Here is a 112,144-nt window from a genome sequence, read left to right on the forward strand (position 1 = left end):
GGCACCAGCCGAGCGATGACCAGACCTCGCTCGGTGATGTCGATTTCCTCGCCCTGCTTGACCCGGGCCAGCACTCGCGCAGTTTCCTGGTTCAACATCCGGATCGGAACTTCAGCCATGGCTCCAGAATAGTACATATTTGTCTGACGCCGCCCACAAGGCTATTTCGACTGATAGACCCGGACGTAGTCGACGTCGAACGAGTTGGGGAACGGGGTCGTGGCGTCGGGTGGGCCGCCGCGGTCCGCGTTGGCCCAGGTGCCGCTGTTGAGGACGACGTACATCGGCTTGTCGGGGACCTGGGCGCCGGTGATGCTCGAGGTGGATTTGCCGTCGACCGTGAAGGTGATGCGGCCGGGTGACCACAGCACGCCGTACGTGTGCCAACCGGTCGTGGGATCGAGCCCGGTCGCCCAATGGCTGTCCCAGCGAACATCCGGCCAGGTGCCGGACGCCAGCCCGCTGTGCATGCTCTCGATGCTCCCGAACCACTCGGCGACATCGATCTCAGGCGGCCAGCTCCGGTCCTGCGGAATCAGCCAGAACGCCGGCCACAACCCCTTGCCGGCGGGGAACTTCGCGCAGATCTCCCAGTACCCGTAGGTCTGGAAGAACTTGTCGTGCGAGGAGATGAACCCCTCGGTGTACTGGTACGTCCCGACGGGATCCGTACCCACCACCGGCTTGTTGTCGGTCACCAGCCGCAACTTCCCACCGGACAGTACGACGTTCTCGTCGACGGCGTAGCTCCCGTACGACGTGTTGTGGTAGTGCCCACCCGCGCGTCCGGGGAAGTCCATCACCGTGCTCCACGACCGCTGGTCCAACGCACGACCGCCGAACTCGTCGTGCCAGCTCAACTGCATGCCGGCAGGTCGCTGCGGCGCGGATGCACAGGTGGGAGCCGTCGCTTGGGCGGGGGCACTGGTAAGGGTTGCCGTAAGCAACAACAGGGCGCCACTGAGAATTCGTAGTCGCATCATTTGATCCCTGACGTCGAGAAGCCGCTGACGAAGCGGCGCTGCATGAAGAGGAAGAGGATCAGGACGGGGAGGACGTACATCACGGCGCCGGCGGCGACGAGGTTGTTCAGTGGCAGGCCCTTGTCGTTGACGTAGCCGGTCGCCATCGCGACGGCCAGGGTCGTGCTGTCCTGGCTGAGGAACATGGCGGGACCGACGAAGTCGCCCCAGGCGTGCGTGAAGGAGAGGATCACGCTGGCCGCGATCACCGGCCAGGACTGAGGCAGGAAGATCCGCCAGAAGATCCCGACGTACCCGCAGCCGTCGATGATCGCGGCCTCCTCCATCTCTCGCGGGATGCCCGCGAAGAACTGCCGGAACAGGAAGATCAGGAACGCGCTGCCGCCCAGCCCCCAGGCGACCCACGGCCAGTAGGTGTTGACCATGTGCAGCTTCGCGAAGATCAGGTACGTCGGAACCAGCGTCACGATCCCCGGCAGCATCATCGTCGCGAGCAGCACGACGAACAGCTGTTTCTTCCCGGGTGCCGTCAGCCGGGCGAACCCGAATCCGACCCATGCCGAGCTCAGCGTGGTCAGCGTCGTACTGATGAACGCGATGGTCAGCGAGTTCTGGGCGGCGCCGAGGAAGTTCACCTGGCTGATCGCGTCGGTGTAGTTCGCGAGCCGGGGCGCCTGCGGCCACCAGCTCGGCGGGAACGACGCCATCTCCGCCGGTGACTTCAGCGAGGTCGACACCAGCCAGAGGATCGGGCTGAGCATCGTCAGGACGACGGCCAGCAGCACGATGTAGAGCGCCCACCGGTAGGTCCGCGTCATTTCGACCCCTCCGGCTCGACGGTGTAGAAGACGGTCCGGGCGCTGACCTTGATGATCAGCAGGGTGACGAGCAGGATCACCGCGAACAGCAGCCACAGCATCGCCGACGCGTAGCCGAAGCGGGACGCGCTGAAGTACTGCGCGAACACATGGATCATGTACAAGTAGTTGCCCTGAGGCACCGCCCCGGCACCGCTCAGCGAGCCCGACGACAACAGCAGCGGCGCGAACGACTGCAGCGAGCCGATCATGCCGGTGATCACCTGGAACAGGATCACCGGTGACAGCAGCGGGACGGTGATCCTGGTGAACGACTGCCAGTACGACGCCCCGTCGACCTGCGCCGCCTCGAGCAGCTCCCGGGGGATGTCCTGCAACCCCGCCAGCGAGATGATCATCGATCCGCCGCAACCCCACAGCACCAGGGCGTACAGCACGTAGCGGGCGTTCGGATCCACGAGCCAGGTGATCGGGTTCGCGCCGAGGGTGCTCAGGATGCCGTTCGCCGCACCGGCGTCGCGGTCGAAGATCAGCCGGAACGTCAGCGCCGCCCCGACCGGCGGGACCACGGCCGGCAGATAGATCAGCGCCCGGAACAACCCGCGCGCCCGGATCGGCTGGTTCACCATCACCGCCAGCAACAGCCCGGCGAGGATCGACAACGGCACGGTGACGAGCGCGAACATGCCGGTCTTGGCGAGCGAACTCAGGGTCAGCGGGTCGTGGAAGATGTCGATGTAGTTCTGGAAGCCGACGAAATGCGTCCTCGGCGACAGGCCGTCGGAGTCCGTCAAGCTGAGCCAGAACGCGTACCCGAGGGGGAAGACGGTCAGGCCGACGAACCCGAGGACCCACGGCGCGACGAACAGGTAGAAGGTGCGCGCCTTGCGCAGTGTCGGCGGCTTCTTCTTCCGGTCCGGGCGTTCCACCGCGGCCTCCGCGACGGTGGAACGCCGTACGTCGGTCAGTGCGGAGCTCACCGCAACCGCTTCTTTCCGTCCGCGAGCTGCGCGTTGATCTGCGAGTTCAGCGTGTCGGCGAACTGGCCGGCCGTCATCGTGCCCTTGATGGCCTTCGGCAACTCACGGGTGATGATCGCGTTGATCGCGTCCTGCCGGACATACGGCGTGAACGACGTCACCGAGAAGTGCTGCTGCTCCGCCATCTGCACCTCGTAGGCCTGCTTCTGGTACGGCAGCTTCTGCGGCATCAGCTTCTGCAGCGACTTGAGCGGCGGAATGCCCCAGCCGCCGGTCGCCCGCGCCTTCGCGGGGTCGCCGGCGAGGAACCACTCCATCACCGCCCAGGCGGCGTCCTTGTTCTTGCTCGCCTTGGGCATCCACAGGCCGGTCGCGCCGAAGCACGGGCTGACGCGCCGGCTGGTGTCGAACTGCGGCGCCGGCGCGAACCCCGCGACCTTGGCGGACTTGGGGTCGCCGGCGAACAGACCGCCGAGCCAGTAGCCGCTGAGCGTGGTCGCCATCCGGCCGGCCTGGAACGTCGGTCCGTCCCAGCCGTTCGGGTCGGGGTTGAGCACCGTCGGCCCGATCCCCGCCTTCGCGTAGTCCAGATACCAGGTGAGTGCACGCTGCGCCTCCGAGCTGCTGAAGTCGACAGAGGCCAGGTCGTCGGACGTCAGCTTCCCGCCGGCCAGATCGGTCAGCCAGGTCAGCTGCGTGAACAGACCGAGTCCGTTCGGGTTGAGACCGTAGACGCTCACCTTGGCGCCTTGCCGCTTCACCAGTCGCTTGCCCTCGTCGAGCAGGTCGTCGAGCAGCAGAGGCGTCGTCGCACTCGGATGGGTCACCTTGGACGCGTCGTACAGCGCGCTGTTGAACCAGAGCGTGCAGTCCTGCGAGTAGTCCTTCGCGAACCCGTACCGCGGACCGCTGCCCTGCTTCTCACCGTCGTACCGCCAGAGGTCGTTGACGGGGTCGATGTCGTCGGCCTTGATCAGCGTGCTCTTCGCGAAGTACGGGTCCAGGTTCTCCGCGACCTGCCTGGCCACCAGGTACGGCGTGTCCGTCGCGCCCATGCCCCGGACCACGTCCGGCGGGTTGCCGCTGGCAAGCATCGCGGTCAGCTTGGTCAGGTCGTACTCGACGGTCTTCACGGTCACGCCGAGCGCCTGGGACGCCGCCTTGGCCTCCTTCGGGCCGAACTCGCCCGACTGCGACATGACAGTCACGGTGCCCTTGGCGGCCGAGCCGGTGCCAGGAGCGGCGGCCGGGGTGTTCGTGGAGGACGCGGGTGAGCAGCCCACCGCCAGCGCACCACCGGCGGCCGCGCCGCCGAGCGCCAGGAACCGGCGGCGGGAGAGCCCTGTGTTCGTTGTGGTCATGGCCAGCCTCTCAATCGGATGTCTCTGGGTCGAACAGCCGGCAGACCGGGCCGGAGGAGGGGCCGGCCCGGTCCGCCAGGGCTTCGCTGTCGTCTTCGGGTCGGTAGCCCAGCTGGTGCCGGGCGGAGGTGATGTCCCAGTAGTTGCGGGTGTTCGCGGACACGCCGAAGTGCACGCCGTACCGCTCACGCGCCTGCAGGGCGGCGAGGACCAGCCGGCCGGCGTCGTCGTCGGAGAGCCATTGCCCGAGGTAGCGGCGTTCGGACGGCGGCCACCCGGTCAGCCCGAGACGCAGGCAGGTGACGGACGCACCGGTGCGCTCAGCATGCGTCCGGCCGAGCGCCTCCAGGACGACCTTGCCCAGCCCGTACGGGCAGCAGGGGCGCGGGTCGAGCCGTGGATCGACAGGCCGGTACTGCGGGCGGTTGTACTCACCCAGCGCGTGCAGCGAACTGGCCAGCACCAGCTTCGGTACGGCGTGCGCCGCGGCCGCCTCGAGTACTACCTGAGTCGTCCATACGTTGGCGGCGTACACGCTGTCCCAGGTCTGCCAGGGGCTGCTGTTCCCCGCCAGGTGCAGGACCGCGTCCGCTCCGGCCAGCGCGTCACGGGCCTCCTCGGGATCGCCCAGGTCGGCCTGCACCAGCCCCGCGGTGCGCTGCGCCGGGACGGCACTGTCGATCAGCCGCACCCGGTAGTGCTTGCGCATCCACGGCAGTACCACCGTGGCGACGCGCCCCAGTCCGCCGGTCACCACCACCAGCGGCGCGTTGCTCAGCTCAGCGTCCATGTCGTTCGTCCGGTCGCCGGGCCCGGGGCGATCCCCGAGCTGTGGCAGGAATTGTTCGAGCACTTCGCCGTTTGTGTCAAGAGTGTGAACGCAGGTTGTCAGTTTTGTTGACGACGGTTCGGAGTTCGTCAATACTTTTCGTCGTGGCTGCCAAGGACACCGGATCTCTGCGAGCGCTGCGGCGCACCAACTCCGAACGGATGCTGTCCGCGCTGATGGAGCACGGAGCACTGCACCGGGCGGAGCTGGCGCGGATCTGCGGCGTGTCCCGGACGACGGTGTCGACGATCGTGGCCGACCTGATCACCGGCGGCGTGGTGATCGAAGTGGTCGGCGAACAGGTCGCCCGCGCCGGGATCGACGCGTCCGAGGTCGACGGACGGGCACGCGGTTTCCTGCGGGCCAACCCCTCGGCCGGCGCGGCCGCGGGTCTCGACTTCACGCTCGAGCGCGTGTGGTGCCACCTCGCCGACCTCTCCGGCGGGACGCTGGCCAGCGACGGGGTCCGCGTGGGCCGGGACACCCCATGGCAGGAGCGGCTCGCGGCCGGGCTCGCGCTGCTCGACGACCTCCTGGAGCAGACCGGTCGCGGCCGCGGCAACCTGGTCGGTGTCGCGATCGGCGTACCTGGTCCGATCGACCTGCAGACCGGTGTGGTCGGTCCGTCGCTCCCGGGGCAGGCCTGGGCCGGGGTGAACGTCGCGGCGGAGTTCGGCCGGCGGATCGACGTACCGGTGCTGGTGGAGAACAACACGCGGCTGGAGGCGGTCGCCGAGTTCACCTGGGGCGCGGGGCGGGATGTCCGCGACGTGCTGTATCTCGGGTTGTCGACCGGGATCGGGTCCGGGCTGCTTGTCGACGGCAACCTGCACCATGGCGGCGCGCGCGGTGGCGGCGGCGAGATCGGCCACCTGTCCGCCGACTCGAACGGTGAGCCCTGTCCGTGCGGGAATCGCGGCTGCCTGGTGCAGTACGCGTCACTGCAGGCCGTCCTCGCGGCTCTCGCGCCGGTGCTCGGTGCGGACGCCGGCCTCGACGAGCTGCTGGCAGCCGCCGCCGACGGTCAGCCGGACACGTTGCGGGTGCTGCGTGACGCCGGTGAGCTGACCGGGCGGGTGCTCGCGAACATCTGCAACCTGCTGAACCCGGAGCGCATCATCGTCGGCGGCGAGCTCGCGCGCGCGGGCGACCTGATCCTGGACCCGATCCGCGCCACCCTGCGCCGTACGGCGATGTCACTGACCCGCGACGTCGACGTGGTCGCGGCCGAGCTCGACCTCGGCGCCCGCGCCGGCGCGTCCGGTGCCGCAGCCCTGGTGCTCCGCCAGACCGACCAACTGGTCGCCGCACTCCTGTCCGCTCCAGACCGGCAACCGAATGAGGCAGTGTGAAGATCGTCGGATACGAGACGTTTCTGGTGGCGCCGCGGTGGCAGTTCCTGCGGATCGACACCGACGAAGGGATCAGCGGCTGGGGTGAGCCGATCGTCGAGGGACGGGCCGAGGCCGTCCAGGGCGCGGTCGCGGCCCTGATGGAGTACCTGGTCGGCGCGGATCCGTTGCGGATCGAGGAGCACTGGCAGGTGATGGCGAAGGGCGGCTTCTACCGCGGCGGTCCGGTGCTGTCGAGTGCGCTGGCCGGGATCGATCAGGCGCTCTGGGACATCAAGGGGCGCTACCACGAGGTCCCGGTGCACGAGCTGCTCGGCGGGCCGGTCCGGGAGCGGGCGCGTGTCTACACCTGGGTCCACGGGCGCGACAACGCGCAGCTCGTCGACGAGGCCCAAGCCAAGGTGGAGAAAGGCTTCACGGCACTCAAGCTCAACCTGTCCGAGGCGCTGCCGCCGATCCCTTCAGCCGCTCAGCTCCGCGCCTCGGTGAGCCGGGTCGAGGCGCTGCGCGACGCACTCGGCGACGGGGTGGACATCGCGCTCGATTTCCACGGCCGGTTCAGTACGGCGGCGACGCGGCAGATCCTGCCGTTGCTCGAGCCGCTGCTGCCGATGTTCGTCGAGGAGCCGGTGCTGCCCGAGTTCGCCCGCGACCTGCGCCGGATCACCGAATCGACCAGCATCCCGATCGCCACCGGCGAGCGGCTGTTCTCCCGCTGGGACTTCCGGGACGTGCTGACCACCGGCATCGCGGTCGCGCAGCCGGACATCTCGCACGCCGGCGGCATCTCCGAGGTACGCCGGATCGCCGCGATGGCCGAGGCGTACGACGTGAGCGTCGCGCCGCACTGCCCGCTCGGGCCGATCACGCTGGCCGCGAGCCTGCAGCTCGACTTCGCGATCCCGAACTTCCTGATCCAGGAGCAGAGCCTCGGCATCGAGTACGGCGGCGGCAACGCGCTGCTCGACTACCTGGTGGATCCGGACGTGTTCGCCTTCACCGACGGGCATGTGCAACGCCCGACGGGTCCCGGCCTGGGCATCCAGGTCGACGAGGACGTCGTACGGGCCGCGGCCGCGGAGCCGCACCGCTGGCGCTCGCCCGTGCTGCGGCACGACGACGGTTCCTTCGCGGAATGGTGAGCGCGCCGACCCCGCCGATGGGGTGGAACAGCTGGGACTGCTTCGGTACGACGGTCACCGAAGCCGAGGTGCTGGCGAACGCGCAGGTGATGCACGACCAGTTGCTGCCGTTCGGGTGGGACACCGTGGTCGTGGACATCGCCTGGTACGACCCGACCGCCCGATCCCACGGCTACAACGAGAACGCGCCGGTCGTCCTGGACGACTACGGCCGCCAACTGCCGGCGCCGCTGCGGTTCCCCTCCTCCGCGAGCGGCGCCGGCTTCAAGCCGTTGGCCGCGAAGGTGCACGCGCTCGGGCTGAAGTTCGGGCTGCACATCATGCGCGGCATCCCGCGACGGGCGGTCGAGCTCGATCTGCCGGTGTACGGGACGGAGTGGACGGCACGGGAGATCGCGGACCCCGATCACGTCTGCGCGTGGAACCCGGACAATCTCGGGCTGAACCACGACCATCCCGGCGCGCAGGCGTACTACGACGCGCAGGTCGCGCAGTTCGCCGAGTGGGGTGTGGACTTCGTGAAGGCGGACGACATGCTCGCGCCGTACCACGATCGCGAAATCGCGGCGTACGCGCAGGCGATCGCGCGGAGCGGGCGGGACATCGTGCTGTCCTTGTCACCCGGCACGCACCTGTCGACGCATCACGTCGAGCATCTGCGGGCGAACGCGCAGCTGTGGCGGATCTCCGACGACCTGTGGGACCGCTGGGAGGACGTGCACGCGCAGTTCGCGCGACTGGCCCGGTGGGCGCCGTTCCAGCAGGCCGGCGGCTGGGCGGACGCGGACATGCTGCCACTCGGCCACATCGGCATCCGCGCCGAACGCGGCGACGACCGCGACAGCCGCCTCACCGGCGACGAGCAGAAGACGCTGCTCACGCTGTGGGTGATGGGCCGCTCGCCGCTGATGATGGGCGGCGACCTCCCGACCACGTCCCCGGAAACCCTTGCCCTGCTGAAGAATCCGGCGCTGGCCGAGGTTCTGCGATCGTCGTACGACGGCCGGGAGATCGTCCGCGAGCCGCTGGACGACGGCGAGCTGATCGTCTGGACCGCCCAAGGCGACAACTGCTCCTATGCAGCGCTGTTCTGGACCGGCGGCGCGGCCCGAGAGGTTCAGCTTCCCGCCGATCTGCCCGCACCGACCCGCGACCTGTGGACAGGCACGCAGACAACCGTGCGCGAGTACACCATCCCCGCGCACGGCGTCTGCTGGCTCGAACTCAGCTCACGCTACTTGTAGACAACCCAGAGCTCGTAGTCGTCACCCGGGAAGGCCGAGCCGTCGACACACTTGTACTTGGTCCACTTGGTGCCGGCGGCACCCGCCGCGTGGCAGTCCGACTGCCAGAAGAAGTCACCGACGTACTCCCAGTTGTCGGCGGCAACAGCCGTCGCCCCCACCGGCACCTCAACCGCCTGAGCCGCCGGCACCGCCAGCCCACCCGCCGCGATCGCCCCACCGGCCAGAACACTGTAGAAAACCCTACGAATATTCATGATCCACACCCTCCATTGGTTGAACCGAACACTCCGAGAGTGCCGGTGGAACCGCGACGCCACACCTCGTTTCGGGCAATCCCGAAAGGGCCGGAGGACTACTGGACGGGGGCCAGAAGCAACTATCTGGGAATCGACAGATCACTCAGTTCCTGAGCAGCGGATCAGCGGGGTGGCATGCGGAGGGCGCCGTCGAGGCGGATTACTTCGCCGTTGAGGAGTTGGTTGTCGAGGATGTGGCGGACCAGGGCGGCGTACTCGGAGGGTTTGCCGAGGCGGGAGGGGTGGGGGACCTGCTGTTCCAGGACGGTGCGGGTTTCTTCGGGGAGGCCGGCGAGCATGGGGGTTTCCATGGTGCCGGGGGCGATGGTGACGACCCGGATGCCCTTGTCGGCGAGGTCGCGGGCGGCGGTCAGGGTGAGGGCGACGATGCCGCCCTTGCTGGAGGCGTACGCCGCCTGTCCGACCTGACCGTCGTACGCCGCGATCGACGCGGTCATGACCACGACGCCGCGATCGCCGTCCGGGCACGGTTCGGAGGCGAACATCCGCTCGGCGGCCAGCCGGAGCACGTTGAAGGTGCCGATCAGGTTGATCTCGATCACCTGCCGGAACGTTGCCAGCGGCAACGGGCCCTTCCGTCCGACGACCCGGCCGGGTGTCGCGACTCCGGCACAGTTCACGACGACCCGCAACGTGCCCAATCCGGAGGCCGCGTCGAGAGCGGCGGTCACCGCGGTCTCGTCGGTGACATCGGTCGGCGCGAACACGACGCGGTCACCCAACTCGTCCGCGACCGCCTTCCCCGCGGACGACGGCAGGTCGACGATCACCACCCCGAGCCCGTCCGCCGCAAGGCGCCGTACGGTCGCCTCTCCGAGCCCGGAACCACCACCGGTGACCAGGGCGACGTCGGACGGGCTGAACTCCATCAAATGCTCCTCAACACGTCGCGGCTGATCACGAGCCGCTGGATCTGGTTCGTACCTTCGAAGATCTGGGTCACCTTGGCCTCGCGCATGTACCGCTCGGCCGGGAACTCCCGGGTGTAACCGTACCCACCGAGCACCTGGACGGCGTCGGTGGTGACCTTCATCGCCGCGTCCGTGCAGACCAGCTTCGCGATCGCGGCCTCCCGGACGAACGTCCGGCCCAGGTCGCGGCGGCGCGCGGCGTGCAGGTACGTCGCCCGCCCGGACTCGACCGCGGCGGCCATGTCGGCGAGCAGGAACTGGATGCCCTGGAAGTCGGCGATCGACTGCCCGAACTGCTGCCGCTCCTTCGCGTACGCCGTGGCGAGGTCGAGCGCCGCCTGGGCCAGGCCGACCGCACAGGCCGCGATCCCGAGCCGGCCGGAGTCGAGCGCGGACAACGCGATCCGCATCCCTTCGCCCTCGGCGCCGATCAGGTTGCCGGCCGGGATCCGTACGTCGTCGTAGTTGACGAGCGTGGTCGTCGACCCGGTGAGGCCCATCTTCCGCTCGGGCGCACCGAAGCTCAGGCCGTCCAGCCCAGCCGGCACGTGGAACGCGGAGATGCCGTGCTTCGGGTCGTCCGAGGTCCGGGCGAAGGTGGTGAAGAAGTCGGCGTGCGGACCGTGGCTGATCCACGCCTTGGTTCCGTTCAGCACATAGGAGTCACCGGAACGGACCGCGCGGGTCGTCATCGAGCTGATGTCGGAGCCGGCCTGCGGCTCGGACAGCGCGTACGCACCGAGCTGCTCGCCGCCGATCATGTCCGGCAGCAGCCGGTCGCGCTGCTCCTCGGTCCCGAACGTCGCCATGGCGTAGCTGGTCATGGTGTGCACCGAGACGCCGACTCCCACCGACATCCAGGCGGCGGCGATCTCCTCGAGCATCTGCAGGTACACCTCGTACGGCTGGTCGGCCCCGCCGTACTGCTCCGGATAAGGCAGGCCGAGCAGGCCCGCCTTCCCCAGGGTCCGGAACGCGTCCCGCGGGAAGGTCTCGCTCTCCTCCGCCTGCGCGGCGTGCGGCGCGAACTCGTGCTCGCACAGGTCGCGGACCAGGGCGAGCAGGTCAATGGATTCGTCAGTAGGCAGGAGACGATCGACAGCCATCAGGCACCTCTCTCAACGGCTGACGAAATGATACTAGGAACGATACTGAAGCACGCAACTCAGTATCGTTCTATGCTGTCTCGATATGACAACAGTCGTTCCGGGGCGGCGGACCCGCCGGCAGTCCGAGCTGCTCGACCGACTCCTGTCCCTGTTCCTCGAGCAGGGGTTCAGCCGGTTCACCCTGGACGACCTCGCGGCGGAGCTGCGCTGCAGCAAAACCACCCTGTACGCGCTGGCGCCGAGCAAGGAGCAGCTCGCCGTCGAGGTGGTGAAGCACTACTTCAAGAACGCCACCGCGCAGGTGGAATCCGCGGTGGCCCGGCAGACCCGGCACGACCGGCGGATCGCGGCGTACCTGAACGCGGTCGCGGACGCGCTCCGGCCGGCCAGCCGGACCTTCCTCGACGACGTGGCGACGTTCGCGCCGGCCCGGTCCGTGTACGAGCGGAACACCCGGATCGCCGCCGAGCGGGTCCGGACGCTGATCGAGGACGGCATCAACAACAAGATGTTCCGGCAGGTCGACATCGCGTTCGCGGCCGAGATGATCGCGCACACCATGCAGGCGATCCAGCGTGGCGACATCGCCCGGCGTACCGGTCTGAACGACGCCGAGGCCTACCGCGAACTGGCATCCTTCGTCCTGCACTCCCTGCGGCTCGACTGAACCACCCGGACCTCTAAGGTTAGGCACCGTCCTCTTGCTGCCATACCGCGCATCAGCGCCGTACGCCCCGGAAGGCTGATCATATGAAGACTCTCCGACGAACTGCGGCCATGGTGGCGGCCGCCGCTCTCGCCCTGACCGCCGCTGTGCCGGCCGGGGCCGATCCGGTGAAGCCGCCCCGCCTGTCCGCCAAGGCGATCACCGCGACGCTGAACGACCAGATCCACACCCCTGGTACGGCGTGGATGACGCAGCCGGACGGCACCGTGCTGGTGTCGTACGACCCCACGGTCACCGGCACGAAGCTGAGCAAGCTGACCGGCCTGACCAAGCAGCTCGGGTCGAACGTCAAGCTCGAGAAGCTGCCCGGCAAGCTGCAGAAGTACATCAGCGGCGGCATGGCGACGTACGGCGGCGACTTCAAGTGCAGCGTCGGCTTCAACGTGCAGCGACGCGGCAAGTACTACTTCCTCACGGCCGGTCACTGCGGCGTCGACGCGGCCCGCTGGTACCAGGACGCGGCCCACAAGGTGTTCACCGGCGCGGTCCACCACGCCAGCTACCCGTGGAACGACTACGCCCTGGTCGTGTACCGCACCGACATCCCGCTGAAGGTGCCGGGCGGCAGCGTGTACCTGTACAACGGGCGCTCGCAGGACATCACCCGCGCGATGAACCCGGGCCTCAACCAGCTGGTCTACCGCTCCGGCGCGACCAGCGGCCTGCACAGCGGCCGCGTGACCGGGCTGAACTCGGTCGTCAACTACGGCGACGGGCGGGTGGCCGGCCTGATCCGCACCAGCGTGTGCGCGGAGCCGGGCGACTCGGGCGGCCCGCTGTTCTACCGGCAGTGGGCGTTCGGCCTGACGTCGGGTGGTTCGGGCGACTGCACCTCGGGCGGCGTGACCTACTTCCAGCCGGTCGTGGAAGCCCTCAACGCGTACGGGGTCTCCGTCTACTAGGCGCAGGTTTCCCCTACTCTCCGAATTTGTTTGAATACTCACGGAGAGAGTGGGTAGGACTCGTCACGGTTGAAGTCAAGGACGCCCCGCCCCGAAGGCGTCCTCATCGTGAGGAGGCTGAAACCGTGAACATGTCCCCATTCCGTCGTACCACCGCACTCCTGGCCGCGGCCGGGCTTGCCGCCGCCGGACTTCTGGCAACGCAGGCCTCGGCCGCACCGGTCAATCCGTCCACCCTGTCCGCGGCCGCGATCACGTCCACGTTGAGCAAGGACGCGACGATCCCGGGTACGGCGTGGCAGACCGACCCCGACGGCCGGATCATCGTGTCGTACGACGACACGGTCACCGGCACGAAGCTGGCGAAACTGACCGGTGTCACGAAGCAGTTCGGCGACCGGATCAAGCTCGAGAAGATGTCCGGCAAGCTGACGAAGTTCATCCGTGGCGGCGACGCCATCTACAGCGGTCAGTACCGCTGCTCGCTGGGCTTCAACGTCCGTAGCGGCAGCACGTACTACTTCCTGACCGCCGGTCACTGCACCAACATCGGTTCCAGCTGGTACGCCAACTCGGCCAAGACCACGCTGCTCGGCACGCGCTACGGGACGAGCTTCCCGGGCAACGACTACGGGATCGTGAAGTACGCCTCGACGTACACGAACCACCCGGGCAGCGTGAACCTCTACAACGGCTCGACGCAGGACATCACGTCCGCCGGCAACGCCTCGGTGGGGCAGGCGGTCAAGCGCAGTGGTAGCACGACCGGTGTGCACAGTGGCTCGGTCACCGCGACGAACGCCACGGTGAACTACGCCGAAGGCACCGTCACCGGCCTGATCCGCACCAACGTCTGCGCGGAGGGCGGCGACTCCGGCGGCGCGCTGTTCGCCGGCTCGGTGGCCCTCGGCCTCACCTCCGGCGGCTCCGGCAACTGCTCCTCCGGCGGCACCACCTACTTCCAGCCCGTCACCGAAGTACTCTCCCGCTACGGCGTGAGCGTCTACTGATCCACAGACTGCGCCCCGGGCCGAGGGTCCGGGGCGCAGTCACGCGCTCAGGTGGGAGAGAGCACCGGGAAGCCGAGTTCCTCGGCGGCGGCTCTCAGTTCCTTGTCGTACGTGACGAACTCGGACAGATCCGACCGGAACGGCTCGGCGCTGGCCAGATGGATGGCGTCGAGTGAGCCGAGCTTGGCCGTGCGGTACGCCATCGCGCGGCCGAGGACCGTCGAGGTGAGATCTACCTGATAGACCCCGCGGACGGCCTGCCCGGCGAAGTACGGGACCTGCTGGTGGTTGATCCCCGCACGCAGAAGCGTGCGGGTGATCTCCAGACTCGCCAGTTCGCTGGTGAGCAGCTCGGTGTCCGCGGGCAACGCCTCGCGCCAGGCGCGCAAAGCAGCCGACTCGGCCTCCGGCTTGATGAACTTGAGCAACGCGCAGGAGTCGAGATAGATCACCTGCGCCGCTCCTTGTCCCGGTCCTCGATCAACAGATCCGACAAACTCGCGACGTCAGGTGCCAACTCCAGCATCAGATCCGGCATGCCGAGCTCAGCCGGAGGAGTCACCTCACCCGAGTCCAGCAGATGCTGCAGGACGCCCGGGCGCGCGTCTTCGGGCACAAGACGAAGCACCGGGCGACCGCGGTCGGTCACCACGATGGTCTCGCCGGCGCGCACCCTGGCGACCGCCTTCGACGGGTTCTGATTCAGCTCCCGCAGCCCGATCGTCCTCATACCCACTAATGTAACTACCTCAAGTAGTTACATCAAGCGCGGCGGCGGGAGATTTCGTACAGGGTGACGCCGGCGGCGATGCCGGCGTTCAGGGACTCGGTGGCGCTGGTCATCGGGATCGAGACGATCAGGTCGCAGTTCTCGCGGACCAGGCGGGCCAGGCCCTTACCTTCGGAGCCGATCACCAGGACGATCGGCTCGGTGGCGGCCTCGAAGGACGGGAGGTCCACGGCGCCGTCCATGTCGAGGCCGATGACCAGCAGGCCGGCCTCCTTGTAGGACTTGAGGGCCCGGTTGAGGTTGCCCGCGCGGGCGACCGGGATCCGGGCCGCGGCGCCGGCCGAGGTCTTCCAGGCCGAGGCCGACATCGACGCCGTACGGCGTTCCGGTACGACGACGCCGTGCGCCCCGAAGGCCGCGGCGGACCGGGTGATCGCGCCGAGGTTGCGGGGATCGGTCACGCCGTCGAGCGCGACGATCAACGGCACCTCACCGGCCTCGTGCGCCCGGTCGAGCAGGTCGTCCGGGTGCGCGTACTCGTACGGCGGGATCTGCAGCGCGACGCCCTGATGCGAGCCGCCCGCGGTGACCCGGTCGAGCTCCGTGCGCGACACCTCCAGCACCGAGACACCGGTCTCGACCGCGACCAGCAGCGCCTCGCGCAGCCTGGCGTCCCGTTCGGTGCCCTCGGCAACATGCAGGGCCGCGGCCGGTACGCCGGCCCGCAGCGCCTCGACCACCGGGTTCCGCCCGTACACCCACTCGACCGTGGAGTCGTTGTCCTTGCGCGCCGGGCGCCGGCTGCGCTGGTCGCGCTCCTTGGCGCGCTCGGCCGCCTTCGCCCGCTTGTGCGCCGGGTGCTTGACCCGGTCCACGGCCTTCGGCGTCGGACCCTTGCCCTCGAGTCCGCGGCGGACCCGCCCGCCGGACCCGGCCGTCGGGTTCCCCCGCGGCTTCTTCCGGATGGCGCCCTTGCGCTGGCTGCTGCCTGGCACGTCAGTTTCCCTCGTCAGTCGTAGTTGTCGCGAGAGACCAGCGTGGTCCCTGCGGGGTGTCCTCGACGACGACGCCGAGCGCCTTCAGCCGGTCGCGGACAGCGTCCGCGGCGGCGAAATCCTTGCGAGCGCGGGCGGCCTGCCGCTGCTCGAGCAGTGCCTGCACCAGGCCGTCGACCACCTCGGTGAGCTCGTCGCTGCCGCCGGTCCGCGACACCCACGGCTCGGCCAGCGGGTCCAGCCCGAGCACGCCGACCATCCCGCGCACCGACGCCAGCACCTCGCGCAGCGCCGCCGAGTCGCCGTCGGCGACCAGCTTGTTCCCGTCGCGCACGGTGTTGTGCAGTACGGCGATCGCGGCCGGCGTACCGAGGTCGTCGTCCATCGCGGCCACGAAGTCCCCCGGCAGCTCGGCGTCCGGCTCGACACCGCCGGTCACCTCGACGGCCCGGGTCACGAAGCGCTCGATCCGCTGGAAGCTCTTCGCCGCCTCGTCGAGCGCCTCGAACGAGAACTCGACGACCGAGCGGTAGTGCGACTGCACCAGGTAGTACCGCAGCTCGATCGGGCGCACCCGCTCGACCACGTTCCGCACGACGGCGCTGTTGCCCATCGACTTCGACATCTTCTCGCCGGCCGTGGTGACGAGCGCGTTGTGCATCCAGAACCGGGCGAACTTCTGCCCGACCGCGGTCGACTGGGCCAGTTCGTTCTCGTGGTGCGGGAACCGCAGGTCCAGCCCGCCGCCGTGGATGTCGAACTCGTCGCCGAGGTACTTGCCGGCCATCGCCGAGCACTCGATGTGCCAGCCCGGGCGGCCGCGACCCCACGGGGCCGGCCAGGAGGCGCTCCGCGGCGTGGCGTCGGTCCAGCCCTTCCAGAGCGCGAAGTCGCGCGGATCCCGCTTACCGCGCGGGTCCGCGTCCCCGGCGGCCTCCATGTCGTCGATCCGCTGGTGCGAGAGCGCGCCGTACGCCGGCCAGGACTTCACGTCGAAGTAGACGTCGCCGGACCCGTCCGGAGCGACGTACGCGTGCCCGCGCTCGATCAGGTCGGCGATCATCTCGAGCATCTCCGGGATGTGCCCGGTGGCCCGCGGCTCGTACGTCGGCGGGCGGCAGCCGAGCACGTCGTACGCCCAGTGCAACTCGCGCTCGAACTCGTACGCGTGCGCCCACCACGGGATGCCGCGCTCGGCCGACTTCGTGAGGATCTTGTCCTCGATGTCGGTCACGTTCGCGATCACGGTCACCTGGTAGCCGGACCGCTCCATCCAGCGCCGCAGGACGTCGAAGACCACTTCCTTGTAGATGTGCCCGACATGCGGGGCACCCTGCACCGTCAGCCCACAGTGGTAGATCCCGACCTTGCCCGGATGGACCGGCTCGAAATCACGCACTGCTGCCGTTGCGGTGTCGTACAAGCGAAGTGTCACCGGTCAAGGGTAACGGGAGGTGACGCCGGTTCTTGACAATCCGTCCGCAGCCAATCCACAGGAGGACGAGTCGATTGTCAGCCCACGGGGGCCACCAGGGCAGTACCCAGATGTCACGGGCACACCGCATCTCTCTGGCGTCCTCCTAACGCCAGGTCAGTTAGGAGGACAGTTAGGAGGAACGCAAGATCCTCACTTAGACGGCGTCATCCTCGACTTGAGCTGTATCATCCTAAATACGCAACCTTGAGGAGGATCGCGTGCCGACGGATGCTGAAGTGCTCATCGCCGAGTTGCGCAAGTTCGGGGCAGAGGCGACCTCGGTTGAAGCGAAGCGAGCCATGGGCGGCCTCCCGAAGAGTGCGCGAGAGACGCTCTCCGGCTTCTCGAACACGCCGGGCGGTGGAACACTCGTCCTCGGCCTGGATGAGACATCCGGATTCGATGTCATCGGGCTGGACGACCCGGCCAAGATGATGTCGGACCTTGCCTCGATGTGCAGGGAGGATGTAGTTCCGCCCCTGACCCCCGTCATCGAGGTCGCCGAAGTCGATGGCCGACCGATTCTGCTAGCGGACATTCCCGAACTGCCGAAGACACAGAAGCCGTGCTACGTCCGCGCACTAGGGAAGGAACGCGGGAGTTTCATCCGTGTTGGAGAGAGCGACCGTCGCCTCACCTCGGAAGAGGTGCAGCAGGTTGTCGCTGACCGCGGCCAACCACGGTTCGACCACGAGGTCGTCATTGAGGCAGGCCTGGACGACCTCGACCGCGGCGCGGTCGATTCCTTCGTTACCAGAGTTCGGCGCAACAACCCCCGCATCTTCGCCGATGAACCGGTAGACGTCATCTTGCGAATGACCAAGGTAGTCGGGCGTGGGACTGATGGCGCAGAGCACCCGACGATGGCCGGCCTGCTTGGGCTTGGTCGATATCCCCAGCAGTTCTTTCCTCAGTTGAACGTCACGTTCGTGCACTACCCGACTCCGACAGGTGAGAGCACGCCGGCCGGGGTTCGCTTCCTCGACAACGTGAGCCTCGACGGATCGATCCCGTCCATCGCCGCTGAGACGCTGAGCGTCATTCGAAGAAACATGAGCCGCCGCGCGCTCATAACCGGAGAAGGACGTCGGGACATGTGGGAGTACCCACCCGAAGCCCTTCGCGAGGCAGTCGTAAACGCGCTCGTGCACCGCGACTTGAGCCCCGGATCGCGGGGCATTCAGGTCCAGATAGAGATGTATCCGGATCGCCTGCGCATCATGAACCCGGGCGGCTTGTTCGGAGCCGTGGACATCGACCGGCTTGGCGAGGAGGGCCGCTCATCCGCTCGCAACAGCCTCTTGATGAAACTTCTCGAAGAGGTAGAGGTCCCGGACGAAGACCGCACAGTCTGCGAGAACCGCGGGTCAGGCATTCGCGCGATGCTTGCGGCGCTTCGCCACGCCGGCATGGGCCCGCCACGCTTCAAGGACACGACGACCGCGTTCGAGGTTCTCCTACCGAACCACACCTTGCTCGACGATGAGACAGTCGCTTGGCTTCAGTTGCTCGGAAGGGATGGACTTCGGGACTCACAGCGCACGGCGCTGGCTCTCATGCGTCGTGGTGACGTGATGGACAACGCCCGTTATCGCGCGGCCACAGGTATCACCGACAGCCGCGTGGCGACCTTCGAGCTTCAGGACCTTGTCGCACGTGAGCTGGTCACACAAACAGGGACACGCGGAGGTGCCCGCTACACGCTGTCAGAGTACGCGACCACAGCCCACGTCGGAGGCCGTCGTGCCCGCCCCAACCGACGCCGTCAGATTCTGGACCTGCTGGCACTCCGAGATGAGCTCTCAAAGACCGAGATCAGTGAGCTTCTGGCCCTCAATCCAAAGACGGCCGAACATTGGCTCAGAACACTGAAGAGCGAGGGCAGTGTCGAACCGACTGAGCCAGGCCGCGGGAGCAAGCACACGCGATACCGGCTCAGCGCGAAGGCAAGGCAGGAGTCGCTCTTCACTGACGGCGACGACCTCTGACTGATCCCTAATCAGCAGGTTCTGCGTGCTTTCCCTACCTGCGATCGCACGATCAGAGGGGACGGCACGCGGCGCGGCCGCGGCAGCCAGGCAGTCATCCCACGCTGAGCGGACGCTCGCTTCAGCACTCGATGCCAGGAGCATGCAAATGTTCACGGGACTTACCCAGACCCCCCAGTAAATGATCAACGAACAGTCGACTGAAGAGGTTGATTTCTTCCTTTCTTGGGTATGACCATCGCCGAGCGCTCTGTCCGCCCCTCATCGCTCTGGAGGAAACCGTGAAGTCCGCCCTTTTCACGGGTGCCGCCGCCACCCTCGGCCTGATCATGGCCACGGTCGGCTCCGCCCAAGCAAGCCCGGTGCCGGAAAGCAGCACCGCATCCCACCAGCCCACCGCCCTGGCCCGTCAGCACGGTATCGACCGCGCCGGTGACGCCTACATGGGCTGGGCGCAGAACACCACGACCACCGCGACCCCGGCCGTGATGGCGCCCACCGCCTCCGTCGAAGGTATCGACGTGTCGAGTCACCAGGGGAACGTCAACTGGGCCTCGTACTGGAGTGCCGGCAAGCGGTTCGCCTACGTGAAGGCGACCGAGGGCAACTACTACACGAACCCGTACTTCGCCCAGCAGTACAACGGGTCCTACAACGTCGGGATGATCCGCGGCGCCTACCACTTCGCCACCCCGAACGACTCCAGCGGCGCCAACCAGGCCAACTACTTCGTGGCCCACGGCGGCGGCTGGTCCCGCGACGGCAAGACGCTGCCGGGTGCGCTCGACATCGAGTACAACCCGTACGGCGCCACCTGCTACGGGCTGAGCGCGTCCGCGATGGTGAGCTGGATCCGCGACTTCGCCAACACCTACAAGGCCGCGACCGGCCGGGACGTCCCGATCTACACGAACCTGGACTGGTGGAGCCGCTGCACCGGGAACAGCACCGCGTTCAACTCCACGAACCCACTGTGGGTGGCCAAGTACGCCTCCTCGCCGGGGACGCTGCCCGGCGGCTGGCCGTTCCACACCATCTGGCAGTACAGCTCGTCGCCGATCGACCAGGACCGCTTCAACGGCGACATGACCCGGCTGCAGGCGCTCGCGAACGGCTAAACCTGTTGCCGCGGTCGCATAGTCTCGATCGGTGAGCTATTCGCTGCCGATCGAGACTGACCGCCTGACCCTTCGACGCTATGTCGAGACCGACTACGACGATCTGCTGAAACTGCAGTCGAACCCTGACGTCACACGTTTTCTGCTGTACGACGTGCGGACGCCGGAGCAGGTCAAGGAGGCTCTCACCGGCCGGCTGGCCGATGTCCCGATGGACCGTGACGGTCAAGCGCTCACCGTCGCGGTGGTCCTGCGGGACACCGGTCAGCACCTGGGTGAGGTGACGCTGTTCATGAACAACGTCGAGCAGCGCACCGGCGAGATCGGGTACGTGTTCCACCCTGAGTCGCACGGCCACGGGTACGCCGCCGAGGCGTCGGCCGAACTGCTGCGACTCGGGTTCGAGGAACTCGGCCTGCACCGGATCATCGCGCGGCTGGACGCCCGCAACACCGGTTCGGTGAAGCTGCTGGAGCGGCTCGGCCTGCGCCAGGAAGCGCACTTCGTGCAGAACGAGTACCTCAAGGGCGAATGGACCGACGAACTGGTTTTCGCGATGCTCTACAGCGAATGGGACAAACGCTCGTAAGTTTTTGCCGACGGCACGCCGTCTTGATGACAGCGACTGCCGCCGGGTCTACCGTCGATACATGACTTCCGCCCGTTCCGTCACCGCCCTCGTCCTCGGGGTGGTTGTGCTCAGCGCCGGCAGCTTGCCGAGCGAAGCCGTGAAGGTCGCACCGGCACGGCAGATCGCCTATCGCACGTGGACGTCGAACGCCGACTTCCTGGCCGGCCAGCAGTTCGGCACCACGATCGCCGACGGCGCCCTGACGTTCGGTACGGCGACCGGCACCACGTCGTACGTCGACCCGTTCGGCGACGGCACCGCCAAGTCCTACGACCAGACCAGTTGGGTCTCGCCGCAGGTCAGCACCGGCTTCGGGCTGACCGAACTGGTGGCCTCCTGGAACGCGACCACGCCACCCGGCACCTGGGTCGAGGTGTCGATGGCCGGTACGACGAACCTCGGCACGGCCACCAAGTGGTACATACTCGGACGCTGGTCCGGTGGCGACGACACCGCCGCCGGCGACATCCACCGGACCTCGGTGCCCAGCCAGGGCGACGCCAACGGATCCGTTGCTGTCGACACCTTCCAGTCCGCCAGCGGTCAATGGCTCGACCGCTGGCAGCTCAAGGTCACGCTGTACCGGCTGAGCGGGACGATGCAGTCCCCCGTGGTCCGGTCCGTCGGCGCGATGGCCTCCCGGCTGCCGTCCGACAAGAAGGTTGCCGTCAGCCCCCTCGGTGGCGCGGAGGGCATCGTCCTCGACGTACCGACGTACTCGCAGGAGACGCACATCGGCCACTACCCGCAGTGGGACGGCGGTGGCGAGGCCTGGTGCTCGGCGACGTCCACCGCGATGGTGCTCGACTACTACGGCGCCGGCCCGACCGCGGCCGAGACCGCGTGGGTCGACCCGTCCGACGCGGACCCCCAGGTCGACCACTCGGCCCGGTCCGTCTTCGACTACGCGTACGACGGTGCGGGCAACTGGCCGTTCAACACGGCGTACGCCGGGTCGCGTGGCGTGGACGCCTTCGTCACGCGGCTGCGGTCGCTGACCGAGGCGGAGCAGTTCATCAAGGCAGGGATCCCGCTGATCGCGTCACTGTCGTTCAAGAAGGGCGATCTGCCCGGTGCGGGCTACGGGACCAACGGGCACCTGATGGTGATCGTCGGGTTCGACCAGGCCGGCAACGTGGTCGTCAACGATCCTGCGTCGCACCTGATCGCCAGCAACGATCAGGTGCGGACGACGTACGACAGGGCCGCGTTCGAGAACGCCTGGGTGCCGCACTCCGGTGGACTGGTGTACGTCGTGCACCCGGAGGGCCTGCCGTTGCCAGTGCCTTCTGACCCGCAGCACAACTGGTAGACGGCCCCAGAAGCGACAGGGCCCGCCACGCCGGGGCGGCGTGGCGGGCCCTGTTCTTTTGCGCTGCTCAGCGGGCGAAGAGGGCGCCCGTCAGGTTGGTGGTGAGGTTGCGGAGCGAGTCCGGCAGGTACTGCAGGTGCCAGCCGTTCGGGCCGCGGTACCAGGTGAAGCCTTCGTCTTCCTGGTCCGGCGTGGAGTCGGTCGCGACCAGTGCGTCGATCCAGCGCTCCGAGCCGCCGAGGACAACGGCGTACGGCAGAGCGCGGGAGCAGAGCTCGGCGTGCTGGTCGTTCGGCAGCTCGCTGACGTCCATCTCCAGCAGCTCACCGCGGATCGCGGCGACCTGGCCGAGCACACGACCGGCGGCCGGAGCCTTGGCCGGCATGTAGCGACCGACCACGAGCAGGCCGACACCGACAGCCGTGATCGCGAGGCCGAGCAGACCCCACGTCGACAGCAGCGCCAGCAGGACGGTCGCGATGACACCGACCACGGTGGTCGCGATGCCGATCGTTGCCCACAGCGACCGTGTGCGGTCCGGGCGCTCGGTGAACCAGCCACGCTTGACGACACCGTCGTACAGGGCGTCCTGGACCTGGGCCAGGTTCGCCCGGACCTGCTTGCCGAGCTCGGAGACCAGCACCGAGTCGGCGTCGCCGAAGATCGCGCGGATCAGGACGTTCTCGTACCGCTGCAGCTCTTCGGCGGGAGCGTTCGAAACCCGGCGCAGCTCCCAGTCCGGCCGCGCGAACTCGGTGCTGTGCTCGAGCTCGACGATCTGGATGTGACCGCGGACGGCCAGGTCGATGATCGTCGCGGTCACGTCGACCGGGTCGATCCGCTCGTCGATCAGCGTGCCGACCTCGCCGGGGCGCAGGTCGGACGGCGGCGTGAAGTCGATCCGGGTGTCGGGGCCGAGGCTGAACAGCGACGCCGGTACGACGCGCCGCGGGTCGACCTGGTCCCGGCCGCGCAGCCGGTACAGCGCGAACAGCGCGATCGCGCCGAGCAGCAGCACCGCGAGCGCGGTGATCAGCTGGGCCGCGTCGGTGGAGAAGGCGCGCTTGAAGGTGTGCCGGTACTCGATGATCGAGTTGTCCGCGATCTGGCCCTTCGGGAAGCCGACGGCCATCTTGACCGTGTTGCCCGGCGGCAGCGCGGTCTGCTGGAAGGTCGGGCCGGAGGTCTCGCCGATCTGCGCGAGCGTGCACGGGATGTTGCTGTCGATCGGGCCCGCGAAGCAGGAGACGTGCGAGACCTCGGGGACACTGAACACGATGTTCGCGGTCTGGATCGGGAGGTTGATCCCGGTCAGCGGCGCGAACCGCACCTCGGTGCCGTCCAGGGTCTTCGCCACCGCCCCCTTCACCGTGTACGTGACGTCGAGTTGCGTCGTACCGCCGCTGACGTCCGGTACGGCGATCGACGTGACGTCGCCGTCGATCTTCACGTCGGCCTTCTTGTCCTGGCCGCCGGCCTTGACCTGCAGGTCGCCGATCTGCTGGACGTGGTCGATGTCGTCCGGCAGGTGGTCGCGCGTGACGATGAACCGGGTGAAGGTCCCGTTCACGTTGCTGAGCTTCCAGGTCTCGGCGACCCGGAGCAGGCCGTCACGTTCGACGCGGACCTGACTGTCGTAGTTGGTCACCACCGGGTCGGCGGCGGAGCTGGTTGCGTCCGCGCCGGCCGCACCGGCTGGGACAGTGGAGAGGCCGAGCAGGCCGAGGGCACACAGGGATAGCCCGAGGAGACGTAGACGCATCGCCCAATCACACCGTAAAGAGAGGGTCAGGTTGACACGGGGCACGATAGCGTCTGGGGAGTGTCAGGCAACCAATGGGGACCGGGACCCGGACAATTCGGCCCGCCACCACAGCAGGGTTACCAGGGTGGTCCCCCACCGCCGCAGTACTCCGTGCCCCCGCAGTACTACGCTCCTCCACCGCCGCAGGGCCCGCAGTTCGGGTGGGGCGCTCTGCCGCCTCAGCCTCCTCGGAAGAGGTCTGGTGGTACGGCGTTCTTGGTCGTCGCCGTCCTCGCGGTGGTCGCGGCCGGTGGCGTGTTCCTTGCGGTGAAGCTCACACAGGGCGGGGACGGACCTACCGTGGCCACACCGGTCGCCACGGAGTCAGCGACGCCTGAGCCGACTGCGGCTCCGAGTAGCGCTCCGCCTCCTCCTCCGAGAACGACTGCTGCTCCGCCGCCGCAGACGACCACGACCACGACCACCACTACGACGAAGGTCACTCCGCCGAAGCCGGTACAGACCGTGAACCCGGCGACGTTCAACGCGACGCACCGGCTGTACAAGACCGGCGTGATGCGGACCGTGAACTGCAAGCAGGCCAAGACCGGTCCCGGCAACGGCTCACAGGCGCTGGCGTACTTCAAGGCGATCAAGACCTGCCTGGACCGGGCCTGGCCGAAGCAGGTCGCCGCGTCCGGCGCCCGGTTCCGGTCACCCGGGCTGGTCGTCTGGGGCGGTTCGGTGAACACACCGTGCGGTGGCGGCGTCGGGCGCGCGTTCTACTGCCCGACGACACACACCATCTATATGGAGTCGCCGTCGATCATCTCCTTCTACAGGCAGAACCCGACGTTCGGCCGGATGGTCGGCACGTTCACCATGGCCCACGAGTACGCGCACGCGGTGCAGTGGATGACCGGGCTCGGTCAGGCCTACACGAAGCTCCGGTACGACGCCTCTGCCGCCGGGGCTCTCCAGCTCAGTCGCCGGCTCGAGCTGCAGGCATCCTGTCTCGGCAACGTGTTCCTGGGCGCCAACCGCACCAGCTACGGCATCACCGGGTACGCGTACCAGATGTGGCTGTACGACGTGAACAACAGCGGCGACCGTCCGCCGTACCCGCGGGACCACGGCAGCACCACCAACCACGGCGCCTGGAGTCGCGCGGCCTTCCAGAGCCGTAATCCAGCCAGCTGCAACACCTGGTCGGTGTCACCTGCTCGGGTAAGTTGAGCCCGGGCTCCGGTAGCGTCCTGGGTGTGTCAGGCAACCAATGGGGTCCTCCGCCCGGGCAGCAGTACCCGCCGCAGCAGCCACCTCCGCCCTGGCAACAGGGACCACCGCAGGGCCCACCGCAAGGTCCGCCGTACGGGCCGCCTCCTGGTGGTCCGCCTTTTCAGGGGCCTCCGGGGCCGGGGCAGCCTTTCCATGGGCACTCGTTCCAGGGTCAGCCGATGCCGGGTCCTGGGCAGCCGCAGTTCGGGTGGGGCGCTCCGCCTGGTGGGCCGAAGCCGCCGAAGAAGGGGCGTGGCGGTCTCGTCGCAGTCCTGGTACTGCTCGGTGTGCTGCTGGTCGGCGTCACCGCGCTGAAGATCGTCTCGGCGGCGCTGAAGGGTGACGGCGACCCGTCGTACGCGAGTCCGACGACCACCACGTCGTACAGCCCGACGCCCGAGCCGAGCGAAGAGCCGTCCCCCAGTCCGACCAGCAGCGCGCCGACAGCCCAGCCGACCACCACCCGGCCAACGACGCAGGCGCCGCGGCCGACCGCGAGCCGGACGACCACGACCGCCAAGCCGACGACCAAGCCGGGCCCGACCGACACCGACCTGGTGCTGCGGAACCGGCTGTACAAGGCCGGAGCGATGGCGTCGGTGAACTGCAAGGAGTCCAAGGCGCGGCAGAGCACGGTGGCCGGCGCGCGAGCCAACTACAAGAACCTGCTCGGCTGCCTGAACCGGGCCTGGGCACCGCTCGTGACCAAGGCCGGCGGGCGGTTCCGCGGGCCGAACGTGCGGGTCTTCAGCGGTTCGGTCTCGACGCCGTGCGGGACCAACAGCGACTCCGGCCCGCCGTTCTTCTGCGGCACCAACGACACCATCTACATGAACCTCACCGAGGACATCGGCAACTACAACCGCTACCCGCAGGCGTACCAGAAGGTGTGGGCGCGGATGTGGATGCTGCACCAGTTCGCGCACGAGTACGGGCACCACATCCAGAACAACATGGGCATCCTGCAGGCGTACTCGCGGATCCGGTACGAGCGTGAGACCTACGCCCAGGAGCTGCAGGACAGCCGGCGGCTGGAGCTGCAGGCCTCCTGCTTCTCGGACATCTTCATCGGCGCGAACCGGCGCAGCTACCCGATCACCGGGCAGTCGCTGTTCCAGTGGCGCTGGCTGATCGGGCACGTGACCGACCACGCGAACGACCACGGCGACGCGAACAACCACCAGTACTGGGCCACGCGCGGGTACAACGCCCGCAACCCGAGCGTCTGCAACACCTTCGCCGCATCCGCCGCCAAGGTGCAGTGAGGGCCGTCACTGATCTACTTCGAAACGACTGGCCGGGGTAGCTAGCCTGGTGGGTCCGTATCGCGCAAAGTATGTCGCGGAGGATATGTAGGGGGAGGCGGCTTCGGCGCCCCACCAACGAGCTGCAGAGCTATACCCAGCAAGGTCGTGAGGAGCATCGATGTCGGACAACAGGAACCAGCCCCCGGGGAGCGACCCGGCTGACGATCAGCCGGACCGCCCGCAGGAGCCCGTTCCCGGCCAGCCGCCCGCTGGCCAAGGACCCGGTAGTGGTGGTTGGTTCGGATCCCGGGACAACGAGGCCGGGCCCGGTGGCCGCGGTCCTGGGGAGCAGACACCCGGCGAAGGTCAGCCGGCCACCTGGTGGACCGGCGACTCCGACGCCAAGCGGGAGTTCACCAACCCGGCCCCGTCCGAGCAGCCCCCCAGCACCTGGTTCGACGGCGGCTGGGACCCCAACCGCCGAGAACACCCCGACCAGCCCGCACCCACCCAGAACCAGCCGGGCCCCCAGTCAGGTCCCCCACGCCCTGGCTGGCCACAGTCCGGCCCATCACAACCAGGCCCAAACCAGCCCACCCCTGGCCGGCCGGGCCCAAACCAGCCCGGCCCAGGACAGTCGCGCCCGAACCAGCCAGGCCCGGCACAGTCGGGCCCGACCCAGCCCAACCCCAACCAGCCCGGGCCGGGGCAGTCGCGCCCGAACGGGCCTGGCCCGGGGCAGTCGCGCCCTAGCCAGCCTGGGCCGTCTGGTGCGAATCAGCCTGGTTCCTGGCAGTCCGCTCCACCGGCTGCTCAGCCCGGCGCCACCACGCCTAGCCCGTGGCAGTCAGGTCCCCAGCAGCCCAACCCGCTGCCCCCGCTGGGGCCCCAGCAGACCGGTCCGCGGCAGCAGGGGGCGCAGGGTGGTCAGAACCCGCCGTCGGGTGGGAGTTCGTCCGGGCCGAACCGGCCGGACGCTCCCAAACCGGCCGATTCGTGGGGTACTCAGTCGTGGCCTCTGCAGACCGGAGCCGCTCAGGGCAGTGGAGATTCACCACAGTCAGCTGGGTGGTCGGCAACCGAGCAGTCGGAGTCGAGTGCCTGGCAGGCGTCGCCTTCGCAGCAGCCGCGCCAGCAGCAGGCCGGACCGCACTCGGAGGGCTCGTACCTCTGGGGCACACAGGGCCAGCAGCAGAACCAGCAGCAGTCCTCCCCGTGGAGCAACGCGCTCCCGCCGCAGCAGCAGACCGGCGCCCGCCACGCCGCACCCCAAGGCGGGCAGGGCGGTCAGATCGGCCCGATGGGTCAGCCTGTCCAGCAGGCGCCCACCTGGCAGTACCCGCCGATCCCGATCCCGCAGCCACCGGGCGGCCGCCGGCGCAAGAAGAAGAAAATCTCCCGGACGCTCCTGATCGGCCTCGTGGTGCTGGCCGTCCTCGTGGTCGGCTCCGGTGTCACGTTGCTGATCCGCGGCCTCGGCGGCGACGAGCCCGAGGCGAAGCAGACCCCGACCACGTCGACGTCGGAGTCGCCGTCCCCGTCGGAGAGCCCGTCCACCTCCCCGTCCCCGTCGACGCCGCGTGGCCCGACGGTCGACGAGGTCGTGAAGGGCAGCCGGCTCTACACGATCGGCCCGCTCGCCGCGTCGAAGTGCGCGGAGCCGCCGTTCGCACCGGTCACCGTCGCGGCGGCGCAGCAGTACTACAACCGCCTCCTGCCCTGCCTGAACCGCACCTGGTGGCTGGCGATGAAGAAGGCGAACCTGCCGTTCCGCAACCCGAAGGCCGTCGTGTACGTCGGCAAGGTGCCCTCGCCGTGCGGCATGCAGCGCAGCGCGCGGGCGGCGTACTGCTCGGCGAACGAGACGATCTACCTGCCGTTCAGCGTCGACAACCGGTACTACAAGAGCAACCCGGTCTACACGCGGGCGATCATGCTGAACACGTTCGCGCACGAGTACGGGCACCACATCCAGAAGCTGAGCGGGATCCTCGCCTCGTCGATGTCCCGGCAGCAGAGCATGACGCCGAACCAGAAGCTGACCGAGAGCCGTCGCCGCGAGCTGCAGGCGACCTGTCTCGGCGCGGTCTACCTCGGCGCCAACGCGACGTACATCCCGATGAACGGGGTGCTGCTGAACAACTGGAAGTTCCTGATCTCGCACTCGGGTGACGACTACGCCCGGCCGCGGGTCCACGACCACGGCAACCGGGTCAGCAACTACCAGTGGTCGATCACCGGCTACAACAACAAGAAGCCGGACTCCTGCAACACCTTCACCGCGGCGGACGTCCGAGTGAACTGACCCACCACCGAGCCAACACCGCGAGAGCCGGCCATCCCCCGATGGCCGGCTCTCGCCGTGGCCGGGGCTATCCGGCTCCCCTGTCCGATGTGTGGGTGAACTGCGGGGCCGTGCGACAGGTTCTGGTGGGCTCGCACCTGGTATTCCTGTCCGCAGCACCCGGAGGGTGTCTCCTCCCCCGACAACCGGCTGACCGTAGCGGTCCCCAGTTCCCAGGCCTGGCCACCCGCGGCCACTCCGACCCGCACGCTGAGCAGGAGAGTCGGGGTTATCCGGCTCTTGTGACTGATCCGTGGGAGCTGGCCGGCCCCCAAACCGGTTCGGGGAGGAATACTTCCCGGATCGGGCAGGAAACCCTCCCCAAACCACCTTCCCGCACGCGTTCCCGCACCGCTGCGCGCCGCTTCACATCACGCGCGGCACCTGCTCGGATCCCAGGCCGATGGCCCACGGATCAGTCACAAGAGCCGGATAACCCCTCGCGTGCAGGGTTCTCCCCTCGTGTACCAGTAGAGAACCCGCTCAACGCGGGGATATCCCGTCGTGTTGCCGCGACCGGCCGCCCGGTGACTCGGCGGAGTGGGTGGGTGGGGTCAGCCGAAGAGGCGGCGGGCGGTGGTCAGGGTGCCGCCGAACGACGTGACGAAGTTGCTCAGCGATTCCCCGATGTCGGACAGGTGCCAGTTCTCCGGACCGGAGTACCAGCCGATACCGGCGTCGGGGTCGTCGTCGTCATCGGTGGCGGCGATCTCCAGCGCCCACTTCTCGGTCAGCCCGAGCACAGCGGCGTACGGCAGGCAGCGGGACGCGAACTCGAGCCGGTGGCTCTCCGGCAGGTCGGCCGAGGTCTCGTTGGCCAGGTAGTGCTGCAGACCGGCCACACGGCCCAGTACGGCGGCACCGCGCGCCGTGCGGGCCGGTGCGGCCTGTCCGACGAGTGCGAGCACCAGACCGGCCGCCATGACGGCGAAACCGACCAGGGCGAACTTGCTGACGATCGCGAGCACGATGGTCAGTACGACGCCCGCGCCGAGCAGCACCACTCCCGCGGTGATCCACCGGTTCCGGACCGCGTCCGGGCGGTTGTTGAACCAGCCCTGCGTGACGACGTCGGCGTACAGCTGCTCGCGGACCAGGTTGAGCCGCGGCCGCAGGGCCGGGCCGAGCGCTGAGACGAGCACCGTGTCACCGTCGGCGAACACCGCGTCCAGCAGGGCCTTCTCGTACGCCAGCAGCTCCGGGCCGCCTGGGTGCAGCCGCTGCAGCTCCCAGTCCAGCCTGCCGAACTGCGACTCGCGCGGCTGCTCGACGATCGTCAGGTAGTTGCGCACGGCAAGGTCCAGCAGGGTCGCGGTGATGTCGACGACGTCGGCCGTCTCGTCCACCACGGTGCCGACCTGGCCGGGCCGGATGCCGTCCGGAGCGGCGAACTGCGGGCCGTCGGAGCCGTCGAGCACCGGACGCTCCTGGGCACCGTCACCGACCTTCGCGGCGTCGCGGCCGCGGAAGAACCACAGGCCGACCGCACCGAGCAGTCCGAGCCCGAACACGAGGACTGCCAGCCCGACCGTGGTCTTGTCGACCGTGAACGCCCTCCCGAGCGTCCAGCGGGTGGAGAACTGCGCGTTCGCCTGCACGGTCGCCTGGTCGCTCAGCCCGGTCAGGAACGTCACCCGGCCGCCGGCAGGTACGCCGTTCTGCTCGATCTGCAGCGCGGCCGACTCGGCCAGCTGGGACGACGTACACGGAAGGCTCGAACCGGTGCGTCCGGCGAAGCAGGTCACCCACGTCGCGAACGGGACGCTGACGCTCAGCGTGGCCTTCGGGATCGACGTGCCGAAGCCCTGCACGATCGGCCAGCTGACCTGGCGGCCCTCGGTCGAGTCGGCGACCACGTTGTCCACGGTGTAGCTGTAGACGATCTTCGACTGCCCGGACACGTTCAGGGTCAGCTTGCGGCCGTCGTCGGTGCTGTCGTTCTGGAAGCCCTGGGCGGGCTGTCCGTTCACCGTCGCGGACACGTCCTTCAGCTCGTACGTGCGGTCCCGCTCGGCGTCCGACCGGACCCGGGTGGCCAGCGTACGGCTGAACGTCGTACCACCGGCGGTCAGGTCGACCGTCTCCTTGACCTGCAGCTCACCGTCCTTGGTGAGCGTCGCGTCCGCGGAGTACGCGGTGATCTGGTCGGTTGCCATCGGGGCCACGGCATCGGCAGCCACAGTGCTCAGGGCAACGAACAGCGGGGCGGTCAGGGACATCAGCAGGGCAGCCGGGAGGAGGCGGCGCTTCGGTGACATGGGTCGAGAGTAGTCTCGTGCCGGTTCGTGCAGCGAACTCGCCATAGCCAGATACGACCCGCGTGACCCGACCACATGGAGGCCAGACCTGTGAGCAGCCCGTACGGGTACGGCGGCCCACCGCAGGGCGCACCGCAGGGCAGGCCACTCGGCCCGCCGCCTGGAGTGCTGCCGCCACCACAGGCCGCGCCGTGGCCGCCGCAGCAGGGTCAGTACCCACAGGGGCCGGCGCAAGGTACGCCGTACCCGGGCCAGCAGTACCCAGGTCAGCAGTACCAGGGTCAGCAGTTCCCAGGTCAGTTCCAGCCGTACTACGGCGGCCCGGGCGGGTTCAACGGGTTCCAGCCGCCGCGGAAGCGGGGCGGCGCACTGCGCCTGGTCCTGGTGAGTTTCATCTTCCTCACCTTCATCGGCGTGTCGGTGGCCGTAGTGGCCGCGCTCCTGGGCTCCGACAGCAGCAGCACGGACACGACCGCCGAGCCCAAGGTGACCGGTCCGTCGATCGTGCCGACGCCGACGACCAGCCCGGAGAAGGGCACCGCCGAGGACTTCCTGCTGAACGCCGACGTCTACCGCACCGGTCCGCTGCCGGAGCAGAACTGCCCGGCGGCCAACCTGGGCACCGGCAGCCTGGCGTCGCAGAAGGTCTACTACCAGAAGCTCTTCAAGTGCCTGAACGACGCGTGGCGGCCGATCTTCAAGGAGCTCGGCGAGGAGAAGCCGGACCCGGGTCTGGTGGTGTTCGACCAGCCGGTCCAGACACCGTGCGGCAACTTCGCGCCGCTGTCGGGGCGGGTACTGGCGTTCTACTGCTACGGCAACCAGGTGATGTACACCGACGTGAAGCAGATGAACCGCGCGTTCGGCCCGCAGCAGGACCTCGCGTACCTGATGACGATCGCGCACGAATACGGCCACCACGTCCAGGGCGTCACCGGGCTCTTCTACGCCCGTGCCGTCTACGTGCAGGACCACCCGGAGAAGAAGCTGGAGAGCTCGCGGCGTAACGAGCTGCAGGCGTCCTGCTTCGCCGGTGTGTTCAGCAAGGCCGTGGCGAAGTCGTACCCGCTGACCAGCCGTCTGGACGAGTTCAAGGAGCAGTCCAGCAACAGCTTCGGTGAGTCGGCCGACACGCCGGAGGACGAGCGGACGCACGGTCTGGCGACCAGCCAGGGGTTCTGGATCCAGAACGGCTTCAACGTCGGCGAGAACAAGGCCTGTGACACCTTCGCCGTATCGGCGGACCTGGTGAAGTGACGGCCCGTCTGATCGGGGGCCGCTACCTGCTGGGGGAACCGCTCGGCTCGGGCGGTATGGGCTCGGACTGGCGTGCCCACGACCAGCAGCTGGACCGGATGGTCGCACTGAAGCGTGCGCATCCCGGTGTGGACGACCCGGACGGGCGACGGCTGCGCCGGGAGGCGCGGACCGGTGCCCGGCTGCACGACCCGCACGTGGTGACGATCTTCGACGTGGTGACGGACGGGGACGAGCACTGGCTGGTGCTGGAGTACCTGCCCTCGCGGGGCCTGGACGAACTGGGCAAGCTGCCACCCGACCAGGTCGCGCGGATCGGCGTACAGATCGCGTCCGCACTACTGGCCGTACACGCGGCGGGCATCATCCACCGCGATCTCAAGCCGGCGAACATCCTGGTCACCGCGGACGGTACGGCGAAACTCGCGGACTTCGGCATCTCGCGGCGGCTGTGGGCCGAGGCGACGCTGACGGACAGCTCGACGATCGGTACGCCGGCTCACCTCGCACCGGAAGTAGCCAACGGCAACGACCCGACGGCCGCGTCCGACGTGTTCTCGCTGGGCGCGGTGCTCTACACGGCGCTGGAGGGCCACTCGCCGTTCGGTGACGACCCGAACCCGTTGGCGGTGCTGCGGCGCGCCGCACGCGGTGAGATCGAGCCGCTGCGACGCGGCGGCGAACTGACGCCGTTGATCACGCGGATGCTCGCGGTGGAACCAGGTGACCGCCCGTCGGTCGCCGAGGTCGTGAACGAGCTCGGCGGTACGGCGGCAGCGCCCGTGCGCAGGCGACGCAAGCGATGGGTGATCCCGGCAGCGGCTGCCGGCGTAGCAGGGGTCGCCGTACTGGGTGTGCTGATCGGGCGGGCGGTGTCGGGACCGTCCGAGCCGTCCGCCGCGCCCACGACGGCTGTCGCCGGTCCGGTGGGTGATCCGTTGACGGTGGATCCCTGTGCGTTGATCGACGAGTCGACGTTGAGCAAGTTCGGGGACGCGACGCTGGAACCGGCGTACGGGAACTTCGACCGGTGTGACGTGGTGGTGAACGGCATCAGCGATCAGCAGGTCGACGTACGGGCGGAACTCGACCAGTCGGACAACGAACTGCCGCAGGGCGCGGTGGAGAAGTTCACCGGCAACCTGAGCGAGGTCGTCCGCGCGCGGGCCGAGGACGGCGACTGCGCGCGCGTACTCGTGCTGTCGGACGGTACGCACGTGGTGGTCGAAGCCCGGCACACCGACGGGTCCGGGATGGACGTCTGCGGGATGGCGGAAGCCGTGACGCAGAAAGCGATCGGCGTACTGAAGGCCGGTCCGATCCCCCGGCGCCCGCAGCCGCTTCCGGCCGCGTCGCTGGCGCATCTCGACGCCTGCACGTTGCTGGACAACCAGGCGCTCGAGCTCATCCCGGCGGTGGACGCGACGAACCCGGACACCTCGTTCGGCGGCTGGTCGTGCGGTTGGGAGAGTACGACGAGCGATCTGTCGGTGGATGTGCGGTTCGACCGGGACCAGCCGCTGGACGCGTCGGACGGGCGGCCGGTGACGATGTCCGGCCGGTCCGCGTTCATCTCGAGCGAGGACGACGGCCCGGGGACCTGTGCGGCGCTGATCGTGTTCCGGAAGTACGCCGACACGGTCGAACTGGTGACGGTGATCGCCAGAGGCCCCGGTACGCAGACCTCACTGTGCGGACTGGCCACGAAGCTCGGTCAATCCGTTGCTGCGAAGCTGCCGAAGGCCTGAGATGGAACGGCTCCCTCCGAACCACACCAGCCTGGCAGGCGGCGTACCTGCCTCCCAGCCGGGCACCATCTTCGTGCTGAGCGTCGCCGGCGGTGTCAGCGTCGATGCTGGACCACACCGGACGATCCTGTTCGGACGGAACCGTCCCGAGGTGCATGTCTGCATCGGCGAGGACGATCCGCGCGTCAGCCGGAGACACGGCTCGATCAGCCACCGCAGCGGCCAGTGGTACGTCGCAGTGACAGGTCGACTGCCCGTACGGCTCTCACGTCAGCGAGCGCTGTTCGCCGGCGAGGACCCAATACCTCTCGCAGCCGGTTACACACCGCTCTTCGTACAAGGCTCCAGTGGACGCGAGCACCTCCTGGAGGTGTACGTCGTTGGCGACAGCGGCACTCGCCCCGTACCGCGGCCGCGTGAGTCAACGCACCCGCCGCGCATCTGGCGGCTCTCTCCGGCTGAGAAGCTGGCGTTGATCGTGGTCGGCCAGCGGTACCTGCTGCACGACCTGCACCCGCTGCCACTGTCCTGGCGGCAGGCCGCGGACCAGCTGGCCGAGCTGCAGCCGACGGAGGGCTGGACTGCCAAGCGGGTCGAGCACCTGGTCTCCAACGTCCGCAGCCGGCTGTCGCGGGACGGCGTACCCGGGCTAACTCGGGAAGAGGTCGGTGAACCGGTCGGCAACGCCCTGAACGACAACATGTTCCGGGAGCTCCTGCTGTCCACCACAATGGTCCCGGCCGACCTCGACGTACTGGAGGACTGAGCTCGGGAGGGGTCCCCGGCAACCGGACTTACCGTCCGGGACATGACCAAACCGCCCCGCTCCATGACTCGCGACAACTCCATCAACGTTCCCGTGTAACAAGCGGTTGATGGCTACACCTACGTGTTTGCTTCGGGTTGTCCAAGCCGTAACTGAGCGGCGTATTATCCGCCCGTGACGTTGCGACGCGGGGACCTGGCGACAGCCTCGCGGACGTTGGTGGACGTTCTCGAGGAGACGGCCGCCGTCCACGCCGACGAACCCGCACTCGACGACGGCAGCGTCAGCCTCAGCTATCGCGAACTGCTGGTGCAGACCACCAAGTTCGCCGGCCGCCTGACGGCGGCGGGCATCGGACCGGGCGACCGCGTCGGGATCCGGATCTCGTCAGGACACAACGACCTGTACGTCGCGATTCTCGGCACCCTGCAAGCGGGTGCGGCGTACGTCCCGGTCGACGCCGACGACCCGGAGGAGCGCGCCGAACTCGTCTTCGGTGAGGCCGCCGTCGCGGCCACGGTCGGTGACGAACTCGAACTCACGATCACCCGCCCGCAGCAGGCGCCGATGACCGACAACGACGCGGCCAACGGCTCCTTCGACTACCCGTACTCCGCCCGCATGGACGCGACGAGTACGACGGACTCCCCGCGCGGCACCACCGGACCGGAGCCGGCCGACGACGCGTGGATCATCTTCACCTCGGGCTCGACCGGCGTACCGAAAGGTGTCGCCGTCACGCACCGATCGGCGGCCGCGTTCGTCGACGCCGAGGCCCGCCTGTTCCTGCAGGACGAGCCGATCGGCCCCGACGACCGGGTCCTGGCCGGACTGTCCGTCGCGTTCGACGCGTCCTGCGAGGAGATGTGGCTGGCCTGGCGGCACGGCGCCTGCCTCGTCCCGGCACCGAGAAGCCTGGTCCGCACCGGCATGGACCTCGGCCCGTGGTTGGTTGCCCAGGGCATCACTATCGTCTCGACCGTGCCGACGCTGGCCGCGCTCTGGCCGCCGGACGCCCTCGACCAGGTCCGGCTGCTGATCTTCGGCGGCGAGGCCTGCCCGCCGGAGCTGGCCGAGCGTCTCGCGATCGAGGGCCGCGAGGTCTGGAACACCTACGGCCCGACCGAGGCCACCGTGGTCGCCTGCGCCGCTCAGCTCACCGGCGAAGGACCGGTGCGGATCGGTCTTCCCTTGGACGGCTGGGATCTCGCCGTTGTGGATGCCGCAGGCAACGAGGTGGCCGACGGCGAGATCGGTGAGCTGATCATCGGCGGCGTAGGCCTGGCCCGGTACCTCGACCCGGCCAAGGACGCCGAGAAGTTCGCCCCGATGCCGGCCCTCGGCTGGGACCGCGCGTACCGCAGCGGTGACCTGGTGCGATCCGACCCGTTGGGCCTGCTGTTCCAGGGCCGCGCCGACGAGCAGGTCAAGCTCGGCGGCCGCCGGATCGAGCTCGGCGAGGTCGACGCCGCGCTGCAGGCGCTCCCGGGTGTCTCGGGCGCCGCGGCCGCCGTGCGCAATAGCGCCGCGGGCAATCAGCTCCTCGTCGGGTACGTCGTACCGGACGAGGCCGTCACCTTCGACAACGCGAAGGCCACCGAGCGTCTGCGTGAGGCGCTGCCCGCGGCGCTCGTACCGCTCCTGGCGATCGTCGACACGCTGCCGACCCGGACCTCCGGCAAGGTCGACCGCAACGCGCTCCCCTGGCCGCTGCCCGGGATGGACAGTGACGGCCCGGCCGCGGAGCTGGACGGGACCGCGGGCTGGCTGGCCGAACGCTGGACGAAGATCCTCGGCGCCAAGGTCACCGGGCCCGACAACGACTTCTTCCTGCACGGCGGCGGCAGCCTCGCCGCGGCCCAGCTGGTGTCCGCGCTCCGCGAGCGGTTCCCGGATGTCACGGTCGGCGACATCTACGAGTACCCGCGGCTCGGCGCGCTCGCCGAACGGCTCGACGACTTCCGGCCGGCGACACTGGAGCCGGTCGCGCTCCGGGTGATCCGGCCGACCCCGAAGAGCACGCAACTCCTGCAGACCGCGCTGACCCTGATCCTGCAGACCGTCGTCGGCGTCCGCTGGCTGGTCTACGTGTTCACGCTGAACAACCTTCTCGCCGCGCTGATCGAGCCGCTCCCGTGGGCGCGGACCGTGTCGTGGTGGTGGATCCTGGCCGGCTGGCTGATCCTGATCAGCCCGGCGGGCCGGATGGGGATCGCGGTCGTCGGTGCCCGGATCCTGCTGCGCGGCCTGAAGCCAGGCACGTATCCGCGCGGCGGCAACGTCCACGTCCGGCTCTGGGCCGCGGAGAACCTTGCCGACGCGGCCGGTGCCGCCAACCTGGCCGGCGCGCCCTGGATCGCCTACTACGCTCGCGCACTCGGGGCGAAGATCGGCCGCGGCGTCGACCTGCACACGCTGCCGCCGGTGACCGGCATGCTCACCATGGGCCGCGGCGCCTCGATCGAGCCCGAGGTCGACCTGGCCGGCTACTGGATCGACGGCGACCAGCTGCACATCGGACAGATCTCCGTCGGCCCCGACGCGGTGGTCGGCTCCCGCAGCACTCTGCTTCCGGGCGCGGAGATCGGCCGCAGCGCCGAGATCATGGCCGGCTCGGCGGTCTCCGGCCGCGTCCCCGAGAACGAGCGCTGGTCCGGCTCCCCCGCGGCGCGGCTCGGCCGCGCGCGGCGCCCGTGGCCGGACCACCGGCCCGCACGCGCTCCTTGGTGGGTCGCGGCGTACGGCGCCCAGTCCGCGCTGATGTCCCTCATCCCGGTTGCCGGGGCCGCCGCGGCGTTCGTCGTCCTCGGGTACGCGGTGCGCGGCACCCAGACATTGCCGGACGCGGCACTGCACGCGCTGGCAGCGATCCCGCTGATGACGCTGGTCGGGTTCGCCACCATCACGGTCCTCACGCTGATCGGCGTACGGCTCCTCGGTATCGGGATCAAGCCCGGTCACTACCCGGTCCGGAGCCGGATCGGGTGGCAGGTCTGGGCGACCGAGCGGCTCCTCGACGCCGCGCGCACCCTGCTCTTCCCGCTGTACGCGAGCCTGCTGACGCCGTGGTGGCTGCGCGCTCTGGGCGCGAAGATCGGCCGCGACGTCGAGGCGTCCACGGTCCTGCTGCTGCCGAAGATGACGACGGTCGGCGAGGGCGCGTTCCTGGCCGACGACACGATGATCGCCTCGTACGAGCTCGGCGGCGGCTGGCTGCACGTGGCCGGCGCGAAGGTCGGTAAGCGCGCCTTCCTGGGCAACTCCGGGATGACGGCCCCGGGGCGGAGCGTCCCGAAGAACGGCCTGGTCGCGGTGCTGTCCGCGGCGCCGAAGAAGTCCAAGGCCGGTACGTCGTGGCTCGGTTCTCCGCCCGTGAAGCTCCGTCGTCAGGCGGTCTCGGGTGATCAGAGCCGCACGTTCAACCCGCCGTACAAACTCAAGGTCGCCCGCGCGCTGGTCGAGCTGTGCCGGTTCGTCCCGATGATGTGCACGGTGCTGATCGCACTCGGCGTGCTGTTCGCGCTGCAAGCCCTCGACCTCTGGCTCGGTCCGTGGTGGACGATGCTGCTGTCCGGCGCGGTCATCCTCGCCGCCGGCGCGGTCGCGGGCGGGATGGCGACGGTCGCCAAATGGGTCATCGTCGGCCGGACGAGAGCCGTCGAGTATCCGCTGTGGAGCTCGTTCGTCTGGCGCAACGAAGTCGTCGACAGCTTCGTCGAGCTGGTCGCCGCGCCCTGGTTCGCGAACGCCGCCGCCGGTACGCCGGTGCTCACGCTCTGGCTGCGGTCACTCGGAGCGAAGATCGGCAAGGGCGTCTGGTGCGAGACGTACTGGTTGCCGGAGGCGGATCTGGTCACCCTGGGCGACGGTGCCACGGTGAATCGCGGTTGTGTGCTGCAAACGCACCTTTTTCATGATCGAGTTCTCTCCATGAACACAGTCACCTTCGAAGCCGGGGCAACTCTCGGCCCGCACGGCATCGTCCTCCCGGCCGCCAGCGTAGGAGCAGGAGCTACCATCGGGCCGGTGTCTCTCGTGATGCGTGGTGAAGGTGTTCCGGCCGGTACGCGCTGGGCAGGGAACCCGATCGCTCCCTGGCAGGGCTGATGGTTGACCCGTATGTGCCCAGCCACGGAAGCACCGACTACAAGGTCGAGTCGTACGAACTCGACCTGGACTACCGGGTCAGCAGCAACCGGCTGACCGGCAAGGCGACGATCACGGCGTTCGCCACCCAGGCGCTCTCCCGGCTCAGCCTCGACCTGTCCGGGCTCCGGGTGTCGAAGGTGTCGGTGAACGGCCGCCGGCCGCAGCGGTACGTCCATCGCGGCGGCAAGCTGCACATCACTCCGGCGACGACGATCCCGGACGGCGCCGAGTTCTCGGTCGACGTCCAGTACAACGGGAACCCGAAACCCGAGGACAGCCCGTGGGGCGAGCTCGGCTGGGAAGAGCTCACCGAGGGCGTGATCGTCGCCAGCCAGCCGAGCGGTGCGGCGACGTGGTTCCCGTGCAACGACCACCCCGGCGACAAGGCGCACTACCGGATCTCGATCACCACGGACTCGCCGTACCAGGTCGTCGCGAACGGACGGCTGGTGTCGCGGCGGGTGAAGGCGAGTCGTACGACGTGGGTGTTCGATCAGGCTGCACCGATGGCGACGTACCTCGCGACCGTGCAGATCGGACGGTACGACGAGGTGGACCTGGCGGCCTCGCCCGTGACGATCAGGGGCGTGTTGCCGGCCGGGCGGAGCCGCGAGTTCCGGCACGACTTCGGGCGCCAGCAGGACATGATGAAGTTGTTCTGCCGGCAGTTCGGGCCGTACCCGTTCGGCGGATACACGGTCGTGGTCACCGACGACCCGCTGGAGATCCCGCTCGAGGCGCAGGGCATCTCGGTGTTCGGCAGCAACCACGTCGACGGCCGGAACGGATCGGAGCGGCTGATCGCGCACGAGCTGGCGCACCAGTGGTTCGGGAACAGCCTGACCCCGGCGAACTGGCAGCACATCTGGCTCAACGAGGGCTTCGCCTGCTACGCCGAGTGGTTGTGGTCGGAAGAGTCGCGCGGGCTCACCGCCGACCAGCAAGCGTCCAAGGCGCACACGCGGTTGAAGGGCCTGGCACAGGACCTGCTGCTGTCCGACCCCGGCCCGGACCTGATGTTCGACGACCGCCTCTACAAACGCGGTGCGCTCACCCTGCATGTACTGCGCAAGCACCTCGGCGACGACGCGTTCTTCGAACTCCTCCGTACCTGGACCAAGACCCACCGGCACGGTTCGGTCACCACCGCCGACTTCATCGCCCTGGCCACCACCTTCAGCCCGGACGAGGAGGCACTACGCCATCTGTTCGCCGCCTGGCTGGATTCCTACGAGCTCCCACCACTGCCCCGGAAACGCTAGCCGGCGCGTGCCACCTCGGCGGCGACTTTCACGAAGCGTTCGGTGAGCGGGGTTCTCGTGGCCCAGGCGGTGCCGGTCCACCAGGTGGCCGCGCGACCCGGGAGCGGAACCAGGCGGACCTCGGGCGCCGCGATCCGCTCGGCGGTCTGCGGTACGACGGCGGGCCCGGCACCGGCGGCGGTCAGGGCGAGGACGGTCTGCAGGTCCCCGGCTTCCTGGACTATGTGTGGGTGGCAACCAAGTTCGGCGTACAGGGTGTTGATCTGAGCGGTCAGGCCCGGTCCGCGATCCGGCGTCAGGCGGACCAGCGGGCGCGCGTCGATCCAGCCGACCAGGTCCCGCGGCAACTGCTGGTCGGCCGGTACGGCGAGGGTGAGCCGATCCCGTCGCAGCCGCAGGTGCTCGAGGCCGGGCGGCACCGGCAACCGGACGAATCCGATCTGCAAGCTGCCGGCCAGCAGCCGCTCGCACTGCACCGCCGACGACATGTCCTCGAGCGAGATGGTTACTCCCGGCCACCGGCTCCGGAACAGCGCCACCGCCCGCGGAGCCAGCTCGATCCCCGACAACCCGAACCCGATCGCGAGCGAACCCTCGGCCCCGGACGCCACCTGAACAGCCCGTCGCTCGAAGGCCTCGGAACGGTCCAGCAACTCCAGAGCGTCAGGAAGCAGCAGCTCCCCGGCCGGGGTCAACCGCGCGCCGTGCCGGCCCCGGACGAACAGGACAGAGCCGACTCGGCGCTCCAGCACCTGGATCTGCTTGGTCAGGGCCGGCTGACTGGTCGACAACTCCGCGGCCGCGGAGCCGAAGTTCCGCAACCTGGCCACCGTGACGAACGCCCGCAGCAGACGAAGATCCATAACCCCAGGATATGGAACAGCCCCGAATCGCTATTGGACGTCATAGGTGCTTCGGCGTTTCGATGGGCGTATGACGACCTTCCGCGCCGCTGTGGTCCAGTTCGAACCGACCCCTGACCAGCCCGCCGCGAATCTCGCGACCGTCGACCGGCTCGCCCGGCAGGCGGTCGGCGACGGCGCCAGGTTGATCGTGTTCCCGGAGATGTGTCTGCTCGGTTATTGGCACCTCCGGCGGCACACCGCGGCTCGGCTGCACGAGCTCGCCCAGCCGGCCGATGGACCGCTGGTCGACCAGGTCGTTGCTCTCGCCAAGGAGCTCGAGGCCGGGATCGGGGTCGGATTCCTCGAGGAGGCCGACGGCACGTTGTTCAACGCGTACGCCGTCTGCCTGCCGGACGGGACCGTTCACGTGCACCGGAAGCTGCATGCGTTCGAGCACGAGGAGATCGCGAGCGGATCGTCGTACACGGTGTTCGAGACGCCGTGGGGGTTCCGGGCCGGGGTGCTGATCTGCTGGGACAACAACCTGGTGGAGAACGTCCGGATCACCGCGTTGCTCGGCGCAACGGTCCTGATCGCGCCGCACCAGACCGGCGGGACGAACTCACGTAGCCCGCACGGGATGAAGCCGATCCCGCTCGAGGTGTGGACCAGCGGCGACCGCGCGGCGATCGAGGAGGCCTTCAACGGGCCGAGCGGACGGGGCTGGCTGATGCGATGGTTACCGGCGCGGGCGCACGACAACGGGATGTTCGTCCTGTTCAGCAACGGCGTCGGCCGGGACGACGACGAACTCCGGACCGGGAACGCGATGATCCTCGACCCGTACGGCCGCATCGTCGCGGAGACGCCCGTACCTGCCGAGGCCGTCGTCGTTGCCGACCTGGACCTGGAACTGGTGCCCCTGGCAACCGGCCGCCGCTGGCTCCGCGGCCGCCGCCCCGAGCTCTACGCCTCCCTCACCCAACGCGTCGGCAACGAACTAAACCCCCGAGCCGCCCGCTTCTCCCCCGACCCAGTGCCGTCTTTGAGCCCCCACCAACCAGAAATCGGCCCGGAAAACGGTTGATGCGTGCTCAAAGACGAGGCGGATGGTTGGTGGGTGCACAAAGCGGGTGGGGTGGGTCAGTAGATGAGGGCGGTGGCGATGGCGGCGATTCCTTCGCTGCGGCCGGGGAAGCCGAGGCCGTCGGTCGTTGCCGCACTCACCGAAACCTCGGCGTCGCAGGCGGCGGACAGCACCTTCTCCGCTTCCTCGCGGCGGGCACCGATCCGCGGGCGGTTGCAGACGACCTGCACCGTGACGTTGCCGATCTCGAACCCGGCCGCCCGCACCCGGCGCGCGGCCTCCGCCACCAGCACGACCCCGGCGGCACCGGCCCACTCGGGCTCGGCGGTCCCGAAGTTCGATCCCAGGTCGCCGAGCTTCGCGGCGGTGAGCAACGCCGTACAGATCGCGTGCGCGGCCGCGTCGCCGTCCGAATGACCTGACAGCCCGGCGGGCTCGTCCGGCCAGTGCAGACCGGCCAGCCACATCGGGCGGCCTTCCTCCAACGGGTGTACGTCGATGCCGTTGCCGACCCGTGGAACCTTCACGACATCCTCCGCTCCGCCAGCAGCGCCTCGGCGAGCAGCAGGTCCTGCGGCCGGGTCACCTTGAACGCGTCCGGCGAGCCCTCGACCGTCCGCACAGTCACCCCGATCCGCTCACACATCATCGCGTCGTCGGTCACGCCCGCGTCGGCACCGGCCGCATGCGCGCGCCGCAGCACGTCCGGAGCGAACCCTTGTGGTGTCTGTACGGCGACCAGCGTCGACCGATCGGGCGTGTCGACCACGTCACCAGTCGGCCCGACCCGCTTGATCGTGTCGGTCACCGGAACCACCGGTACGACGGCCTCGGCGCCGGCTCGCACCGCCGCCACCACCCGCTCGATCGCGTCGGCCGGGACGAACGCCCGCGCCGCGTCGTGGACCAGGATGCAGTCGATCCCGTCGACCGGCACCACATCCAGCGCCGCCCGCACCGAAGCGGGCCGCTCCGCGCCGCCGGCCACCACGATCAGCTGGGAGTCCCCGACGTACGGCGTGAGCTCCTTGCCGACCGTCTCCTCGGAGCCGGGCGGTACGGCGACCACGAAACAGACGAGGTCGGCGGCGGTCGCTGCCTTCAGCCCACGCACCGCGTGGACCAGCAGCGAGTCGCCACCGACCTCTCGAAACGCCTTCGGGGTCTCACCACCCAGTCGCAGCCCTAGCCCGGCCGCGGGAATCACGACCGCGCTACTCATGCTGAGCTACTTCAGGAGGCGAGAACCTCGTCGAGGATGGCCTCGGCCTTGTCCTCGTTGGTGTGTTCGGCCAGGGCCAGCTCGGAGACCAGGATCTGGCGAGCCTTCGCCAGCATCCGCTTCTCACCGGCGGACAGACCACGGTCACGCTCACGGCGCCACAGGTCGCGGACGACCTCTGCCACCTTCAGCACGTCACCGGAGTGCAGTTTCTCCAGGTTCGCCTTGTAACGTCGCGACCAGTTGGTCGGCTCCTCCGTGTGCGGCGCCCGCAGCACGTCGAAGACGCGCTCCAGACCGGCCTGATCCACGACGTCACGCACGCCGACGAGATCGAGATTGCACGCGGGGACCCGGACGACCAGGTCGTTCTGAGCGACGATCCTCAAGACCAGATAGGTCTTGTCCTCACCTTTGATCTGACGGGTCTCGATGTCCTCGATGACGGCCGCTCCGTGATTGGGGTAAACAACCGTCTCGCCGACTGTGAAAGTCATGTGTGAAGTGCCCCTTTCCGAGATCTATCCTACCACGCAGTCGGTGGTCCGGTTCGGGCGTTTGCGCTGGTCAGGGCCCATTTCCCGCCTTGACAAACGCTCTCTCACATGCCTCGTGCGCGCGCGCACCGTTGCTCTCGACATCACCGCGGCACCCCCGCGGCGGGGTCCCGGCGTCCGCCTCGCCGACCCCGAGGGCTACGCTGTGGGGCGCCGGAGGCCGCTGCCTCGCGGTCACGAAACAGCTTGCACGAGAGGGATTCCAGTGCCGATCACGTTGTCCTCGCGGTTCGCCCGGCGTACCGCGCTGGCGGGTGCCGCCGCCACTCTCAGTATCGCGCTGGCGGCGTGCAGCGCGAGCTTCTCCGCGCCGACCCTGCAGCCGTACCAGGCCGCCGAGGGCACCAACGTCGAGTCCGGCCAGGTGAAGGTCCGCAACATGCTGGTGCTGGCCGATGCCGACGGCAAGGGCGAACTGCACAGCGTGATCGTCAACGACGGCGACACCCCGGAGACCCTGGTCAGCATCCAGCAGGCCGCGCCCGGGACGGCGGACGGCCAGGCCGGCTCCGACCAGCCGGGCGAGGTCAAGTTCGCCGGCCTCACCGAGCCGCTGGAGCTGGAGCCGCACACCGCGCTGGTCCTGCCGGGCACCGGCACCGAGGCTCCGGCCGCCGAGACCACCCCGAGCGCCACCCCGACGGCGACGCCCACCGAGACTCCTTCGGCGCCGACCCCGGGTGCCGAGGAGGCCGGCCCGGCGATCATCGTGACCGGTGCGAAGCCGGGCCAGATGGTCAACGTGACCATCACCTTCGGCAGCGCGGCGCCGATCTCCGCCTACGTCCCGGTCCTCACCGACGACCACTACTCCCCGTCCCCGGCCGCGGCCGAGTAGTCCTTCAGAACGACAGAACGGGCCGCCCCGGCGCGGGACGGCCCGTTCTGCTTGGTACGACGAGCCTGTGGCCGAGGCTCGCCGTACCAGGTCTTCTCAGCCCTTGGCCGCCGAGGCTGCCTTCGAGAGGCCCGGGAGCACCTTGTCGAGCACCCACGGGACGCTCAGCACGCTGACCGCGCTCATACCGGAGATCACCTGCTGGTCCTGCAGCGCGTACGCGCCGCCGCTCTTGACCGCCTTCAGCGACGAGTAGACCGGGTCGGCGAGGAACTTCTGCGTCCCGATCCCGTCGACGTACGCGATCAGCACGTCCGCGTCGACGTCCGCGACCTTCTCCTTGCTGACCGTCAGCGAGAACTCCTTCTTCGTGTTGGTCTTCTCCAGCGCCTCAACCCCCGGCGCGTTCTTGAAGCCCATCTCGTTCAGGATCTGCACCCGGGGGTCACCCGGCATGTAGATGTAGTTCTCCGGGCCGAACGAGCCGACCGTGATGGTCTTGTCCTTGAACTCCGGGTGCTCGGCCGCGACCTGCTTGATCTTGTCCTGGATCCCGGTGATCAGCTTCTCCGCGTCGGCCTTCTTGCCGAGCGCCTCGCCGACCAGCAGCGTCTGGTCCTGCCAGGTGGTCTGCCACGGCGCCCCCGGGTACGCGACGGTCGGCGCGATCCCGCTCAGGGTCTTGTACGTCGCCTCGTCGAAGCCCTCGTACGGGGCCAGGATGACGTCCGGCTTCAGCGCCGCGATCTTCTCGAACGGGTACTTGTCGCCGGTGTCCAGCAACGTCGTCTTCGACTTGTCGAACTTGTCCGCGTCCCACGCGGTGGTGCCGTCGGCGGTCGGGCCGTAGGTGACCTTCGGCATCCCGACCGGGGTCTCGCCGAGCGCGTAGACCACGTCCTGGGCGTTCCAGCCGAGCGTGACGATCCGCTCGGGCTTCTTGGTGATCGTCGTGTCGCCGAACGTGTTCTTCAGCGTGACCGGGAACCCGGAGCCGGCCGTACCGGCCGAACTCTCGGCCTGCTTGTCGCCGTCACTTCCGCAGGCGGCCAGCGTGGTCGTGGCGAGCAGTACGGCGGTGACCGCACTGACGACCTTGGTACGGGACCAGGACATACGTGACTCTCCTTAGATTGCCTCAACTAAGGAGAGCCTAAGCTAACCCCGCTGGCCATCGCGACTCGCGGGGGTGTGACTCAGGACTCGAACTTGTAGCCGAGACCACGCACCGTGACGAGATGTGCGGGATTCGACGGATCCTTCTCGAGTTTCGAGCGCAGCCGCTTCACGTGCACGTCCAGGGTCTTGGTGTCGCCCACGTAGTCGGCGCCCCAGATCCGGTCGATCAGCTGACCGCGGGTCAGCACCCGGCCGGTGTTCCGCAGCAGCATCTCGAGCAGCTCGAACTCCTTCAGCGGCAGCCGGATCTCGGTCCCGGACACCGTCACCACGTGCCGCTCGACGTCCATCCGGACCGGTCCGGCCTCGAGGGTGTCCGGCAGCAGCTCGACGTCCTGACCACGACGCAGTACGGCGCGGACGCGGGCCAGCAGTTCGCGCGGGCTGTACGGCTTGGTCACGTAGTCGTCCGCGCCGAGCTCGAGCCCGACGACCTTGTCGACCTCGGTGTCCTTGGCGCTGACGATGATCACCGGGACGTTGCCCCGGCTGCGGAGCGCCCGGCAGACCTCCGTGCCGGACAGACCCGGCAGCATCAGGTCGAGCAGGACGATGTCCGCACCGGCGCGGTCGTACTCGTCCAGCGCGTCCGGCCCGGTCTCCGCGACGGCGACCTCGAACCCTTCCTTGCGCAGCACGTACGACAGCGCGTCGCTGTAGCTCTCTTCGTCTTCGACGACCAGCACTCGGGTCACGAAGCTGTCTCCTTTGTCTTCTGACCTGACGGGGTAGGCGTCAGGGGAACGGCCGGCTCCTCCTGGCTGGCGGAGTCGGTCTGGCCCGATGCGGGTTCGAGCCGCAACGGGAGTCTCACGGTGAAGGTGGAACCTTGGCCCTCGACACTCCAGACCCGCACGTCGCCGCCGTGGATCGAGGCGATGTGCTTGACGATCGAGAGGCCGAGACCGGTGCCGCCGGTCTCCCGGCTGCGGGCCCGGTCGACCCGGTAGAAGCGCTCGAAGACGCGTTCCAGGTCGCTGCTCGGGATGCCCACGCCCTGGTCGGACACGGTGACCTCGACCAGGTCCCCGATCGGGTGCGCGGCGACCGCGACCCGGGTGCCGTCCGGGCTGTAGTTGATGGCGTTCTCGACCAGGTTGCCGATCGCCATCGCCAACTGGTCCGCGCTGCCCAGTACCTCGAGCTCGGGCTCGGTCTTCACCACGATCTTGATGTCGCGGTCCTCGGCATCGATCCGGCAGCGGTCCACCGCGGTCTCGATCACCCCGTTGATGTCGACCGGGCCCGGATTCTCCAGCGGGTCGTCGCCCTGCAGCCGGGACAGCTCGATGATCTCCTTGACCAGCTGGCTGAGCCGGGACGCCTCGATCCGCATCCGGTCCGAGAACCGCTGCACCGCCTCCGGGTCGTCGGAGGCCTCCGAGACCGCGTCGGCGAGCAGGATCAGCGCGCCGACCGGGGTCTTCAGCTCGTGGCTGATGTTCACGGTGAAGTCCCGCCGGATCGCGTCCAGGCGGCGTTCGCGGGTGCGGTCCTCGACCAGCACCAGCACGAGCTGACTGCCCAGCGGCGCCACCCGGGCGCTGACGTACTGCGTGGCGCCCAGCCGGCCCCGGACGATCTCCAGGTCCTGCTGGCGGATCTCCCCGTCGCGGCGGACCTGCCGGACCATGGTCAGGATGTCGTCGACCACGAGCCGCTCACCGCGGACGATGCCGAGCACGTGCGCCGGGGCGCTGGCCTGGAGCACCTGGTCCTCGGGCCCCATCACGACCGCCGAGGAGCGCAGTACCGACAGCACTGTGGCGACCCCCGACGGTACGGCGGGCTCCGGGGACTCCGGGATCTTGCGCTGCGCCCGCTCGGAAAGCATCATCGCGCCGAGCGAAAGCAGGGCCAGGGCCGCGCCGATGACGCCGCCCAGCACCGCAGCCAGCGTGGGGTCCACGGCAACGATGCTACGCGGGCAACCAGCAGGGAAAGACCGAATGAGCACCGGATGACCGGGACACGACCTAACTGTTCATCGGTCGTTCACCACTCGTCGCCGTCCGGCAACCTCGACGCCGTACGGTCACCGGTGAGCGGGGTACCGTGCTGGTCTCCTCCGCGGCACCGGACACCACAGATCGGAATCGAACACCATGCGTGACACGTACCACGAGCAGCTCGACGACATCCTCGCCGAGCTGGAGCGGATGACGCGGACGGTGTCCACCGCCGTACGCCGGTCGACGTCGGCCCTGCTGGAGGCGGACATCCGCAAGGCCGAGGAGGTCATCGCGGCCGATATCCAGCTCGACGCCGCCGGTGAGGGTGTCGAGGAGAAGGTCTTCGAGCTGATGGCGCGGCAGTCGCCGGTCGCCAACGAGCTGCGGATGCTGGTCGCCGCGCTGCGGATGGTCGCCGACCTGGAGCGGATGGGCGACCTGGCCGCGCACGTGTCGAAGATCGCCCGGATGCGGTACCCGGCGCCGGCGATCCCGGCCGAGCTGCACGACGTGATCGAGTCGATGGGGTCCGTGGCCGGCAAGATGGTCGACGCCGCCGGTGACGTGATCGCGACCCGCGACGTCGAGGCCGCCGGCCGGCTCGAGGCCAGCGACGACGAGATGGACAAGCTCCGCTCGAACCAGTTCCGCCTGATGATGGACGAGCACTGGCCGCACGGCGTCGAGGTCGCCGTCGACATGGCGCTGCTCAGCCGCTACTACGAACGCATCTCCGACCACGCGGTCGCGATGGCCCGCCGCGTCGTCTACCTCGTGACGGGCGAGCTCCCGGTAGCCATCGGCGGCACCGCCGCCGGCTCCGGCGCCGGCGCCTCGGCCCCCAACCCCAACGGCAACTGACCCAACCCCCCAACGGCGCTCCCGGCAGACAGCTGCCGGGGGCGCCTTTTGCTTGTGCACCCATCCCGCTACTCGGGTGGGGAACGTCTGGCAGCGCCTAGGAAAGCGTGGGGGTGAACAGCAAATAACCTGTTCACCCCCACCGCAACGCCGGCTCTGGCACCAGAGGCGGTAGAGCTAGCGGCCCTGGTTCTTGACGGCTTCTATGGCGGCCTTGGCGGCTTGGGGGTCGAGGTATTCGCCGCCGGGGGTGAGGGGCTCGAAGTTGTCGTTGAGTTCGTAGTAGAGGGGGATGCCGGTCGGGATGTTGAGGCCGACCACGGTCTGCTCGTCGAGGTGGTCGAGGTGCTTGACCAGGGCGCGGAGCGAGTTGCCGTGGGCCGTGACCAGCACCGTCTTCCCGGCGCGCAGGTCCGGCACGATCGCGTCGTACCAGTAGGGCAGCATCCGCTCGACGACGTCCTTCAGGCACTCGGTCGCGGGCAGGATCTCCGGCGGCAGGGCGGCGTACCGCGGGTCGCCGGCCTGGTCGAACTCGGAGCCGCGCTCGATCGCCGGCGGCGGCGTGTCGTACGAACGGCGGAACAGCATGAACTGCTCCTCGCCGAGCTCCTCCAGGGTCTGCTTCTTGTCCTTGCCCTGCAGGCCGCCGTAGTGCCGCTCGTTCAGCCGCCAGGAGCGCCGTACGTCGATCCACTGGCGCCCGGCCTCCTCGAGCGCGATGTTCGCGGTGCGGATCGCGCGGCGCAGCACCGAGGTGTGCAGTACGTCGGGGAGCAGGTCGCGCTCGAGCAGCAACTGACCGCCGCGATGCGCCTCCTCGACGCCCTGGGCGTTCAGGTCGACGTCGACCCAGCCGGTGAAGAGGTTCTTGGCGTTCCAGTCGCTGTGGCCGTGGCGGAGCAGGATCAGGCGATAGGTCATACCCGCATGCTATCGAGGCTCCAGCCAGCCCTTGAACGCGTCCAGGTTTCGGGTCGACTCGCCGCGCGCCACCCGCCAGTCGTACTCGCGCCGGATCGACGACGCGAAGCCCAGTTCGAGGATCGTGTTGAACGACGAGTCCGCGTACTCGAGCACCGCGCCGAGCAACCGGTCGACCTCACCGGGTGTGATCGCGTGCAGCGGAACCCGTCCGTCCAGGTGGATGTCGCCCAGGTGGTCGACGGCGAACGCGACGCCGTACATCTTCAGGTTCCGCTCCAGCAGCCACCGGTACACGGCCGCGTGGTTCTCGTCCGGGTGCCGCGCGACGAACGCGTGCACCTGGACCGCCTGCGCGCCGACCGTCAGCGAGACAGTGGTCTTCAGCTTCCGCTCCCCCGGCAGGTCCGCGCTGAAGACACCCGGCTCACTCTCGGTGAACTCGAGCTCGTTCTCGGTCAGCACCTGGCGGATCACGTCCGCCGCAGAAACTCTCACCCGGCTACCTCCGCGGCAATCTCGGCCGCCATCGTTGTCGCGGCGGTCCGGTACGCCGCCAGCGTGTTCCGCGCGGTCAGCTCCCAGCCGAACCCCCGTGCGTGCCCGACCGCCGCGTGGCTCATGCTCTCGCGGACGGCCGGATCCGTCGCGATCCGCGCCAGCGCGTCGGCGAAGTCGTCCACCGCGTGCCCGCGGACCAGGAACCCGGTCCGCCCGTCCAGCACCGCCGTACTCAGGCCGCCGACGGCCGCCGCGACCACCGGCGTACCGCAGGCCTGGGCCTCCAGCGCGACCAGACCGAAGGACTCCGAGTACGACGGTACGCAGACGACCGAGGCCGCGCGGTACCACGAGGCCAGCCGCGCGCGCTCCATCGGCTTCACGAATCTCGTCACGTCGGAGATCCCGAGCGCCCGCGCCAGCTCGGCGTGCGACTCGGGGTGCTCCATGCCGTTGCCGGACGGCCCGCCGATGATCGCGACCACCAGCCGCGACCGCAGCGACGGGTCCCGCTCGAGCATCCGCGCCGCCGCCCGGATCAGCAGATCGGGCGCCTTCAACGGCTGGATCCGCCCGACGAACGCCAGTACGACGGCATCCTCGGGCAACCCGACCTCGCGCCGCGCCTGGGCCTGATCCGCGGGATGGAACAGCTCCAGGTCGACCCCCGGGTTCACCACGCCGACCTTCGCCGACTGGGCGCCGTACAGGTCGATCAGTTCGCGGGCCTCGTCGCCGGTGTTGGCCAGCAGGCGATCCGCGGCCTCGACGACCTGCTCCTCACCGATCAGCCGCGCGGGCGGTTCGGGTACGTCGTCGTCCGCGAGGCTGGCGTTCTTCACCTTGGCCATCGTGTGCATGGTGTGAACCAGTGGGACTGCCCAACGATCGCGGGCGAGCAGGCCGACCTGGCCGGACAACCAGTAGTGCGAGTGGATCACGTCGTACCAACCGGGCTCGTGGATCGCCTCGGCGCGCAGGACGGCGCGCGCGAACGTGCACAGCTGGGCCGGGAGCTCGTTCTTCGTCAGGCCCTCGTACGGGCCGGCGGCGACGTTGCGGACGGTCACGCCGGGCATCAGCTCGACCCGGGCCGGCAGCGCCGACGCGGTCGCCCGGGTGAAGACATCGACCTCGATCCCCAGGCCGGCCAGCTGTTTGGACAGCTCCACGACGTACACGTTCATCCCACCGGCGTCCCCGGTCCCCGGCTGGTCGAGCGGTGACGTGTGCAGGCTGATCATCGCGACCCGCCGGAGGGGAGATTCGATCACCCGCTCAGCGTAACTCCGGGGCTCCTGCGGGGAATCAGGACTTCTCCCTATCCCGCGGCGTCCGGCCTTTGGTGGGCCTACCTCCACCCCCACTGGCGGACTCACACCACTGCTTCACCGGCCCTGCGCCGAAAGCATTGAGGACATGCGTACAGTCCTCGAAGAAGTCAGGTCCTGGCATCGCCCGTTGATGCTGATGGTGCTCGCCATGTCGGGTCTCGTCCTGACCGCCGGCGTCGGTCTCGCACTCGACGGCCGCGAGATCCTCAACGAGTCCGTGTGGCTCAAACCGTTCAAGTTCGGCCTGTCGTTCGTCCTGTACGGCGCGACGCTCGCGTGGCTGCTTTCCAAGCTGCGTAAGGCGAAACGCTTCGGCTGGTGGACCGGGACCGTGTTCGCGGTCACCGGGATCGTCGACGTCGGGTTCATCGCCGTCCAGGCCGCGCGCGGGACGTTCAGCCACTTCAACGCCAACTCCGACACCTTCAACCAGGTCGGCCAGCAGGTCTTCATGTCCGGTGTCATGGGGCTGTTCGGGGCGAGTCTGGTGGTCGCGATCATGCTGCTGTTCCAGCGGATCGGCGACGCCCCGCTGAACCGGGCGATCCGGGTCGGCCTCGGGCTGGCCGTCGCCGGCATGGGGCTCGCGTTCTACCTGGTCGGTTCGCAGAGCCAGCGGCAAGAGGTCACGGACGCGTACGGCCACCCGGTCACGCTGGCCGGCAGCCACGGCATCGGCGTCGAGGCGGGTGGTCCCGGTATGCCGTTGACCAACTGGAGCACCGACGGCGGCGACCTGCGGATCCCGCACTTCGTCGGGCTGCACGCGATCCACTTCCTGCTGCTGACGGTCCTCGCGCTGAGCCTGCTCGCCGCGCGGGTCGAGTGGCTGCGCCCGGAACGCGTCCGGCACCGTCTGGTCGGCGTCGCGGCCTTCGGGTACACCGGAGTGATGGTCACCGTGACCGTCCAGGCGTTCCGCGGGCAGGCACTGATCCACCCCGACGTACAGACGCTGGGCATGCTGGGTGGATTCCTGGCCGTGAGCCTGGTTGCGCTGGCCGGTGTGATCACGGCGGCCCGGCGGCCGGTGAGACGGCCCGTCGAGCGCGCCGAGGGCTTTGAGAAACTTGAGGTATGACTTCGAGCGATCGTCCTCTGGCCGTGGTGACCGGTGCTAGCAGCGGGATCGGGGCCGCGTCGGCGCGGTACCTCGCCCGCGAGGGGTTCGAGGTGATCTGCGCCGCCCGGCGGCTGGACCGGATCGAGGCGCTGGCCAAGGAGATCGACGGCCGCGCGGTGCAGTGCGACGTCACGTCCGCCGAGGACGTCGCCGCACTCACCGCGGCGGTCGGGGACGAGCTGCAGGTGCTGGTGAACAACGCCGGCGGGGCGTTCGGCCTGGAGCCGGTCGCGGACGCCGATCTGGATGCCTGGCGGCGGATGTACGAGGTGAACGTGATCGCGGTCGCCGCGGTCACCAAGTCGTTGCTTCCGGCACTGATCGCCGGGCGCGGCACGATCATCGTGATGGGGTCGACGGCCGGCCAGGTCGCGTACGAGGGCGGCGGCGGGTACGTCGCCGCGAAGCACGGTGCGAAGGCCGTCGTCGACACACTCCGTCTGGAGCTGTACGACCAGCCGGTCCGGGTCAGCGAGATCGCCCCCGGCATGGTCCAGAGCGAAGGCTTCGCACTGACCCGCTTCGGCGGCGACCGGTCCAAGGCCGACGCCGTGTACGCCGGAGTCCGCGAACCGCTCACGTCCGAGGACGTCGCCGACATCGTCGCCTGGATCGCCACCCGCCCCGCCCACGTCAACATCGACCGCATCACCGTCCGCCCCCGAGCCCAGGCCGCCCAGCACAAGGTCCACCGCGAGTAGGTGGGTGTAGGACTGGACGGGGAGTGCTGCGCTCCACGACTTGCTCAGTACATCCCTTTGGTTCCGTGAACGGAGCCCGGCGGATACTGTCCCCTTAGCTCGGACGCGAGATGCTCGAGGTCGGGATAGATGTCACCCGGCCTGTAGCCGCAGATCTCGACCTGCCTGGCGAACTGCCACACTGCGCTTCTCGGGATGACCAACTTCTCGAGGAAGATGGGCGCGTCCTCGAGGTGATTGAGCACGCCGTAGTCCGGTGAATGAATCGTGAAGCAACCCTGCTGCACAAACATCCGGATATCGGTCTCCGATGCCATCGCGGCCAGCACCCTGTCTGGTCGCCTGTGCAGATCCGCATCATCCTTCTCACGGAACGCGCCCCCGAGTAGTCCGCTGCACTCGCCCGAAGCGATCGACGGAGTGACGTCGACATGACTGACATGTCTGTTCAGATCGTGCGGGGCGAGGATCCAGATTGCTGCATCGACCGGCGGGAACGGCTCCTGGTCTCTGGGCAGATAGCGCTCGATCGCGAAGTAGGCGGCGACGAGTGGCGAACGACTCCAGTCCAGCAGCCGCGTGGGCAACCCGTAGTGCTGCATCAAGCTCAGCCAGCCGGCGTGGTCGTCGTAGCTCGGAGTGTTCGGATACCTGATGGCCGCCCTGGTACGGAATCGGTGGGTGAAGTTCCGCTCATCCGGCAGGCTGTAGGGGCCATGGTGCGGCCGAGGTCGCCAGATCGACGGCGCGACAGACCAGCTTGCGTCGTGCTGTCCACGGAACCACAACGGTCTCATCTGCCCATGGGAATGCCGCTCGATTGCTTCTACCAGCTCGCCGATGCTGCCGATCTCTGTCATCAGACCCCCTCCTCCAGCACAGGCGGGCGAGCCTACTCGGGTTGACGACTCCTCACGAGCCTTCACGTGAGCCGACTCACGGCAGGCGTGCTTGCAATTGCAAGCAGCTTGCTAGCACACTGGGGGTATGGCCAAGTTGAGTGATCGGGCAGCGGGGGCGGTGGGCTCCGTCGGGGAGTACCTCGCCGAGCAGCGGCGGAACGCGCAGCTGTCGTTGCGGCAGTTGTCCGACCTGGCCGGAGTGTCGAACCCGTACCTGAGCCAGATCGAGCGCGGTCTGCGGAAGCCGTCGGCCGACGTACTGCAGCAGCTCGCGAAGGCGTTGCGGATCTCCGCGGAGACCCTCTACGTACGGGCCGGCATTCTCGATCCGGACGAGAGCCAGGAGGGCAAACAGCCCTCCGGTGTGGTCGACGCCGTCCTGCTCGACCCGGCGCTGAGCGAACGGCAGAAGCGTGTCCTGCTGGACGTCTACGCGTCGTTCGTCCGCGAGAACACCCCATCTACTGACTAGCACCTGCTGAAAACACCCCCGAGGAGAAGCCTGATGGCTACCCGTACGCCTGTTACCCCGTTCTACGCGATCGCCGGCGCCGGCGACCTCGCGGTCGAGAAGGTCCGCGCTGTCGGCGAGGACGTGACCGCCCGGTTCGCGAAGCTCGACCAGAAGAACCTGCAGACCGAGCTCACCAAGGAGCTGACCAAGGCGCAGGCCGAGCTGACCAAGCGCTTCGAGGCGATCGTCGCCGACGCGCGCACCGCCCCGGCGAAGCTGCGTGAGCTGCCGAAGACCGCGCAGGCCGGTTTCACCACCGTCCTCGGCCAGGCCGAGGAGACCTACGAGGACCTGGCCGGCCGCGGCAAGGACCTGGTCGAGCGGATCCGCCACCAGCAGGCGACCGAGGACCTGGTCAGCACCGCCAAGACCACGGTGAGCAAGGCCAAGGCCACCCGCACGACCGCGAAGAAGACCGCCACGAGCGCGACCCGCAACGTCAAGGCGACCGCGACCAGCGCCCGTAAGACCGCGAAGGCCGCCGCCAAGGCCGCCGAGTCCGCGGCCGACAAGGTCGGCGACTGAACACACCACAGACGGTGACGATTCACCCCCGTCCGGGTGAATCCTGGGACCGGGCGGTCCACAGCTGCGACCGAGCAGAGGTGGGCCGCCCGTTCTGTCGGTTAGGCTCGTAGCATGATCACCTTCCGGAGCCTGATCCCCGGGTTCGACGATCCGCTGTCGGTCATCTGGTGGGTGCTGCTTGCGATCAAGCTGGTCGCACTCGCCGACGCGGTCTTCCGGCCACGGGCGGTGTTCATCGCCGCCGACAAGCTCACCAAGCCCGGCTGGGTGCTGATCCTGGTCGTGTTCACGCTGAGTCAGGTGTTCCAGGGCTGGCTGAGCTTCTTCGGCCTGATCGGCATCGTCGCGTCCGCCGTGTACCTCGTGGACGCCCGCCCGGCCCTGCGCGCCGCCACCGGCCGTGGCCGCGGCGGCTGGGGCGTCCGCCGGCGGCGGGGCCCCCGCCCCCTGTAACCCACCCCACCAAGCACCACCGTGCCGCAGTACGCCGCCCTCGAATGCACCGCCAACAGCTGCGGGCTTGAACAGGTTCTCGTGGGTGCAGACAGGAAATATCGGCACTTGTGACGGATGTGTTGGTCGGCTGGGTTGAGTTGAGGGTCACCGGGCGGCCGGTCGTCTGTGCATAGGACTGGATATCCCCTCATGTTGGGGCTTCTCCCCTCCCACACCAGCAGAGAACCCACAACAGCAGGGGATAACCGGGCCCCTCGGCAACCGGCCGACCACGCTCACCGTGCAGACGCAGCCCGCCGAAAGCTGCATCTCGACAGTACGTATACGTCTACTACCCGCCACCGCGCGCCGAGCGGCGGGCTGGCTCGCCGATCAGTGGACGTATACGTACTGTCACCCTGCACAAGATCCGCAGCACAACCGCCCGGGCCCAGTCCAGAGCCCCACGCCCAACACCCCGGGTAGCTGGGGACGCTGACTGGCCACTTCAGGAACGTAGGAGTCCCCAGTCCCTGGACTTCGCCAGAATCCCTCCACTGATGTGCTGGAAACTCTCCATCAAATGGAGCCAGGCCGGCGGGGTGGTGGGTGGGGTTACGAGCGGTAGACGATGACCTTGTCGCCGACGTGGATCTGGTCGAAGAGGATCTTGATCTTGGCCAGGTCGCGGACGTTCACGCAGCCGTGGGACGCGCCGTTGTACCCGCGGGCCGCGAAGTCCGACGAGTAGTGCACCGCCTGCCCGCCGCTGAAGAACATCGCGTACGGCATCTTCGAGTCGTACAGCTTCGAGACGTGGTTCCGGCTCTTCCAGCCGACCGTGAAGCTGCCTTCCCGGGTCGCGGTCTTCACCGCACCGAACCGGACGTCCATCTGCATCTTCACCACGCCGTCGACGACGTACCGCAGCTTGCGGCTGGTCTTGTCGATGCACAGCGCCACACCGGTCGCGCAGCGGGCGTCGAGCTTCTTGCCGTTCACCACCGGCACCGGCGGGTACAGCTCGGTCTGCGTCGGCTCGTGGGTGACCTTCACCAACTGGTTCCAGGTGTTCTGATCGATGTACCCCAGCGGCGGAATGCCCTTCGACTTCTGGAACTTCTTCACCGCGGACCGGGTCATGGTGCCGAACTCGTTGTCCAGGTAGCGCTTCTCGAGCAGCTTCAGCTGCACCAGCCGCGCCTCGACCTTCCGGACGCTGGTCCCGCTGGACCCGTTCTTCCAGAGCGCTTTCGGGTAGATCGGCAGCTCGCCGCTGACCTCGAACGGCACCGTCTTCAGGTCCTGCGGGGCCGCGGTCGCGCTCGTTCCGGTACTCAGGAGTGCAGCAATCGCGCCCCCGACCACCAGCCCGCTCAGCAACTTGCGAATCAACAGCCCGCGCATCGGACACCCCTCACATAGACCCCGTCCCTACACTTGTAGGACGTCCTCACCGGCCATCTGGTTGGCTCAGCGTACCGGAGGAGCTGCCCATGGAGATCGCGCTGAGCGCGGCGGACATCACCACGGTCCCCGCGGACGCGATCGTGAACGCCGCCCATCACGCATTGCGCGGCGGTGGCGGCGTCGACGGCGCGATCCATCGGGCCGGCGGCCGCGAGTTCCTCGCGGAGCTCATCGAGCGGTACCCGAACGGCACTCCCACCGGTACGGCGGTATGGACCACGGCCGGTGCGCTACCGGCGTCGTACGTGATCCACGTGGTCGGGCCGAACTTCACCGCGGGGCAGCGGGATCCGGCGCTGCTCGAGTCCTGCTACCGCAACGCGTTGCGGATCGCGGACGAACTCGACGTACGCACGATGACCTTGCCCGCGGTCTCGGCCGGAATCTACGGCTGGCCCGCGCAGTCCGCCGCGGACATCGCCGTACAGACGCTGCGCCGTACGCCGACCACCGTCGCCAAGGCCACCTTCTGCCTGGTGGAGCCGCGGCTCTACAAGGCGTTCGGAAACGCAACAGCGGCCGGGGAGTGAGCTCCCCGGCCGCTGCGTTCAGTTCACTTGCTGTAGACGACGACCCGGTCGCCGATCTTCACCCGGGCGAAGACCCAGGCGATCTTCTTCTTGTCGCGGATGTTCGCGCAGCCGTGGGAGGCGCCGTTGTAACCGCGGGCCTTGAAGTCCGAGGAGTAGTGCACCGCCTGGCCGCCGCTGAAGAACATCGCGTACGGCATCTTGGTGTGGTAGAGCGACGACACGTGGTTCTTCGACTTGCGGTAGACGCGGAAGACGCCGTTGCGCGTCGGGGTCCGGCTGGAGCCGAACCGGACGTCCATCACCTGCACCGGCTTGCCGTTCACCATGTAGACCAGCTTGCGGGTCTTCTTGTTGATGCACAGCACGCGACCCTTGGTCATGCAGCGGCGGTCGATGCGGTACTTGGCGAGCAGCTTGCTGTTCGAGGTCGCCTTCTTCGCCGAGGCGGCCTTCGGCGGCAGACCGACCGGAGCCGGGGCCGTCGTCGAATTCTGCGCCGACGTCACAACCTGAGGCGCGGCCTCAGCCGAAGTGGTCGCCGACAGTGCGCCGACGCCCACGAACGCGGCGGCCGTCAGGGTAGCGCCGAACTTACGCAGAATGCCCATGTTTCCCTTGTCCTTCCCCCAAAGAGTGCTTCCACAAGACAGACGTCGCTACTTCACGTCTGGTTGGTAACGAATCAAAACTTTCTTCCCCCGCCACTGCCCCACCAATGGCCGAGAAAGTATGTATCACACCGACGGAGCCCGGGGCACGCTCCGTCAGCCACCGTGTCCAGTTCGTGCCCTAGGAGGTCAGTGCACGCAGCCGGCGCAGTACTTCGGACGCGCCCAGGGCCTGCGCGGTCGCGTGCAGGTCGGGGCTGCGGGTGGCGCCGGTGATCGCGACGCGGACCAGCTGCGAGGCCTCCCGGATCGAACCGACGTACGCGTCCGGATTCTTCTTGTATTCCTTGGCGTTCGGCGCGAACCGGTGCTTGCCGGCGAGCGCGCGGATCTGGTCGAACCACTCCTGCGGGTCGTCGAGATGCTCGTACTGAGCCACCAGGTCCGCGGCGAACGCGGTGACGACCTCCGGCGCGACACCGAGCGGAACCAGCCGCTCGTCCGCCGGTCCGTCCACCGGAACGAACAGCTCGGTGAAGAAGAACCCGTACGCCGGCCGGAAGTCCGACCACTTGCGCAGGTCCTTGCGGGGGTTCTCGACACCGTCGCGCTCGACCGCGAGCGCCCGCAGCGCGAGGTCCTTCTCGTTGTCGAGCACGGGAACGAGGTCAGCGTCGTACTCCACGGCCCAGGCACGCACCGCGTCGAGGATCTGCTGCCCACTCAGCGTCGCGATGTGGTCGGCGCTGAGGTCCTCGAGCTTCACCAGGTCGACCAGCGGGCCGGCGACACCGCACAGGCTCAGGTCGATCGGCGTCGCCAGCGCCTCGGCCAGCGGCACCTCCGCGAGCCGGCCGTTCGCCAGGCCGCGCAGGTAGTACAGGACCGCGTCGGCCGGGTAGCCCGCACCGATGTAGAAGTCGACGCCGGCTTCAGGATCCTTGCGCTTCGAGAGCTTCCGCTTGCCGCCCGGGATCTGCTTCATCAGCGGCGCGATGTGCGCGTACGTGATCGGCTCGAACTCGAGCGCCGCGAACAGCTGCTGGTGCAACGGCACCGACGAGATCCACTCGTCGCCGCGGATCACCAGGTTCACCCGCATCAGATGGTCGTCGACCGCATGCGCGAAGTGGTACGTCGGGAGCCGCGGCGACTGGTCCGAAGACTTCAGGATCACCGCGTCGTTGCGGTTCGCCTCGTGCTCGAGCCGGTCGCGGATCGCGTCCACGAAGCTGGTCCGCGTCTCGCCCTCAGGTGCCCGGAAACGCACGACGTACGGCGTTCCCTCGGCCAGCTTGGCGGCGACGTCGGCGGGGTCCGCGTCGCGCCAGATCGCCCACTTGCCGTAGTACCCGGTGGGGACCTTCGAGGCCTGCTGGCGGGCGGTGATGTCGGCGAGCTCGTCCTTCGTCGCGAAGCACAGGTACGCCTTGCCCTGCCGGAGCAGGTGCCGCACGTAGGTGAGGTAGATCTGCTCGCGCTCGGACTGCACGTACGGCCCGTACGAACCGCGGTTGCGGTCCTCGTCGGAGCTGATGTGGAAGTACTCGAAGGCGCGGTCGAACTGCTCCAGCGCCCCCTCGACCTCACGCGCCTGGTCGGTGTCCTCGATCCGTACCACGTACACGCCGCCGGAGTCCGTCGCGACGTCCCGGTCGATCATCCCGACGTAGATACCGCCGATGTGGATGAAACCGGTCGGCGACGGGCCGATCCGCGTGACCTTCGCACCCTCCGGCAGGTCCCGTGCCGGATACCGCTCTTCCCAGTGCCCCGGCTCCGGGAGATCCGCCGGGAAGAGTCCGTCTACCACCGCGCGGTCGATCATCAGCTCTTCGACCATCAGCTCTTCGACTTGCGGCCGAGCTTGGCGCGCTCGATCTGGGTGAGGGCGACCTTGCGCATCCGGATCGCGTCCGGCGTCACCTCCACGCACTCGTCCTCGCGGCAGAACTCCAGCGACTGCTCGAGCGACAGCTTGCGGGCCGGCACCAGCTTCTCGAACTCGTCCGCGTTCGAGCGGACGTTCGTCATCTTCTTTTCCTTGGTGATGTTGACGTCCATGTCGTCGGAGCGCGAGTTCTCGCCGACGATCATGCCCTCGTACACCTCGGTGGCCGGCTCCACGAACATGGTGCCGCGCTCCTGCAGGTTGATCATCGCGTACGACGTGGCCGCGCCGGCCCGGTCGGACACGAGCGAACCGGACGGGCGCGTACGCAGCTCGCCGAACCACGGCTCGTACCCCTCGAAGACGTGGTGCGCGATACCGGTACCGCGGGTGTCGGTGAGGAACTCGGTACGGAACCCGATCAGCCCGCGGGCCGGGACCAGGAACTCCATCCGGACCCAGCCGGTGCCGTGGTTGGTCATCTGCTCCATCCGGCCCTTGCGGACCGCGAGCAACTGGGTGACCGTGCCGAGGTACTCCTCCGGGCAGTCGATCGTCAGCCGCTCGACCGGCTCGTGCCGCTTGCCGTCGATCTCGCGGGTGACCACCTGCGGCTTGCCGACGGTCAGCTCGTAGCCCTCGCGGCGCATCTGCTCGACCAGGATGGCCAGCGCCAGCTCACCACGGCCCTGCACCTCCCAGGCGTCCGGGCGCTCGGTCGGGAGCACCTTCAGCGACACGTTGCCGACCAACTCGCGGTCGAGCCGGTCCTTGACCAGCCGCGCGGTCACCTTGGTGCCCTTGGTCCGGCCGGCCAGCGGCGACGTGTTGGTACCGATCGTCATCGAGATGGCCGGCTCGTCCACGGTGATCAGCGGCAGCGGCTTGGGGTTGTCCGGGTCGGTCAGGGTGTCGCCGATCATGATCTCCGGAATGCCCGCGATCGCGACGATGTCACCCGGGCCGGCCGAGTCGCCGGGGACGCGCTCGAGCGCCTCGGTGACCAGCAGTTCGGTGATCTTGACCTTCTGGATCGAGCCGTCGTGGCGGCACCACGCGACCTGCGAGCCCTTCTTCAGGGTGCCTTCGTGGACGCGGACCAGCGCGAGCCGGCCGAGGAACGGCGAGGCGTCGAGGTTCGTGACGTGGGCCTGCAGCGGCGCGTCCTCGGTGTACTCCGGGGCGGGCACGTTGTTCAGGATCGTCTCGAACAGCGGCTCGAGGTCCTCGGAATCCGGCATCCCGCCGTCGGCGGGCTGGTTCAGCGAGGCGCGGCCGGCCCGGGCCGAGGCGTAGACGACCGGGAAGTCCAGCGCGGACTGGTCCGCGTCGTGGTCGAGCAGGTCGAGGAACAGCTCGTACGTCTCGTCGACGACCTCGGAGATCCGGGCGTCCGGACGGTCGACCTTGTTCACCACCAAGATCACCGGCATCTGCCGGGCCAGCGCCTTACGGAGCACGAACCGCGTCTGCGGCAGCGGGCCCTCGGAGGCGTCCACCAGCAGCACGATCGCGTCCACCATCGACAGGCCGCGCTCGACCTCGCCGCCGAAGTCGGCGTGCCCGGGGGTGTCGATGATGTTGATCGTCATCTGCTCGCCGTTGGCCATCTTGTGCCGTACGGCGGTGTTCTTGGCGAGGATCGTGATGCCCTTCTCACGTTCCAGGTCGCCGGAGTCCATGGCCCGCTCGTCCACGTGCTGATGGGCTCCGAAGGCGCCGGACTGCCACAGCATCGCGTCGACGAGGGTGGTCTTCCCGTGGTCGACGTGGGCCACGATCGCGACGTTGCGCAGGTCGTTACGGACAGGCATGAAGGAGCGCTCCAGTCATCAGAGGGTGTGTAGGCGGCTACGGCTGGTTTCACGTGCCACTCGACACAGGGCGCAGCCCTCTCATTCTACCCGTCACCGCTCGTGTCCAGAAAACGGGAAGGTCCTTGACGTTTGTTGACTGGACGTCCAGTCTATAGACGGCGCCTGGGGAGGGGCCGAAACCACGGGGGGTCAGCCCGAGGCGCCGGGCACGAGGATGGGGGGTTGCCCGGCGCTTCAGGCTTCGACCAACGGCGCCTTCGGACTTCCTCCGGAAGGGAACCAGTGCCGCGATCGGCGACCGTCAACCAGGAACTGCGGGAGCGCTCCCGCGAACGCATCCTGGCCGCGGCGCTCGAGACCTTCGCCGCCAAGGGGTACGAGGCGGCGTCGATCTCCGACATCACCGCCGCGGCCGGCGTCTCCCGCGGCCTGGTCTCGTACTACTTCGCCACCAAGGAACAACTGGCCGCCGAGCTCCTGGACCGCTGGCTGGACGGCATCTCCGGTCTGCTGTCCATCCAGGGAACTCCTGATGAACGTTTGGCCGGCATCATCGACGGCGCCCTGATGGCGGCCGCGACCACGCTCCCGATCCAGCGGCTCGCGATCACGCTGATGATGCAGCCGACCACCCACGACGTGTTCGCCCGCGTCGAGCAGGCCAAGTCCGCACGACTGTCGCTGGTCGAGGACGCGATCCGCGACGTGTTCGCGGCCCGCGGCGCCGCCGACCCGGCCGTCGAGGAAATGTTGCTCAGAGCAACCTTGGAGGGGGTGACCGTCAAACTCGCGATCTACCGCGAGACCTTCCCCCTGGAGGCAATCCGCACCCGCCTGTACGCCGGCTACGACCTGCCCGCTCCGACCGCGCCACTGCCCGTCCTGTCACCCGCGGTCAGCCGTCTGCGTGCCAAATGACCCAGGTGGCGTCCAGTCGAAGATTCGCGTGCCGTTCCTGAGTGCGGCCCGCGGCGGGGTGATGCGGAGCATCTCGTTCCGCAGCCACTGCCCGCGTGCGCCGACCTCCGCCCCGGTCCGCCCCATCCACGCCGACCGATTGACGATCCGCTGCGTACGTCGGTACCGCTGCGACTCGTACTCGCGCAGCCCAATCGCCAGCTCGCGGCCGGCCGGGATCACCAGCCCGAGCGTCACCGCGTCCTCGAGCGCCGAGTTCGCGCCCTGCCCGAGCGTCGGCAGCATCGGATGCGCCGCGTCCCCGATCAGCACCGTCCGCCCGATCGTGTACCGCGGCAGCGGCCGGTCCAGCACCCACACGTCGTGCCGGATCACCTCGTCCGTCGCCGCGATCAACGCCCGTACGTCAGGAGCCCACGCGGCGAAGTACTCACGGACCGCCCGCACCTCGTCGTCGATCAGCCGGCCGCTCGGCATCGCGACGTACCCGTACCAATAGACCTCGTCGGCGCTGATCCGCAGCGCTCCGAACTCGGCGTTCGGCCCCCACGTCATCGCGAACCGGTCGTCGACCGTGGTGTCCGACATCGCGGCCCGCCAGCAACTGAAGCCGCTGTACTTCAATTCGCTGGAGAACAGGCTGTTGCGCGTGACGCTTCGGATCCCGTCCGCTCCGACGACGAGGTCGGCTCGCGCACTGTGTGTCCCGTCCGCGGACTCCCAGGTCACCCGGGCCCGCTCACCACCCACCGCCCCGGGTTCGACCTGGCTGACCCGGGCATCCGTCACCAGATCGGCGTCCTGCGCCTCGACCAGCGCCCGATGCAGCCGGCGCCGGTGAATCCCGATCATCCCGGTATCGTCGGCATCAGGTGCCTTGAGCAACCATTTCCCGTCCCACCGCCTGGTGCCGGCCGCGCGTACGCCGTACCCGCTCTGCCGGATCCGCTCCAGTGCCCCGAGCTCTGCGGCCGCGCGTTGTCCGTTGACGGTCACCACCAGTCCCGCGCCAACCTCCCCCAATTCCGGCGCGCTCTCCAGGACCCGGACCCGCCAGCCGCTGCGCCCCAACGCGGCAGCCGCTGCCAGCCCGCCGATCCCGGCCCCGATCACGATCGCCTCGTCCATGCCCTTCACCTTAGAAACGCAGAGGGCTCAGCACGTACAAAAGTTCATACGTCGGAGCGAGCGTCCCGCGGACGAGCTTTCCGGAACTTAACTGCCGCTGAGTGCAAACTTCCTTCCGGAAAGAAGGCCGGAACCATCAGCCGGACGACAACCGGAGCGGCGAAGCGGGTTGGGGAGGATCTTCTGCCCGATTCGGCACACGATCCTCCCCAAGTCTGGTCGCTCACCCCGGGGCCTGGAACACCTAGCTGAAGACGGTCGAGTTGGGGCGAACTTCGCCGACTCGGATGCCCCCGCCGTACAGCGGGAAGGTGGCCTGCTGCTCGATCGCCTCGTGCTCTAGGCCAAGCCGACGTATGGCGGCTGCGATCACCACTGATGATGCTCTGGATGCGCCGTCCTCGATCTTGACTGCGATGCCGCGGCCGTCTGCGAGTCCGACGGCGTACACGCCTTCGGCGCCGATCTTGCACAGCAGGCCGGGCACGGCGCGCATCAGCGCGGCCTCGTCGCGCCTACTCCCACTGGCATACTCGGGGTACTCCCGGAAGGCGGTCGCGATGCGGCCCTCATCGGTGTCTGCCGCGGCGGCTGCGAAGAGGCCGAAGGAGCGTGCGAGGCCGGCAAGGCTGATCGCCAGTAGTGGTGCTCCACAGCCGTCGACCGCGACGTGCGCGACCTTCTCGCCGGCGGAGTCTTCGATCGCCACGCGAATCGCCTGCTGCAACGGATGGTCCGGCGAGCGGTAGTCGTCACGCCCCCAGACGCCGTCCGGACTCTTCTCCCTGGCCGGATCGTGGATCGGCCAACCGTTGTGTACGCACGTCGCGATCATGGCGGCGTGCTTGCCGGAGCAGTTCATCGTGATCTGCTCCTGCGTGTGACCTGATCGGACCCACTCGTCCCGGCTCTGCTCGTCGTAGGGGTACGACGCCGGCGTACGCAACGCCGTCTCGTCCAGACCGACGCCGGCCAGGATCTCGCGGACGCCGGCCAGGTGGAACTGTTCGCCTGAGTGGGAGGCGCCTGACAGGGCGAGGAGGTTGCCGGTCAGGGGGAGGCCGTTGCGGAGCATGCCGAGGGATTGCATGGGTTTGTTGGACGAGCGCGGGAACATCGGCTGGTCCACGATGCCGGCGGACCAGGCGACGGTGCCGTCGGGGTCGGTCACGACGACGGAGCCGCGGTGGTGGCCTTCGACGAAGTCGCTGCGGACCACGTCGGCCAGGATCACAGGTTCGGTCACGGCTGAACTGTACAGGTGCAAAACCCACAGTTGCGAATGAATCCGAGGCCCTGTGACCCGGCTCTCCGGCCGCATGGCCGGTCACGGTTTGGACTCTCGGGAGACCAGGTCTTGTCAATGGTTATTCCAATGGTTAGTTTAACCGCCACCCAAATCCCTCAGGGACGAACAGAAACCCCCAGGGTTCAACACGCAGGAGGGTCAGCACGATGACGATGGACAGCTCGCGGCTTTCACGCCGTGGATTTCTCGGGATGGGACTCGCCGCCGGCGTCATCACGTTGACGGCCTGCGGATCGGACAACGACAAGGCTTCGTCGGACGGGAACGCCACCGCCGCCAACCTGGTGATGACGGTGTGGGGCGGCGAGTCCGACAAGACGGCGTACCAGAAGCGGATCGACCTGCTGGTCAAGAAGTTCCCCGAACTGAAGGTGACCCTGCAGCTGATCCCGAACGACGGCTACGCGCAGAAGGTCCAGACGATGATCGCCGGCGGCAAGGGCCCGGACATCATGCAGGTGGCCGAGAGCGTCAACGTCTACTCCAGCAAGAACCAGATCCAGCCGCTCGACGAACTGGCGAGCAAGGCCGGGATCGACCTGGAGAAGCGGTTCGGCTCGATCGGCAAGCTGTACTCGTACCAGGACAAGGTCTACGCGATCCCGGACCGTTCCGGCGCCATGATCGTGTTCTACAACAAGACGCTGTTCGCGGCGAAGGGCATCGAGGCGCCGAGTGCGGACTGGACCTGGGACGACGCGCTGGCGGCGTTCAAGGAGCTGACCGTCCCGGGCAAGCAGTGGGGCTACGCGGGCTCGGGCTGGTGGGCCCAGTGGTGGAGCTTCGTGTACCAGAACGGCGGCAAGATCATCGACGACAGCGGCAAGCCCGCGGTCGCCACCGACGAGGTGATCGAGGCGCTGCAGTGGGCCGGTGACCTGATCTTCAAGCACGGCGTCGTACCGACCCAGAAGCAGTACGCCGACATGGGCGCCGACGTCGGCGGTGACGCGGCGTTCGCGAACGGCAAGGTCGCGATCAACACCACCGGCTTCTGGGGTATCAGCGGTCTGACCAAGAGCAAGATCGACTGGGACGTCGCGCCGCTGTGGAAGGGCAAGCAGCAGGCGGTGACGGCGTTCGGCAGCGGCCTGGCCGTCTCCCGGACGGCGAAGAACCCCGCCGCCGCGCTGAAGGCGATCGACTTCCTCACCTCGCCCGAGGCGCAGCAGCAGATCATCGCCACCGATCAGGACGTGCCGGCCAACATCGAGGTGCAGAAGAGCGAGGCGTTCCTGAAGCCGGCCTGGATGACGAAGCCGGTGAACATGAACGTCTTCGGTGAGTCGAGCGGCTTCGTGTACCGGGCGCCGTTCATCCCGCAGTGGAACGAGATGCAGAAGGCGTTCGACGACGGGCTGGCCGACTTCTGGCTCGGCAAGCAGGACGCGCGGACCGCGCTGACCGCGATCCAGAAGCGGCTCGAGACGATCGTCAAGCCGGCCTGATGTCGAGACTGCGCCGGCGCGAGGCGCTCTGGTTCTACCTGTTCGCCTCGCCCTGGATCATCGGGTTCGTCGTCTTTCTGCTCGGGCCGATGATCGCGTCGGTCTACATCTCGCTGACCGACTGGGACTCGTTCACGCCGCCGAAGTGGGTCGGGCTGCAGAACTACACCCGGCTGCTCACCGACGACCCGGTGTTCTGGAAGGCGTTGTGGAACACGTTCTACTACGCGGCGATCTCGGTCCCGCTCGGGCTGGTGATCGGCTTGTGGCTCGCGAACCTGCTGAACAAGCAGGTTCGCGCCCGCAAGGTGTTCCGCACGCTGATCTACCTGCCGACGCTGGTCCCGCTGGTGGCCACCGCGATGATCTTCAAGATGGTGCTGGCGCCGTCCGGGCCGCTGAACGACGTACTGGGGATCTTCCACCTCCCCGGTCCGTCGTGGCTGCTGGAGGCGGTGTGGGTGAAGCCGGCGCTGATCCTGCTGTCGGTCTGGGGTGCCGGCGGCGCGACCGTACTGTTGCTCGCGGCAATGAAGGGCATTCCCCGGGAGCTCTACGAGGCGGCCGAGGTGGACGGCGCGTCGGCGATCCGGCAGTTCTGGAGCATCACCGTCCCGCAGCTCACCCCGATCATCTTCTTCAACCTGATCATGGGGCTGATCGGCGCGTTCCAGGTGTTCTCCCAGGTCTACATCCTGACCAAGGGCGGCCCGAACAACGCCAGCCAGATGATGGTGCCGATGCTGTTCGACGAGGCGTTCAACTTCTACCACATGGGGTACGCCTCGGCGATCTCGTGGCTGTTGTTCGCGGTGATCCTGGTGTTCACCCTGCTGGCCTTCCGCACCGCCCGGCGCTGGGTGTTCTACGAGACCGAGGTGAAGTGATGGCAACCGCACTCTCCACAGCGACTCCGGCCCGGGAACGCAGTACGAGCAAGGAACGCGTGGTCGGCGTGTTCCGGGCGTCGCCGTTCACGTACGCGACGCTGATCGTGGTGTCCGCGGTGCTCTGTGTGCCGCTGGTGTTCGTGGTGTCGATCGCCCTGTCGAGTGACCAGACGGTCAACGCGAACACGTTCACGATCCTGCCGCGCGAGTTCCACTGGGACAACTTCACCCGGGTCTTCGGCACGGACCTGCCGATGCAGCGGTTCCTGCTCAACTCGATGATCATCTCGGCCGGCGCGGTGATCGGCCAGGTGCTGTCCAGCGGCCTGGTCGGGTACGCGTTCGCACGGTTGCGCGCGCCGGGCAAGAACGCGCTGTTCATCATCGTGCTCGCGACCATGATGATCCCGGCGCAGATCACGATGATCCCGCAGTTCATCCTGTTCAAGGAACTCGGCTGGGTGAACACCTACCTGCCGCTGATCGTGCCGAACTTCTTCTCGAACGCCTTCAACGTGTTCCTGGTGCGGCAGTTCGTGTCCCGGCTGCCGAGCGAGATCGACGAGGCCGCGATGGTGGACGGCCTCGGCTTCTTCGGGATCTACCGCCGGATCATGCTGCCGATGCTCGCCCCGGTGCTGATCGCGATCGGCATCTTCACGCTGACCGCCACCTGGGGCGACTTCATGGGCCCGTTGATCTACCTGAACGACGAGTCCAAGATGCCGCTCGCGCTCGGCGTGCAGTACATCACCAGTACGTCGGCCGCGCTGCAGGCGCCACCCTGGAACCTGGTGATGGTGGGATCGATCCTGCTCACCCTGCCGATGATCCTGGTGTACTACCTGGGACAGCGATACCTGTACGAAATGGACATCAGCGGCGGAAGCGCGGGGGTCAAGTGACAGTCGAAGTGGACGCGCGAGGGATCCGGATCGACGGTGACGCGCGGGTGGTGTTGTGCGCGTCGCTGTTCTACTTCCGGTTGCCACGCGAGCAGTGGCGGGAGCGGCTCGAGCAGGTTCGCCGGTCCGGGTACACCTGTGTCGACGTGTACCTGCCGTGGAACTTCCACGAGGTCTCCCCCGGCCAGTGGTCGTTCGAGGGCCGTCGGGACGTCGCCGCGTTCCTGGACCTCGCGTTCGAGCTGGGTCTGCACGTGATCGCCAGACCGGGGCCGTACATCTGCTCGGAGTGGGACGGCGGTGCGCTGCCGGCCTGGCTCGGGCTCGACCCGGCGCTGGGCGTCCGCCAGAACGAGCCGCAGTACCTCGCGCAGGTGACCGCCTGGTTCGACCAGGTACTGCCGATCCTGGCCGCCCGTCAGCAGGGTGCGGGCGGTGCGGTGATCATGGTTCAGCTCGAGAACGAGTTGGACTTCTTCGACTGCGCCGACCGGCACGGCTACATCTCGTCGTTGCGCGACCAGGCGGTTGCCCACGGCATCGTCGTACCGCTGATCGCGTGTTCCGGGCAGGGCGATCTCTTCGGCGCCACGGGCAACGTCGAGGGCGTCGTACCGGCGTGCAACTTCTATCCGAACGACGATTCGCCGTTCGTCGAAGAGGAGGTACGGCGGTACGCGCACCTGCTCGCGGAGCGCGGGCTGCCGCTGCTCATCACGGAGACGAACCGGCGGCACCGGACGTTGCGGCGGATGCTGGCGAGTGGGGCCTCGCTGCTCGCGCCGTACCTGCAGTCCTCCGGATGGAACTTCGGCTACACCCCGTCGAGCGGCAACTGGGGACGGCCCGGGAACCTCATGAGCCACGGGTACGACTTCGGTGGCTACGTGTCGTCGACGGGAGTGGAACGGCCCGAGTACGCCGAGGCGCAGGTGCTGGCGTGGGTACTGGCGGCGCTCGGACCGCGGCTCGCGTCGGCGACTCCGGGCGAGTCGATCGAGGTGGTCACCGACTTCCCGACCAGCTCGTCGCACTCGGTGCTCGAACTGGACGGCGGCGGGCGACTGGTCGCCGTACCGAACCTGGGCAGCGAGGACGGACAGGCGATCGTCGCCGGGATCCCGGTCGCGGTCGCCGCGGACTCATGCCCGTTGATGTTGCTCGATCTGCCGCTCGGCGAGACCACGCTCCGGCTGGCGTCGGCCGACCTGATGGACTCACGGCAGGGACTGTTGTTCTGCTCGTCCGTGCCGGTCACCGTTGCCATCGGCAACACCACGGAGGAGGTCCCGGTCGGCTCGTCGCGGACGGTCGAAGGTGTCGTGGTCACCGTGGAGCCACCACCGGAGGTCGACACCCCGGAGACCACCGACGTACAGCACGGGACCGTACGGCGACGTACGTCGGTGGCACCCTCGACGCCCGCGGGCACCCATGAGCTCGCCCCGACGCTGGAGTCCCTCGGTGTCTACCGCGGACGGGGCACGTACACGGCCACCACCGAACTGACCGACGAACTGCTGGTCGTCGGCGCGGCCGACATCGTCGACCTGTCGATCGGCGGCCGCGTCCACACGCTGGCAGGATTCGGCGCGACCGAGCGCATCGCTGTCCGCGAGCTCACCGGCGAGCTCCGGGCGACCGTCGAGATCTGGGGCCACGCGAACTTCGACGACACTCGACTGCCGTCCCTGCGACTCGGCGCCCTCCGCGGCCTCGGCTCGGTGTGGAACGTCGTCGAGACGCACGACCTCTCCGCACTCTGGACAGTCGACGGTCATTGGGCCGGCGACCCGGCGCCGCTACGCAGCCTCACCGGCTGGAGCAGCACCCGCATCGGTACGCCGATCACCTACACGCGCCCGATCACAACGGACACACCGGCCGCTCTGCATCTCGACGGCGTCCGCGAGCCCATCGTCGTGACGGTCGACGACGGGGAGCCGGTCATCGTCCACACCGAGAACCCGTGGGTGATGCTGCCCGCGGGGACCAAGCAACTCTCGGTGACGGTCGCCCACCATCCGACCGGCGGCGGTCTGCGGGCGGAGTTGCTCACGCTCAGCCCGATCCTGGACTGGACCTGCGCCGTCCAGGACGACGAACTGCTCACCGCGTTCGCAGGCCGCCGCGAGTCCGGGACCACGATCGAGCTCCCGCTCACCCTGGCGCCCGGCGCGGAGGCCTGGCTCGACGTGGAGCTTCCAACGTTGGAGAATGGTCTGCTGATCCGGCCGGACGGCGCTCAGGTCCGGATCACCGGTTGGGCCTCCGGGGAGTGTCTCGGACGCGTCTGGCTCGGAGACCGGCCGGCGTTCTCCGGCGGCGATCCGGACGTACTGTGGATTCCGCCGGGCTGGTCCGGACTGACGCTGCTGGTCCAGGGCGTCGCCGGTCCGGCCACACCGGAGCTTCGTACGATCGGGATCGAGACTACCTAGGGGGAGACCGTGCCGCGGCAGACGTCTCGGGATCTGCGCAACGAGAGCCGGTTCGAGGTGCTGCACGCGCTGTTCACGCTGGGCCCGTCGACCCGGCAGGAGATCGCCAGACACACCGGCCTGAGTACGGCGACGGTCGCGACCCTCGTCACGCAGTTCCTGGCGGAGGGCGTCCTGCGGATCGCGACGGTCGAGCAGAACACGGTCGGCCGCCCGTACGAGCGGCTCACCATCGACCCCGACCGCGGCCGCATCCTGGGCATCGACGTGGCCGAGACGTACGTCGACGCGACCGTGTACGACGTACGTCTCGAGCCCCTCGGCCAGAGCCAGGTCGCGCTCGACGAGCACCAGAACGGCGAGGCGTACGTCGTCGACGGCATCGTCCGCGCCATCGACGCCGCGGTCTCGGCCAGCGGCACCACGCGCGACCGGATCATCGGGGCCGGCGTGAGTATGCCGGGCCAGGTGCGGCCGGACGCCGGCGTCTCGGTGTTCGCGCCGAACTGGGACTGGCACGACGTCAGGATCGAGGCCCTGCTCGAGGAGCGCCTCGGCCTGCCGGTGTACGTCGACAACCCGCTGAAGGCCGTCGCGCTGTCGGAGCTGTGGTTCGGTGTCGGCCGGACGGCGAAGAGCATGGCCGTGATCAATCTCGGCACCGGGGTCGGCGCCGGGATCGTGATCAACCGGTCCCTGCTGCGCGGCGAGGCGAACAACGCCGGCGAGTGGGGGCACACCCTGCTCCAGCTCGACGGCCGGCCGTGCCGGTGCGGCCGGCTCGGGTGCGTGGAGGCGTACCTGGGGGTGGAAGGACTGCAGGCCACGTTGACCGAGATCGCGCCGGACCATCCCGCGCTGCAGGAGCCGCAGCAACGCGGGTTCGTGGACGCCGTCGCCGACGGGCTGACGCGTGACGACACCGCGCTGGCCGAGCTCGCCCGACGTACCGCTCACTACCTCGCGGCGTCACTCGGCGACCTGGTGAACCTGCTGAACATCCCGCAGATCACGCTCACCGGCTGGACGACCGAAGCCCTGGGCGACTGGCTGATCCCCGCGGTCCGATCCGAGCTGCCCGATCACGTCCTGCCGGGTTCCCGGCTGAACCTCAGCGTCGAGGCTTCCGGTGTTCCGGGCAACCCGGTTGCGCTCGGCATGGCGGCCTTCAGCCTCGAGCGCTTCCTCGGCACCCTGGGCCTGGCCAGCCGGACGAGCCTTCCGGCACCCGGCCGCCGGCTCCGCTCTCCCGCTTAACGCGCTTAGAGCCGGGCGCGGACGTGCAGGCCGGCCTCGGGGTCGACCAGGAGTTCCTGCGTGGCGGTCACCGTGGGCTGATCCTCGGCAACGATCTCGAGGACGGCGGCGGGGTCGACGTTGCGCTTGACCAAGGCGAGAGCGATAGGACCGAGCTCGTGGTGGCGGGCGGCGGACCCGATGAACCCGATCTGCTTGTCACCGGCCTTGACGGCATACCCGTGCGCCGGCAGGTGGTCGACGGAGCCGTCGAGCAGCAGGCGAACGATCCGGCGCGGCGGGCGGCCGAGGTTGTGGACCCGCGCGACGGTCTCCTGGCCGCGGTAGCAGCCCTTGTTCAGGTGTACGCCGACACCGAGCCAGCCGAGCTCGTTCGGGATGGCGCGCTCGTCCGTGTCGAGCCCGAACCGCGGCGCACCGGCCTCGATCCGGAGCGCCTCGTACGCCCAGATCCCGGCCGCGGGGCCGTCCAGCCCAGCCAGCTCCGCCCGCGGCAGGAACACCTCGTGCCCGCCCAGCGAATCCTCGCCGCTACGGCTCAGATACTCACCTTCGGCAGTTCCAGGGCGCCAGATGATCGCGTAGTCGTCGGTCACGTCCGCGATCTCGACGCGGGACATGAACACCATCTTCTGCAGCCACTCCACCAACGCCGCCGCGGCGCCCGGCTCCGTGTGCAGCCAGAACGTCTCGCCGTCGTCGACGCCGTACATCACGTGCTCGACATGCCCGGTCGGAGACAGCAGCAGCGCGGTCGTCGACGTACCGGGTTTGAGGCCTTCGAAGTACTGCGTGGTCAGCGCGTGCAGCCAGGTCAACCGGTCCGGGCCGGTGATCGTGACCACGTCACGGTGCGACAGATCGACGAACGCCGTACCCGCGACCAGGGCCCGCTGCTCGCGCAGATCCGAGCCGTAGTGCGCCGCGACACCGGCATCGGGTCCGTCGGCCTCGACCGCACCGGGCCGGTCCAGCAGGGGGCTGCGCATACGTGACATGTCACCAGAGTACGTCGGTCGGCGTACGGCGAACGCCTCCCCTCGTGGGATGTGGACAGACCTCGCCGGTTGCGAGTCTGGAGACATCAAACGACGAAGGGAGCAGGGCGATGAACGCGAGGCAGTTCCGGTTCGGTGTGGCGGGAAGTCCGAGGACCGGCGACGAGTGGATGAAGACGGTCCGGCAGGCGGCGGATCTCGGGTTCGCGACCGTGCTGATGCCGGACGGGCTGCAGCTCCCCGCGCCGTTCTCCTCGCTGGCGATGGCGGCCGCGGTCGCCGACATCCGGGTCGGCACCTTCGTCGCGGCCGCGCCGCTGCGGACGCCGCGGCAGGCCGCGTGGGAAGCGCACACCCTGACCGTGCTCACCGAAGGGCGGTTCGAGTTCGGCATCGGCACCGGACGTCCGGTCGCGGAGCAGCAGACGGCCGAGGTCGGCCTGAAGTGGGGAACGGCCCGGGAGCGCCGGGAGCAGGTCATCGAGACCCTCGACCTGCTGCGCGAGCTCGACGGTGAACGCCGTACGCCGATCATGCTGGCGGCCGGCGGACCGAAGGCCCTCGCGCTGGCGGCCGAGCGGGCCGACATCGTCTCGCTGGCCAAGGACGCGACCACTCCTCGCTCGGAGGTTGCGGCTGTCGCGCGCGAGTTGCTTCAGCTGGCCGGCTCCCGTGCCGACGACATCGAGCTGGCGATGAACCTGCTCGCGGCCGGCACCCGCCCGCTGCCGCCGTGGACCAAACGCGCTTCCGGCGTCGACCCCGACCAGCTCGAAGCGATGGACTCGCTGATGCTGCTGCGCGGTACGCCGCGGGAGATGGCCGACGAACTCCTCCGCCGCCGCGACGACATCGGCGCCAGCTACATCAGCGTCAACGCCGGCTACCTCGAGGACTTCGCCCCCGTCATCGAACTACTGGACGGCCGCTGACCCCTCTAGGTTGCCCCCTCAGTTGGAGGGTTGCCCCCTCGGAATCTGAGGGGGCAACCCTCCAGCTCGGGGGTTGACCCCTGAGCTGGAGGGTTGCGGGGAGGGGGCTAGTGGTCGGCGGGGCGGGCTTCGACCGCGGCCGGGGCGTCGCCGCCGTGGGTGTCGCCGGCGGCGAAGGCGACCTCGTCGAACGGGTCGTTGCCGGCGAAGACCTGCTCGGCCTGGTTCTTGTCGAACTCGCCGACCCAGTGGCCGACCAGGACCGTCGCGACCGCGTTGCCGGCGAAGTTCGTCAGCGCCCGGGCCTCGGACATGAACCGGTCGATACCGACGATCAGACCGACGCCGTCGACCAGCTCCGGCCGGTGCGACTGCAGACCGCCGGCCAAGGTCGCCAGGCCCGCGCCGGTGACACCGGCCGCGCCCTTCGAGGCGACGATCATGAACAGCAGCAGCGAGATCTGCTGACCGAGCGAGAACGGCGTGTCCATCGCCTCCGCGATGAACAGCGACGCCATCGTCAGGTAGATCGCCGTACCGTCGAGGTTGAACGAGTACCCGGTCGGGACGGTGATCCCGACCACGGACTTGTCGACGCCGAGATGCTCCATCTTGCCGATCAGCCGGGGCAGGGCGGTCTCCGACGACGAGCTGGACACGATCAGCAGGAACTCGCGACCGAGATAGCGGAGCAGCTGGAAGATCGAGATCCCGGTGACCATCCGCAGAATGGTGCCCAGGACAACGATCACGAACAGCAGGCAGGTCAGGTAGAAGGCGAGCATGATCTTCAGCAGGCTGACCAGCGCGGTCGAACCGGCCGCGCCGACGACCGCCGCGATGGCGCCGAACGCACCGATCGGCGCCGTCCACATGATCATCGACAGGATCTTGAACACCAGCCGCTGGATGTGGCCGATGCCGACCAGGATCGGCTGCCCCTTCGAGCCCATCGCCTGCAGCGCGAAGCCGACGAGCAGCGCGACCAGCACAGTCTGCAGGACCTGGCCCTCGGTGAGCGATGAGAGCAACGACTTCGGGATGATGCCGAGGATGAAGTCCGTCGTACTCGTGTGGGCTCCGGCGGCCTGTTTCTGGCCGGCCTCACGGAGCTTGTCGGTCAGGTTCAGGCCCGAGCCGGGCTGCACGATGTTGCCGACCAGCAGGCCGATGGCGAGCGCGACCGTCGACATCACCAGGAAGTAGACGAGCGCGAGACCGCCGACCTTGCCGACGCTGGCGGCCTGCCGGACGGAGCCGATGCCGAGCACCAGCGTGCAGAAGATGATCGGGCTGATCAGCATCTTGATCAGGTTCACGAAGCCGGTGCCGATCGGTTTCAGCTCGGTCGCGAAGTCGGGGAACAGGAACCCGACACCGATGCCGAGCAGGACGGCGACGATGACGGCGATGTAGAGGAAATGGGTCCGGTCGTTGCGCACCGGAGTCGGGCGGGGTTCGGTCGGGCTCGACATGGTCGGGACTCCCTGTATCGGCCTGGCGGAGGGGTATTGGGGGTAACTGTGACGTGACGCACAGGAGAAGCGCGCATTTCGTTCATATCGTTCGCCGCGCACATTCAGTGCAGACTGTTCGGCATGTTGCATCGGCCGTGGGAGCTGCGCCGCCAGGTTCTCTGGTTGCAGACCGTCACGGTCACAGTACTCATCGCGATGGTCTGGATCGTGATGGTCAGCCGCTCCCGCGCCCAGGCGCTCCGGGACCAGGCCGCGAGCGGGATCGCCGCGCCGAGCTGGTGGGAGCTGGCCCGGCTGGACCTGCGCTCGATGCTCGGCATCGCCAGCCTGATGCTCGGGGTCGCGATCGCCGGCAACGCGCTCGTCACCTGGCGGGTCCGCCGGGCCACCCGCGGCGTCGGGACCCAGTCGCTGGCGCGGATGCTCGACTTCTACGAGGGCGTCCTGCACGCGGCCCGCGAAGGGCTGCTCCTGCTTGACCTCGACGGCCGGGTCCAGCTCGCGAACGACGAGGCGCTGACCCTGCTCGGACTGAACTCCGTTGCTCCAGGTACGCCGCTGGAGGAGCTTCACCTCGGCGCTCCGCTCGCCGAACTCCTCGCGACCGGGCGGACGGCGTACGACGAGCTGCACCTCGGCGCACGCGGTGTCGTGGTCGTGAACCAGCAGCCGTCCGGGCGCGGGCGGATCGTCACGCTGCGGGATCACACCCAGTTGCAACGGCTGCTCGGCGAACTGGACGCCGTACGGAGTTTGGCGGAATCGCTGCAGGCACAGAATCATGAGGCGTCGAATCGGCTGCACACCGTGGTCAGCCTGATCGAGATCGGGAAACCGGAACGGGCACGGGAGTTCGCGGTGTCGGAACTGCAGTTCGCACAAGCGATGACGGATCGGGTTGTCGGCACGGTCGGCGATCCGGTGCTGGCGTCGCTGTTGCTCGCGAAGTTGTCACAGGCCCAGGAGCGGGGCGTCGTACTGACGCTCGATCTCGGGCACGAGACGCTAAGCACCCGGCTGCCGGCGCAGGACGTGGTGACCGTCGTCGGGAACCTGCTGGACAACGCGATCGAGGCCGCGCGTGGCGGTCCGGCACCGCGGAAGGTCGAGTTCCGCGCGGCGACGACCGCGGACGCGGTGGATCTTGTCGTCACCAACACGGGTGCCGAATTGGGGTCGGTGGAGTTGGCGCACATGTTCGAGCGCGGGTGGACGACGAAGGCCGAACCGGGCCACGGGCTCGGGCTCATGCTGGTGCGGAGCACGGTCGAGCGGTGGCAGGGTTCGTTGATGGTCGATCCGGATTCCGAGCTGGACGAAGTGCCGGCGCTGACCGTGCGCGTGCGGCTGCCGCGGGCGGTGGGTACGAGTGCCTGACCTCCGCGTACTCGTCGTCGAGGACGATCCCGTCGCCGCCGAAGCCCACCGCACGTACGTCGAACGCCTGCCCGGCTTCACCTGCGCCGGAATCGCCGGTACGGCGGGGCGCGCGCTGCAGGTGCTTGCGCGCGGCAACGTCGACGTCGTACTGCTCGACATGAACCTGCCGGACGGCCACGGACTGGACGTCGTCCGCCGAATGCGGGCCCTGGGCAACCAAACGGACGTGGTCGCGGTGACGTCGGCGCGCGAGGTCGCGGCGGTGCAGGCGGCCGCGCGGATCGGGGTCGTGCAGTACGTACTGAAGCCGTTCGCGTTCGAGACCTTACGCGACCGGCTGTCGGCGTACGCCCGCCAGCGCCGGGCTGCGGCCCTGGGTGAAGTCGTGGCCGATCAGGACGAGGTGGACCGGCTGTTGCATCCGGCAACCGTTTCGTCGGTGCCGAAAGGCCTCGCCGGGGGTGTGCTCGACCGCGTCGTACAGCTTCTCGCGAACCGCGAGGGCTGGACCGCGGAGGAGGTGGCGACCTCGCTCGGCACCTCGCGAATCACCGCCCGCCGCTACCTGGAACACCTCGCCGACCAAGGCCAGGCCCTCCGAACCCAACGCTACGACGGCCGCAGCGGCCGCCCGAAAGTCGAATACTCCTGGGTGTCGGAGAGTTAACGTCCGAAGAAGTGGCGAGACGTCTGTGCAGTTCTTCGGACGTAACGTGTCAGGAACGGACGAGGGTCGCCCAGAGGTGCGGCTGGAGGGGCTGGCCCTCGGCGGCCATGTCGTAGGCCCAGAGGAGTTCGCCGTTGACGAGGCCGTAGAGGCGGTGGCCTGCGGTGACTTCCTTCGCCGAGACGGTGCGGGCCACCACGTCGGTCTGGAGCTCGACCTTGGCGCCGTCGATGTCGCCGTACCAGATCTCGGCGAAGCCGGTCGGGTGGGCGAGGATCACCTCGACCTTGTTGTCCGGCTGCGGGCGCCAGAATCCGGTCTCGACGGCGAGCGGACGCTCCTTGGTGCCGTCCGCGCCGACCACGAACGTCTGGCTGACGTAGTGCAGGTACGGCTTGCCGTTGTGGGTGAAGTCGATCTGCTGCCCGAACTCGAACTTCTCGATCGTCGGGTAGTCACCGTGCCCGCGACCCTCCCAGCGACCGAGCAGCCACGCGAGCGGCATCAGGTCCGGGTGCAGGTTCTGCGGGATCTCGAACGCCATGGGGTCACTCAGTTCGCACTACGGCCGCGATACAGCCGGTAGACGACGAACGCCGAGAACCAGCCCATGAAGACACAGACCAGGACCAGCAGCGTGGTGAAGACGACGTGCAGCACGTTGGTCAGTCTAGAGGATCGGTACGGCGGCCTTCCGCCGCCACCACGTGACATCCCGCACGCCGCGGATCCCGGCGACCGGCTACCTTGGCGGCATGTCCCGCACGCTGGTGATCAAACTGACCGCAGGCGCCGAGGAACCCGAACGCGCCAACCAGGCCTTCACCGTCGCCGCCACCGCCGTCGCGGCCGGCGCCACCGTCTCGCTGTGGCTGACCGGCGAGGCAGTCTGGTTCGCCGTCCCCGGGCGCGCCGAGTCCTTCGAACTCCCGCACGCGGCCCCACTCGCCGACCTCGTCACCGCGGTCCTCGAAGGCGGTCAGCTCACCGTCTGCACCCAGTGCGCCAAACGCCGCAACCTCACCGAACCCAACCTCCGCCCCGGCACCCGCCTGGCCGGCGCCCCCACCTTCACCGAAGAAATCCTCACCGAATCAACCCAAGCAATCGTCTACTAACCACCCCGCACCTGGGCGACCCACCACTCACCGCCGCCCCGCGCGCTCCCCGTGGTCCGCATTTGATGGGTAAGCCAGCCAGATCGGGGGTTTGTGACCTGTAACCAGGGTGGAGAACCCCGCACTTCGCTGGTCGACCCACCAAATGCGATCGGGCGGGCGGGTGGGTGGGTGGGTGGGTGGGTGCGGGTGGGCGGTAACGCGGACCGGCGCCCGCTGGTGGCGGGCGCCGGTCGGTTGGGGTGTGTTGGGGTCGTTAGCGTTCGCGGCCGGTGTCGTTGCCTCGGCCGTCATTTCCGCGGCCGCCGGTGCCCCGGCCGGCCTCCTGAGCGCGCTGCAGATCCCGGCCCGAGCGTCCGTTGACGCTGGCGTCGACGCTCTCGGCCTTCACGGAGGTGAGGGGCTCCTGGTCTGTCCGGGTTTTGTCGAACTGCGCCTTCTCGGTCGGCGGGAGGTCCCGAGCGGGACCACTCGACCGGCCGTTCTGCTGGCCCCTGGCCTCGGCGATCGCCGGGTCCTCGGCGGCCTGCTCCGGCGGACGCCACTGCGAGCCCTGGGCTTGGCTGGCCGGGCGTGGCTCGGCTTGGGCGCCTTGGCCCTGCACCTGCTGCGGATCAACCTGCTGACCGTTCACCTGCTGCGGGTCAACCTGCTGACCGTCCACCCGCTGGCCGTCGACCTGCTGCGTATCGAGCTGCGGTGAGTCCACCTGTTGCGGGTCGACCTGCTGGTCTTCCTGTCCCAGATCGTCGCCATCCTGCTCCAGGTTGTTGTCGACGCCGGTCTCCTCAGCGACGTACGGGTTCACCCCGTCCTGCTCCGCGTCCGCCCGAGTCTCTTGCCCGGTCTCCTCGGCGACGTACGGGTTGACGCCGTCCTGTTCCGCGCTGACGTCGGTGTGCTGCTCCGACTCGTCCAGCCCTGAACTGTCCAACTCGTCCCCGTCGAGTGCCGAGTCCTGCTGCTGGCCGTCTTGATCGAGGTTGTCCTGCTGGAAACGCTCGTCGTCGCCGAGAGCACCCTCCTCAGCCATATACGGATTGACACCCTCCTGCTCAGCAGCAGGCTCCGTCTGGCGCTCGTTGTCCGCCTCGGCCGACGAGTCATCCAGCGCATTGTCCGCGTCTACCCGCGGCTCACCGTCCGCGTCGAGCGCGGGGTCCTGCTGCTGACCGTCCTGATCGAGGTTGTCCTGCTGGAAACGCTCGTCGTCGCCGAGCGCACCCTCCTCAGCCACATACGGATTGACACCCTCCTGCTCAGCAGCAGGCTCCGTCTGGCGCTCGTTGTCCGCCTCGGCCGACGGATCATCTGCCGCGCGGTCCGCGTCGACGTCCGATTCTTGGTCCGCCACAAGGTCCTGCCGGTCGTCGGCGTTCTGCTCGTCGGTGAGCTCGTCGGCCGCGGCCGCTGCTCCGACAGCCGTCGCGGCGGTGGCCGGGTCGATGCCGTCCTCGCGGTCCTTCTGGCTGTCGCGCTGTTGCTGCTTACGCTTCTCCGCGTCCTGCTCGTCCCGGGCTTCCTCGCGGCTCTCGACCGCGTCGTCCACCCCGTCGCCGTCGCGGTCGTTCGCGTCGTCGCGCTCCTCGGCGGCGTCGTCCCGGCGCTCAGTCGCGTCGTCGCGGCCGTCCCGGTCGCGATCGGTCCGGTCCTCGACCCGATCGTCGATCCCGTCCCGGTCCCGGTCGTTGTTCAGGTTCGCGTCCGCTTCCCGGTTCTCCTCCTGCAGCCGGTCGACCTGGCCGCGCAGGTTCTCGTTCCGCGTCTCGAGTTCCCGGACGCGCGCCTGGGCTCGCTCGGCGTTGCGCTCGTACTCGCGGGTGCGATCGATCACGCCTTCGTTCGAGTGCGGGTCGGGGCCCCAGCGATCCCGGATGACTCCCGCCTCGATCCCGATCCGGCGTCGCTTCGACGACGTCAGCCGGTCCCAGACGTTCTTCCCGAGGCGCTTGACGCGATGGTAGGCGGCGACGAGGTGCTGAAGGAGGTCTTCCGCTTCCAGTTGATCGCCAGCCATCAGGCCACCTCGCTCGCGTAGACGGAGTATCCGAAGCCGGCCGCGTTGTCCTCCGGCCCCGGCTGGGACGCATACAGGTGGAACTCGGCTCCCGGGCGGAGCCAGACGGCCAGGTGCCGGCGGCGGCCGCGCCATTCCGGTGGGATACGCAGGTCGTCTCCGGGCCCGACGTACACCGGCGGGCCCCAGTAGCGGCGGGCGACCTCGAGCTGGGCCGGCCAGTGCGCGTCGAGGCCTTCCTCGGCCTGCGACAGCTCCGACGCACCGATCTCGTACGCCGACCAGCCGCTGCGCGGCGACTCCGGCAGTACGGCGTCCGGGAGCACGAGCATCACTGTCTCGCGCTGGGTGACCAGGCCCCAGGTGTACCGATCGGGATCGATGTTCCCCGGCGCCCAGGGCATCCAGCCGGTGGCGTCCGTGACGCGGTTGACCAGGGCACGGATCGCGTCCATGCCGGTGGCCGGCGGCCCCCAGATCGGTCGCCAGTCGACGACCTCGGCCAGATCGGCCATCGCCCGCTCGTCATCGTCGAACGACCGCTCCTGCGTCTTCACTCCGCCACCACTCCTTCCATCAAGTTTGCCCAGAGTATGCCCCGACCGGTGCCACCAACTCGGGTACAGACGCAGACCTGTGGATAACTGGTTCCGGGTACGCCGTTCGCGAGCAGTAACCGAAGTACGCCGTACAGATGTCTCCAGCTGCGTTGTAGTGGAAACATGAAGCTCCCAGCCCCTCCGACGGAGAAGTCGTTCCCGTCGCCGCTGCACCATCCGCGGGTGGCGACGGTCATCGGGCGCTGGCTCGCGGCCGCCGTGACGATCTGCTTCCTGACCGGCCTCTACAGCCACTTCCTGCAGGACACCCCGAGTTGGCTACCTGTCCCGAGCCGTCCGGCGAACCTGTACCGCGTGACTCAGGGCCTGCACGTGCTCAGCGGGATCGTGGCGGTCCCGCTGCTGCTGGCGAAGCTGTGGACGGTCTACCCGAAGCTGTTCGCGAAGCCGCCGTGGCCGCCGAGCCGGCAGGCGCTCGCGACGATGCTCGAGCGCGCGTCGATCCTGGTACTGGTCTCCGCGATGGCACTCGAGCTGTTCATCGGCTTCGTGAACACCCTGCAGTGGTACCCGTGGCCGTTCCCGTTCCGGCAGACCCACTACGCGCTGGCGTGGATCATCGTCGGCGCCCTGCTGGTCCACCTCGCCGTCAAGCTCCCGCTGATCCGCGCGAACTGGCGGCGTACGGCCGAGACGGCGCCTGACTCTTTGCCGCCGGCAATCACCGGACTCACCCGGCGCGGACTGTTCCGGACCGTGGCCGGCGCCGCGACGCTCGTCGGCATCGCGTCGGTCGGCCAGTCGGCCCCGGCGTTCGGCCCCCTGGCCGTACTGGCGCCGCGAAAGCCGAACATCGGACCCCAAGGCCTGCCGGTGAACCGTACGGCGGGGGCCGCCGGCGTCACCGGAATCGACGAGAACTGGCGCTTCCTGATCATGGGACCGCAGCAGCTGTCCTACTCGCTGGACCAACTGCGCGCACTGCCGCAGAGCCGCTCCGAGTTGCCGATCGCCTGCGTGGAGGGCTGGAGCCAAGGGGCACGGTGGGAGGGCATCCGGATCCGGGACCTGCTCGAACTGTGCGGCGCCCCGGCGCAGTCACGGGTCCGCGTGGTCTCGATGGAGAAGGGCGGGTTCTACGCGACGAGTGAGTTGCCGGAGGAGTTCGCCGCCGATCCGCTCACTCTGCTGGCGCTCCGCCTCAACGGCGGTGAACTGGCTCTGGACCATGGGTTCCCGGCGCGGATCATCGCGCCCAACCGGCCCGGGGTGTTGCAGACCAAGTGGGTGCACCGACTGGAGGTCATCACATGAAGACCAGGATCGGCCTGGCCGTCGTCGGTGTCGGCGTCGGGCTGTGGGGCCTCTGGCTGCTGCTCAGCGCCCTGGAACCGCCGGCGCTGGTCCGGCTGCCGATCTGGCTAGGTGGGGCCGTGCTGGCCGACGACTTCGTCCTCGTACCGCTGACCGTAGGCGTCGGTTCGCTCGTCGCTCGCTGGTCCGCCGGACCCGATCGGCACCGAACCGTGGGCGCGGTACGCACGACCCTTCTGTACGTCGGGATCACCAGCCTGATCGCCGTGCCGCTGCTCCTGCGGCAGGGCAAGGGCGTGAACCCGACGGTTCTCCCCCGCGACTACCTCCGCGACTGGTTATTGCTGGAGGCAACGATCATCGTGGGCGGAGTCGCCGGCTACTTCTTCACGTTGAGAAGGTCTCGGGCCTCGTCCGGGGACATCGGCGGCCGCTGAGCGAGGGTCGCCAGCGCGGCGGCGCGTTCGACGAGCTCGGCGTTGTGGGTGACCGGGTGCCCCTTCGCGAGCGTCAGGGTGTCCTCCATACCGACGCGGAGGTTGCCGCCCTTCGCCAGTGCGGCCAGCGCGACCGTCAACGACGTACGGCCGATGCCCGTGGCGGACCAGGACGTGACGGCGTCGGGGAGAGCGTTGACGGCCGCGACGAGTGCGTCCGCCGTACCGGGCATGCCACCGGGGACGCCCATCACCAGGTCGCAGTGCACGCGACCGCCGTACGGCAGGCCGTACTTGCCGAGGAGCCGGTGCAGTGCGGCCACGTGCCCGAGGTCGAACAGCTCGAACTCCGGAACGACCTCGCGCTCCTGAGTGAGCTGGAAGAGCTCCGTGACGAACGGCCACGGGTTCATGAACACGTCGTCGCCGAAGTTGACGGTGCCCATGGTGAGCGAGCAGGAGTCGGGTGCCGCGTCGAGCACCCGGAGACGATCCGCAAGAGGATCGGTAACAGCCCCGCCCGTCGAGAGCTGCACGATCAGGGCGGTGTTCTCCCGGACCGCGGCGACGGTCTCGGTCAGCCGGCCGAGGTCCAGCGTCGGCTGGTGCTCACCGTCGCGGATGTGCAGGTGGATCATCGCCGCTCCCGCGGCCTCGCAGCGCTTCGCGGTCTCGACCAGCTCGTCGAGCGTGGTCGGCAACGCCGGGCAGTCCGCCTTCGCGGTCTCGGCACCGGTGGGAGCAACAGTGATCAGAGTCGACGCCATGGACGAATCCTGCCAGATCGCGCCTCGAAACGGATATTTGCCGGTCGGAGGGTCCGATGACCGGACGATCTCCCGCACGAGAGGATGTCTCTCATGAGAGCCGTAGTACAGCGAGTCAGTCGGGCGTCGGTCACCGTGGACGGCGAGGTGGTCGGGGCGATCGACGGGCCCGGCCTGGTGGTCCTGCTCGGCGTCACCCACGACGACACCCCCGAGAAGGCCGCCGCGCTGGCCGCGAAGATCTGGACGCTCCGCATCCTCCACGACGAACGCTCCGCCGCCGACGAACAGGCCCCGATCCTCGCGATCAGCCAGTTCACCCTGTACGCCGATACTCGCAAGGGCCGCCGCCCTTCCTGGAGCGCCGCCGCCCCCGGCCCGATCTCCGAACCGCTCTACGGTTCCTTCTGCACCGCCCTCGAAGCCCTCGGCGCCAAGGTGGAGCGCGGGATCTTCGGGGCCCACATGGACGTTGCCCTGACCAACGACGGGCCCGCCACCCTCATCCTGGACGCATAAGAGGGCGTCTGAGGACTCTGCGCCGTGCCGAGTGCCCCGCAGTAGGCGCAGGGTCCTCAGACGCCCTCTACAACAACCGGCCCCCGGATCCGTGCGGGATCCGGGGGCCGGGGTTCTGGGTCGGTGAGGTTCGACTCAGAGAGTGTCTGCTGTGATCAGCTGACGACGCCGGCGGCCGAGTGGGCCACGACGACCTTGGTGTTGAGGCCAGGAACCTCGACGACCAGCGCGTTCACCGCGATGTAGCGCTTCTGCCGCATGACCTGGTTGAAGGTCAGCTTGGCGACGCCCGGGATGACCAGCGTCTTGTTCTCGCCCGTCGGGACGGCGTACGACTTGCCGCCGACCTTGATCGACGCGATGGTCGAGGACGAGCTCACGCCGGCCTTGTTGTCCTTGGTCTTCCACGCGGACGCGGAGGACTCGATCGCGCCGATGGACAGGTTGCCCACCTTCACACCCGCGACGTGCGAGGTGAAGTTGATGTAGGACTTGCCCTCGCCGATGGCGCCGTTCTTGGTGGTGTAGACACCGCCGACGTAGGCGACCTTCGGGATGTTCAGCTCGCCGACCGCGACCCGGACCGTCTTGCCCTCAGTACCCTGGCAGGTGGTCTGGAGCGAGGTGGCGTCGGAGACGACCAGCTTGTCGGCCATGGCCTTGGTGCCGTAGGCGTCACCGATGACCAGTGCGGTCGCCGGCTTCGAGATCTCCGCGCGGGTCTTCAGCACCGCGACGTCGACGCCCTGCGGGATGTACTGGTTCTTCACCGTCGCGTGCAGCACGACCGCCTGCGCGTACGAGTAGATGCCGGACGCGGTCTTCACGCCGCCGACGCGGTTCAGAACGATGTAGCCCAGGCCCGGTACGGCGACCTTGGTGTTCGGCTTCGGGTTCAGCAGCGACGGCACCGAGATCGCGCCGATCCGCACGCCCGCGAAGGTGGTGCTGCCGGTGTAGGACAGTTGGCCCTTCGAGTACTTCGACGTGGTGGTGGTCTTCACGCCGGTCAGCGTGAGCAGGCTGCCGACGCGGACGTCGGCGGCCACCGCGGTGCTAGTGACGCCGGTGCCGCTCTTGTTGTTGAACGCGTGCGTGTCGGTCTTCACCGAGCGCGCGATCGCCTGCCCGTTCACGTTCGCCGTGGCGATGTCGTTCTTGTCAGCCTTGTTGGCGTCCGTGGTGCAACCGAACTTGCTGATCACCTGCGGGCCACTGTTCGCCAGCCCGGATTGAACATCGGTCCCGTACGAGTAGCCGCTGTAGCCGAAAACCGGCGAAGCGGACGCGGAACCCGACGTCAGCGCAATCGTAGAAGCCACGCCGACAACCGCCGCAACACCGACGGCAGCGAGCTTCTTGTATCCGATGCGGGGTCGCATTGACCCCTCCTCCCTGAGTGATGACGTGACCCGAAGTGCGGGTCAGGACACAGACACAACTCAGTCGATTGCGGTAGGTGACGAGCCGACCGCTCTCCGAGACCAAACCGTTACCTTGCCGCTCGGTCCACGAGATTTCCCGGTCCCACCCGTAACCCGGCTGCGATGACCCGGAAGCCTTACCCGGCAAGCGATTCTGCGACATCTCAGGGCATGCCGAAGGGCCCGGACGCGCAAGGTCCGGGCCCCTCGGTGCTTACTTCAGGGTGGGCCACCGTCGGGTGGTGGTGGCACCTTCTGTAACGAACGACCGGTCAGACGGTGACGGCCACTTCCGCGACCTCGCCGTACTGGGCGACGACCTGACGGTCGACCGGGTCGGCCTTCGGGGCCAGCGTGCGCAGCGTCCAGCTGCCCGGCGCCGCGAAGAACCGGAAGTGCCCGGTCGCCGAGGTCGGCACCTCGGCCGTGAACTCACCAGTGGAGTCCAGCAGCCGCACGTACGCGCCGCCGACCGGCTCCTCGCCGCGCAGCACCTGGCCCTGGATCACGGCTTCCTTGTCGACGTCGACGCCCTTGAGGTCGAGGCCGCCCTGCTTAGCTCCGCACATGTGTCACGCCTTTCCGGGCTCGTCGCCGAGGGCAACGGGTACGCCGACCAGCGAACCCCACTCGGTCCAGGATCCGTCGTAGTTCTTCACGTTCGCCTGGCCGAGGATCTCGTGCAGCACGAACCAGGTGTGCGCCGAGCGCTCGCCGATCCGGCAGTACGCGATGGTGTCCTTGCCGAAGTCCACGCCGGCGTCGGCGTACAGGGTCTTCAGTTCGTCGTCGGCGCGGAAGGTGCCGTCGTCGTTGGCCGCCTTGCTCCACGGGATGCTGGCCGCGGTCGGGATGTGGCCCGCACGCTGCGCCTGCTCCTGCGGCAGGTGGGCCGGGGCGAGCAGCCGGCCGGCGTACTCGTCGGGGCTGCGCACGTCGACCAGGTTCTTCACACCGATGGCGTCCTTGACCTCGTCGCGGAAGGCGCGGATCTCCAGGTTCTGCGGCTGCGCGGTGTACTGGGTGGCCTCGCGCTTCACGACCTCGTCGGTCAGCTCGCGGCTGTCCAGCTCCCAGCGCTTGCGGCCGCCGTCGAGCAGGCGGACGTCACCGTGGCCGTAGAGCTTGAAGTACCAGTACGCGTACGCCGCGAACCAGTTGTTGTTGCCGCCGTACAGCACGACCGTGTCCTCGTTCTTGACACCACGGTCGGACAGCAGCGCCTCGAACTGCTCCTTGCTGACGAAGTCCCGGCGGACCGGGTCCTGCAGGTCGTCCTGCCAGTCGATCTTGATCGCACCGGCGATGTGGCCGGCGTCGTACGCCGAGACGTCTTCGTCGACCTCGATCAGGACGACCCCGGCGTCGTTCTTGTGCTCCTCGACCCAGTCGGCCGAGACGAGCGCGGATTCCCTGCTCATGTGTGCTGCCTCTTCTCAGTTGGTAGCGGTGGATGGCGTACGAATGCGGTGGATCAGCAGATAGGCCTCGCAGCCGAGGCAGAGCCCGACGGCCGCGTTCACGAACGCGGCGACCAGGGCGAATCCGGTGGCGACCACTCCCAGGACGGTGACTCCGGTCAGGTACCCGGCCAGACCGGCGACCGCGAAGACGAGACCGACCAGTTGGGCGAACCGCGGCGGCGCCGCGTCCTCCAGTTCCTTCGGCGGGCCCAGCCGGGGCCGGACCAGCCGCTTGAACAGCAACCCGTACGGCGACGCGCCGACGCCGAACGCGACCGAGATCGCGAACACCACGGCCTGCACCGCGAGCGGCCACGGGTTGTTCAGGACGAGTGTCAGCGCCAGGACGACGGTGGTCACGCCGGCAGCGAACCGGAGCCCGCGCGGATCCACCTTGGCTGTCACTTCGGACATGACGACTCCCGGTGAAGGAGGGTGTCGAGCCGGACCCGCCCGAGTGTGCGGGAGGCGACGTACGCGGAACCGTGCTCAGCGACCGGTTCCGCAGCGCTCGGGACGCCGCCTGGTCAGCGGCGACGACACAGCGACGAGCGGACGCGGCAGTTGTCCACTGCGCGTCGCTTCGTCAGCCAAGTCGTGTACACCACGCAACGAGACTACGGAACCCGGGCGGGTGCACCACCCGTGGTCCCATCACATGAGACAACTGATCAAATTGCGGACAAACAGGCTCAGACCCGGACCACGTTGGTCGCGGCGACCTTGTCGTGCAGTGCCTGCTTCTTGTCGTCCCAGAGCGGCCACAGGTAGTTGAGCAGCAGCGCGAGGGAGGCGAAGAGGCCGAGGACCGGGACCGAGCCGGCCAGGGTCAGAGCCAGGACGACACCGGTGCGCTTCGCCGCGGCCGCACGTGGCGGCTTGCCCGGCACCTCCCGCAGCCGGACCGCGATCCCGGTCGCCATCTTGCCGGGCGTCCGGCCCTTCGCGACCAGGAACAGGTATTCGTACACGAACGCGACCAGCGCCCCCAGCAGGGACGCCGGGACAGCCCACTTGTACACCTCGGGCGGCACTGAGACCGGGGTCGAACTACCGGCCCGTGCGGCGTCCATAACGTCCTCGATCCAGGAGTTCATCACCCTGCTGGACTGGAGGTAGAAGTACCCCGTCAGCGGCAACGCGATGAACCAGGCGATGATCCCGTCGATGATCCGCGCGAACACCCGGCGCCACCACCCGGACAGCATCTGACCGTCCGGAGTCGTGCCGGAGTTCCGCCCCTGGTAGGCGAAGCCCTGTCCGCTCTGCGGGTACGCCGGGTAGCCGCCCTGTTGCGGGGGCTGCTGGCCGAACTGCGGCGACTGGGCCGGCCCGCCACCGCCGTACACCTGTCCGTGCTCCGCGGTCTGCCCGTACTTCGGCAGGTCCTGCGTCTTGGACTGGCCGAACTGCCCCTGGAACGGGGGTGGGCCCTGCTGCGGTCGACGCTGATCCGTCCAGGCGTTGCCGTCCCAGTACCGCTGCTGGGTCGGGTCCTCAGGGTCGTCGTACCAACCTGCTGCTTGAGAGCTCACCCGCAGAGTCTTGCCTACGTGGCGGTTCATTGGCCATCCGGTGGCGCGTACCGGACACAGTCAGCTCGGCTGACGGTCGATCGCGACGGCCAGCGCTGCGATCACATCCGGCTTCCGCGGCGCTCCGCTGGCGCGTTTCACCACCGCTCCGGTGCTGTCGAGCACCAGCGTGGTCGGCGTCCGCAAGATGTCCAGCCGGCGCACCAGCTCGAGGTGGGACTCGGCGTCCAGCTCCACGTGGCGTACGCCGTCGACCATGCCCTCGACCTCGGCCAGTGTCCGCCGCGTGACCCGGCAGGGCGCGCAGAACGCCGACGAGAACTGCAGCAGCGTCGCCCGCTCGCCCAGCTCCCCACCCAGCTCCGCGGGCGTCACTCGCTCCACGTCGTCCTCGCTCTTCCCGCGAAACCGCCCGTCGATCCAGGCCTTGAGCACACTCAGCCCCACGCCGGCTACGACCGCCGCGACGAGTACCCACAGCCCCAGACTCACAGTTACCCACGGTACGACGCGCCGTTCACGGTTCAACCGCCGGTTTCACGTGCTGAGAAGCACCTGCGGATCCACAGCGAGGCGGTGGCGTGAACGCCCGGTCGGCCAGGGCAGGCTGTCGTCGCCGTCGCCCGGGTACCGAGGGACCACGTGCAGGTGCAGGTGGTCGACACTGCGGCCGGAGCCGGGCCCACTGGCGTTCAGGAGGCAGACACCGGTCGCCCCGAGCCTCTCCACCATCTTCTGCGCGATGCGCTGAGCCAGGTCCATCACCAGGGTCAGGTCACCCGGCTGCGCGTCCAGGAGACCTGCGGTGGTGTGACGACGCGGCACGACCAGTGTGTGTCCCGGGGCGATCTCCTCACCGGGCAGCGGGAGGAACGCGACCGCCGCGTTCTCCTTGGCGATCCAGCGGGCTGAGTCGGCGGAGATCAGGCCGCAGAAGACGCAGGCATCCATCTGCCGATTCTCCTCCGGTCTAATAGGTGCTGTGGAGAGCGGAGTGACCGTGCGGTCGGGGGTGGTGATTCCCGAGGCAGAGCTGACGTGGCGGTTCTCACGGTCGAGCGGCCCGGGCGGGCAGTCCGTGAACACCACGGACAGCCGGGTCGAGCTCAGCTTCGACGTGGCGAGTACGTCGGCGTTGAGCGACGTACTGAAGACGCGGGCACTGGAGCGGCTCCAGTCGCGGCTGGTCGACGGGGTGGTGACGATCGCCGCGTCGGAGTACAAGTCGCAGTGGCGCAACCGGGAGGCCGCGCGGGAACGGCTCGCCGTACTGATCCGGGAGGCGATCGCTCCGCCACCCCGGAAGCGGCGGCCGACCAAGCCGAGCAAGGGGTCCGTACGGCGCCGGCTGGACGACAAGAAGCGCCGCGGCGAGACCAAGCGGCTCCGGGGCCGGCCGGACGACTGACCTGGTCCTGTCTCAGCTCGGCCCTCTCGCTGGATACGCTTGCCCGCGTGCAGGAAACGGGGAGCGGGGGGCAGGAGCCGGATGAGCTCCCGGAGTTTCAGGATCTGAGGGTGCGGGGCCGCTCGGTCCGGACGTGGGCGATCAGCGCCGGCGCCGTACTGCTGGTGGTCTCGGCAGCCTTCGGGGGTCTGAAGAAGGCCGGCGACGAGACGCCGCGGGTGGACGCCGGCACCGCGATCGACGCCGGCCAGTTCGAGGTCACCGTCCAGCGGGTCGTCACCGTGAAGGACCTGAAGCCGCTGTTCACCCCGGACGACGGCGGCGTACTGATCGCGGTCGTGACGAAGCTGAAGGTCACCGACGACACCGGCACGACACCGCCGTCGGACCTGATCCGGCTGATCGGCGTGCCCGGGGTCAAGGACACCGACCCGCCGCTCGGCACCACGAACCTGCGCGACGCGACCATGAACCCGGTGCTCACGCCGGATGCGGCCGAGGACATCGCGTACGTCTGGAAGCTGCCGAAGGCCGGCCAGTTCCCCACCGAGGTCAAGCTGACCGTCCAGAGCTACGAACACGTGGACGAGTCGCTCCTCGACCACCACGAGAAGTGGCTCCCGGACAAGATCGCCGCGGAAGGCACAGTCGCGGTGAAGGCCAAATGAGTCGCCGGAAACTGCTCAACATCGGCCTCACGCTCGCCGTACTGGTCGCGATCGTCGGGCTGTACCGGTTGACGCCGACCCAGCAGGACATCCAGCAGCCGACCGCGGTCAAGGGCATCGTCGGGCGCGCGGTGCAGACACCACGCTTCGACCTGACCGTTGACGACGTACGGGTCGGCAAGAAGCTGCGGATCCCGCGGTCCACGCCGGACCGGGACTCGCTGACCGCCTTCGTGGTCGTCGACGCCAGTGTCACCGCCAAACGGGAGCCGATGCACATCTTCGGCGTCAAGATCCGGTCCGCCGACGGCATCACGTACCTCGGCGCCAACCGCAGCGGTCTCGACCGGGTCGACCTGACCGGGACCGAATTCGCGCCGGACATCCCGGTCCGCGGCTCGTTCGTGGTCGAGATGCCGGCCGACAAGGTACCCGGGGCAACGTTGCTGGTGATGGAGAAGTCGATCCTGAACGACCTCGAACCGCAGGTCACCGTGCCACTCGGCGACGACGCGCCGAAGCTCGAAGACGTCGTGACCCTGACCGCTGCGAGCGACACATGAGTGGCGCGCGCCGGGCCCGCCGCGGCTGGTTCCGGAAGAACACGGTCGCGCTGGCGACGCTGGTGGTGGCCATCCCGCTCGCCGGGTGGTGGACCACACGCAGCGACTACAAGTCCTGGTACAACAACGAGCCCCGTGACCCGGTATCGGTGTCGGCGGGCGGTACGTCGTACAACGGCGCCACCTGGTACGCCGCCACCGTCGAGGAGAACCCTGCTTCGACCGAGAAGGGTCCCTCGCTCCCCGAAGGCACCACACGGATCCGGGTGTACTTCCGGCTGCAGGTGGACAACCTGTCCGCGCTCGAAGGGCTCGGCGGCTGCCAGGTCCACCTCCGGGCGCCGGACGGACGGATCTGGGACGAGGACACGCTCGCGGACGACTACCAGGACCGTCCGACCGGCTGCAGCGGCGGCTCCGACGACCAGCCGTCGAGCTGGCGTGGCACCGCAGCGCCGTACTACCTGAAGCCGGTGGCCGGGAAGCCGTTCGAGACGGTCGCGGTGTTCGTCGTACCGTCGTCCGTCGCCGGCAGCGTGCAGCCGACGATCACGTGGGCTACGAAGCTCCCTCAGTACTTGGCATTCCCGAGGTAGCCGCGCTGAGGTCGGTGACACCGTGGTCGCCGGCCGACTGCTCGTGCACCGCGCGGGTCCGCGGGGTCAGGTAGCCGGCCAGGCCGCCGATCATCCGGTCGTACGCGGCGGCGAGCAGGCTGACCTGCAGCATGATCTTCAGGCCGTCGGTGATCAGGTTCAGCGGCTCGTCGATCACCTGCCAGAACTGCAGCGAGTGCGGTCCGAGCACCCACAGCTTCAGGGCGATCCACACGCCGCTCGCGGCGAACGTGACGACCGCCCAGGCCAGGAAGTACCCGAGCATCGGCCGCAGGCCGGACCGGACGACCAGCCGGAACGCCTCCAGAACCGGGGTCCAGCGGTCCTTCCAGTCGGCCATCACCGAGTTCCCGGCGACACGGACGATCCGCGGCGTCTGCTGCCAGCGGTTCGTGATCCGGTCGAACCGCCAGCGCGGCTTGTCGAGCTTCTGCACGACGCGGCCGTAGATGATCGCGGTCATGGTGATCCACATCAGCGGGAGCACAGCGGCGTTCCAGAGGTCCCCGATACCGGCGGTGAGGAACCCGGTGACCGCGTCCCACACCTCACGGACCTGGCTGACGCCCAGCACATGGTCGAGCACCCACGTGTACCCGTCGTGCAGCCACTGCCAGACCTGGCGCTCCTTGAGCCACGTCTTCGGCGACGGGATGTACGACGACGCCTGATAGATGACCACGAAGATCCAGAGCGCCTCGAGGTACGTGACGAACAGCTTGCGGACCGCGCCCTCTCGTTCCTTCTTCCACTTCTTGAACACGAACCGGAGCAGGTACGCCGTGGCGCCGAGCCCGATGAACAACCACGTCGACAGCGACTGCAACCCCGTGGACTGCGGTGCGACGCTGCCACCCGTCAGGATCGTCGCGGCCGTCTCGTTCACCTTGTGGACGGCCAACTGGTACTCGTAGTCGAGCGCCTCGTTCTGCAGGAACTTGTAGGCGGCATAGAAGGCCAGGAACGGCAGGAGCGCGGCTGCGACCGCATCGATCGGCCCGTGCTCTCGTCCGGCCTCCATACCGTCCGGAGCAAGCCTGCCCTCGGCAACCGCTCTGCGGTGGAACGGCAGCTCGCCGCGGAGGACCAGGAACATGGTCACGTACATCGCCAGCGAGACCACTACGAGCAACGCCAGTACGGCGATGCCGGCCGCCTCAGCTCTGGCGCCTGCCTGGACCGCTACCCATTGCAGGCCGCGGTGCACCAGTTGGGCCACCAGAAACACCGCCAGAAGGCGCGGCCACGCCTTCCCGAACAGGACCCCCGCGCGACCCACCGTAGTGAGCAGCGTCCCCGACTCCATCGCCACGGCGACGAATGTACCTGCCGAGGAGGCCTCGTGCCTGTCCTGCTCAGGCTGTCTGCTCAGCCTGGGTTGCTCAGCCGCCGGCGAAGGGTGGGAGCGCGTCCACCAGGGCGCCCTGGGTGAGCGGCGTGCCCGGCTCGGCGCGCTCGCCGTCCAGGAGGAACGTGCAGATCGACAGCACCCGCGCCAGCTCCGGCCGATCGGTCGAAACGGTCGTGACCAGGTCGCGGATCGAGGCCGCCTCGGCGGTCGCCGAGGAGGCCCCGGCGGCCGAGCGTGCGGCAGCGAAGTACCTGATGGTCACTTCCGGCATCTGGTCCGCGCCTCACTAATCGGTTAAGTCTCGGCTATTATGTCAGCTTGCTGTTAGACCCAGTGTGTCCCAGGCCCCCGGCAACGACGCCGCCGGGGCCTGACGCGCACGAGGACCGGATCGCGGCCGCCGGATCCGATGATCAGCACAAGGAGACAGCGTGAGCACGTTGCTTCTGCTGACGAACGCCCTGCAGGCCTCCACCGAGGTCCTGCCGTCGCTCGCCTTGCTCCCCCACCAGATCCGCATCCTCCCCGCGGAGGTCTCCGCGCTGGTCGATGCCCCGGACGCCGACGCCGTGCTGCTCGACGCCCGCCGCGACCTGGTCGCGGTCCGGAGCGCCTCGCGGCTGATCCGCACGACCGGCATCGACGTACCGCTGATCCTGGTCGTCACCGAGGGCGGCCTGACCGCGGTCAACGCCGACTGGGGCGCGGACGACGTACTGCTCGACACCGCCGGCCCGGCCGAGATCGAGGCCCGGCTGCGGCTCGTCATCGGCCGCCTCGCCGCGACCCGCAACGACGAGCCCGAGTCCACGCTGATCCGCAGCGGCGACGTCGTGATCGACGAGGCGTCGTACACCGCGAAGCTCAACGGGCGGGCGCTCGATCTCACGTACAAGGAGTTCGAGCTCTTCAAGTTCCTCGCGCAGCACCCGGGCCGGGTGTTCACGCGCGAGCAGCTGCTCCAGGAGGTCTGGGGCTACGACTACTTCGGCGGTACGCGGACGGTCGACGTGCACGTACGGCGTCTGCGCGCGAAACTCGGCCCCGAGCACGAGGCGCTGATCGGCACCGTCCGGAACGTCGGCTACCGCTTCGTGGTCCCGCCGCCGCCCGCCGCGCGCGAGACCGCCGACGTCTCTTAGAAGAAGAACTTCAGCAGGGTGAACGCCAGGGCGGCCGCCGTAACGAAGGCTGCCTTCCAGGACCCGACGCCCTGCCGGACCGCCGCCACGAACACCCCGACGGTGACCGGCACCAGCATCACCAGCAGGGTGACCCCGGCCGCGTGAACGCCGACGTGCGCCTGCGCCGTCAGGATCAGCCCCACAACGAATGCCACCGTCAACCCGAGCCAGCTGGTGATCTGCACCGGCCCGTCCGCGCTGCGATGCCCGCGATGCGAAGCCCTGGGAGCCCGCCGGTGCGAGGTCGGAGCAACGTGCGCCATCGCTCACCTTCCGTAAGTGCCTGAGTACGCAAGGTACCAGGATCACTGACGAGAACGAAAAGCAGCCGGCGGTCCCGCAGGTTGTTGCTGGGCGGCCGGTACGCCGCCCTCTCAGGCGACGTACCGGCTCCCGTTTCAGCCCTGCGCGGTCAGGACCCGATGGAGATGCGGTCGGTCGCGACCGGCGTGTACGGGTCGTGCGCGGTCAGGTAGTTCGCGAACGCATCGATGTCCAGCCCGCCGAAGAACTTGTTCGTCGCGGTGGTGAAGGCCGGGAAGCCGTCACCGCCGTCCGACAGGAAGTTGTTCGTGACGATGCGGTACGTCGTACCGTCGACCAGCGGCTGCCCGCCGATCTTGATCGAGCCCGCCACCACCTTCGAGCCCGCCGCGGCGGCCGGGTTCCAGGTGTAGGTGATGCCCGCGACCTGGAGCACCTTGAACTTCGGCGCGTCCGGACCGTTCACCCCGGAGAACTGCTGCTCCAGCAGGGCCTTGATCTGCGTCCCGGTCATGTCCATCGAAACCAGGAAGTTGTTGAACGGCTGCACGGTGAAGGCCTTCCCGAAGGTGACCTCGCCGTTGGTGGACGCCAGGTCGGCGCGGATGCCGCCCGGGTTCATGAAGGCCACCACCGGTGTCTTCCCACCGGTCACGACGCTCGGGTCGGCCAGCTGCGCGTCGGCGATCAGGTTGCCCAGCGGCGACTCGAGCGAATCGTCAGGGGTCCGCACCACCGACGGGGTGGTGATGTGCCCGATCACCTTGTTCTCGATCGGGGCGACCAGGGCCTTGTACTTCGCGATCAGGGCCGCGGTCTTCGGGTCCTGCACGACGTCCTGGGTGATGATCTGGTTGTTGGCCAGCGTGTTCACCCGGTCGACGTCGCCGGTCGCGTTGACGATGCTCAACCGGACGTCGGTCACCAGCCGGCCGAACGACGACGCGCTGGTGACGAGCCGCGGGTTCTTGTCCTTGTCCGGCAGGGAGCAGTTGTACCCCTGGTGGGTGTGGCCCGAGATGATCGCGTCGATCTCCGGGTCCAGGTTGGCGTTGATGTCCACGATCGGGCCGGAGATCCCCGGGCAGCTGTTGTACGCCTTCGGGTCGGCCGGGAAACCGCCCTCGTGCAGCAGCACGACGATCGACTCCACGCCCTTCTTCTTCAGCACCGGGACCAGCGCGTTCGCGGTGTCGACCTCGTCCTTGAAGGTCAGCCCCTCGACGCCGGACTTGGTCACGATGTTCGGCGTGTTCTCCAGCGTCATCCCGATGAAGCCGACCTTCTTACCGTCCTTGAAGGTCTTGATCGTGTACGGCGCGAACAGTGTCTTCCGGGTGTTCTCGAAGAACACGTTCGCGGCGAGGTACTTGAACTTCGCGCCCTCGAACGGGTGCGCCGCGTCCGGGCAGGAGTTCTGGTTGTTCGCCCCGTCGCCGTCCGGCAGGCAGCCGCCGGTCTGCATCCGGAGCAGCTCGTGCCAGCCCTCGTCGAACTCGTGGTTGCCCACCGACGCAGCCTCGAGTCCCATCCCGTTCAGCGCTTCGACCGTCGGCTCGTCGTGGAACGCGGCCGACAGCAGCGGCGAGGCGCCGATCAGGTCACCCGCGGCGACCGTCACCGAGTCCTGGCCCTTCGCGTGCGCGGCGGCCCGCAGTTGCTTCAGATGCGTCGCGAGGTACGCCGCGCCGCCCGCCGGGATGCCGTTGATGTTGCCGCTGGACCCGGTCGCGGGCTCCAGGTTGCCGTGGAAGTCGTTGATCGCGAGCAGCTGGATCTGGCTGTGCGTCGGCTTCGGCTTCTTCGCCTGCGCCGCTGTGCCCTGCGCCGCTGTGCCCTGAGTCGCTGTGCCCTGAGTCGCGTCCTGTGTCGCGGCTCCGGCCTGGCTCACGGATCCCCCCGCGGCCAACGCGAGCGCGACGGCCGTCCCGGTGACGAGCAGCCCGACCGCCCGCCGTCCCCCCAACCGTGCCCTGCCTCGTCCTGTGATGGCCATTTCTTCTCCGTCGTCTCGGTCACCGCTGTTGCGGTGCCGCGAAATCCTCCGCGGTTCCGCGAAAGTTACCCGTGACGACGCGCCCTCGCCAGGACCTGAGCATGAACTGAACCGGACCTTTTACGGTATTCAGGTGACCCTCGAAGCCGTTCCCTCACCGTTGCCCTCGGCCACTGCCGCCGCCGTCACGGAACTCGCCCGCGCCGCAGCACACAGCGACGGCGTCAACCCGCTCTCCGAACGCACCCTCCTGCACCTCGACGGCGAACACCCCGGCGACGTCCACGTCCTCGCCTACGAAGGCGACCCGGGCACCATCGAAGTCAGCGGCCTGCAGAGCGCCCGCAACCTGGTCGGGTACGGCGCCCTGTCCCCCGACGGCTCCGCCGAACTCTTCGTCGCCCCGCCTTTTCGCCGGCAAGGATTCGGCGCGGCCCTCCTCCGCATGCTTCTCGACCACGGCGGCACCCGTACCAGCGTCTGGGCCCACGGCCGCCTGCCCGGCGCCGACGAGCTGGCCCACCGCCTCAGCCTCGAGATCACCCGAGAGCTCTACTTCCTCCGACGTACCAGGGCTTCCTTGCCCGATCCGGTGTGGCCCGACGGCATCGACGTACGCACGTTCGTCCCCGGACAGGACGACGCCGCCTGGCTGAAGGTCAACGCAGCCGCCTTCGCCGACCACCCCGAGCAAGGCAGCTGGACCGCCGCGGACCTGGCCGAACGCTTCCAGCAACCGTGGTTCGACCCCGACGGCTTCTTCCTGGCCGTCGATTCCGCCACCGGAGCGATCGCCGGCTTCCACTGGACAAAGGTCGAAGAAGGCATAGGCGAGGTGTACGTAGTAGGCGTCTCCCCCACCCACCAAGGCCAAGGCCTAGGCAAGGCCCTGACCCTCCAAGGCCTCCACCACCTACAAACCACCCGCAACCTCAACGAAATAGTCCTCTACGTAGACGGCACCAACACCCCCGCCCGAGCCCTCTACACCTCCCTGAACTTCACCACCGCCGCCCTAGACGTCCAATACACCCCCGCCTGACCACCCACGGCTGGCAGCCACTGGTGCCGTGAGACAGGAACACGTGCCGCAAGACCTGAAATACCAGGCGCCCACCCACCAGAAACGCACCCCAACCCCGTCGCCCAGCCTCCGACACCTCCTGTGAACGACATCACAACGAGTTCACCCGCTCACGCCGCGTCATAAAACCCCGCCCCCACCCGTCCCACCACCAACCAGGAGCCGTCCGAGCCTCTAACCCCCCAGCCGGGCGGCTCCTGGCCCCAACCCAGTTATCCACAACTGCACCTTTTGACATCGAACCCAGCCCCACCCCACCGTTACGATCTGTGTCAACTACGGAGGGCTGACACACGTGACACACCGCAACAGGCCGATCATCACGCTCCTGGCCTGCCTGACGACCACCGCGCTACTGACCTCCTGCACCCAAAAGAGCCCCGAGGCCGGCCACCCCAACACGGCCCCGCCACCTGCCACGTCGGCAAGCTCCGCGACACCCACTGAATCCGCGGCCGCGCCTTCGACCCCAAGCGGCCCGCCTGAACGCCCCGCGAACGCGAAGGGGCTTACGCTCGCGGCAGCCGAGCAGTTCGTTCGCTACTACAGCGAATTGCTCAACTACGCCTCCGAGACCGGCGACACCGCGCCGATGCTCAGCAACAGCGAAGCAGGTTGCGAAAGCTGCAAGTCATACGCAGGGTTTGTGGCGAAGGCGAACGCAGCTAACGGACTGCTTAAGGGTGACTACCGGGAGCAGGTCACCGACGTCCCTGACCTCTTCCGCGGGGCAGGCGGGCATCTCGGCGGTTCCGCAAATGTGAGCGTCGGCGCCTACGTGAGCCAGGAGACGAAGACCTCCGCTCCAATCAGTGTGAAGGCTGCGAAATACAAGCGTGAGTTCGGACTGTCGGTCAGCCACGGCAACTGGGTCATGTACGAGATGGAACTCGTGAAGCAATGAAGAAGATGGTGAACTTAGCTGTCACGCTCAGTGCGCTACTGGTGCTGGCGAACATCGCGCTCGACACTTCCTGGGCCGATGCAGACGGACCGCTGGCCTCTACTGAGATCGCTTCCAAGCCCAAACCGAAGCCAAAGCCCACGGTGACCCCCGGTAAAATCAAGGAGGGTACGTCGGTAACGGGTACTGACCGAGTGCCACGTCGAGAAGGAACCTCGAAGTCGGCTACAGAGCAGAAAGCGTCGACCAGGAAAGACGAGTACGATCGGCCGAAAGTCCCCGCTGATCCGCCACACACGAAAGACAACCCGCCGACAGACTCCAAGGAACGAACCGACTTTAAAATCAACATCGGTATCTGCGGCCGCATGCAAACCGATGGGAGTATTCCCGGTCCGAACCGATGTCAGCCGGGTGGCGACGAACGGCGGCATACGATACGCAAGGTCCCGCGGGAGGTCGTGCGGCCACGGCCCGAAGACATCACCTGGGAGCAGGTGCGGTCGGAGACCAAGAACATCATGTTCCCGGGGCTCTCGGTCAAGGTTCAGCCGGACGGTCGGACGCTGGTGAATCTGGACACGATCATCTACACCGACGACAGCAAGGTGTCGAGGACCACCGTCACGTTGCTCGGATTCCCTGTGCTGGTGGAGGCGACGCCGATCAGCTATACCTGGCGCTTCGGTGACGGGAGTCCGGCGCTCACCACGAGCACGCCCGGCAAGCCGTACCCGTCGAAAGAGATCACTCACAAGTACATGAAGCGCGGCAACGTCAGCCTCACGCTGACAACCAATTACGCCGCCCGCTTCAACGTCGCTGACACCGGCTGGCAGTACATCGAAGGCACCGTCCCCATCACCGGCCCCGCCACCGCCCTCCAGATCCGCGAAGCCATCCCCGTCCTCGTAGACCCCGGCCGCTGAGCTCATTCTCGCCGGATCAAGCCGACGCACACCTCCGCTCAGCGACATGTCGTACAAGAAGATCAACCCGGTCCCGGCCTCGCACACCGAAGCCCCAAGTCGTGGCTCTGACTCTGCCCGACCAGCCTGGTCGATCACTTGAACACGGAGGGCCGACATACGTGACGCACCGCAACAGGATGACGCTCGCACTTCTGTCCTGCCTATGCGCCACCACACTCCTGACGGCCTGCACCCAAGGCAGCCCAGAAGCAGGCCACCCCAACACGGCCCCACCATCGCCATCTGCCGGGGCCTCAAGTTCGGCGCCTACCAACGGCTCCTCGTCCCCGCCCACGGTCAGCTCGCCAACTGCCGCGCCGACGCGACCGACACAAGCCGCCGGATCAACTCTTGCGGCCGGTGAAGCGTTCATCGGCTACTACGTCGAGCTGCTGAACTACGCCTACACGACCGGAGATCCTGCCCCGCTGATGGCCGCCAGCGACGAGGGGTGCGAGGGGTGCAAAGGCATTGCCAACTACGTGCGGAAGATCAACGCGAAGAACGGTGGGCTCAAGGGTGACTACGCGGATCACCTGATCAACGTCAAGGAGATCTACCGCGGCGAGACGGGGCGATTGGGAGGTTCTGCCGCACTGAAGGGCGGCGCATATGTCGAGCGCAGCTCGCCGGGCGCCTCGCCGGCCTCGCAGAAAAGCAGCACCGGAGTTATGGAGTTCTCACTGTCCGCAAGCGGCGGAAACTGGGTGATGTTCGAGATGCAGATCAACGAATCATGAAGACGATCGCGCCTCTTGTTTCTGGCTCCTGCCTGATCGGCCCGGTCGATCGCTCAACCACGGAGGACTGACAGGCGTGATACTCCGCAACGGACCGGTATTCACACTTCTGGCCTGTCTGAGCGCCAGTGCGCTCTTGGTCGCCTGCGGCAACACCAATTCCGATGCCAGCAGCCCGAACACAATCTCATCCTCGGCAGCTTCGTCGGTCGGCACGGCTTCGGGGACGCCTGCGGCTACACCGTCGGATTCCGGTAGCGCAACGCCCTCGGTGCCCGGGGCACAGGTTCCGACCGTCGCGCCCGGCAGGCCTGCGGCGGCACGAGGGGTCACACTTGCCTCTGCGGAGCAGTTCGTGCGGTATTACAGCGACCTTTTGAACTACGCTGCCGACACCGGCGACACCGTTGCACTTGTCAAGGCGAGTTCTGCGGTTTGTGAGAGCTGCAAGGCATACGCAGACTTCATCGCCAAGTCCAATGCGGCCAACGGTCTGCTGAGCGGCGATTACCACGAACACATCGTCGACGTACCGCAACTGAATCGTGGAAAGCCAGGATTCGCCGGTGGATCGGCGAACCTGACTGTCGGCGCGTACACGAGCAAAGAAACCAAGACCGACAGCCCATTGGTCAGTCAACCGGCGCAGTACAGCCGGAAGTTCGCGCTCGTCGATCAAGGCGGGAATTGGGTCATGTACGAGTGGAAACAGACCGAGCAATGAAGCCGACTGTCGGCCTCCTGGCTGTCCTGGTGCTCGGATCCGCGTTTGACGCCCGGAATGACGTGGGCATCGGCGGGGCTACCTCTCGGCACTCAGGCAGGAACTCAAGCCGAACGCGACGATGGCCCGACCCATCCTGAGGGGTGCGGGTCTCCGGTTCTGGTCCAGCAACTTGCTTGCCTGCACCTGGAGCTTGGTGGCGGATCGCCCGCGCTGAACCACGAGTGCGCCGGGAAATCCGTACCCATCGAAGGAGATCCAACGCTTATCCCGTCTCGCCGGGGTTCGGGAGGATATCTGGCTGGTTTGGGTGGGGAATCCTCCCCAGGTTGGGCTGGGGGGTTCGCGGGTGGTTAGTGCAGGGTTGCTCTCAGGTGGTTGGTGAGGTGGGTTTGGGCTGCTCTTGTGGTGCCGGGGACTGTTAGGAGGTTGGCGTGGCCGTGGGGGAGGGTGGGGTGGTGGGCGTGGGTTAGGGGGTTGCCGGCGGCTTTCAGGGCGGTGGCGTATTCGAGGCCTTCGTCTCGGAGGGGGTCGAAGCCGGCGGTGGTGAGGTAGGTGGGTGGGAGGCCTGTGAGGTCTTCGGCTCGGAGGGGGGAGACGATCGGGTCGGGGCGGAGGGTGGGGTCGGGGGTGTAGTGGTCGCGGTACCAGATGATGTCTTCCTCGGTGAGGAGGAAGCCCTCGGAGAACAGGTCTCGGCTCGGGCGGCGGGCGACCAGGTCTACGGCTGGATAGAGGAGGACCTGGAGGGCCGGCCGTGGGAGGCCGCGGCGGACTGTTTGCTGGGCGACCACGGCTGCCAGGTTGCCGCCGGCGCTGTCGCCGCCTACGGCTACCAGGGTTGGGTCTGCGCCTAGGTCCTCGGCGTGGTCTACGGCCCAGGTGAAGGCGGCGATCGCGTCTTCGGCGGCGGTTGGGGCGGGGGCTTCGGGGGCTAGGCGGTAGTCGACAGAGAGGACGCGGATGCCGGCGTCCGCGGCGATCGCGCGGCAGAGCGCGTCGTGCGTGCCGAGATCGCCGACCACCCAGCCGCCCCCGTGGAAGAACACCAGGAGACCCCCGCGGCCCGAGCGCCTTGCGGCACCAGCGTCCGGCGCCGAGCCGGACGCTGGTGCCGCAGATTCGTGCGCCGCGAAGCCGGCGCCGGGGCCAGCTGAGCCGGGTGTGGCCGAACCGGCGGCGACTGGGCCGGAGGTGCCTGGGTCGGAGGTGCCTGGGTCGGAGGTGGCTGAGCCGGGTGCGGCTGGGCTGGGTGCGGGTGGGGTGGGTGGGGTGGGGCGGGGGATGTAGAGGCGGGCTTCTAGTTGGCCGGCGGCGCCTCGGACGGTTAGGTCGGTTACTCGGAGTAGGGCGGCGGGGGTGCCGGGGATCAGTTTGCAGAGGTTGCGGAAGTGGGTGCGGGCTGTCGCGGCGTCGGTTTTGGTTGTGTGTGGCAACAAGTTGTCGACGCGCAGGAGGAGTTGGACATCGGGGTCCAGGGTGTTGCCGTCGATCTGGATCGGGGCGCCGGCGAGCCGTCGGCGGACGGCGGCGGGCAGGGCGTACAGCGGGAGGAGGGCGTTCGCTTGTACGGCGGTCACCGTGTCGCGCAGTACCGAGTCCAGTCGTAGGTTCACAAGGTGTGACGCTAGCAACCGCGACCCCGAACAAGCGTCTCCAGGCAACGAAAAGGTCACATCGGCCAACGCGCGGACGGCTACCCGTTGTTCACCAAAGGATGGGATGCTGAGCGGTGTGGCTGGAGATCTGCTGGCATCGCACAACCGGGAGTACGACGTTGAACCGCCGTACGACATCAGTGCGGCCGGTGACCTCCCCGCGGACCGGTTCTCCGACCGGGAACTGAGCTGGCTGGCGTTCAACCAGCGGGTCCTGGAACTCGCCGAGAACGACCGGATCCCGCTGCTCGAGCGGGCCAAGTTCCTCGCGATCTTTGCCAGCAACCTGGACGAGTTCTACATGGTCCGGATCGCCGGCCTGAAGCGCCGGATCGCGGCCGGGGTCGCGGTGAAGGCGGCCAGTGGCCTGCTCCCCCGCGAGGTTCTGGACCGCAGCCTGGCGCGGAGCCGGGAGCTGATGGACCGGCACGCGGAGACCTGGCGCAAGTCGGTGCAGCCGGCGTTGACCGAGCAGGGCATCGACATCCTGCGCTGGGACGAACTGGAGCACAGCGAGCGCGAGGACATGACCCGGTTCTTCCGGGAGCGCGTGTTCCCGGTGCTGACCCCGCTGGCGGTCGACCCGTCGCACCCGTTCCCGTACATCTCCGGTCTGAGCCTGAATCTCGCGGTCGTGGTGCGCAACCCGGACACCGGCGGTGAGCACTTCGCCCGGGTGAAGGTGCCGCCGCTGCTGCCGCGGTTCGTGAAGGTCGCCGAGGGGCGGTTCGTGCCGCTCGAGGACGTCATCGCCACCCACCTCGGCCAGTTGTTCCCGGGGATGGAGGTCACCCAGCACCACACGTTCCGGGTGACCCGCAACGAGGACCTCGAGGTCGAGGAGGACGACGCCGAGAACCTGCTGGCCGCGCTCGAGAAGGAGCTGCTGCGCCGCCGGTTCGGTCCTCCGGTGCGGCTCGAGGTGGAGGAGTCGATCGACCCGCAGGTGAAGGCGCTGCTGCTGTCCGAGCTGGGCGTCACCGAGGCGGAGGTGTTCGAGCTCCCGGGCCCGCTGGACCTGCGTGGTCTGTTCACCATCGCCAGCCTGGACCGTGCGGAGCTGAAGTACCCGGCGTTCGTGCCGTCGACGCATCCGCACCTGGCCGAGGTGGAGACCGCGAACCCGGCCGACATGTTCCACGCGCTCAAGCAGCGCGACGTCCTCGTCCACCACCCGTACGACTCGTTCTCCACCAGCGTCCAGCGCTTCATCGAGCAGGCCGCCGCGGATCCGCACGTCCTGGCGATCAAGCAGACGCTGTACCGGACCAGTGGTGACTCCCCGATCGTCGACGCGCTCATCGACGCCGCGGAGGCCGGCAAGCAGGTGCTGGTCCTGGTGGAGATCCAGGCGCGTTTCGACGAGCAGGCGAACATCAAGTGGGCCCGGCAGCTCGAGCACGCCGGCTGCCACGTCGTGTACGGCGTCATCGGCCTCAAAACGCACAGCAAGCTGTCGCTGGTCGTCCGTGACGAGCCGGACGGCCTGCGCCGGTACGCGCATATCGGCACCGGCAACTACCACCCGAAGACAGCCCGGCTGTACGAGGACCTGGGCCTGCTGACCAGCGACAAGGTGGTCACCGAGGACGTCGCGCTGCTCTTCAACCACCTGTCCGGCTTCGGTCGGAGCGCCGGCTATCGGCGGATCCTGGTCGCTCCCCAGTCGGTACGGCGGGGGCTGGTCGAGCGGATCGACCGGGAGGTGCAGCACCACCACGCGGGTCGCCCGGCGCGGATCCGGATCAAGGTGAACAGCCTGGTCGACGAGGCCCTGTCCGACGCGCTCTACCGGGCGTCGCAGGCCGGCGTACCGGTCGACCTGTGGATCCGCGGCATCTGCACGATCCGCCCCGGCGTACCGGGCCTGTCGGAGAACATCCAGGTCCGCAGCATCCTGGGCCGGTTCCTCGAGCACAGCCGGGTGTTCCTGTTCGAGAACGGCGGTGAGCCGGAGGTGTGGATCGGCTCGGCCGACCTGATGCACCGCAACCTCGACCGCCGGGTGGAGGTGCTGGTGCAGCTGAAGCAGCCGGACCACGTCACCGAGCTCGGTGAGCTGTTCGACCTGGCGATGGACGACGGCACCGGCTCCTGGTGGCTGCAGGCGGACGACACGTGGCAGGCCCGGCTCAGCGGACCGGACGGTGAGCCGCTGCGGGACATGCAGGAAAGGCTGATCGCAACGCGCGGCCGCCGCCGGGCCTCCGAAGCGATCGGTTAGTCACGTCCTAGGGTGATTTCATGAGGAGCACGGCGACCGTCATCGCCGCGGGTGGTGTCGTGTGGCGAGAGCGCCGCGGCACCCGGCAGGTCCTGCTGGTGCACCGGCCCCGGTACGACGACTGGTCCCTCCCGAAGGGCAAGCTCAACGCGCACGAGCATGTGCTGCTCGGTGCGCGACGGGAGATCGAGGAGGAGACCGGACTGCAGGTCGTCCTCGGTCCCCCGCTGGGCGTGCAGCGGTACGCGGTCCGTAAGAACGGCGGGACCGCGGAGAAGCTGGTGCACTACTGGGCCGCCGCACCGGTCAACGGCAACGAGTTCGAGCCGAACGACGAGGTGGACCAGGTCAGCTGGCTCCCGGTCGACAAGGCACGCAGCAAGCTCAGCTACCCACGTGACGTGGACATCCTGGACGCATTGGACCAAGCGGTTCCGGTCGTATCCACAGTCGTCGTGGTACGGCATGCGGAGGCCGTGAAGCGGAAGGACTGGGACGGCAAGGACACCCTCCGTCCACTCACCAGCAACGGTACGGCGGTCGCGCAGCGAATGACCGGCGTACTGGCCGCACTGGGCGCCAACCGGATCATCAGCAGCGACGCGGAGCGGTGTGCCGCGACGGTCATGCCGTACGCCGCCTCTATCGACCGGCACATCCACCTGTGGCCGGAGATCTCCGAACGCGGGTACGACGCCGACCCGGACGGACTGCGTGGTCTGGCCGAGCGGGTGTGGAGACCGGGCAAGGTGACGGTCGTCTGCTCGCACCGGCCGGTCCTGCCGGCGCTGGCACGGGAGCTGGGCCTGAGGGTCGGCAAGTACTCCACGGGTGCGTTTCTGGTCGCACACCGACTGGCTGACGGGCGGCTGGTGCACGAGCGATTCAGCGCACCGTAGCCGCCGCGACACGGCTCGGTGACGATCCAGGCACAGCCGACGGGGTGGCCGGGTGACACTGGTGGTGACGGGTATGTTCCTACCCGAGGAACCGGTGCCCCACCGGGTGCCGGTCTGAGGAGAGGTTCGGGGCGCACCATGACGATGATGCGAGAACTGACACTGATCGGGATCCGGATGGAATCGCCCAACCGGGCCCCGGTGATGATGCTGCGCGAGTCCGAGGGCTACCGCTACCTGCCGATCTCGATCGGCTCGGTCGAGGCGACGGCGATCGCCTACGAGGAACAGGGCCTGCGTCCGTCGCGGCCGCTCACCCATGACCTGATGCGCGACCTGATCGAGGCGTTCGGCGTGCACATCGAAGCGGTCGAGATCGTCGAGCTGCGCGACGCCGTGTTCTACGCCGAACTCGTGCTGGCCAACGGCGCCCGGGTCTCGGCCCGCCCGAGCGACTCGGTGGCGCTCGCGGTCCGTCTCGGTACGCCGATCCGCTGCACCGAAGAGGTACTGCGGGAAGCCGGCGTCGCGACCCCCGAGGAGGAACAGGCCGAGCTGGAGCGCTTCCGGCAGTTCCTCGACGGCGTCGCCCCGGAGGACTTCTCCAGCTGACGTTCACCCGTCCCGCGTGGCACGGCGACGTACTAGCGTTCATGTTGCCGGTGCGCTGCGCGTTACCGAAACGTGAGCCAACAGCCGTTTACATCCACGGAGAGTGACGGCTCCTAACTCAGTTCACCTAATGGCCGCCTGTCGGCACGCCAGACGTCGCGCACGCTACCGAAATCGTTCACCGCTCGTTCACCGGTGACGGACCGGTCGGTCACCTGGTCTCCCTACCGTCTGTGGAAGTTCAGAAGTCTGATTCCCGCAGAAGGGCAACACTCTCGTGTCCGTCAATCGCCTGTTCCGCGTCGGCTCCGTCGCCGTGGCCTCCCTCGGCGTCCTCGCCCTGAGTGCCTGTGGCAGTGACCCCGAGCCGACCGGTTCGTCGAGCCCCGACTCCTCGACGTCGTCGGCCGGCGCAGAGTGCCCGCAGGGCACGCTGAACGCCGAAGGTTCCTCGGCGCAGAAGAACGCCATCGAGGAAGTCATCAGCAAGTACAACGAGAAGTGCGCCGACGTCACGGTGAACTACAACCCGACCGGCTCCGGCGCGGGTATCAAGCAGTTCAACGCGAACCAGGTCGACTTCGCCGGTTCCGACTCGGCGCTCAAGCCCGACGAGCAGACCGCGGCCACGAAGCGCTGCGCGAACAACGCGGCCGTCAACCTGCCGATGGTGATCGGCCCGGTCGCGATCGCCTACAACGTCGACGGCGTCACCAAGCTGACCCTCGACGGCCCGACCGCCGCCAAGATCTTCCAGGGCACCATCAAGACCTGGAACGACCCGGCGATCGCCAAGCTGAACGCGGGCGTCACGTTGCCGTCGGCACCGATCTCGGTGTTCTTCCGCTCCGACGAGTCCGGCACCACCGAGAACTTCACCAAGTACCTGAAGGCGGCCGGCGGCGGCGCCTGGACCGGTGAGCCGGCCAAGAAGTGGACTGGTACCGGCTCCGGCAAGGAGAAGTCGGCCGGTGTCGCCGAGGGTGTGAAGAGCACCAAGAACGCGATTACGTACGTCGAGTGGTCGTACGCCGTCGACAACAAGCTGGGCGTCGCCCAGATCGAGACCGGTTCGGGCACCCCGGTCGAGCTGTCCGCCGAGTCCGCCGGCAAGGCGCTGGCCGCGGCCAAGCCCGCCGACGCGTCCGGCAAGGACCTGGCCATGAAGCTGGACTACGCGACCAAGGCCCCGGGTGCGTACCCGATCATCCTGGTCACCTACGAAATCGCCTGCACCAAGGGCCTTCCGGCCGAGAAGACCGCGCTGGTGAAGAGCTTCCTGAGCTACTTCGTCAGCAAGGACGGCCAGGCGTCGCTGACCGACCTGAACTACGCGCCGCTCCCGGCCGAGATCCAGACCAAGGTCGACGCCGCCATCCAGGCGATCAGCTGATCGAGAAGCAGTACTGATGCGAGCCCCGGCCGATCCGAGTCATCGGAGGACGCCGGGGCTCGCCTCGTCAGACCCAGACGTGACCATCACGACTCAGGCGCTTGGAGCAGCATCGAAATGAGTAGTCCAGACGGCACGGCACCGCCCGACCGGCCGGACGGCACAGCCTCCGACGAGACAGAACCGAAGATCGAGGATCTGGTCCACGAGGACGCCGGCCCGACCCCGCAGTTCGGCGGCCTGGCTTCCGAACACGCCGAGCACGAGGCGGCGCAGCAGCCCGCCGAGGTGATGACCGAGTCCGGTGTCGAGGCCGCGGGGACGAAGGCCACGACCGAGACCGGCGGCAAGCTCGAACTCGGCCCGGTCGGGCATCTCGGCGACCGGCTGTTCGGCGGGCTCGCCCGCGGCTCCGGCGGCCTGGTGGTCCTGATCGTCGCGTTCGTCGGCATCTTCCTGCTGGCGCTGGCGATCCCGGCGCTGATCGACGACAAGAGCAGCTTCCTGTTCTCCCGGATCTGGGAGCCGGGCGGCGACGAACCGCGGTTCGGGATCGCGGCGCTCTTCTACACCACCGTGATCAGCTCGATCATCGCGATGCTGATCGCGGTCCCGATCGCGATCGGCGTCGCGCTGTTCGTCACGTACTACGCACCGAAACGGCTGGCCGCCCCGGTCGCGCACGCGGTCGACCTGCTGGCCGCCGTACCGTCGATCATCTACGGCCTGTGGGGCATCCTGTTCTTCGCCCCGATCCTGCGCCCGGTGATCAACGGCCTCTCCTCCGCGCTCGGCTGGATCCCGCTGTTCGAGAAGCCGCCGGGCGACAACGTCGGCGTGGTCTTCACCGCGTCGGTGGTGCTGGCGATCATGATCCTTCCGGTGGTCACGGCGATCAGCCGCGAGATCTTCGCGCAGACGCCGATCTCGCACCGCGAGGGCGCGCTGGCGCTCGGCGCCACTCGCTGGGAGATGATCCGGCTGTCGGTGCTGCCGTACGGGCGGTCCGGTGTGGTCAGCGCCTCGATGCTCGGTCTCGGCCGGGCACTCGGTGAGACCGTCGCCGTACTGATCATCCTGTCGGTGCCCAACGGCAACGACCCGTGGAACTCGTCGATCTTCGCCGGTGGCGAGACGTTCGCGTCGAAGATCGCCAACAACGCCGCCGAGTTCGACTCGCCGGAGAAGACCGGCGCGTACATCGCGGCCGGCCTGGTGCTGTTCGTCGTCACGTTCCTGGTCAACTCCGCGGCCCGGATCATCGTCGACCGCAGCACGCCCGGCGCCAAGCGCCCCCGCCGCAACCGCCGTGCCGGTGCCGCCACGGAAGGAGCTTCGGCATGACCGCCGTCGCAGAGAACAAGCCGGCCTACGACGGGAAGGTCCTGGACCTGACCGGGAAGTCCGGGGCCCGGGCCTTCAAGAACACGCTGGCCACCGTGCTGATCGTGCTGGCCTTCGCGGTCGCCATGATTCCGCTGCTGTGGATCCTGTTCACCGTGGTCAGCAAGGGTTACCACCTGCTGCTGAGCGCCGACTGGTGGAGCCAGTCGCAGCGCGGCATCACGGTCCGGCGGGCCGGCGGCGGCGCGTACCACGCCATCATGGGCACGCTGATCATGGCTTTGATCACCGCGGTGATCGCGGTCCCGATCGCGATTCTCGGCGCGGTCTACCTGGTCGAGTACGGCAAGGGCACCCGGGCCGCCAAGGCCGTGAGCTTCATGATCGACATCCTCACCGGTGTCCCGTCGATCGTCGCCGCGCTGTTCGTCTACGCGGTCTGGATCACCGTTTTCGGCTTCAACCGCGTGGGTTTCGCGGTGTCGCTGTCGCTGGTGCTGCTGATGCTTCCGGTCGTCCTGCGGTCCACCGAGGAGATGCTGAAACTCGTGCCGGACGAGTTGCGCGAGGCGTCGTACGCGCTCGGTGTCCCGAAGTGGAAGACGATCCTGAAGGTCGTCGTACCGACGGCGTTCGGCGGCATCATCACCGGCGTGATGCTCGGTCTGGCCCGGGTGATGGGTGAGACCGCACCGCTGCTGATCCTGGTCGGCTACTCCAAGAACATCAACCTGAACCCGTTCGACGGCTTCATGGGCGCACTGCCGACGATGATCAACCAGGACCGTACCGAGCTGGCGTTGCCGAACGCCGCGGACCGGGTCTGGGCGGCGGCGCTGACCCTGATCCTGCTGGTTCTTGCCCTCAACCTGCTGGCCCGGCTCGTCGCCCGGTTCAGCACCATCAAGTCGAAATAGTCGAGAGGTTCTGAGTCGATATGGCTAAGCGCATCGAGGTCAGCGGCCTCAACGTCTACTACGGCGACTTCAAGGCCGTCGAGGACGTGTCGATGACGGTCGAGCCCCGCTCGGTCACCGCGTTCATCGGCCCGTCCGGCTGCGGCAAGTCCACGTTCCTGCGCACCCTGAACCGGATGCACGAGGTGATCCCGGGCGCCCGCGTCGAGGGCAAGGTGATGCTGGACCAGCAGGACCTGTACGGCAACGGCGTCGACCCGGTCGCGGTCCGGCGGGTCGTCGGCATGGTGTTCCAGCGGCCGAACCCGTTCCCGACGATGTCGATCTTCGACAACGTCGCGTCCGGCCTGAAACTCAACGGCGTCAAGGACCGCAAGAAGCTCACCGAGGTGGTCGAGTCGTCGCTCAAGGGCGCCAACCTCTGGAACGAGGTGAAGGACCGGCTCGACAAGCCGGGCGCGGGTCTGTCCGGCGGTCAGCAGCAGCGGCTCTGCATCGCCCGGGCGATCGCGGTCGAGCCCGAGGTGATCCTGATGGACGAGCCCTGCTCGGCCCTGGACCCGATCTCCACGCTGGCGATCGAGGACCTGATCGAGAAGCTCAAGGACCGTTTCACTGTTGTGATCGTCACGCACAACATGCAGCAGGCGGCGCGGGTCTCCGACCAGACGGCCTTCTTCAACCTCGCCGCGACCGGCAAGCCCGGCCGGCTGATCGAGATGGCCCCGACCAAGCAGATCTTCTCCAACCCGGGCGAAAAAGCGACCGAGGACTACATCACGGGTCGCTTCGGCTAGGTTGTCGTCCGAGTTATCCACAGCTGCGGGCCGGTGATTCACCGGCCCGCAGCTGTATTTGGTGTCAATTGGTGCAACTGTCCACAGATCGGGCGTTTCGCGCTTGCCGTGCCCGCCACTGTGGCCCTCTGACCGCTAGCCTTTGCCCAGTAAACGCGGGTGAACTGTGACGAAAGGACCATCGTGAGCGACCAGAACGTACCCCCGGGCACCGGACCGGAGGACGGCCGGAACCAGGGACCGGGCGCGCCCGGTGGGCAGCCGTCCTATGGACAGGGCGCCCAAGGCCCCGGACAGAACCCGTACGGCAACCCCGGTGCCACACCGCCGGGACAGCCCGGCCAGCCGGGGCAGTACGGCCAGCAGCCAGGTGGTCAGCCGGGTTATGGTCAGCAGCCGGGTCAGCCTGGCTACGGCCAGCCGCAGTACGGCCAGCAGCCGGGCCAGCCCGGTTACGGCCAGCCCCAGTACGGCCAGCAGCCCGGTCAGCCCGGTTACGGCCAGCCCGGCGGCTACCCGCAGGGTCCTGACTACGGCCAGGTGGCGCAGGCGCAGAGCGGCCTCGTGCAGATCCCGGGCATGGGCACCGTGAAGGTGGCCACCATCGGGTCGCGTGCGCTCGCACGCATCATCGACAGCGTCATCCTGTACGCGGTCGTCGGCATCCTGTACTTCGTCTTCATCGGCGGTACGGCGGCGGCGACCAACGACGGCACCGTATCCGACGGCGAGACCGCCGGCATCCTCGGCGGGTTCTTCGCCTTCATCGGTATCTCGGTCCTGATCACGATCCTGTACGAGTTGCTGCTGACGGCGTTCAAGGGCCAGACGGTCGGCAAGATGGTGATGGGCATCAAGGTCGTCCGTTCCGCGGACGGTCAGGTCCCTGGCTTCGGTCCGGCGTTCATGCGCTGGCTGCTGCCGATGATCGGCGCGTTCCTCTGCTACATCGGCGCGCTGCTCGTCTACCTGTCGCCGCTGTTCGACAGCTCCGGCCGGGTGCAGGGCTGGCACGACAAGGCCGCGAACACGCTGGTGATCGGGCTGCGGTAGTCGGCTGAAGGAAACTGGGGAGGGGCTGTGCTGAATCCGTTCGAGCAGGACTGG

General features: G+C 68.3%; 108 protein-coding genes (1 of these 108 running past the window's edge). 58 read left to right on the top strand and 50 right to left on the bottom strand.

Features of this window, described 5'->3' with window-relative positions; genetic code table 11:
• The 6 genes from E0H50_RS30490 to E0H50_RS30515 form a co-directional block, all read right to left on the bottom strand.
• Window positions 1-119: the 5' end (the start) of a type II toxin-antitoxin system Phd/YefM family antitoxin gene (locus E0H50_RS30490; RefSeq protein ID WP_131294058.1), read on the bottom strand. It extends 154 nt beyond the left edge of the window; the window shows 119 of its 273 coding nt (coding positions 1-119); it begins with the start codon at window positions 117-119; its stop codon lies off the left edge, out of view.
• 42 nt (window positions 120-161) lie between these two features.
• Window positions 162-866, bottom strand: a complete 705-nt coding sequence (locus E0H50_RS30495) for a glycoside hydrolase family 16 protein (RefSeq protein WP_165547347.1) — start codon at window positions 864-866, stop codon at window positions 162-164.
• 113 nt (window positions 867-979) lie between these two features.
• Window positions 980-1,801: a carbohydrate ABC transporter permease gene (locus E0H50_RS30500; protein WP_131294062.1), complete on the bottom strand. Its 822-nt coding sequence runs from the start codon at window positions 1,799-1,801 to the stop codon at window positions 980-982.
• Window positions 1,798-2,781, bottom strand: coding sequence for a carbohydrate ABC transporter permease (locus E0H50_RS30505; protein ID WP_131294064.1), 984 nt, complete (start codon window positions 2,779-2,781; stop codon window positions 1,798-1,800). Before E0H50_RS30505 ends, E0H50_RS30500 begins: the two co-directional genes overlap by 4 nt.
• The gene (locus E0H50_RS30510; protein WP_131294066.1) at window positions 2,778-4,142 is read right to left on the bottom strand and encodes an ABC transporter substrate-binding protein; all 1,365 of its coding nucleotides are present in this window, start codon (window positions 4,140-4,142) and stop codon (window positions 2,778-2,780) included. The genes E0H50_RS30505 and E0H50_RS30510 overlap by 4 nt, the downstream gene beginning before the upstream one ends.
• 10 nt (window positions 4,143-4,152) lie before the next feature.
• On the bottom strand, window positions 4,153-4,932 hold the full coding sequence (locus tag E0H50_RS30515; RefSeq protein ID WP_131294068.1) for an NAD-dependent epimerase/dehydratase family protein: 780 nt from the start codon (window positions 4,930-4,932) through the stop codon (window positions 4,153-4,155).
• Between the two features lie 143 nt (window positions 4,933-5,075).
• Between E0H50_RS30515 and E0H50_RS30520 the strand changes: the two genes are divergently transcribed.
• Genes E0H50_RS30520 through E0H50_RS30530 form a run of 3 tightly spaced genes read left to right on the top strand, consistent with a single transcriptional unit; the run spans window position 5,076 to window position 8,709 of the window.
• Entirely contained in the window at window positions 5,076-6,323 is a 1,248-nt protein-coding gene (locus E0H50_RS30520; RefSeq protein WP_131294070.1) for an ROK family transcriptional regulator, read from the top strand.
• Window positions 6,320-7,465: a galactonate dehydratase gene (dgoD, locus tag E0H50_RS30525; protein WP_131294072.1), complete on the top strand. Its 1,146-nt coding sequence runs from the start codon at window positions 6,320-6,322 to the stop codon at window positions 7,463-7,465. Before E0H50_RS30520 ends, dgoD begins: the two co-directional genes overlap by 4 nt.
• On the top strand, window positions 7,459-8,709 hold the full coding sequence (locus E0H50_RS30530; RefSeq protein WP_202868396.1) for a glycoside hydrolase family 27 protein: 1,251 nt from the start codon (window positions 7,459-7,461) through the stop codon (window positions 8,707-8,709). The genes dgoD and E0H50_RS30530 overlap by 7 nt, the downstream gene beginning before the upstream one ends.
• Here E0H50_RS30530 and E0H50_RS30535 read toward each other — a convergent pair.
• The 3 genes from E0H50_RS30535 to E0H50_RS30545 form a co-directional block, all read right to left on the bottom strand.
• Window positions 8,700-8,966, bottom strand: coding sequence for a hypothetical protein (locus E0H50_RS30535; protein ID WP_131294074.1), 267 nt, complete (start codon window positions 8,964-8,966; stop codon window positions 8,700-8,702). The two genes, E0H50_RS30530 and E0H50_RS30535, sit on opposite strands and share 10 nt — an antisense overlap.
• Window positions 8,967-9,130: 164 nt before the next feature.
• A complete protein-coding gene (locus E0H50_RS30540; RefSeq protein ID WP_131294076.1) occupies window positions 9,131-9,898 on the bottom strand; it encodes a 3-hydroxyacyl-CoA dehydrogenase in 768 nt (255 codons plus the stop codon).
• The gene (locus E0H50_RS30545) at window positions 9,898-11,046 is read right to left on the bottom strand and encodes an acyl-CoA dehydrogenase family protein (protein WP_131294078.1); all 1,149 of its coding nucleotides are present in this window, start codon (window positions 11,044-11,046) and stop codon (window positions 9,898-9,900) included. Before E0H50_RS30545 ends, E0H50_RS30540 begins: the two co-directional genes overlap by 1 nt.
• An 85-nt stretch (window positions 11,047-11,131) precedes the next feature.
• Between E0H50_RS30545 and E0H50_RS30550 the strand changes: the two genes are divergently transcribed.
• From E0H50_RS30550 to E0H50_RS30560, 3 genes are all read left to right on the top strand, one after another.
• The gene (locus E0H50_RS30550; RefSeq protein ID WP_130383294.1) at window positions 11,132-11,716 is read left to right on the top strand and encodes a TetR/AcrR family transcriptional regulator; all 585 of its coding nucleotides are present in this window, start codon (window positions 11,132-11,134) and stop codon (window positions 11,714-11,716) included.
• Window positions 11,717-11,799: 83 nt separating this feature from the next.
• Complete coding sequence (locus tag E0H50_RS30555) at window positions 11,800-12,678, top strand: S1 family peptidase (RefSeq protein ID WP_131294080.1); 879 nt, start codon at window positions 11,800-11,802, stop codon at window positions 12,676-12,678.
• A 131-nt stretch (window positions 12,679-12,809) separates the two neighbouring features.
• Complete coding sequence (locus tag E0H50_RS30560) at window positions 12,810-13,688, top strand: S1 family peptidase (protein ID WP_131294371.1); 879 nt, start codon at window positions 12,810-12,812, stop codon at window positions 13,686-13,688.
• A gap of 47 nt (window positions 13,689-13,735) precedes the next feature.
• Here the strand turns inward: E0H50_RS30560 and E0H50_RS30565 are convergent, their stop codons facing one another.
• The 4 genes from E0H50_RS30565 to cysS are packed head-to-tail and all read right to left on the bottom strand — an operon-like array spanning window position 13,736 to window position 16,848.
• Window positions 13,736-14,140: a type II toxin-antitoxin system VapC family toxin gene (locus E0H50_RS30565; RefSeq protein WP_131294082.1), complete on the bottom strand. Its 405-nt coding sequence runs from the start codon at window positions 14,138-14,140 to the stop codon at window positions 13,736-13,738.
• Window positions 14,137-14,418 (bottom strand): type II toxin-antitoxin system Phd/YefM family antitoxin, encoded by a 282-nt coding sequence (locus E0H50_RS30570; RefSeq protein ID WP_131294084.1) that lies wholly within the window; start codon window positions 14,416-14,418, stop codon window positions 14,137-14,139. Before E0H50_RS30570 ends, E0H50_RS30565 begins: the two co-directional genes overlap by 4 nt.
• 32 nt (window positions 14,419-14,450) lie before the next feature.
• Window positions 14,451-15,413 carry a 23S rRNA (guanosine(2251)-2'-O)-methyltransferase RlmB gene (rlmB, locus tag E0H50_RS30575; protein ID WP_131294085.1) on the bottom strand — a complete coding sequence of 321 codons (963 nt, stop codon included), beginning with the start codon at window positions 15,411-15,413 and terminating at the stop codon, window positions 14,451-14,453.
• Window position 15,414: 1 nt separating this feature from the next.
• Window positions 15,415-16,848, bottom strand: a complete 1,434-nt coding sequence (gene cysS / locus E0H50_RS30580; RefSeq protein WP_131294087.1) for a cysteine--tRNA ligase — start codon at window positions 16,846-16,848, stop codon at window positions 15,415-15,417.
• Between the two features lie 260 nt (window positions 16,849-17,108).
• On the opposite strand from cysS, the gene E0H50_RS30585 reads away from it, so the two are divergent.
• The 4 genes from E0H50_RS30585 (at window position 17,109) to E0H50_RS30600 (ending at window position 21,939) form a co-directional block, all read left to right on the top strand.
• The gene (locus tag E0H50_RS30585; RefSeq protein WP_202868397.1) at window positions 17,109-18,878 is read left to right on the top strand and encodes an ATP-binding protein; all 1,770 of its coding nucleotides are present in this window, start codon (window positions 17,109-17,111) and stop codon (window positions 18,876-18,878) included.
• Window positions 18,879-19,159: 281 nt separating this feature from the next.
• Entirely contained in the window at window positions 19,160-19,996 is an 837-nt protein-coding gene (locus E0H50_RS30590) for a lysozyme (RefSeq protein WP_238151408.1), read from the top strand.
• 31 nt (window positions 19,997-20,027) lie between these two features.
• Window positions 20,028-20,585 (top strand): GNAT family N-acetyltransferase, encoded by a 558-nt coding sequence (locus E0H50_RS30595; protein WP_131294089.1) that lies wholly within the window; start codon window positions 20,028-20,030, stop codon window positions 20,583-20,585.
• A gap of 61 nt (window positions 20,586-20,646) precedes the next feature.
• The gene (locus E0H50_RS30600) at window positions 20,647-21,939 is read left to right on the top strand and encodes a peptidase C39 family protein (protein ID WP_131294091.1); all 1,293 of its coding nucleotides are present in this window, start codon (window positions 20,647-20,649) and stop codon (window positions 21,937-21,939) included.
• Between the two features lie 67 nt (window positions 21,940-22,006).
• Here E0H50_RS30600 and E0H50_RS30605 read toward each other — a convergent pair whose 3' ends face one another.
• Entirely contained in the window at window positions 22,007-23,701 is a 1,695-nt protein-coding gene (locus tag E0H50_RS30605; protein ID WP_131294093.1) for a DUF2207 domain-containing protein, read from the bottom strand.
• A gap of 258 nt (window positions 23,702-23,959) precedes the next feature.
• On the opposite strand from E0H50_RS30605, the gene E0H50_RS30615 reads away from it, so the two are divergent.
• The 3 genes from E0H50_RS30615 to E0H50_RS30635 all read left to right on the top strand — a co-directional run bounded on the left by E0H50_RS30615 (window position 23,960) and on the right by E0H50_RS30635 (window position 28,513).
• Window positions 23,960-24,919, top strand: a complete 960-nt coding sequence (locus tag E0H50_RS30615; protein ID WP_165547348.1) for a neutral zinc metallopeptidase — start codon at window positions 23,960-23,962, stop codon at window positions 24,917-24,919.
• A gap of 221 nt (window positions 24,920-25,140) precedes the next feature.
• Window positions 25,141-26,226, top strand: a complete 1,086-nt coding sequence (locus E0H50_RS30625) for a neutral zinc metallopeptidase (RefSeq protein ID WP_131294099.1) — start codon at window positions 25,141-25,143, stop codon at window positions 26,224-26,226.
• Between the two features lie 1,282 nt (window positions 26,227-27,508).
• On the top strand, window positions 27,509-28,513 hold the full coding sequence (locus E0H50_RS30635) for a neutral zinc metallopeptidase (RefSeq protein WP_131294101.1): 1,005 nt from the start codon (window positions 27,509-27,511) through the stop codon (window positions 28,511-28,513).
• Window positions 28,514-29,106: 593 nt separating this feature from the next.
• Here the strand turns inward: E0H50_RS30635 and E0H50_RS30640 are convergent.
• Window positions 29,107-30,810 carry a DUF2207 domain-containing protein gene (locus tag E0H50_RS30640; protein ID WP_131294103.1) on the bottom strand — a complete coding sequence of 568 codons (1,704 nt, stop codon included), beginning with the start codon at window positions 30,808-30,810 and terminating at the stop codon, window positions 29,107-29,109.
• A 90-nt stretch (window positions 30,811-30,900) separates the two neighbouring features.
• Here E0H50_RS30640 and E0H50_RS30645 point away from each other — a divergent pair, with 90 nt between their 5' ends.
• From E0H50_RS30645 to E0H50_RS30665, 5 genes are all read left to right on the top strand, one after another.
• Window positions 30,901-32,067, top strand: a complete 1,167-nt coding sequence (locus tag E0H50_RS30645; protein ID WP_238151410.1) for a neutral zinc metallopeptidase — start codon at window positions 30,901-30,903, stop codon at window positions 32,065-32,067.
• Window positions 32,064-33,815, top strand: a complete 1,752-nt coding sequence (locus E0H50_RS30650) for a serine/threonine-protein kinase (protein ID WP_131294107.1) — start codon at window positions 32,064-32,066, stop codon at window positions 33,813-33,815. The genes E0H50_RS30645 and E0H50_RS30650 overlap by 4 nt, the downstream gene beginning before the upstream one ends.
• 1 nt (window position 33,816) lies before the next feature.
• The gene (locus E0H50_RS30655) at window positions 33,817-34,581 is read left to right on the top strand and encodes an FHA domain-containing protein (RefSeq protein WP_131294109.1); all 765 of its coding nucleotides are present in this window, start codon (window positions 33,817-33,819) and stop codon (window positions 34,579-34,581) included.
• 174 nt (window positions 34,582-34,755) lie between these two features.
• The gene (locus E0H50_RS30660) at window positions 34,756-38,688 is read left to right on the top strand and encodes a Pls/PosA family non-ribosomal peptide synthetase (RefSeq protein WP_131294111.1); all 3,933 of its coding nucleotides are present in this window, start codon (window positions 34,756-34,758) and stop codon (window positions 38,686-38,688) included.
• The gene (locus tag E0H50_RS30665; RefSeq protein ID WP_131294113.1) at window positions 38,688-39,992 is read left to right on the top strand and encodes a M1 family metallopeptidase; all 1,305 of its coding nucleotides are present in this window, start codon (window positions 38,688-38,690) and stop codon (window positions 39,990-39,992) included. The genes E0H50_RS30660 and E0H50_RS30665 overlap by 1 nt, the downstream gene beginning before the upstream one ends.
• Here E0H50_RS30665 and E0H50_RS30670 read toward each other — a convergent pair.
• Window positions 39,989-40,855 (bottom strand): LysR family transcriptional regulator, encoded by an 867-nt coding sequence (locus tag E0H50_RS30670; RefSeq protein WP_131294115.1) that lies wholly within the window; start codon window positions 40,853-40,855, stop codon window positions 39,989-39,991. The two genes, E0H50_RS30665 and E0H50_RS30670, sit on opposite strands and share 4 nt — an antisense overlap.
• Before the next feature lie 70 nt (window positions 40,856-40,925).
• Between E0H50_RS30670 and E0H50_RS30675 the strand changes: the two genes are divergently transcribed.
• On the top strand, window positions 40,926-41,924 hold the full coding sequence (locus E0H50_RS30675; protein WP_131294117.1) for a nitrilase family protein: 999 nt from the start codon (window positions 40,926-40,928) through the stop codon (window positions 41,922-41,924).
• Between the two features lie 56 nt (window positions 41,925-41,980).
• Here E0H50_RS30675 and ispF read toward each other — a convergent pair whose 3' ends face one another.
• Genes ispF through E0H50_RS30690 form a run of 3 tightly spaced genes read right to left on the bottom strand, consistent with a single transcriptional unit; the run spans window position 41,981 to window position 43,643 of the window.
• Window positions 41,981-42,451, bottom strand: coding sequence for a 2-C-methyl-D-erythritol 2,4-cyclodiphosphate synthase (gene ispF / locus E0H50_RS30680; protein WP_131294118.1), 471 nt, complete (start codon window positions 42,449-42,451; stop codon window positions 41,981-41,983).
• Window positions 42,448-43,146: a 2-C-methyl-D-erythritol 4-phosphate cytidylyltransferase gene (gene ispD / locus E0H50_RS30685; RefSeq protein ID WP_131294120.1), complete on the bottom strand. Its 699-nt coding sequence runs from the start codon at window positions 43,144-43,146 to the stop codon at window positions 42,448-42,450. The genes ispF and ispD overlap by 4 nt, the downstream gene beginning before the upstream one ends.
• A gap of 11 nt (window positions 43,147-43,157) precedes the next feature.
• Entirely contained in the window at window positions 43,158-43,643 is a 486-nt protein-coding gene (locus E0H50_RS30690) for a CarD family transcriptional regulator (protein WP_130446326.1), read from the bottom strand.
• 265 nt (window positions 43,644-43,908) lie between these two features.
• On the opposite strand from E0H50_RS30690, the gene E0H50_RS30695 reads away from it, so the two are divergent.
• Window positions 43,909-44,541, top strand: a complete 633-nt coding sequence (locus tag E0H50_RS30695) for a hypothetical protein (protein WP_131294122.1) — start codon at window positions 43,909-43,911, stop codon at window positions 44,539-44,541.
• Between the two features lie 96 nt (window positions 44,542-44,637).
• Here the strand turns inward: E0H50_RS30695 and E0H50_RS30700 are convergent, their stop codons facing one another.
• The 3 genes from E0H50_RS30700 to E0H50_RS30710 form a co-directional block, all read right to left on the bottom strand.
• A complete protein-coding gene (locus tag E0H50_RS30700; protein WP_131294124.1) occupies window positions 44,638-45,657 on the bottom strand; it encodes an iron-siderophore ABC transporter substrate-binding protein in 1,020 nt (339 codons plus the stop codon).
• An 80-nt stretch (window positions 45,658-45,737) separates the two neighbouring features.
• Window positions 45,738-46,415: a response regulator transcription factor gene (locus tag E0H50_RS30705; protein WP_130383318.1), complete on the bottom strand. Its 678-nt coding sequence runs from the start codon at window positions 46,413-46,415 to the stop codon at window positions 45,738-45,740.
• Window positions 46,412-47,629 (bottom strand): sensor histidine kinase, encoded by a 1,218-nt coding sequence (locus tag E0H50_RS30710; RefSeq protein ID WP_131294126.1) that lies wholly within the window; start codon window positions 47,627-47,629, stop codon window positions 46,412-46,414. Before E0H50_RS30710 ends, E0H50_RS30705 begins: the two co-directional genes overlap by 4 nt.
• A gap of 196 nt (window positions 47,630-47,825) precedes the next feature.
• On the opposite strand from E0H50_RS30710, the gene phoU reads away from it, so the two are divergent.
• Window positions 47,826-48,533 (top strand): phosphate signaling complex protein PhoU, encoded by a 708-nt coding sequence (gene phoU, locus E0H50_RS30715; protein ID WP_131294128.1) that lies wholly within the window; start codon window positions 47,826-47,828, stop codon window positions 48,531-48,533.
• Between the two features lie 177 nt (window positions 48,534-48,710).
• On the opposite strand, the gene E0H50_RS30720 is transcribed toward phoU, so the two are convergent.
• Genes E0H50_RS30720 through mshA form a run of 3 tightly spaced genes read right to left on the bottom strand, consistent with a single transcriptional unit; the run spans window position 48,711 to window position 51,202 of the window.
• Window positions 48,711-49,457 carry a phosphoglyceromutase gene (locus tag E0H50_RS30720; RefSeq protein WP_131294130.1) on the bottom strand — a complete coding sequence of 249 codons (747 nt, stop codon included), beginning with the start codon at window positions 49,455-49,457 and terminating at the stop codon, window positions 48,711-48,713.
• A 9-nt stretch (window positions 49,458-49,466) separates the two neighbouring features.
• Window positions 49,467-49,955: a type III secretion system chaperone family protein gene (locus tag E0H50_RS30725; protein WP_131294132.1), complete on the bottom strand. Its 489-nt coding sequence runs from the start codon at window positions 49,953-49,955 to the stop codon at window positions 49,467-49,469.
• Complete coding sequence (gene mshA / locus E0H50_RS30730; protein WP_131294377.1) at window positions 49,952-51,202, bottom strand: D-inositol-3-phosphate glycosyltransferase; 1,251 nt, start codon at window positions 51,200-51,202, stop codon at window positions 49,952-49,954. The genes E0H50_RS30725 and mshA overlap by 4 nt, the downstream gene beginning before the upstream one ends.
• A gap of 175 nt (window positions 51,203-51,377) precedes the next feature.
• Here mshA and E0H50_RS30735 point away from each other — a divergent pair, with 175 nt between their 5' ends.
• Together E0H50_RS30735 and E0H50_RS30740 are read left to right on the top strand one after the other, a co-directional pair.
• Complete coding sequence (locus tag E0H50_RS30735; protein ID WP_202868398.1) at window positions 51,378-52,373, top strand: hypothetical protein; 996 nt, start codon at window positions 51,378-51,380, stop codon at window positions 52,371-52,373.
• The gene (locus tag E0H50_RS30740) at window positions 52,370-53,116 is read left to right on the top strand and encodes an SDR family NAD(P)-dependent oxidoreductase (RefSeq protein ID WP_131294134.1); all 747 of its coding nucleotides are present in this window, start codon (window positions 52,370-52,372) and stop codon (window positions 53,114-53,116) included. The genes E0H50_RS30735 and E0H50_RS30740 overlap by 4 nt, the downstream gene beginning before the upstream one ends.
• Window positions 53,117-53,160: 44 nt before the next feature.
• Here the strand turns inward: E0H50_RS30740 and E0H50_RS30745 are convergent, their stop codons facing one another.
• On the bottom strand, window positions 53,161-53,976 hold the full coding sequence (locus tag E0H50_RS30745; protein WP_131294136.1) for an FRG domain-containing protein: 816 nt from the start codon (window positions 53,974-53,976) through the stop codon (window positions 53,161-53,163).
• A 127-nt stretch (window positions 53,977-54,103) separates the two neighbouring features.
• Here E0H50_RS30745 and E0H50_RS30750 point away from each other — a divergent pair, with 127 nt between their 5' ends.
• From E0H50_RS30750 to E0H50_RS30760, 3 genes are all read left to right on the top strand, one after another.
• The gene (locus E0H50_RS30750) at window positions 54,104-54,490 is read left to right on the top strand and encodes a helix-turn-helix domain-containing protein (protein ID WP_131294138.1); all 387 of its coding nucleotides are present in this window, start codon (window positions 54,104-54,106) and stop codon (window positions 54,488-54,490) included.
• A gap of 33 nt (window positions 54,491-54,523) precedes the next feature.
• Window positions 54,524-55,057 (top strand): hypothetical protein, encoded by a 534-nt coding sequence (locus E0H50_RS30755; protein ID WP_131294140.1) that lies wholly within the window; start codon window positions 54,524-54,526, stop codon window positions 55,055-55,057.
• 114 nt (window positions 55,058-55,171) lie between these two features.
• A complete protein-coding gene (locus E0H50_RS30760) occupies window positions 55,172-55,513 on the top strand; it encodes a DUF2516 family protein (RefSeq protein WP_131294142.1) in 342 nt (113 codons plus the stop codon).
• 597 nt (window positions 55,514-56,110) lie between these two features.
• Here the strand turns inward: E0H50_RS30760 and E0H50_RS30765 are convergent.
• A complete protein-coding gene (locus E0H50_RS30765; protein ID WP_238151412.1) occupies window positions 56,111-56,902 on the bottom strand; it encodes a L,D-transpeptidase family protein in 792 nt (263 codons plus the stop codon).
• Between the two features lie 89 nt (window positions 56,903-56,991).
• Between E0H50_RS30765 and E0H50_RS30770 the strand changes: the two genes are divergently transcribed.
• Complete coding sequence (locus E0H50_RS30770; RefSeq protein ID WP_131294144.1) at window positions 56,992-57,495, top strand: macro domain-containing protein; 504 nt, start codon at window positions 56,992-56,994, stop codon at window positions 57,493-57,495.
• Between the two features lie 23 nt (window positions 57,496-57,518).
• Here the strand turns inward: E0H50_RS30770 and E0H50_RS30775 are convergent, their stop codons facing one another.
• The 3 genes from E0H50_RS30775 to typA all read right to left on the bottom strand — a co-directional run bounded on the left by E0H50_RS30775 (window position 57,519) and on the right by typA (window position 61,811).
• The gene (locus tag E0H50_RS30775; protein ID WP_131294145.1) at window positions 57,519-58,106 is read right to left on the bottom strand and encodes a L,D-transpeptidase; all 588 of its coding nucleotides are present in this window, start codon (window positions 58,104-58,106) and stop codon (window positions 57,519-57,521) included.
• Between the two features lie 181 nt (window positions 58,107-58,287).
• Window positions 58,288-59,949 (bottom strand): glutamate--tRNA ligase, encoded by a 1,662-nt coding sequence (locus E0H50_RS30780; protein WP_238151415.1) that lies wholly within the window; start codon window positions 59,947-59,949, stop codon window positions 58,288-58,290.
• Window positions 59,949-61,811, bottom strand: coding sequence for a translational GTPase TypA (typA, locus tag E0H50_RS30785; protein WP_131294147.1), 1,863 nt, complete (start codon window positions 61,809-61,811; stop codon window positions 59,949-59,951). The genes E0H50_RS30780 and typA overlap by 1 nt, the downstream gene beginning before the upstream one ends.
• A 285-nt stretch (window positions 61,812-62,096) precedes the next feature.
• On the opposite strand from typA, the gene E0H50_RS30790 reads away from it, so the two are divergent.
• Entirely contained in the window at window positions 62,097-62,732 is a 636-nt protein-coding gene (locus E0H50_RS30790; protein WP_131294149.1) for a TetR/AcrR family transcriptional regulator, read from the top strand.
• Here the strand turns inward: E0H50_RS30790 and E0H50_RS30795 are convergent.
• The gene (locus E0H50_RS30795) at window positions 62,700-63,860 is read right to left on the bottom strand and encodes an FAD-dependent monooxygenase (RefSeq protein ID WP_131294151.1); all 1,161 of its coding nucleotides are present in this window, start codon (window positions 63,858-63,860) and stop codon (window positions 62,700-62,702) included. The genes E0H50_RS30790 and E0H50_RS30795 overlap by 33 nt on opposite strands.
• A 244-nt stretch (window positions 63,861-64,104) precedes the next feature.
• Window positions 64,105-65,106 carry an asparaginase gene (locus E0H50_RS30800; RefSeq protein WP_238151417.1) on the bottom strand — a complete coding sequence of 334 codons (1,002 nt, stop codon included), beginning with the start codon at window positions 65,104-65,106 and terminating at the stop codon, window positions 64,105-64,107.
• Window positions 65,107-65,315: 209 nt separating this feature from the next.
• Between E0H50_RS30800 and E0H50_RS30805 the strand changes: the two genes are divergently transcribed.
• Genes E0H50_RS30805 through E0H50_RS30825 form a run of 5 tightly spaced genes read left to right on the top strand, consistent with a single transcriptional unit; the run spans window position 65,316 to window position 72,110 of the window.
• Window positions 65,316-66,617 (top strand): ABC transporter substrate-binding protein, encoded by a 1,302-nt coding sequence (locus tag E0H50_RS30805; RefSeq protein WP_131294155.1) that lies wholly within the window; start codon window positions 65,316-65,318, stop codon window positions 66,615-66,617.
• Entirely contained in the window at window positions 66,617-67,504 is an 888-nt protein-coding gene (locus E0H50_RS30810; RefSeq protein WP_131294157.1) for a carbohydrate ABC transporter permease, read from the top strand. Before E0H50_RS30805 ends, E0H50_RS30810 begins: the two co-directional genes overlap by 1 nt.
• Window positions 67,504-68,412: a carbohydrate ABC transporter permease gene (locus E0H50_RS43565; protein ID WP_131294159.1), complete on the top strand. Its 909-nt coding sequence runs from the start codon at window positions 67,504-67,506 to the stop codon at window positions 68,410-68,412. Before E0H50_RS30810 ends, E0H50_RS43565 begins: the two co-directional genes overlap by 1 nt.
• A complete protein-coding gene (locus tag E0H50_RS30820) occupies window positions 68,409-70,853 on the top strand; it encodes a beta-galactosidase (protein WP_202868399.1) in 2,445 nt (814 codons plus the stop codon). The genes E0H50_RS43565 and E0H50_RS30820 overlap by 4 nt, the downstream gene beginning before the upstream one ends.
• Before the next feature lie 9 nt (window positions 70,854-70,862).
• On the top strand, window positions 70,863-72,110 hold the full coding sequence (locus E0H50_RS30825; RefSeq protein ID WP_131294163.1) for an ROK family transcriptional regulator: 1,248 nt from the start codon (window positions 70,863-70,865) through the stop codon (window positions 72,108-72,110).
• 5 nt (window positions 72,111-72,115) lie between these two features.
• On the opposite strand, the gene ygfZ is transcribed toward E0H50_RS30825, so the two are convergent.
• Window positions 72,116-73,108: a CAF17-like 4Fe-4S cluster assembly/insertion protein YgfZ gene (ygfZ, locus tag E0H50_RS30830; RefSeq protein ID WP_131294165.1), complete on the bottom strand. Its 993-nt coding sequence runs from the start codon at window positions 73,106-73,108 to the stop codon at window positions 72,116-72,118.
• Between the two features lie 110 nt (window positions 73,109-73,218).
• On the opposite strand from ygfZ, the gene E0H50_RS30835 reads away from it, so the two are divergent.
• Window positions 73,219-74,040, top strand: a complete 822-nt coding sequence (locus E0H50_RS30835; RefSeq protein WP_131294167.1) for an LLM class flavin-dependent oxidoreductase — start codon at window positions 73,219-73,221, stop codon at window positions 74,038-74,040.
• Between the two features lie 107 nt (window positions 74,041-74,147).
• Here the strand turns inward: E0H50_RS30835 and E0H50_RS30840 are convergent, their stop codons facing one another.
• Entirely contained in the window at window positions 74,148-75,515 is a 1,368-nt protein-coding gene (locus tag E0H50_RS30840) for a cation:dicarboxylate symporter family transporter (RefSeq protein WP_131294169.1), read from the bottom strand.
• 123 nt (window positions 75,516-75,638) lie between these two features.
• Here E0H50_RS30840 and E0H50_RS30845 point away from each other — a divergent pair, with 123 nt between their 5' ends.
• Entirely contained in the window at window positions 75,639-76,895 is a 1,257-nt protein-coding gene (locus tag E0H50_RS30845) for a sensor histidine kinase (RefSeq protein ID WP_131294171.1), read from the top strand.
• Window positions 76,888-77,565: a response regulator gene (locus E0H50_RS30850; RefSeq protein ID WP_131294173.1), complete on the top strand. Its 678-nt coding sequence runs from the start codon at window positions 76,888-76,890 to the stop codon at window positions 77,563-77,565. The genes E0H50_RS30845 and E0H50_RS30850 overlap by 8 nt, the downstream gene beginning before the upstream one ends.
• A 49-nt stretch (window positions 77,566-77,614) precedes the next feature.
• Here the strand turns inward: E0H50_RS30850 and E0H50_RS30855 are convergent, their stop codons facing one another.
• On the bottom strand, window positions 77,615-78,109 hold the full coding sequence (locus E0H50_RS30855) for a heme-binding beta-barrel domain-containing protein (RefSeq protein ID WP_131294175.1): 495 nt from the start codon (window positions 78,107-78,109) through the stop codon (window positions 77,615-77,617).
• 211 nt (window positions 78,110-78,320) lie between these two features.
• On the opposite strand from E0H50_RS30855, the gene E0H50_RS30860 reads away from it, so the two are divergent.
• A complete protein-coding gene (locus E0H50_RS30860; protein ID WP_131294177.1) occupies window positions 78,321-78,683 on the top strand; it encodes a DsrE family protein in 363 nt (120 codons plus the stop codon).
• Between the two features lie 256 nt (window positions 78,684-78,939).
• On the opposite strand, the gene E0H50_RS30865 is transcribed toward E0H50_RS30860, so the two are convergent.
• Together E0H50_RS30865 and E0H50_RS30870 are read right to left on the bottom strand one after the other, a co-directional pair.
• Window positions 78,940-80,700, bottom strand: coding sequence for a coiled-coil domain-containing protein (locus E0H50_RS30865; protein ID WP_131294179.1), 1,761 nt, complete (start codon window positions 80,698-80,700; stop codon window positions 78,940-78,942).
• The gene (locus tag E0H50_RS30870) at window positions 80,700-81,257 is read right to left on the bottom strand and encodes a hypothetical protein (RefSeq protein WP_238151419.1); all 558 of its coding nucleotides are present in this window, start codon (window positions 81,255-81,257) and stop codon (window positions 80,700-80,702) included. The genes E0H50_RS30865 and E0H50_RS30870 overlap by 1 nt, the downstream gene beginning before the upstream one ends.
• Window positions 81,258-81,422: 165 nt before the next feature.
• On the opposite strand from E0H50_RS30870, the gene E0H50_RS30875 reads away from it, so the two are divergent.
• Both E0H50_RS30875 and E0H50_RS30880 read left to right on the top strand, forming a co-directional pair.
• Complete coding sequence (locus E0H50_RS30875; protein WP_131294181.1) at window positions 81,423-82,574, top strand: molybdopterin-dependent oxidoreductase; 1,152 nt, start codon at window positions 81,423-81,425, stop codon at window positions 82,572-82,574.
• Complete coding sequence (locus E0H50_RS30880) at window positions 82,571-83,011, top strand: hypothetical protein (protein WP_131294182.1); 441 nt, start codon at window positions 82,571-82,573, stop codon at window positions 83,009-83,011. The genes E0H50_RS30875 and E0H50_RS30880 overlap by 4 nt, the downstream gene beginning before the upstream one ends.
• Here E0H50_RS30880 and E0H50_RS30885 read toward each other — a convergent pair.
• Window positions 82,954-83,778 (bottom strand): beta-keto acid cleavage family enzyme, encoded by an 825-nt coding sequence (locus tag E0H50_RS30885; protein ID WP_131294184.1) that lies wholly within the window; start codon window positions 83,776-83,778, stop codon window positions 82,954-82,956. The genes E0H50_RS30880 and E0H50_RS30885 overlap by 58 nt on opposite strands.
• Before the next feature lie 93 nt (window positions 83,779-83,871).
• On the opposite strand from E0H50_RS30885, the gene dtd reads away from it, so the two are divergent.
• Complete coding sequence (gene dtd, locus E0H50_RS30890) at window positions 83,872-84,297, top strand: D-aminoacyl-tRNA deacylase (protein WP_131294186.1); 426 nt, start codon at window positions 83,872-83,874, stop codon at window positions 84,295-84,297.
• Between the two features lie 155 nt (window positions 84,298-84,452).
• On the opposite strand, the gene E0H50_RS30895 is transcribed toward dtd, so the two are convergent.
• The 7 genes from E0H50_RS30895 to E0H50_RS30925 all read right to left on the bottom strand — a co-directional run bounded on the left by E0H50_RS30895 (window position 84,453) and on the right by E0H50_RS30925 (window position 89,670).
• Entirely contained in the window at window positions 84,453-85,679 is a 1,227-nt protein-coding gene (locus tag E0H50_RS30895; RefSeq protein WP_131294188.1) for a choice-of-anchor P family protein, read from the bottom strand.
• 314 nt (window positions 85,680-85,993) lie between these two features.
• Window positions 85,994-86,290 (bottom strand): DUF1416 domain-containing protein, encoded by a 297-nt coding sequence (locus tag E0H50_RS30900; protein WP_131294190.1) that lies wholly within the window; start codon window positions 86,288-86,290, stop codon window positions 85,994-85,996.
• A 3-nt stretch (window positions 86,291-86,293) separates the two neighbouring features.
• Window positions 86,294-87,142, bottom strand: coding sequence for a sulfurtransferase (locus E0H50_RS30905; RefSeq protein ID WP_131294192.1), 849 nt, complete (start codon window positions 87,140-87,142; stop codon window positions 86,294-86,296).
• Window positions 87,143-87,157: 15 nt separating this feature from the next.
• Complete coding sequence (locus E0H50_RS30910) at window positions 87,158-87,598, bottom strand: DUF4395 domain-containing protein (protein WP_131294194.1); 441 nt, start codon at window positions 87,596-87,598, stop codon at window positions 87,158-87,160.
• Window positions 87,599-87,876: 278 nt separating this feature from the next.
• On the bottom strand, window positions 87,877-88,719 hold the full coding sequence (locus E0H50_RS30915; protein WP_165547349.1) for an RDD family protein: 843 nt from the start codon (window positions 88,717-88,719) through the stop codon (window positions 87,877-87,879).
• A 60-nt stretch (window positions 88,720-88,779) separates the two neighbouring features.
• A complete protein-coding gene (locus E0H50_RS30920) occupies window positions 88,780-89,211 on the bottom strand; it encodes a TlpA family protein disulfide reductase (RefSeq protein WP_131294198.1) in 432 nt (143 codons plus the stop codon).
• Window positions 89,212-89,256: 45 nt separating this feature from the next.
• The gene (locus E0H50_RS30925; RefSeq protein ID WP_131294200.1) at window positions 89,257-89,670 is read right to left on the bottom strand and encodes an HIT family protein; all 414 of its coding nucleotides are present in this window, start codon (window positions 89,668-89,670) and stop codon (window positions 89,257-89,259) included.
• Window positions 89,671-89,713: 43 nt separating this feature from the next.
• Between E0H50_RS30925 and arfB the strand changes: the two genes are divergently transcribed.
• From arfB to E0H50_RS30945, 4 genes are all read left to right on the top strand, one after another.
• A complete protein-coding gene (gene arfB / locus E0H50_RS30930) occupies window positions 89,714-90,127 on the top strand; it encodes an alternative ribosome rescue aminoacyl-tRNA hydrolase ArfB (protein WP_238151421.1) in 414 nt (137 codons plus the stop codon).
• A 110-nt stretch (window positions 90,128-90,237) separates the two neighbouring features.
• Window positions 90,238-90,795, top strand: coding sequence for a hypothetical protein (locus E0H50_RS30935; RefSeq protein WP_238151422.1), 558 nt, complete (start codon window positions 90,238-90,240; stop codon window positions 90,793-90,795).
• Window positions 90,792-91,358, top strand: coding sequence for a DUF4352 domain-containing protein (locus tag E0H50_RS30940; RefSeq protein WP_131294206.1), 567 nt, complete (start codon window positions 90,792-90,794; stop codon window positions 91,356-91,358). Before E0H50_RS30935 ends, E0H50_RS30940 begins: the two co-directional genes overlap by 4 nt.
• Complete coding sequence (locus E0H50_RS30945; RefSeq protein WP_131294208.1) at window positions 91,355-91,954, top strand: hypothetical protein; 600 nt, start codon at window positions 91,355-91,357, stop codon at window positions 91,952-91,954. Before E0H50_RS30940 ends, E0H50_RS30945 begins: the two co-directional genes overlap by 4 nt.
• Here the strand turns inward: E0H50_RS30945 and E0H50_RS30950 are convergent.
• Entirely contained in the window at window positions 91,917-93,281 is a 1,365-nt protein-coding gene (locus tag E0H50_RS30950) for a hypothetical protein (RefSeq protein ID WP_238151451.1), read from the bottom strand. The two genes, E0H50_RS30945 and E0H50_RS30950, sit on opposite strands and share 38 nt — an antisense overlap.
• A 76-nt stretch (window positions 93,282-93,357) precedes the next feature.
• Window positions 93,358-93,597 (bottom strand): MoaD/ThiS family protein, encoded by a 240-nt coding sequence (locus tag E0H50_RS30955; RefSeq protein WP_131294210.1) that lies wholly within the window; start codon window positions 93,595-93,597, stop codon window positions 93,358-93,360.
• Window positions 93,598-93,757: 160 nt separating this feature from the next.
• Here E0H50_RS30955 and E0H50_RS30960 point away from each other — a divergent pair, with 160 nt between their 5' ends.
• Window positions 93,758-94,468 (top strand): response regulator transcription factor, encoded by a 711-nt coding sequence (locus E0H50_RS30960; protein ID WP_131294212.1) that lies wholly within the window; start codon window positions 93,758-93,760, stop codon window positions 94,466-94,468.
• On the opposite strand, the gene E0H50_RS30965 is transcribed toward E0H50_RS30960, so the two are convergent.
• Both E0H50_RS30965 and E0H50_RS30970 read right to left on the bottom strand, forming a co-directional pair.
• A complete protein-coding gene (locus E0H50_RS30965) occupies window positions 94,465-94,773 on the bottom strand; it encodes a hypothetical protein (protein WP_131294214.1) in 309 nt (102 codons plus the stop codon). The two genes, E0H50_RS30960 and E0H50_RS30965, sit on opposite strands and share 4 nt — an antisense overlap.
• A gap of 149 nt (window positions 94,774-94,922) precedes the next feature.
• Window positions 94,923-96,770 carry a bifunctional metallophosphatase/5'-nucleotidase gene (locus E0H50_RS30970; protein WP_131294216.1) on the bottom strand — a complete coding sequence of 616 codons (1,848 nt, stop codon included), beginning with the start codon at window positions 96,768-96,770 and terminating at the stop codon, window positions 94,923-94,925.
• Window positions 96,771-96,903: 133 nt separating this feature from the next.
• On the opposite strand from E0H50_RS30970, the gene mshD reads away from it, so the two are divergent.
• From mshD to E0H50_RS30995, 5 genes are all read left to right on the top strand, one after another.
• Window positions 96,904-97,812: a mycothiol synthase gene (gene mshD, locus E0H50_RS30975; RefSeq protein WP_202868400.1), complete on the top strand. Its 909-nt coding sequence runs from the start codon at window positions 96,904-96,906 to the stop codon at window positions 97,810-97,812.
• Between the two features lie 337 nt (window positions 97,813-98,149).
• Window positions 98,150-98,758: a DUF6318 family protein gene (locus E0H50_RS30980; RefSeq protein WP_131294220.1), complete on the top strand. Its 609-nt coding sequence runs from the start codon at window positions 98,150-98,152 to the stop codon at window positions 98,756-98,758.
• Window positions 98,755-99,687 carry a PKD domain-containing protein gene (locus E0H50_RS30985; RefSeq protein WP_131294222.1) on the top strand — a complete coding sequence of 311 codons (933 nt, stop codon included), beginning with the start codon at window positions 98,755-98,757 and terminating at the stop codon, window positions 99,685-99,687. The genes E0H50_RS30980 and E0H50_RS30985 overlap by 4 nt, the downstream gene beginning before the upstream one ends.
• Before the next feature lie 179 nt (window positions 99,688-99,866).
• On the top strand, window positions 99,867-100,469 hold the full coding sequence (locus E0H50_RS30990; protein WP_165547350.1) for a DUF6318 family protein: 603 nt from the start codon (window positions 99,867-99,869) through the stop codon (window positions 100,467-100,469).
• Window positions 100,470-100,740: 271 nt separating this feature from the next.
• Complete coding sequence (locus E0H50_RS30995; RefSeq protein WP_238151453.1) at window positions 100,741-101,193, top strand: DUF6318 family protein; 453 nt, start codon at window positions 100,741-100,743, stop codon at window positions 101,191-101,193.
• Window positions 101,194-101,546: 353 nt separating this feature from the next.
• On the opposite strand, the gene E0H50_RS44285 is transcribed toward E0H50_RS30995, so the two are convergent.
• Window positions 101,547-102,809 carry an alpha/beta hydrolase gene (locus E0H50_RS44285; RefSeq protein ID WP_272948533.1) on the bottom strand — a complete coding sequence of 421 codons (1,263 nt, stop codon included), beginning with the start codon at window positions 102,807-102,809 and terminating at the stop codon, window positions 101,547-101,549.
• A gap of 106 nt (window positions 102,810-102,915) precedes the next feature.
• Between E0H50_RS44285 and E0H50_RS31005 the strand changes: the two genes are divergently transcribed.
• The 8 genes from E0H50_RS31005 (at window position 102,916) to E0H50_RS31040 (ending at window position 112,090) form a co-directional block, all read left to right on the top strand.
• Window positions 102,916-105,075: an RNA degradosome polyphosphate kinase gene (locus tag E0H50_RS31005; protein ID WP_131294228.1), complete on the top strand. Its 2,160-nt coding sequence runs from the start codon at window positions 102,916-102,918 to the stop codon at window positions 105,073-105,075.
• A 20-nt stretch (window positions 105,076-105,095) separates the two neighbouring features.
• Window positions 105,096-105,974: an NUDIX hydrolase gene (locus E0H50_RS31010; RefSeq protein WP_131294230.1), complete on the top strand. Its 879-nt coding sequence runs from the start codon at window positions 105,096-105,098 to the stop codon at window positions 105,972-105,974.
• A 138-nt stretch (window positions 105,975-106,112) separates the two neighbouring features.
• The gene (locus E0H50_RS31015) at window positions 106,113-106,586 is read left to right on the top strand and encodes a bifunctional nuclease family protein (protein ID WP_131294232.1); all 474 of its coding nucleotides are present in this window, start codon (window positions 106,113-106,115) and stop codon (window positions 106,584-106,586) included.
• Window positions 106,587-106,863: 277 nt separating this feature from the next.
• Entirely contained in the window at window positions 106,864-107,979 is a 1,116-nt protein-coding gene (gene pstS, locus E0H50_RS31020) for a phosphate ABC transporter substrate-binding protein PstS (protein WP_131294234.1), read from the top strand.
• 291 nt (window positions 107,980-108,270) lie between these two features.
• Entirely contained in the window at window positions 108,271-109,323 is a 1,053-nt protein-coding gene (gene pstC, locus E0H50_RS31025) for a phosphate ABC transporter permease subunit PstC (RefSeq protein WP_131294391.1), read from the top strand.
• The gene (gene pstA / locus E0H50_RS31030) at window positions 109,320-110,240 is read left to right on the top strand and encodes a phosphate ABC transporter permease PstA (protein WP_131294236.1); all 921 of its coding nucleotides are present in this window, start codon (window positions 109,320-109,322) and stop codon (window positions 110,238-110,240) included. Before pstC ends, pstA begins: the two co-directional genes overlap by 4 nt.
• A gap of 20 nt (window positions 110,241-110,260) precedes the next feature.
• Window positions 110,261-111,037, top strand: coding sequence for a phosphate ABC transporter ATP-binding protein PstB (gene pstB / locus E0H50_RS31035; RefSeq protein ID WP_131294238.1), 777 nt, complete (start codon window positions 110,261-110,263; stop codon window positions 111,035-111,037).
• A gap of 183 nt (window positions 111,038-111,220) precedes the next feature.
• The gene (locus tag E0H50_RS31040; protein ID WP_131294240.1) at window positions 111,221-112,090 is read left to right on the top strand and encodes an RDD family protein; all 870 of its coding nucleotides are present in this window, start codon (window positions 111,221-111,223) and stop codon (window positions 112,088-112,090) included.
• Window positions 112,091-112,144: the final 54 nt, after the last annotated feature.

This window comes from Kribbella sindirgiensis (assembly GCF_004331435.1).
GTDB classification, from domain to species: domain Bacteria; phylum Actinomycetota; class Actinomycetes; order Propionibacteriales; family Kribbellaceae; genus Kribbella; species Kribbella sindirgiensis.

Excerpts from the sequence above, each read along its gene's own strand:
- E0H50_RS31010 (WP_131294230.1), top strand. The coding sequence starts at position 105,096 with ATGAGGAGCACGGCGACCGTCATCGCCGCGGGTGGTGTCGTGTGGCGA.
- E0H50_RS30955 (WP_131294210.1), bottom strand. The coding sequence starts at position 93,597 with ATGCCGGAAGTGACCATCAGGTACTTCGCTGCCGCACGCTCGGCCGCC.
- E0H50_RS30845 (WP_131294171.1), top strand. The coding sequence starts at position 75,639 with ATGTTGCATCGGCCGTGGGAGCTGCGCCGCCAGGTTCTCTGGTTGCAG.
- E0H50_RS30700 (WP_131294124.1), bottom strand. The coding sequence starts at position 45,657 with ATGTCCTGGTCCCGTACCAAGGTCGTCAGTGCGGTCACCGCCGTACTG.
- pstC (WP_131294391.1), top strand. The coding sequence starts at position 108,271 with ATGACCGAGTCCGGTGTCGAGGCCGCGGGGACGAAGGCCACGACCGAG.
- E0H50_RS30775 (WP_131294145.1), bottom strand. The coding sequence starts at position 58,106 with ATGGGCATTCTGCGTAAGTTCGGCGCTACCCTGACGGCCGCCGCGTTC.
- E0H50_RS30855 (WP_131294175.1), bottom strand. The coding sequence starts at position 78,109 with ATGGCGTTCGAGATCCCGCAGAACCTGCACCCGGACCTGATGCCGCTC.
- E0H50_RS30880 (WP_131294182.1), top strand. The coding sequence starts at position 82,571 with ATGAAGACCAGGATCGGCCTGGCCGTCGTCGGTGTCGGCGTCGGGCTG.
- E0H50_RS30970 (WP_131294216.1), bottom strand. The coding sequence starts at position 96,770 with ATGGCCATCACAGGACGAGGCAGGGCACGGTTGGGGGGACGGCGGGCG.
- E0H50_RS30940 (WP_131294206.1), top strand. The coding sequence starts at position 90,792 with ATGAGTCGCCGGAAACTGCTCAACATCGGCCTCACGCTCGCCGTACTG.
- E0H50_RS30635 (WP_131294101.1), top strand. The coding sequence starts at position 27,509 with ATGGGTCAGCCTGTCCAGCAGGCGCCCACCTGGCAGTACCCGCCGATC.
- E0H50_RS30925 (WP_131294200.1), bottom strand. The coding sequence starts at position 89,670 with ATGGATGCCTGCGTCTTCTGCGGCCTGATCTCCGCCGACTCAGCCCGC.
- E0H50_RS30675 (WP_131294117.1), top strand. The coding sequence starts at position 40,926 with ATGACGACCTTCCGCGCCGCTGTGGTCCAGTTCGAACCGACCCCTGAC.
- E0H50_RS30740 (WP_131294134.1), top strand. The coding sequence starts at position 52,370 with ATGACTTCGAGCGATCGTCCTCTGGCCGTGGTGACCGGTGCTAGCAGC.
- E0H50_RS30990 (WP_165547350.1), top strand. The coding sequence starts at position 99,867 with ATGACGCTCGCACTTCTGTCCTGCCTATGCGCCACCACACTCCTGACG.
- E0H50_RS30550 (WP_130383294.1), top strand. The coding sequence starts at position 11,132 with ATGACAACAGTCGTTCCGGGGCGGCGGACCCGCCGGCAGTCCGAGCTG.
- E0H50_RS30600 (WP_131294091.1), top strand. The coding sequence starts at position 20,647 with ATGACTTCCGCCCGTTCCGTCACCGCCCTCGTCCTCGGGGTGGTTGTG.
- E0H50_RS30495 (WP_165547347.1), bottom strand. The coding sequence starts at position 866 with ATGCAGTTGAGCTGGCACGACGAGTTCGGCGGTCGTGCGTTGGACCAG.
- dtd (WP_131294186.1), top strand. The coding sequence starts at position 83,872 with ATGAGAGCCGTAGTACAGCGAGTCAGTCGGGCGTCGGTCACCGTGGAC.
- E0H50_RS30535 (WP_131294074.1), bottom strand. The coding sequence starts at position 8,966 with ATGAATATTCGTAGGGTTTTCTACAGTGTTCTGGCCGGTGGGGCGATC.
- pstB (WP_131294238.1), top strand. The coding sequence starts at position 110,261 with ATGGCTAAGCGCATCGAGGTCAGCGGCCTCAACGTCTACTACGGCGAC.
- E0H50_RS30530 (WP_202868396.1), top strand. The coding sequence starts at position 7,459 with ATGGTGAGCGCGCCGACCCCGCCGATGGGGTGGAACAGCTGGGACTGC.
- E0H50_RS30735 (WP_202868398.1), top strand. The coding sequence starts at position 51,378 with ATGCGTACAGTCCTCGAAGAAGTCAGGTCCTGGCATCGCCCGTTGATG.
- E0H50_RS30545 (WP_131294078.1), bottom strand. The coding sequence starts at position 11,046 with ATGGCTGTCGATCGTCTCCTGCCTACTGACGAATCCATTGACCTGCTC.
- E0H50_RS30540 (WP_131294076.1), bottom strand. The coding sequence starts at position 9,898 with ATGGAGTTCAGCCCGTCCGACGTCGCCCTGGTCACCGGTGGTGGTTCC.
- E0H50_RS30910 (WP_131294194.1), bottom strand. The coding sequence starts at position 87,598 with ATGTCCGAAGTGACAGCCAAGGTGGATCCGCGCGGGCTCCGGTTCGCT.
- E0H50_RS30500 (WP_131294062.1), bottom strand. The coding sequence starts at position 1,801 with ATGACGCGGACCTACCGGTGGGCGCTCTACATCGTGCTGCTGGCCGTC.
- E0H50_RS30875 (WP_131294181.1), top strand. The coding sequence starts at position 81,423 with ATGAAGCTCCCAGCCCCTCCGACGGAGAAGTCGTTCCCGTCGCCGCTG.
- E0H50_RS30760 (WP_131294142.1), top strand. The coding sequence starts at position 55,172 with ATGATCACCTTCCGGAGCCTGATCCCCGGGTTCGACGATCCGCTGTCG.
- E0H50_RS43565 (WP_131294159.1), top strand. The coding sequence starts at position 67,504 with ATGGCAACCGCACTCTCCACAGCGACTCCGGCCCGGGAACGCAGTACG.
- E0H50_RS30750 (WP_131294138.1), top strand. The coding sequence starts at position 54,104 with ATGGCCAAGTTGAGTGATCGGGCAGCGGGGGCGGTGGGCTCCGTCGGG.
- E0H50_RS30570 (WP_131294084.1), bottom strand. The coding sequence starts at position 14,418 with ATGAGGACGATCGGGCTGCGGGAGCTGAATCAGAACCCGTCGAAGGCG.
- E0H50_RS30950 (WP_238151451.1), bottom strand. The coding sequence starts at position 93,281 with ATGGAGTCGGGGACGCTGCTCACTACGGTGGGTCGCGCGGGGGTCCTG.
- E0H50_RS30895 (WP_131294188.1), bottom strand. The coding sequence starts at position 85,679 with ATGCGACCCCGCATCGGATACAAGAAGCTCGCTGCCGTCGGTGTTGCG.
- E0H50_RS30885 (WP_131294184.1), bottom strand. The coding sequence starts at position 83,778 with ATGGCGTCGACTCTGATCACTGTTGCTCCCACCGGTGCCGAGACCGCG.
- E0H50_RS30780 (WP_238151415.1), bottom strand. The coding sequence starts at position 59,949 with ATGGTCGAAGAGCTGATGATCGACCGCGCGGTGGTAGACGGACTCTTC.
- typA (WP_131294147.1), bottom strand. The coding sequence starts at position 61,811 with ATGCCTGTCCGTAACGACCTGCGCAACGTCGCGATCGTGGCCCACGTC.
- E0H50_RS30670 (WP_131294115.1), bottom strand. The coding sequence starts at position 40,855 with ATGGATCTTCGTCTGCTGCGGGCGTTCGTCACGGTGGCCAGGTTGCGG.
- E0H50_RS30835 (WP_131294167.1), top strand. The coding sequence starts at position 73,219 with ATGAACGCGAGGCAGTTCCGGTTCGGTGTGGCGGGAAGTCCGAGGACC.
- E0H50_RS31015 (WP_131294232.1), top strand. The coding sequence starts at position 106,113 with ATGACGATGATGCGAGAACTGACACTGATCGGGATCCGGATGGAATCG.
- E0H50_RS30640 (WP_131294103.1), bottom strand. The coding sequence starts at position 30,810 with ATGTCACCGAAGCGCCGCCTCCTCCCGGCTGCCCTGCTGATGTCCCTG.
- E0H50_RS30840 (WP_131294169.1), bottom strand. The coding sequence starts at position 75,515 with ATGTCGAGCCCGACCGAACCCCGCCCGACTCCGGTGCGCAACGACCGG.
- E0H50_RS30810 (WP_131294157.1), top strand. The coding sequence starts at position 66,617 with ATGTCGAGACTGCGCCGGCGCGAGGCGCTCTGGTTCTACCTGTTCGCC.
- E0H50_RS30965 (WP_131294214.1), bottom strand. The coding sequence starts at position 94,773 with ATGGCGCACGTTGCTCCGACCTCGCACCGGCGGGCTCCCAGGGCTTCG.
- E0H50_RS30655 (WP_131294109.1), top strand. The coding sequence starts at position 33,817 with ATGGAACGGCTCCCTCCGAACCACACCAGCCTGGCAGGCGGCGTACCT.
- E0H50_RS30865 (WP_131294179.1), bottom strand. The coding sequence starts at position 80,700 with ATGGCTGGCGATCAACTGGAAGCGGAAGACCTCCTTCAGCACCTCGTC.
- E0H50_RS30945 (WP_131294208.1), top strand. The coding sequence starts at position 91,355 with ATGAGTGGCGCGCGCCGGGCCCGCCGCGGCTGGTTCCGGAAGAACACG.
- E0H50_RS30555 (WP_131294080.1), top strand. The coding sequence starts at position 11,800 with ATGAAGACTCTCCGACGAACTGCGGCCATGGTGGCGGCCGCCGCTCTC.
- E0H50_RS30795 (WP_131294151.1), bottom strand. The coding sequence starts at position 63,860 with ATGGACGAGGCGATCGTGATCGGGGCCGGGATCGGCGGGCTGGCAGCG.
- E0H50_RS30755 (WP_131294140.1), top strand. The coding sequence starts at position 54,524 with ATGGCTACCCGTACGCCTGTTACCCCGTTCTACGCGATCGCCGGCGCC.
- E0H50_RS30605 (WP_131294093.1), bottom strand. The coding sequence starts at position 23,701 with ATGCGTCTACGTCTCCTCGGGCTATCCCTGTGTGCCCTCGGCCTGCTC.
- E0H50_RS30625 (WP_131294099.1), top strand. The coding sequence starts at position 25,141 with ATGCCGGGTCCTGGGCAGCCGCAGTTCGGGTGGGGCGCTCCGCCTGGT.
- E0H50_RS30720 (WP_131294130.1), bottom strand. The coding sequence starts at position 49,457 with ATGACCTATCGCCTGATCCTGCTCCGCCACGGCCACAGCGACTGGAAC.
- phoU (WP_131294128.1), top strand. The coding sequence starts at position 47,826 with ATGCGTGACACGTACCACGAGCAGCTCGACGACATCCTCGCCGAGCTG.
- ygfZ (WP_131294165.1), bottom strand. The coding sequence starts at position 73,108 with ATGTCACGTATGCGCAGCCCCCTGCTGGACCGGCCCGGTGCGGTCGAG.
- E0H50_RS30765 (WP_238151412.1), bottom strand. The coding sequence starts at position 56,902 with ATGCGCGGGCTGTTGATTCGCAAGTTGCTGAGCGGGCTGGTGGTCGGG.
- E0H50_RS30905 (WP_131294192.1), bottom strand. The coding sequence starts at position 87,142 with ATGAGCAGGGAATCCGCGCTCGTCTCGGCCGACTGGGTCGAGGAGCAC.
- E0H50_RS30770 (WP_131294144.1), top strand. The coding sequence starts at position 56,992 with ATGGAGATCGCGCTGAGCGCGGCGGACATCACCACGGTCCCCGCGGAC.
- ispD (WP_131294120.1), bottom strand. The coding sequence starts at position 43,146 with ATGAGTAGCGCGGTCGTGATTCCCGCGGCCGGGCTAGGGCTGCGACTG.
- E0H50_RS30860 (WP_131294177.1), top strand. The coding sequence starts at position 78,321 with ATGTCCCGCACGCTGGTGATCAAACTGACCGCAGGCGCCGAGGAACCC.
- E0H50_RS30900 (WP_131294190.1), bottom strand. The coding sequence starts at position 86,290 with ATGTGCGGAGCTAAGCAGGGCGGCCTCGACCTCAAGGGCGTCGACGTC.
- E0H50_RS30665 (WP_131294113.1), top strand. The coding sequence starts at position 38,688 with ATGGTTGACCCGTATGTGCCCAGCCACGGAAGCACCGACTACAAGGTC.
- E0H50_RS30985 (WP_131294222.1), top strand. The coding sequence starts at position 98,755 with ATGAAGAAGATGGTGAACTTAGCTGTCACGCTCAGTGCGCTACTGGTG.
- mshA (WP_131294377.1), bottom strand. The coding sequence starts at position 51,202 with ATGATCAGCCTGCACACGTCACCGCTCGACCAGCCGGGGACCGGGGAC.
- E0H50_RS30510 (WP_131294066.1), bottom strand. The coding sequence starts at position 4,142 with ATGACCACAACGAACACAGGGCTCTCCCGCCGCCGGTTCCTGGCGCTC.
- pstA (WP_131294236.1), top strand. The coding sequence starts at position 109,320 with ATGACCGCCGTCGCAGAGAACAAGCCGGCCTACGACGGGAAGGTCCTG.
- E0H50_RS30560 (WP_131294371.1), top strand. The coding sequence starts at position 12,810 with ATGTCCCCATTCCGTCGTACCACCGCACTCCTGGCCGCGGCCGGGCTT.
- E0H50_RS30805 (WP_131294155.1), top strand. The coding sequence starts at position 65,316 with ATGACGATGGACAGCTCGCGGCTTTCACGCCGTGGATTTCTCGGGATG.
- E0H50_RS31005 (WP_131294228.1), top strand. The coding sequence starts at position 102,916 with ATGCTGAGCGGTGTGGCTGGAGATCTGCTGGCATCGCACAACCGGGAG.
- E0H50_RS30690 (WP_130446326.1), bottom strand. The coding sequence starts at position 43,643 with ATGACTTTCACAGTCGGCGAGACGGTTGTTTACCCCAATCACGGAGCG.
- E0H50_RS30515 (WP_131294068.1), bottom strand. The coding sequence starts at position 4,932 with ATGGACGCTGAGCTGAGCAACGCGCCGCTGGTGGTGGTGACCGGCGGA.
- E0H50_RS30745 (WP_131294136.1), bottom strand. The coding sequence starts at position 53,976 with ATGACAGAGATCGGCAGCATCGGCGAGCTGGTAGAAGCAATCGAGCGG.